The sequence below is a fragment of the Pseudomonas extremaustralis genome, from assembly GCF_900102035.1.
Taxonomy (GTDB): Bacteria; Pseudomonadota; Gammaproteobacteria; order Pseudomonadales; family Pseudomonadaceae; genus Aquipseudomonas; species Aquipseudomonas extremaustralis.
The window spans coordinates 1695560-1809830 of record NZ_LT629689.1; the positions used below are offsets into that span (position 1 = coordinate 1695560).

Annotated in this window: 106 protein-coding genes, 2 tRNA genes and 1 pseudogene (2 of these 109 cut by a window edge); 57 read left to right on the forward strand and 52 right to left on the reverse strand. The window is 60.0% G+C overall.

Features of this window, described 5'->3' with window-relative positions; all coding sequences use genetic code 11:
- A protein-coding gene (locus tag BLR63_RS08030; RefSeq protein WP_156791897.1) for a hypothetical protein crosses the window boundary here: on the forward strand, positions 1-2911 show its 3' portion. 1877 nt of this gene lie to the left of the window's left edge; the window shows 2911 of its 4788 coding nt (coding positions 1878-4788); its start codon lies off the left edge, out of view; its stop codon occupies positions 2909-2911.
- Between the two features lie 44 nt (positions 2912-2955).
- On the opposite strand, the gene BLR63_RS08035 is transcribed toward BLR63_RS08030, so the two are convergent.
- The 5 genes from BLR63_RS08035 to BLR63_RS08055 all read right to left on the reverse strand — a co-directional run bounded on the left by BLR63_RS08035 (position 2956) and on the right by BLR63_RS08055 (position 9535).
- Positions 2956-3333: a response regulator gene (locus tag BLR63_RS08035; protein ID WP_010562832.1), complete on the reverse strand. Its 378-nt coding sequence runs from the start codon at positions 3331-3333 to the stop codon at positions 2956-2958.
- A 78-nt stretch (positions 3334-3411) separates the two neighbouring features.
- On the reverse strand, positions 3412-4605 hold the full coding sequence (locus tag BLR63_RS08040; protein WP_010562831.1) for a hybrid sensor histidine kinase/response regulator: 1194 nt from the start codon (positions 4603-4605) through the stop codon (positions 3412-3414).
- A complete protein-coding gene (locus BLR63_RS08045) occupies positions 4599-5204 on the reverse strand; it encodes a chemotaxis protein CheB (protein ID WP_010562830.1) in 606 nt (201 codons plus the stop codon). The genes BLR63_RS08040 and BLR63_RS08045 overlap by 7 nt, the downstream gene beginning before the upstream one ends.
- Positions 5201-6031 (reverse strand): CheR family methyltransferase, encoded by an 831-nt coding sequence (locus BLR63_RS08050; RefSeq protein ID WP_010562829.1) that lies wholly within the window; start codon positions 6029-6031, stop codon positions 5201-5203. Before BLR63_RS08050 ends, BLR63_RS08045 begins: the two co-directional genes overlap by 4 nt.
- Positions 6032-9535 (reverse strand): response regulator, encoded by a 3504-nt coding sequence (locus BLR63_RS08055; RefSeq protein ID WP_010562828.1) that lies wholly within the window; start codon positions 9533-9535, stop codon positions 6032-6034.
- Between the two features lie 279 nt (positions 9536-9814).
- Between BLR63_RS08055 and BLR63_RS08060 the strand changes: the two genes are divergently transcribed.
- The 3 genes from BLR63_RS08060 (at position 9815) to BLR63_RS08070 (ending at position 15906) form a co-directional block, all read left to right on the forward strand.
- Entirely contained in the window at positions 9815-13687 is a 3873-nt protein-coding gene (locus tag BLR63_RS08060; RefSeq protein ID WP_231998147.1) for a hypothetical protein, read from the forward strand.
- A 245-nt stretch (positions 13688-13932) separates the two neighbouring features.
- Positions 13933-14286 carry a response regulator gene (locus BLR63_RS08065; RefSeq protein ID WP_010562826.1) on the forward strand — a complete coding sequence of 118 codons (354 nt, stop codon included), beginning with the start codon at positions 13933-13935 and terminating at the stop codon, positions 14284-14286.
- 219 nt (positions 14287-14505) lie between these two features.
- Positions 14506-15906 (forward strand): DUF1254 domain-containing protein, encoded by a 1401-nt coding sequence (locus BLR63_RS08070; protein ID WP_010562825.1) that lies wholly within the window; start codon positions 14506-14508, stop codon positions 15904-15906.
- A gap of 69 nt (positions 15907-15975) precedes the next feature.
- Here the strand turns inward: BLR63_RS08070 and BLR63_RS08075 are convergent, their stop codons facing one another.
- The 3 genes from BLR63_RS08075 to BLR63_RS08085 all read right to left on the reverse strand — a co-directional run bounded on the left by BLR63_RS08075 (position 15976) and on the right by BLR63_RS08085 (position 18664).
- Complete coding sequence (locus BLR63_RS08075) at positions 15976-16470, reverse strand: hypothetical protein (protein WP_010562824.1); 495 nt, start codon at positions 16468-16470, stop codon at positions 15976-15978.
- 68 nt (positions 16471-16538) lie between these two features.
- A complete protein-coding gene (locus BLR63_RS08080; RefSeq protein ID WP_010562823.1) occupies positions 16539-17003 on the reverse strand; it encodes a DUF934 domain-containing protein in 465 nt (154 codons plus the stop codon).
- Positions 17000-18664 carry a nitrite/sulfite reductase gene (locus tag BLR63_RS08085; protein WP_010562822.1) on the reverse strand — a complete coding sequence of 555 codons (1665 nt, stop codon included), beginning with the start codon at positions 18662-18664 and terminating at the stop codon, positions 17000-17002. The genes BLR63_RS08080 and BLR63_RS08085 overlap by 4 nt, the downstream gene beginning before the upstream one ends.
- A gap of 238 nt (positions 18665-18902) precedes the next feature.
- Between BLR63_RS08085 and ccoN the strand changes: the two genes are divergently transcribed.
- The 3 genes from ccoN (at position 18903) to BLR63_RS08100 (ending at position 21324) form a co-directional block, all read left to right on the forward strand.
- Entirely contained in the window at positions 18903-20330 is a 1428-nt protein-coding gene (ccoN, locus tag BLR63_RS08090; protein ID WP_010562821.1) for a cytochrome-c oxidase, cbb3-type subunit I, read from the forward strand.
- 1 nt (position 20331) lies between these two features.
- A complete protein-coding gene (locus tag BLR63_RS08095) occupies positions 20332-20541 on the forward strand; it encodes a hypothetical protein (protein ID WP_010562820.1) in 210 nt (69 codons plus the stop codon).
- A gap of 90 nt (positions 20542-20631) precedes the next feature.
- The gene (locus BLR63_RS08100) at positions 20632-21324 is read left to right on the forward strand and encodes an aspartate/glutamate racemase family protein (protein WP_010562819.1); all 693 of its coding nucleotides are present in this window, start codon (positions 20632-20634) and stop codon (positions 21322-21324) included.
- Between the two features lie 116 nt (positions 21325-21440).
- Here BLR63_RS08100 and BLR63_RS08105 read toward each other — a convergent pair whose 3' ends face one another.
- The 4 genes from BLR63_RS08105 to BLR63_RS08120 all read right to left on the reverse strand — a co-directional run bounded on the left by BLR63_RS08105 (position 21441) and on the right by BLR63_RS08120 (position 25880).
- A complete protein-coding gene (locus BLR63_RS08105) occupies positions 21441-22160 on the reverse strand; it encodes a hypothetical protein (RefSeq protein WP_010562818.1) in 720 nt (239 codons plus the stop codon).
- A complete protein-coding gene (locus BLR63_RS08110) occupies positions 22157-23440 on the reverse strand; it encodes an AAA family ATPase (protein ID WP_010562817.1) in 1284 nt (427 codons plus the stop codon). The genes BLR63_RS08105 and BLR63_RS08110 overlap by 4 nt, the downstream gene beginning before the upstream one ends.
- A gap of 99 nt (positions 23441-23539) precedes the next feature.
- Positions 23540-24682 (reverse strand): glycerate kinase, encoded by a 1143-nt coding sequence (locus BLR63_RS08115; protein ID WP_010562816.1) that lies wholly within the window; start codon positions 24680-24682, stop codon positions 23540-23542.
- A gap of 91 nt (positions 24683-24773) precedes the next feature.
- The gene (locus BLR63_RS08120) at positions 24774-25880 is read right to left on the reverse strand and encodes a sugar diacid recognition domain-containing protein (RefSeq protein ID WP_010562815.1); all 1107 of its coding nucleotides are present in this window, start codon (positions 25878-25880) and stop codon (positions 24774-24776) included.
- 162 nt (positions 25881-26042) lie between these two features.
- Between BLR63_RS08120 and BLR63_RS08125 the strand changes: the two genes are divergently transcribed.
- Positions 26043-27353: an MFS transporter gene (locus BLR63_RS08125; RefSeq protein ID WP_010562814.1), complete on the forward strand. Its 1311-nt coding sequence runs from the start codon at positions 26043-26045 to the stop codon at positions 27351-27353.
- 3 nt (positions 27354-27356) lie between these two features.
- Here BLR63_RS08125 and BLR63_RS08130 read toward each other — a convergent pair whose 3' ends face one another.
- The gene (locus BLR63_RS08130) at positions 27357-28061 is read right to left on the reverse strand and encodes an SDR family oxidoreductase (RefSeq protein WP_010562813.1); all 705 of its coding nucleotides are present in this window, start codon (positions 28059-28061) and stop codon (positions 27357-27359) included.
- A gap of 101 nt (positions 28062-28162) precedes the next feature.
- Between BLR63_RS08130 and BLR63_RS08135 the strand changes: the two genes are divergently transcribed.
- The 3 genes from BLR63_RS08135 (at position 28163) to rarD (ending at position 31203) form a co-directional block, all read left to right on the forward strand.
- A complete protein-coding gene (locus BLR63_RS08135) occupies positions 28163-29065 on the forward strand; it encodes a LysR family transcriptional regulator (protein WP_010562812.1) in 903 nt (300 codons plus the stop codon).
- Positions 29066-29147: 82 nt separating this feature from the next.
- Positions 29148-30158, forward strand: a complete 1011-nt coding sequence (locus tag BLR63_RS08140) for an aldo/keto reductase (protein WP_010562811.1) — start codon at positions 29148-29150, stop codon at positions 30156-30158.
- A gap of 163 nt (positions 30159-30321) precedes the next feature.
- Positions 30322-31203, forward strand: a complete 882-nt coding sequence (gene rarD, locus BLR63_RS08145) for an EamA family transporter RarD (protein ID WP_010562810.1) — start codon at positions 30322-30324, stop codon at positions 31201-31203.
- Positions 31204-31239: 36 nt separating this feature from the next.
- Here the strand turns inward: rarD and BLR63_RS08150 are convergent, their stop codons facing one another.
- The gene (locus BLR63_RS08150; RefSeq protein ID WP_010562809.1) at positions 31240-32379 is read right to left on the reverse strand and encodes a dermonecrotic toxin domain-containing protein; all 1140 of its coding nucleotides are present in this window, start codon (positions 32377-32379) and stop codon (positions 31240-31242) included.
- A 237-nt stretch (positions 32380-32616) separates the two neighbouring features.
- Positions 32617-33693: a 4-hydroxyphenylpyruvate dioxygenase gene (gene hppD, locus BLR63_RS08155; protein ID WP_010562808.1), complete on the reverse strand. Its 1077-nt coding sequence runs from the start codon at positions 33691-33693 to the stop codon at positions 32617-32619.
- Positions 33694-34131: 438 nt separating this feature from the next.
- On the opposite strand from hppD, the gene BLR63_RS08160 reads away from it, so the two are divergent.
- Both BLR63_RS08160 and BLR63_RS08165 read left to right on the forward strand, forming a co-directional pair.
- Positions 34132-35673: an EAL domain-containing protein gene (locus BLR63_RS08160; RefSeq protein ID WP_042946399.1), complete on the forward strand. Its 1542-nt coding sequence runs from the start codon at positions 34132-34134 to the stop codon at positions 35671-35673.
- Between the two features lie 198 nt (positions 35674-35871).
- Positions 35872-36237 (forward strand): histone-like nucleoid-structuring protein, MvaT/MvaU family, encoded by a 366-nt coding sequence (locus BLR63_RS08165; protein WP_010562806.1) that lies wholly within the window; start codon positions 35872-35874, stop codon positions 36235-36237.
- A gap of 112 nt (positions 36238-36349) precedes the next feature.
- Here the strand turns inward: BLR63_RS08165 and BLR63_RS08170 are convergent, their stop codons facing one another.
- Positions 36350-36886, reverse strand: coding sequence for a DUF4946 domain-containing protein (locus BLR63_RS08170; RefSeq protein ID WP_042946398.1), 537 nt, complete (start codon positions 36884-36886; stop codon positions 36350-36352).
- A gap of 187 nt (positions 36887-37073) precedes the next feature.
- Here BLR63_RS08170 and gloA point away from each other — a divergent pair, with 187 nt between their 5' ends.
- Positions 37074-37595 carry a lactoylglutathione lyase gene (gene gloA / locus BLR63_RS08175; RefSeq protein WP_010562804.1) on the forward strand — a complete coding sequence of 174 codons (522 nt, stop codon included), beginning with the start codon at positions 37074-37076 and terminating at the stop codon, positions 37593-37595.
- 62 nt (positions 37596-37657) lie between these two features.
- Here gloA and ahpF read toward each other — a convergent pair whose 3' ends face one another.
- The 3 genes from ahpF to BLR63_RS08190 all read right to left on the reverse strand — a co-directional run bounded on the left by ahpF (position 37658) and on the right by BLR63_RS08190 (position 40970).
- Positions 37658-39223 (reverse strand): alkyl hydroperoxide reductase subunit F, encoded by a 1566-nt coding sequence (ahpF, locus tag BLR63_RS08180; RefSeq protein ID WP_010562803.1) that lies wholly within the window; start codon positions 39221-39223, stop codon positions 37658-37660.
- Positions 39224-39340: 117 nt separating this feature from the next.
- Positions 39341-39904 carry an alkyl hydroperoxide reductase subunit C gene (ahpC, locus tag BLR63_RS08185; protein ID WP_003173835.1) on the reverse strand — a complete coding sequence of 188 codons (564 nt, stop codon included), beginning with the start codon at positions 39902-39904 and terminating at the stop codon, positions 39341-39343.
- 133 nt (positions 39905-40037) lie between these two features.
- The gene (locus tag BLR63_RS08190) at positions 40038-40970 is read right to left on the reverse strand and encodes a site-specific integrase (protein WP_010562802.1); all 933 of its coding nucleotides are present in this window, start codon (positions 40968-40970) and stop codon (positions 40038-40040) included.
- A gap of 170 nt (positions 40971-41140) precedes the next feature.
- Between BLR63_RS08190 and BLR63_RS08195 the strand changes: the two genes are divergently transcribed.
- Positions 41141-42148 (forward strand): DNA-binding protein, encoded by a 1008-nt coding sequence (locus BLR63_RS08195; protein ID WP_010562801.1) that lies wholly within the window; start codon positions 41141-41143, stop codon positions 42146-42148.
- Here the strand turns inward: BLR63_RS08195 and gorA are convergent, their stop codons facing one another.
- Complete coding sequence (gene gorA, locus BLR63_RS08200; protein WP_010562800.1) at positions 42149-43507, reverse strand: glutathione-disulfide reductase; 1359 nt, start codon at positions 43505-43507, stop codon at positions 42149-42151. It abuts the gene before it with no gap.
- Between the two features lie 105 nt (positions 43508-43612).
- Entirely contained in the window at positions 43613-44452 is an 840-nt protein-coding gene (galU, locus tag BLR63_RS08205) for a UTP--glucose-1-phosphate uridylyltransferase GalU (protein WP_003212579.1), read from the reverse strand.
- Between the two features lie 310 nt (positions 44453-44762).
- Between galU and BLR63_RS08210 the strand changes: the two genes are divergently transcribed.
- Complete coding sequence (locus BLR63_RS08210; RefSeq protein WP_010562799.1) at positions 44763-44948, forward strand: hypothetical protein; 186 nt, start codon at positions 44763-44765, stop codon at positions 44946-44948.
- Between the two features lie 145 nt (positions 44949-45093).
- Complete coding sequence (locus BLR63_RS08215) at positions 45094-45375, forward strand: hypothetical protein (RefSeq protein WP_010562798.1); 282 nt, start codon at positions 45094-45096, stop codon at positions 45373-45375.
- Between the two features lie 11 nt (positions 45376-45386).
- Here the strand turns inward: BLR63_RS08215 and BLR63_RS08220 are convergent, their stop codons facing one another.
- A complete protein-coding gene (locus tag BLR63_RS08220; RefSeq protein WP_010562797.1) occupies positions 45387-45617 on the reverse strand; it encodes a hypothetical protein in 231 nt (76 codons plus the stop codon).
- A gap of 21 nt (positions 45618-45638) precedes the next feature.
- A complete protein-coding gene (locus BLR63_RS08225; protein WP_010562796.1) occupies positions 45639-45989 on the reverse strand; it encodes a hypothetical protein in 351 nt (116 codons plus the stop codon).
- Positions 45990-46201: 212 nt separating this feature from the next.
- Between BLR63_RS08225 and BLR63_RS08230 the strand changes: the two genes are divergently transcribed.
- The 9 genes from BLR63_RS08230 to BLR63_RS08265 all read left to right on the forward strand — a co-directional run bounded on the left by BLR63_RS08230 (position 46202) and on the right by BLR63_RS08265 (position 53137).
- A complete protein-coding gene (locus tag BLR63_RS08230; protein ID WP_003191319.1) occupies positions 46202-46504 on the forward strand; it encodes a DUF1883 domain-containing protein in 303 nt (100 codons plus the stop codon).
- A gap of 24 nt (positions 46505-46528) precedes the next feature.
- Positions 46529-46693: a hypothetical protein gene (locus BLR63_RS31470; RefSeq protein ID WP_010562795.1), complete on the forward strand. Its 165-nt coding sequence runs from the start codon at positions 46529-46531 to the stop codon at positions 46691-46693.
- A 4-nt stretch (positions 46694-46697) separates the two neighbouring features.
- On the forward strand, positions 46698-47363 hold the full coding sequence (gene alkB / locus BLR63_RS08235) for a DNA oxidative demethylase AlkB (RefSeq protein ID WP_010562794.1): 666 nt from the start codon (positions 46698-46700) through the stop codon (positions 47361-47363).
- Positions 47364-47438: 75 nt separating this feature from the next.
- Positions 47439-48551: a bifunctional DNA-binding transcriptional regulator/O6-methylguanine-DNA methyltransferase Ada gene (gene ada / locus BLR63_RS08240; RefSeq protein WP_010562793.1), complete on the forward strand. Its 1113-nt coding sequence runs from the start codon at positions 47439-47441 to the stop codon at positions 48549-48551.
- 71 nt (positions 48552-48622) lie between these two features.
- Positions 48623-49681 (forward strand): NAD(P)H-dependent flavin oxidoreductase, encoded by a 1059-nt coding sequence (locus BLR63_RS08245; protein ID WP_010562792.1) that lies wholly within the window; start codon positions 48623-48625, stop codon positions 49679-49681.
- Positions 49682-49798: 117 nt separating this feature from the next.
- Positions 49799-50551: a molybdate ABC transporter substrate-binding protein gene (gene modA, locus BLR63_RS08250; RefSeq protein WP_010562791.1), complete on the forward strand. Its 753-nt coding sequence runs from the start codon at positions 49799-49801 to the stop codon at positions 50549-50551.
- Complete coding sequence (modB, locus tag BLR63_RS08255) at positions 50552-51232, forward strand: molybdate ABC transporter permease subunit (protein WP_010562790.1); 681 nt, start codon at positions 50552-50554, stop codon at positions 51230-51232.
- Positions 51232-52317 (forward strand): molybdenum ABC transporter ATP-binding protein, encoded by a 1086-nt coding sequence (gene modC / locus BLR63_RS08260; RefSeq protein WP_370623276.1) that lies wholly within the window; start codon positions 51232-51234, stop codon positions 52315-52317. The genes modB and modC overlap by 1 nt, the downstream gene beginning before the upstream one ends.
- Before the next feature lie 115 nt (positions 52318-52432).
- The gene (locus BLR63_RS08265) at positions 52433-53137 is read left to right on the forward strand and encodes a YoaK family protein (RefSeq protein ID WP_010562788.1); all 705 of its coding nucleotides are present in this window, start codon (positions 52433-52435) and stop codon (positions 53135-53137) included.
- Positions 53138-53279: 142 nt separating this feature from the next.
- Here the strand turns inward: BLR63_RS08265 and BLR63_RS08270 are convergent, their stop codons facing one another.
- Entirely contained in the window at positions 53280-53633 is a 354-nt protein-coding gene (locus BLR63_RS08270; RefSeq protein ID WP_010562787.1) for a lipoprotein, read from the reverse strand.
- 109 nt (positions 53634-53742) lie between these two features.
- On the opposite strand from BLR63_RS08270, the gene BLR63_RS08275 reads away from it, so the two are divergent.
- A complete protein-coding gene (locus tag BLR63_RS08275) occupies positions 53743-54000 on the forward strand; it encodes a hypothetical protein (protein ID WP_010562786.1) in 258 nt (85 codons plus the stop codon).
- Between the two features lie 108 nt (positions 54001-54108).
- Here BLR63_RS08275 and BLR63_RS08280 read toward each other — a convergent pair whose 3' ends face one another.
- The 3 genes from BLR63_RS08280 to BLR63_RS08290 all read right to left on the reverse strand — a co-directional run bounded on the left by BLR63_RS08280 (position 54109) and on the right by BLR63_RS08290 (position 55399).
- Entirely contained in the window at positions 54109-54420 is a 312-nt protein-coding gene (locus BLR63_RS08280; protein ID WP_010562785.1) for an AzlD domain-containing protein, read from the reverse strand.
- Complete coding sequence (locus BLR63_RS08285) at positions 54417-55112, reverse strand: AzlC family ABC transporter permease (RefSeq protein ID WP_010562784.1); 696 nt, start codon at positions 55110-55112, stop codon at positions 54417-54419. The genes BLR63_RS08280 and BLR63_RS08285 overlap by 4 nt, the downstream gene beginning before the upstream one ends.
- A 71-nt stretch (positions 55113-55183) precedes the next feature.
- Complete coding sequence (locus BLR63_RS08290) at positions 55184-55399, reverse strand: hypothetical protein (protein ID WP_010562783.1); 216 nt, start codon at positions 55397-55399, stop codon at positions 55184-55186.
- A 176-nt stretch (positions 55400-55575) separates the two neighbouring features.
- Between BLR63_RS08290 and BLR63_RS08295 the strand changes: the two genes are divergently transcribed.
- The 5 genes from BLR63_RS08295 (at position 55576) to BLR63_RS08315 (ending at position 59257) form a co-directional block, all read left to right on the forward strand.
- Positions 55576-55932 carry a metalloregulator ArsR/SmtB family transcription factor gene (locus tag BLR63_RS08295; protein ID WP_010562782.1) on the forward strand — a complete coding sequence of 119 codons (357 nt, stop codon included), beginning with the start codon at positions 55576-55578 and terminating at the stop codon, positions 55930-55932.
- Between the two features lie 19 nt (positions 55933-55951).
- Entirely contained in the window at positions 55952-57235 is a 1284-nt protein-coding gene (locus BLR63_RS08300; RefSeq protein ID WP_010562781.1) for an arsenic transporter, read from the forward strand.
- 12 nt (positions 57236-57247) lie between these two features.
- Complete coding sequence (locus BLR63_RS08305; RefSeq protein WP_010562780.1) at positions 57248-57739, forward strand: arsenate reductase ArsC; 492 nt, start codon at positions 57248-57250, stop codon at positions 57737-57739.
- A 41-nt stretch (positions 57740-57780) separates the two neighbouring features.
- Positions 57781-58572 (forward strand): AraC family transcriptional regulator, encoded by a 792-nt coding sequence (locus BLR63_RS08310; RefSeq protein ID WP_010562779.1) that lies wholly within the window; start codon positions 57781-57783, stop codon positions 58570-58572.
- Between the two features lie 73 nt (positions 58573-58645).
- Positions 58646-59257 carry a LysE family transporter gene (locus tag BLR63_RS08315; protein ID WP_010562778.1) on the forward strand — a complete coding sequence of 204 codons (612 nt, stop codon included), beginning with the start codon at positions 58646-58648 and terminating at the stop codon, positions 59255-59257.
- A gap of 40 nt (positions 59258-59297) precedes the next feature.
- Here the strand turns inward: BLR63_RS08315 and BLR63_RS08320 are convergent, their stop codons facing one another.
- On the reverse strand, positions 59298-59984 hold the full coding sequence (locus tag BLR63_RS08320) for a tellurite resistance TerB family protein (RefSeq protein ID WP_010562777.1): 687 nt from the start codon (positions 59982-59984) through the stop codon (positions 59298-59300).
- A 127-nt stretch (positions 59985-60111) separates the two neighbouring features.
- Here BLR63_RS08320 and BLR63_RS08325 point away from each other — a divergent pair, with 127 nt between their 5' ends.
- Positions 60112-60639: a DinB family protein gene (locus BLR63_RS08325; RefSeq protein WP_010562776.1), complete on the forward strand. Its 528-nt coding sequence runs from the start codon at positions 60112-60114 to the stop codon at positions 60637-60639.
- Between the two features lie 68 nt (positions 60640-60707).
- Here BLR63_RS08325 and BLR63_RS08330 read toward each other — a convergent pair whose 3' ends face one another.
- The 9 genes from BLR63_RS08330 to deoR form a co-directional block, all read right to left on the reverse strand.
- Entirely contained in the window at positions 60708-60899 is a 192-nt protein-coding gene (locus BLR63_RS08330) for a hypothetical protein (protein ID WP_042946397.1), read from the reverse strand.
- Between the two features lie 63 nt (positions 60900-60962).
- A complete protein-coding gene (locus BLR63_RS08335; RefSeq protein ID WP_010562774.1) occupies positions 60963-61667 on the reverse strand; it encodes an HAD-IA family hydrolase in 705 nt (234 codons plus the stop codon).
- A 12-nt stretch (positions 61668-61679) separates the two neighbouring features.
- The gene (locus BLR63_RS08340; protein ID WP_010562773.1) at positions 61680-62708 is read right to left on the reverse strand and encodes an ABC transporter permease; all 1029 of its coding nucleotides are present in this window, start codon (positions 62706-62708) and stop codon (positions 61680-61682) included.
- Between the two features lie 4 nt (positions 62709-62712).
- A complete protein-coding gene (locus BLR63_RS08345; RefSeq protein WP_010562772.1) occupies positions 62713-64200 on the reverse strand; it encodes a sugar ABC transporter ATP-binding protein in 1488 nt (495 codons plus the stop codon).
- Positions 64193-65167 (reverse strand): sugar-binding transcriptional regulator, encoded by a 975-nt coding sequence (locus BLR63_RS08350; protein WP_010562771.1) that lies wholly within the window; start codon positions 65165-65167, stop codon positions 64193-64195. The genes BLR63_RS08345 and BLR63_RS08350 overlap by 8 nt, the downstream gene beginning before the upstream one ends.
- Positions 65164-66684 (reverse strand): FGGY-family carbohydrate kinase, encoded by a 1521-nt coding sequence (locus tag BLR63_RS08355; protein WP_010562770.1) that lies wholly within the window; start codon positions 66682-66684, stop codon positions 65164-65166. Before BLR63_RS08355 ends, BLR63_RS08350 begins: the two co-directional genes overlap by 4 nt.
- A 99-nt stretch (positions 66685-66783) precedes the next feature.
- Positions 66784-67800, reverse strand: coding sequence for a galactitol-1-phosphate 5-dehydrogenase (locus BLR63_RS08360; RefSeq protein WP_042946394.1), 1017 nt, complete (start codon positions 67798-67800; stop codon positions 66784-66786).
- 42 nt (positions 67801-67842) lie between these two features.
- Positions 67843-68817 carry a substrate-binding domain-containing protein gene (locus tag BLR63_RS08365; protein WP_042946393.1) on the reverse strand — a complete coding sequence of 325 codons (975 nt, stop codon included), beginning with the start codon at positions 68815-68817 and terminating at the stop codon, positions 67843-67845.
- Positions 68818-68970: 153 nt separating this feature from the next.
- The gene (gene deoR, locus BLR63_RS08370; RefSeq protein ID WP_010562767.1) at positions 68971-69696 is read right to left on the reverse strand and encodes a DNA-binding transcriptional repressor DeoR; all 726 of its coding nucleotides are present in this window, start codon (positions 69694-69696) and stop codon (positions 68971-68973) included.
- Positions 69697-69873: 177 nt separating this feature from the next.
- Between deoR and deoC the strand changes: the two genes are divergently transcribed.
- The 5 genes from deoC (at position 69874) to BLR63_RS08395 (ending at position 74012) form a co-directional block, all read left to right on the forward strand.
- Positions 69874-70554 (forward strand): deoxyribose-phosphate aldolase, encoded by a 681-nt coding sequence (gene deoC / locus BLR63_RS08375; RefSeq protein WP_010562766.1) that lies wholly within the window; start codon positions 69874-69876, stop codon positions 70552-70554.
- A 210-nt stretch (positions 70555-70764) separates the two neighbouring features.
- Positions 70765-70851: transfer RNA gene (locus BLR63_RS08380), tRNA-Leu, on the forward strand.
- Positions 70852-71126: 275 nt separating this feature from the next.
- Positions 71127-71462: a hypothetical protein gene (locus BLR63_RS08385; RefSeq protein ID WP_010562765.1), complete on the forward strand. Its 336-nt coding sequence runs from the start codon at positions 71127-71129 to the stop codon at positions 71460-71462.
- Positions 71463-72863: 1401 nt separating this feature from the next.
- A complete protein-coding gene (locus BLR63_RS08390) occupies positions 72864-73313 on the forward strand; it encodes a thiol-disulfide oxidoreductase DCC family protein (protein ID WP_042946390.1) in 450 nt (149 codons plus the stop codon).
- A 93-nt stretch (positions 73314-73406) separates the two neighbouring features.
- Entirely contained in the window at positions 73407-74012 is a 606-nt protein-coding gene (locus BLR63_RS08395) for a cysteine hydrolase family protein (protein ID WP_010562763.1), read from the forward strand.
- Between the two features lie 46 nt (positions 74013-74058).
- Here BLR63_RS08395 and BLR63_RS08400 read toward each other — a convergent pair whose 3' ends face one another.
- From BLR63_RS08400 to pstS, 6 genes are all read right to left on the reverse strand, one after another.
- Positions 74059-74649 (reverse strand): trehalose-phosphatase, encoded by a 591-nt coding sequence (locus BLR63_RS08400; protein WP_078833859.1) that lies wholly within the window; start codon positions 74647-74649, stop codon positions 74059-74061.
- A 32-nt stretch (positions 74650-74681) separates the two neighbouring features.
- Entirely contained in the window at positions 74682-75380 is a 699-nt protein-coding gene (locus tag BLR63_RS08405; protein ID WP_042946387.1) for a hypothetical protein, read from the reverse strand.
- A gap of 52 nt (positions 75381-75432) precedes the next feature.
- Positions 75433-76194, reverse strand: a complete 762-nt coding sequence (gene pstB / locus BLR63_RS08410; protein ID WP_010562760.1) for a phosphate ABC transporter ATP-binding protein PstB — start codon at positions 76192-76194, stop codon at positions 75433-75435.
- 76 nt (positions 76195-76270) lie between these two features.
- Positions 76271-77185, reverse strand: coding sequence for a phosphate ABC transporter permease PstA (pstA, locus tag BLR63_RS08415; RefSeq protein ID WP_010562759.1), 915 nt, complete (start codon positions 77183-77185; stop codon positions 76271-76273).
- The gene (pstC, locus tag BLR63_RS08420; protein WP_010562758.1) at positions 77185-78150 is read right to left on the reverse strand and encodes a phosphate ABC transporter permease subunit PstC; all 966 of its coding nucleotides are present in this window, start codon (positions 78148-78150) and stop codon (positions 77185-77187) included. The genes pstA and pstC overlap by 1 nt, the downstream gene beginning before the upstream one ends.
- 74 nt (positions 78151-78224) lie before the next feature.
- On the reverse strand, positions 78225-79253 hold the full coding sequence (pstS, locus tag BLR63_RS08425) for a phosphate ABC transporter substrate-binding protein PstS (RefSeq protein WP_010562757.1): 1029 nt from the start codon (positions 79251-79253) through the stop codon (positions 78225-78227).
- A gap of 419 nt (positions 79254-79672) precedes the next feature.
- Here pstS and baeS point away from each other — a divergent pair, with 419 nt between their 5' ends.
- Both baeS and BLR63_RS08435 read left to right on the forward strand, forming a co-directional pair.
- A complete protein-coding gene (baeS, locus tag BLR63_RS08430; protein ID WP_010562756.1) occupies positions 79673-81058 on the forward strand; it encodes a sensor histidine kinase efflux regulator BaeS in 1386 nt (461 codons plus the stop codon).
- A 3-nt stretch (positions 81059-81061) separates the two neighbouring features.
- Positions 81062-81754: a response regulator gene (locus BLR63_RS08435; RefSeq protein ID WP_010562755.1), complete on the forward strand. Its 693-nt coding sequence runs from the start codon at positions 81062-81064 to the stop codon at positions 81752-81754.
- On the opposite strand, the gene treS is transcribed toward BLR63_RS08435, so the two are convergent.
- On the reverse strand, positions 81740-83806 hold the full coding sequence (gene treS / locus BLR63_RS08440; RefSeq protein ID WP_010562754.1) for a maltose alpha-D-glucosyltransferase: 2067 nt from the start codon (positions 83804-83806) through the stop codon (positions 81740-81742). The genes BLR63_RS08435 and treS overlap by 15 nt on opposite strands.
- Positions 83807-83890: 84 nt before the next feature.
- Positions 83891-84670: an AraC family transcriptional regulator gene (locus BLR63_RS08445; RefSeq protein ID WP_010562753.1), complete on the reverse strand. Its 780-nt coding sequence runs from the start codon at positions 84668-84670 to the stop codon at positions 83891-83893.
- 175 nt (positions 84671-84845) lie between these two features.
- Between BLR63_RS08445 and BLR63_RS08450 the strand changes: the two genes are divergently transcribed.
- The 3 genes from BLR63_RS08450 to BLR63_RS08460 are packed head-to-tail and all read left to right on the forward strand — an operon-like array spanning position 84846 to position 88039.
- On the forward strand, positions 84846-85772 hold the full coding sequence (locus BLR63_RS08450) for a 4-hydroxyproline epimerase (RefSeq protein WP_010562752.1): 927 nt from the start codon (positions 84846-84848) through the stop codon (positions 85770-85772).
- A gap of 42 nt (positions 85773-85814) precedes the next feature.
- Positions 85815-86756, forward strand: a complete 942-nt coding sequence (locus tag BLR63_RS08455; protein WP_010562751.1) for a dihydrodipicolinate synthase family protein — start codon at positions 85815-85817, stop codon at positions 86754-86756.
- Positions 86757-86779: 23 nt separating this feature from the next.
- Positions 86780-88039 (forward strand): NAD(P)/FAD-dependent oxidoreductase, encoded by a 1260-nt coding sequence (locus BLR63_RS08460; RefSeq protein ID WP_010562750.1) that lies wholly within the window; start codon positions 86780-86782, stop codon positions 88037-88039.
- Here BLR63_RS08460 and BLR63_RS08465 read toward each other — a convergent pair.
- The 4 genes from BLR63_RS08465 to BLR63_RS08485 form a co-directional block, all read right to left on the reverse strand.
- Complete coding sequence (locus tag BLR63_RS08465; protein WP_010562749.1) at positions 88018-88959, reverse strand: ADP-ribosylglycohydrolase family protein; 942 nt, start codon at positions 88957-88959, stop codon at positions 88018-88020. The genes BLR63_RS08460 and BLR63_RS08465 overlap by 22 nt on opposite strands.
- 50 nt (positions 88960-89009) lie before the next feature.
- A complete protein-coding gene (locus tag BLR63_RS08470) occupies positions 89010-89993 on the reverse strand; it encodes a GlxA family transcriptional regulator (protein WP_010562748.1) in 984 nt (327 codons plus the stop codon).
- Between the two features lie 339 nt (positions 89994-90332).
- Complete coding sequence (locus tag BLR63_RS08475) at positions 90333-90935, reverse strand: LysE family translocator (RefSeq protein WP_042946422.1); 603 nt, start codon at positions 90933-90935, stop codon at positions 90333-90335.
- 940 nt (positions 90936-91875) lie between these two features.
- Complete coding sequence (locus BLR63_RS08485) at positions 91876-93453, reverse strand: sensor domain-containing diguanylate cyclase (protein ID WP_042946383.1); 1578 nt, start codon at positions 93451-93453, stop codon at positions 91876-91878.
- Positions 93454-93629: 176 nt separating this feature from the next.
- Here BLR63_RS08485 and BLR63_RS32310 point away from each other — a divergent pair.
- Positions 93630-93716: pseudogene (locus tag BLR63_RS32310) on the forward strand (IS5/IS1182 family transposase); the annotation flags it as partial.
- A gap of 276 nt (positions 93717-93992) precedes the next feature.
- Positions 93993-94925, forward strand: a complete 933-nt coding sequence (locus BLR63_RS08490) for a cation diffusion facilitator family transporter (protein WP_010562744.1) — start codon at positions 93993-93995, stop codon at positions 94923-94925.
- 246 nt (positions 94926-95171) lie between these two features.
- Here the strand turns inward: BLR63_RS08490 and BLR63_RS08495 are convergent.
- Both BLR63_RS08495 and pvdQ read right to left on the reverse strand, forming a co-directional pair.
- Positions 95172-95245, reverse strand: a tRNA-Cys gene (locus tag BLR63_RS08495).
- A 212-nt stretch (positions 95246-95457) separates the two neighbouring features.
- Positions 95458-97746 (reverse strand): bifunctional acylase PvdQ, encoded by a 2289-nt coding sequence (gene pvdQ / locus BLR63_RS08500; RefSeq protein WP_010562743.1) that lies wholly within the window; start codon positions 97744-97746, stop codon positions 95458-95460.
- A gap of 237 nt (positions 97747-97983) precedes the next feature.
- On the opposite strand from pvdQ, the gene BLR63_RS08505 reads away from it, so the two are divergent.
- Entirely contained in the window at positions 97984-98382 is a 399-nt protein-coding gene (locus BLR63_RS08505; protein WP_010562742.1) for a hypothetical protein, read from the forward strand.
- Here the strand turns inward: BLR63_RS08505 and BLR63_RS08510 are convergent.
- Positions 98372-98560, reverse strand: coding sequence for a hypothetical protein (locus tag BLR63_RS08510; protein WP_010562741.1), 189 nt, complete (start codon positions 98558-98560; stop codon positions 98372-98374). The two genes, BLR63_RS08505 and BLR63_RS08510, sit on opposite strands and share 11 nt — an antisense overlap.
- Positions 98561-98951: 391 nt before the next feature.
- Between BLR63_RS08510 and BLR63_RS08515 the strand changes: the two genes are divergently transcribed.
- The 11 genes from BLR63_RS08515 to glgX all read left to right on the forward strand — a co-directional run.
- Positions 98952-100520, forward strand: a complete 1569-nt coding sequence (locus BLR63_RS08515; RefSeq protein ID WP_081480329.1) for a M91 family zinc metallopeptidase — start codon at positions 98952-98954, stop codon at positions 100518-100520.
- 197 nt (positions 100521-100717) lie between these two features.
- Positions 100718-101176: an SRPBCC family protein gene (locus tag BLR63_RS08520; RefSeq protein ID WP_010562739.1), complete on the forward strand. Its 459-nt coding sequence runs from the start codon at positions 100718-100720 to the stop codon at positions 101174-101176.
- Between the two features lie 111 nt (positions 101177-101287).
- Positions 101288-101734: a DUF411 domain-containing protein gene (locus tag BLR63_RS08525; RefSeq protein ID WP_010562738.1), complete on the forward strand. Its 447-nt coding sequence runs from the start codon at positions 101288-101290 to the stop codon at positions 101732-101734.
- Positions 101735-101737: 3 nt separating this feature from the next.
- Positions 101738-102169: a YqaA family protein gene (locus tag BLR63_RS08530; protein WP_010562737.1), complete on the forward strand. Its 432-nt coding sequence runs from the start codon at positions 101738-101740 to the stop codon at positions 102167-102169.
- Between the two features lie 36 nt (positions 102170-102205).
- Positions 102206-103159, forward strand: a complete 954-nt coding sequence (locus tag BLR63_RS08535; RefSeq protein WP_010562736.1) for a D-2-hydroxyacid dehydrogenase family protein — start codon at positions 102206-102208, stop codon at positions 103157-103159.
- 493 nt (positions 103160-103652) lie between these two features.
- Complete coding sequence (gene glgA, locus BLR63_RS08540; RefSeq protein ID WP_081480328.1) at positions 103653-105206, forward strand: glycogen synthase GlgA; 1554 nt, start codon at positions 103653-103655, stop codon at positions 105204-105206.
- A gap of 19 nt (positions 105207-105225) precedes the next feature.
- Entirely contained in the window at positions 105226-106971 is a 1746-nt protein-coding gene (gene treZ, locus BLR63_RS08545; protein ID WP_010562734.1) for a malto-oligosyltrehalose trehalohydrolase, read from the forward strand.
- Entirely contained in the window at positions 106968-109052 is a 2085-nt protein-coding gene (gene malQ, locus BLR63_RS08550; RefSeq protein WP_010562733.1) for a 4-alpha-glucanotransferase, read from the forward strand. Before treZ ends, malQ begins: the two co-directional genes overlap by 4 nt.
- A complete protein-coding gene (locus BLR63_RS08555) occupies positions 109049-111805 on the forward strand; it encodes a malto-oligosyltrehalose synthase (protein ID WP_010562732.1) in 2757 nt (918 codons plus the stop codon). The genes malQ and BLR63_RS08555 overlap by 4 nt, the downstream gene beginning before the upstream one ends.
- A 24-nt stretch (positions 111806-111829) precedes the next feature.
- A complete protein-coding gene (locus tag BLR63_RS08560) occupies positions 111830-112099 on the forward strand; it encodes a DUF2934 domain-containing protein (protein ID WP_010562731.1) in 270 nt (89 codons plus the stop codon).
- A 120-nt stretch (positions 112100-112219) separates the two neighbouring features.
- Positions 112220-114271, forward strand: the 5' portion of a protein-coding gene (gene glgX, locus BLR63_RS08565) for a glycogen debranching protein GlgX (RefSeq protein WP_010562730.1). The gene runs 108 nt beyond the window's last position; 2052 of the gene's 2160 nt are visible here — the first part of the coding sequence; the start codon lies at positions 112220-112222; its stop codon lies off the right edge, out of view.

Sequence of the window (114271 nt, forward strand, 5' to 3'; positions counted from 1 at the left end):
CGACACACCGATGCCGATGGCCAAAGAGATAGCCTTGGCGCAATTGAGAACAGCCTTCCCGGACATGGACCCGGCGCTGTTCGAGCAACACTGCATCACCCTGGAACCCGCCGTGGCGGATTTTCCGGGGCCTTACTCAATGCTTGACCTGTACCTGGATGGCCGCAGCGCCAGTGGCGCCCCGACCCCGCATTACGACGCCTTCTATACGGCACTGTTTCGCGCAACATCGGATCGGCCTTCCGCCAGTCGCTTTATCTCCTCGTCCAGCGATGTCGACATCGACGCGGTGCTCACCAAGCTCAAGCAGCTCCCGGACATATCCGCCGCATTCAAAAAAAGTTTCCTGGCGTACGCAGATTCGATTGAGAACGGCATTCGCGTTCAACTCAGGAACCTGATCACGCAACAACCGATCGAGGTCCGTCGGAATCTTGAATACGGCAAGATCACACTCGTGCGAGAGGACAAGCTTGATTACGCCCCGTTTTCCATGCAGCCCACGGTCAGACCGACCGAGCACAATAATCTGCTGATTAAAACCGAGCGTAACGGACAGGTTCACACTTACGAGGTCGATCTGAAACAAGGGCGAATCGTCGAGCGTACTGACCTGGGGGATTTTCAGCCCGGGAGATTTCCGCTCAATCACTCCCATCCCGGCAGAAATTTTGTCGAGGTGGCGGGCGAAGGCAACTACCCACCGGGTGTGAAAGACGAACGATATGGCGGCAACGCCACCCCCGACAGCTTCAATAGCGAGAGGACTTCGTACTTAGCGGATGCGTTCGTCAAGCACGCGAATATTCGTGAGCTTCGACAGGAGGCCATGGGCCAGACCACCTTCGATACCGAGACGCCGTTTTACAAAAAACTCACCGAGTTCATGCTTAACCTGATTCCATTACGCTCGGCGATCGTCAACTTCCGCGATGGAAATATCGCCGAGGGCATTATGGATCTGTCGCTGGATGCGTTGGGCTTTGTCGTCGGGGTCGGTGCAGCCGCCAAGGGCGCCAAGGCCCTGTCGGCCGGAGCTTCGGCGCTCAGCAAAGTCGTTCGAGGCGCCAAGATTGTCGGGCGTGCCGCAATCGGCAGCCTCAACCCCGTGGATGGCATCGGTGACCTGGCCAAAGGCGCGGTGAAACTCGGAAAAAACGGGATCAAGGCCACCTCCCAGGGCATCAAGAAGCTGACCCATTCCGCCGGTAGCTACGATCTATTGCACGCCAGCAAACGCTTCGATGCCTCCACAGTGGGGACATTCAAGGCTAACAACCGGTTTCTGGAGGGGCCGGCGGTCCTGCAAAACGGGCAGTGGCATCACTACAACCCGACGACCGGACAAGCCTACGGCCCGGCGCTGAAAGACTTTGTGCCTTCGGCGCAGCTCAATCCTGAGGATTTGGGTAAATGGGCCACCGCCAATGGCAGGGCCTCGACAATCCCGGATGGCGTTGTCAGCAACTGGAAAAAAACCGTCAGCACCCATCGAAACGGCCCTGAAAAGGAAGCCTTCGAACGCGGCTATCACTCTGGAAACCCTCAGACGATCAAGGGGTTCTCGAAGAATATGAAAGCCGCAGAGGTGATGAAATTGGCCGACAACAAACACCTCACCGCCGAACAGGTCGGGATACTGGTAAAGAAATACGACGATATCGCCTACGAATTCGGGCGCAATGGCACCGCCCGGTTTATCGACGCGATAGAACCGCGCTTCGGCGACGTCATCCCCATCCCGCAAGTCGTCTACCTCTCTCAAACAGCGCAATTGTCTGACGGTCAATGTGCCGCGCTGTCGCGGGCCATGGCGACTGCGATGGCGCAAGGGAAAGAGCAGGTGCTGATCAAAAACATGTTTACCGCTGCGGCCTTTCCAGCCGACCCGGCCTCCAGAGCGTTCATTGCCCGGTTGAGCAAGATCCAAAACCAAGTGGGCAGTCAAACCGCGTTCCACGCGGGGCAATCCACGCGCCAGGTGTCGTTGAAGGGCATGGTCAAGGAGCTGGCCGATTCGGACGTGTCGAAGTCGATCATGATCGACTCCCCCGCTCATGCCATGGCGGCCGGCGTCAAAGTCGATGGCGCCCACAAGACCTTTTACTTTTATGACCCCAATCATGGCCTCGCCCAGTTCCCAAGCGCGGAAGCGATGGAAAAGGGCCTGGAAAAACTGACCCGCGATAAAAAATTGATGCCCCAATATAAAACCCACAGCACCGATCCCAATAAGTTGGAATTCAAGGTGTTTGATCACGACGATGGGTGGCAGCTAAAAAACAGTGTCTACGGCCCGGACGTCAAGATGCTCTATGACGCACCCATTACTCCGTCTGGCCTTGCGCAGCTGTCCAATGCGGAGTTGCAGAAGAACTGGGAAGTGATGCACCGGGCGCCCGGCAATCAAGGCATGATCTGTTACGAGGCCTCCATGCGCGTCGGTCAGGCGGAAAAAGCCCTCGCGCCGGAGGTATTCGACGCGGTCGTCGCCACCACCAACCGTCGAGGTTCGGGAACGAATTATTCACAGCGCTATTTGGAGATGATGGGCGTAGACCCCGACAACCTGAAAACCCGCTTCGATACGGCCGACATCAGCGAATCCGGGCTGCTCAATTTCAAACATGCCCATGAGGGCGGTGAGTTTGCCCACACCGTCTATATCCAGAAAACCAAACACAACGAGTTATACCTGTTCAACACCAATAACCCGGACCTGGACGTGGCGATGATCAGAAATGGCAACCCACCCGAGGTGAGCGGCGGGCTGACCGTCTATCACTTGGGCAATGGCAAAGACAAAGGCCTGCAGGATTTCATCGATGGATTCGATGGCAAAGGGGGTTGGCAATTCGCCTACACACCTTCCAGCGCCCTCAATACCAACGTGGCGCGACTCAGGTCCTGATCATCTGATGGCGGCGGCGTCCTGGCTGTATCGGCGCCGCCACCTCAGGCGAGCAACCGCTGGATATGCGCCTGCAACGTATCCAGGTCGAACGGTTTGGCCAGGATCGGCGCATTACGCGTGATCGAGCTGTGGCAATCGAGGATTTCCTGCGGGTAACCGCTGATAAAAATCACCTTGAGTTCCGGTCGCAGCTTGATCGCGGGCTCGGCGATCTGTACGCCGGAAATCCCGCCCGGCAGGCGGTAATCAGTGACCATCAGGTCCAGGTGCGGCTTGGTCGCCAGGATTTCAAAGGCCTGCTCCCCGTTGATTGCCTTCAACACCCGGTAACCCAGGCCTGACAGGTACTCACCCAACACAAACATAATGGATTCGTCATCCTCGACGATCAGTACGACATCTTGTGCATCTTCACTCATGGGAAGCCTTTGTCCGGTCAATTGCTGCAAGTACGACCATAGGGTCACACAGAGGTTGCGTCGGGACGACGATTGATTTCACGCCGACGGCTCAAGGGGCAGGCACACCCGAAACAAGGCGCCCTCGCCTATCCGGCTCTCGACCTCGATGGTGCCCCCATGGGCCGCAACGATCTGCTCTGAAATAAACAGCCCAAGGCCCAGGCCCGCCGCGACCTGACTGGCGGATACGCGCTCGAACTGCTGGAAAATACGCTTCTGGTTCTCTTCGCTGATGCCGATCCCACGGTCACGCACTTCCACCCGCGCTTGATCCTGCTCACGGTACACGCGCACGAGCACCGGGCTCTTGGCTCCGTAGCGCAAGGCGTTGGTCAACAGGTTGGTCACCACTTGTTCGATACGGAACTCATCCCAGTTGCCTTCCACCGGACCTTCGGCGACCAGTTGCATGGATGACTGTGCCGCCGCCACTTGCGGCGCGAAGTTCTCCACCAAGTTATGCACCAGTTGTGCCAGATCGAAACGTCCGGGACGAATCGACAGTTTGCCGGTGCGGATACGCGACACGTCGAGCATGTCTTCGATCAGCCGGATCAGGCTCTGGATCTGGCGCTCGTCGCGGTCGACCATGGCGTGCATCTTGTCCAGGGTAAACGCCGCGGCATTGTCCCGGGCCAAGTGCATCTTGCGCAGTTGGGTTTCCAGGATCAGCCCGTTGAGGGGTGTGCGCACTTCGTGGGCAACGATCGACATGAAGTCGTCACGCATGCGCACCGCTTGCTCCAGCTCGGCCTGGGTGGCCTGCAGGCGTGTCAGCAGCAGCTCCTGCTCGCGACGGCTGCGCTCAAGGGCTTCGACCTGCAGCTTCATCGCCTTGCTCTGGCGGTACAGGTCGACGAACACGTTGACTTTGCTCTTCACCGCGTGGATGTCCAACGGTTTGTGCAGGAAGTCCACGGCGCCACTTTCATAGCCCTTGAACGCATAGTTGAGCTCGCGGCCAGCGGCACTGACGAACACGATCGGGATGTTCTTGGTCTTCTCGGTACCGCGCATCAGCTCGGCCAGCTCGAAACCGTTCATGCCGGGCATCTGCACATCGAGGATCGCCAGGGCGAACTCGTGCTCCAGCAGCAGGGACAAGGCCTCGTCGGCGCTCAATGCCTTGAAGACCTGACGGTCCTCACGCTTGATCAGCGCTTCGAGGGCCAGCAGGTTTTCCGGCAGATCATCGACGATCAGCAGTTTGGCCTGGACAGTACTTAACATGGGGAATATTCCAGGGAAGCCAACAGTGAGCCAATGCGGCCCAGCGTAAGAATGTGGTCGGGTGTATGCAACGCCAGGGCGGCCCGTGGCATGACGGCGACGCGGGCCTCCGCAGGATCTTGCACCACGGTGGTGCCGCCCTGCGCCTTGACTTGGGCCAGGCCTTGGGCGCCGTCTTGATTGGCGCCGGTCAACAGGACGGCCAGCAGGCCCTTGCCGTAGGCGTCGGCGGCGGAGGCGAACAGGTAGTCGATAGCCGGCCGCGAGTGATGCACACGCTCTTCCTGGCTCAGGGACAGGCTGCGATCCTGCTCCACCGACAAGTGATAGCGAGGGCCGGCAAAGTACAGAGTGCCGGGCATGATCACTTCCTTGTCGCGCGCTTCCACCACCGGCATGCTCAGGCGCCGGCCAAAGACCTCCGCCAGTTGGCTGCGACGTTCGTCCGGCAGGTGCAGGACCGCGAGGATCGGCAACCCGAAACCGTCAGGCAGCGCGGCGAATATCGTCAGCAACGCCTCAACGCCGCCAGCGGATGCCCCGATGACGATCGCTTCAATGCCCGGAATCGATGCCGGGTTGCCCGCCGCTTGATTCATAGTTTTCGGTAGATCCGTTCCTGTTTGACCAAGGGTTCGAACTGGTTGTTGTAGGCGGAAAACTCCAGGGTTTCCTTGCTGCCCAACACCAGAAAACCCCGGTGGCAGAGCGACTCATGAAACAAGCCGAACGCCCGATCTTGCAACTTTTTATTGAAATAAATCAATACGTTACGACATGAAATTAATTGAGTTTCTGAGAATACGCTATCGGTCGCCAGGCTGTGGTCGGCAAAAGTCACATTCTCACGCAGGGTCTTGTCGAAGATCGCGTAATCGTAAGCGGCGGTGTAGTAGTCGGCGAACGACGCCTGCCCCCCGGCCTGCTGATAATTGGCGGTATAGGCTCGCACGCTGTCCAGGGGAAAGATGCCCTGCTTGGCTTTGTCCAGGGATGCCGGGTTGATGTCGGTGGCGTAAATGATCGTACGCTCCAGCAAGCCTTCTTCGCGCAGCATGATGGCCATGGAGTACACCTCCTCCCCCGTGCTGCAACCGGCGATCCAGATCTTGATCGACGGGTAGGTCTTGAGCAGCGGCACCACTTCCTGGCGGATCGCCAGGAAGTGCGACGGGTCGCGAAACATCTCGCTCACCGGAATCGTCAGGAACTGCAGCAATTGCATGAACGCCGCCGGGTCGTGCAGTACCCGCTCCTGCAGCGCCGAGATCGTCGCGCAATCGAATTGGCGCAAGGCATGGGCCACACGTCGTTTGACCGACGCGCCGGAGTAATCGCGAAAGTCATAGCTGTACTTGAGGTAAATCGCCTCGATCAACAGGCGCAGCTCAATATCGCTGCTTTTCTCCAAAAAACTTCGCTCCACTTAAATGCGTTCCATCTTCGGTAGCCACACGCGAATCAGTGAGAACAGACGATCCAGATCGATCGGCTTGGCCAGGTAATCGTTGGAGCCCGCGGCGAGGCAGCGCTCCTGATCGTCCTTCATGGCCTTGGCCGTGACGGCGATGATGGGCAGCTTTTTCCAGCGCGGGTCCTGACGGATCAAGGCAGTCGCCTCGTAACCGTCCATCTCCGGCATCATCACGTCCATCAGCACCAGATCGATATCCTCGACTTCATTGAGTCTGTCGATGGCTTCGTAGCCGTTACGGCCAATGACCACCACGGCGCCTTTGTGTTCCAGGGCACTGGTCAGGGCGAAGATATTGCGCACATCGTCGTCCACCAGCAGGATCTTGCGCCCCTCGAAGACCTTGTCGCGGCTGCGGGCGGTCTTGAGCATCTTCTGGCGGTCATGGGACAGCTGGGATTCGACTTTGTGCAAAAAGAGTGTGACTTCGTCGAGCAGGCGCTCCGGCGAGCGGGCCCCCTTGATGATGATCGAGCGCGAATACTTGCGCAGTTCGGCTTCTTCATCGCGGGTCAGGTTGCGCCCGGTGTAGACGATCACCGGCGGGAATGAGCAGATGTCTTCGGTGGCCATGCGCTTGAGCAACTCGTTGCCGAGCATGTCCGGCAACTTGAGGTCGATGATCATGCAGTCATAGACGTTGGTGCGCAGCAGCTCAAGGGCAGCCTGGGCGTAGCCGACATCGGTGATCTCGATGTCATCGTCGCCGATCAGGCGGGCAATGCTGTCGCGTTGCAGATCATCGTCTTCCACCAGCAATACGCGCTTGACCTTCTGGGTCAGCTTGGCCTCCAGGCGCGCGAACACGTGTTTGAGCTCTTCGCGGGTGGTGGGCTTGACCGCATAGCCGATGGCGCCCATGTGCATGGCGGCTTCGACACGGTCCTCCACGGAAATCACATGCACCGGGATGTGCCGGGTGTTGGCGTGCTCCTTCAGGCGTTGCAGTACCGTGAGGCCGGAATGGTCCGGCAGGCGCATGTCCAGCAGGATCGCATCGGGGATGTATTCTTCGGCCAGGCTGTAGCCTTCGTCCGCACCGTGGGCCACCAGGCATTGGTAACCCAGCTCGTGGGCGAGGTCGAACAGAATGCGTGCGAAGTTAGGCTCGTCCTCTACCACCAGGATGCAACGGGTGGTGAACGGGGCCTTGTCACGGTCGTCGGCAAAACGCGGGATATGCTCGGCATCGGCCACTGGCAGCGGCGAGATCGCGATGGGTTTGGGCGCCGGCGCGGGCGCCACGACGGCCTGGCGCGGCTGCTCGATCGGTGCGGCATCGTGTTCGCGCTCGACGTAATGCTCAGGAATCACCAGGGTGAAAATGCTGCCCTGGCCGGGTTCGCTGGTCACGCTGATGTAGCCGCCGAGCAAGGTCGCCAGGTCGCGGGAAATCGACAGGCCCAGGCCAGTGCCGCCATAGCGACGGTTGGTGGTGCCATCGGCCTGACGGAAGGCTTCGAAGATGCTTTCCTGCTGCTCCGGCGCAATACCGATCCCCGAATCGCGCACGGTGAAGGCAATCCCCTCTCCCGGTGCGCGGGATACCGACAGGCTTACCTGGCCCTGCTCAGTGAACTTGATGGCGTTGGACAACAGGTTCTTGAGGATCTGCTCCAGGCGCTGGCGGTCGGTGTAGAGCATGGTCGGCGCACCGTCCTGCACTTGCACCTGGAAGCCTAGCTTGCGGTCGGCGGCCAACGGCTCGAACATCCCGCGCAGGCCATCCACCAGGCGCGTCACGCTGGAGTTTTCCGGACGCATCTCCAGCTTGCCGGCTTCCACCTTGGAAATATCCAGAATGTCGTTGATCAGGTTGAGCAGGTCATTGCCCGCGGAATAGATCGACTCGGCAAACTTGACCTGTTCAGCGCTGAGGTTTTCCTGGGGGTTTTCCGCCAGCAGCTTGGCCAGAATCAACGAGCTGTTCAGCGGCGTGCGCAGTTCGTGGGACATATTGGCGAGGAATTCGGATTTGTACTTGCTCGAACGCTGCAACTCTTCTGCGCGGTCCTCCAGCTCCAACTGGGCCTGGTTGAGCTCGCCGTTCTTGCGGTCCATGGCGTCGCGCTGATCGGCGAGGATCTGGGCCTGTTCGGCCAGTTGCTCGTTGGTCTGCTCCAACTCGGCTTGCTGGGTTTCCAGGTGGGTCTGGGATTCCTTGAGGATGCGCGACTGTTCTTCGAGCTCCTCGTTGGCGGTCTTGAGTTCTTCCTGCTGCACTTGCAGTTCTTCATTGAGCTGCTGGGTTTCGGCGAGCACTTCCTGCAAGCGCTGGCGATACCGCGCGGCTTCGATGGAGGTGCCGATATTTCCGGCGATCAGTTCCAGTAACTCGACGTCACGTTCTTCCAGCGGACGCAGGAAACCCAGCTCGATCACGCCATTGACCCGGTCGTCATCGCTGGTCGGCATCACCATCACGCTGCGGGGCGAACCTTCTCCCAGCCCGGAGCTGACCTTGAAGTAATCCACCGGCACGTCGTCCAGACGAATCAAACGATCCATCTGCGCGGCCTGGCCGACGATGCCCTCGTCGCTGAAGATCGCCTGTTCGCGCTGCTCCTGCTCACGGGAGAACCCATAACTGGCCACGCGCTTGAGGCCGCCGTGCTCTTCGCGCACATATAGCGCCGCCACCGCCGAGCCCATGTACTGGGCAAAGAACTGCAGGATATTGCGACCGAGCATATTCAGGGTCAGTTGGCCAAGCACCTGTTCAGCCAGTTCGGTCTGGCCGTTGCGCAGCCAGGCTTGCCGTTCCAGGCGGCGCGCGATCTTCTCTTGTGACGCGAGGTTTGAGCTGTAACTGTCTGACAAGGCAAGTAGATTTTTACGGCCGATATACGCGAGAAAGCCACTGAGGCCCAGCACGAACGCCAGGTACAGGGTCACGCTGATGATGGTGGTACGGGTCACGTCTTCGTTGCGCGCGATACGGAACTGCTGCTCCATCGCCACCGCATCGTCGTATTCCTTGCGAATTTCGTCCGTCAGGCGCTTGCCGCGCCCGGCTTTGACCGCGTTGCGGTAGTCGCCGTTTTCGCGCTGCATATCGATCATCGACTGCGCGTACTTATTCCATTCGACCTGCATGGCCTCCAGGCGCTTGAGGCGATCCACCTGCTCCGGGTTGTCCTTCACCAACTCCTGCAAGTTGCGCAGGTCGGCAATGATCCGCGGCTTGGCCACTTCGTATGGGTCGAGGAAATGCTCATCGCCGGTAATCAGAAAACCGCGCATGCCGGTTTCCAGGTCCACGGTCAGTTTGGATGTTTCGTTGAGGTTATTGATGACCCGATCGGTGTGCTCCACCCATTGGATCACCGACAACAGATATGTAATCAGACACACGAAAAACACCGCACTGATTACGCCCACACCGAGGGGCAATGCGACGTTTCGGCTCAGCAGTGTACGAAAGCTCTTTTCATCGACGGACGACGGGGGAGTCATGGGCATGCCTTGGCCAAATGTGTAAAGCCGGAAGTTTGCCCGAAAGTTGCCGTTGAACGCTATTTTTCTGCCACTTCCGTACACCATTGCCTACACAAGGTCGGGAAAAGCCTGTGCGCTGGCAGCGGATTACATGGCGTCATTGTTTTAGTTACTCATACTCTGCCCCCAGCACTGTAGGAACCAGGAAAGTGAGTATTCCCACAGAAAGTAGCGTCTTGGGCAAAGGGAGGTCCCACAAAAGAGGCGCTCACTTTCCTTCTGAACATAGGGCTTTATATGACTGTTTCATTACACACCCTGCCCCGCGCTCCATTTACATCCCTCTCCGCTGCTACGGCAGACCCGTTGCCCCGATTGTCTCTCGTCGATAAAACCTCCAGCGACAAGCCCCCTGCCCCGGCAATGCAGCGGCAAGCCCCGGCAACCGCCACTGAAGTCCCCAGTTTCTCAGAGGCGTTGGGCAGCAGGCAAAATTTCAAAGCACTCGGGCTCAGGCTCGCCGAAGTTGCCAACCGGCTAGGTCGTGACGCCACTCAACAAACAGTCCTCGCGGCGCTGAAAACAACGCCTATGGACATTCATCCGGACTCGCCTTTTTTTGCGCTGGGCGGTGCGAGCGCCACGCTCGAGTCTTTTATCCGTGCCTACGGATTTCATGTCCCTACCAACCATTTCGCCCTGACAAGTCTGTCGGATGCAGTCATAGACAAGTCGCTGGAACACCCGTTGGGTAACCTGGGAGGCGCACTTGCCTGGCCGCTGCCGTTGAACACTGCCGAACAGAGCCGGTTGCGCGCCATGGCCATGAGTTATGCCAGTCCCTATGGCGAGCAGCCTCTGGTGATGCAAACCAAAGGACTTATGCTGGAGTTCCTGCGTCATCGAACCCCTCTTTCCCCAGACGCACTGAAAGACCCTGTTTCCACCTTGAATGCGCTCATCAACTCTCCGGAAGGGCAAGAGATGGGCAAGGCACTTCAGAAACAGATGGGGGGGATTGCGTCCAACAGCAGCACCACGGACTACCTCCTCGCCGCCATGGCATTGCAGCTGGATCCCGAGTCGATCACCAACCCTCGACGAAATACCGTCGCCGGCTTCGATCTGGACAGCGAAAAACATTGGGGCAGGCCTGCCTCTGAGGTGGTTGACGCTCTGAGCAACCACTTGGTGGCCAAAGGCAAAACCAGCCCTGAACTGGCGCGCGCAGGCGCTTATCTGTTACTGGCATCGCGCGCGCCGGTATTTCTGATCAAAGACATCCCGCGCAACGTGACCTATGGCAGCCCCGCCTGGGTCAACCTCGCGGTTGCCGCTGCGACCATAGAAGCCCAGACGCCCGGTAAAGTCCCCAACATGACCTTTGCGCAGGTCATGCTTGGGGCCAGGCACGCCGCCCTGGCCGACCCAGGCGTTACCACAAACGCTCAAAGCGAGGCCTTGATAGATTGGGGCGTTGCGAACGGGATGCTTGCAAAGAAACTCGACCACCGCTACACCGCCGACGAGTTGAACGGCCTGGCGGCGAGTTTCAATGCACGCACGGCGTCGATGACAACAGCGGCCCAGGCCATCGACGATAACATTCCATCCCGTAAAGAGCTGGCGCTGGCCGAACTCAAGAAACGCTTTCCCGGACAGGAAGCGCTGTTCGAAGAAAAACTGATCCATGTGAACCGCCGGCAAGGTGCCAATTATCGCACCGTTGAAGTGGGGCCCCACTCGATGCTGGATATCGCCATGATGGACCTGCCCGGTCCCAATCTGGTTTATAGCTCTGCAGACAGCCGTATCCCGCTCGCGGAATTGAACGCCAACCCCCGATTCGGAGTTGCCGACGCCTTCGAAACCCAGTTCAAGGACGTTATCGACGCAAAGAAACGCGGTATCAACACGTACATCAAGCACCTGATCTCCCAACTGCCCATAGAAGATCGGAAAAACTTCGAATTCGGCAAAGTCAGTTTCTACCAAATCCACTCCCATACCCTGGGACTGGGCTTTACCGACAAAAAAGTTCATCCCAAAAACCAGGAATTGCTGGCCAGGATTGAACGTAATGGAGTGACTACCGCGTATGAGATCAACTTCAACGAAGGGCTCATCCGCACGGTCCCCCAATCGATGGCCACACGTCGCTCCGACAGAACGGCCAACCTCGTTACAGAAACCAAGGCGTTCAAGCCCAGCTCGGGCACCGGCCATCTCGGCACTGAACAGAAACCGTCGAATAACGCAGGCCATGACAGCTTTGCCTCGGAGCGGACTCAAATCATCGCCGATGCCTTCGTGGAGCATATCAATCTAGATGACGACGCGATCAAGCAGCATGCGCGCGGGCTTACCACGGCCGATAGAAACCGCAACCGAGCCGAGGTGGTCAGTGAGTTCTTGCTCAACTTGATTCCGCTTCGGTCCGCGATCAATAACTTTCGCAAGGGCAACGTGGGTGAAGGCGTCGTCGATCTAGGCCTGGACCTATTCGGGTTCCTGACGGCCGGTGTGGCAACTGCAGGCAAAGTGATCAAGATCGGCAGCACCTCCCTATCCACTGCGAACAAGGTGGCACGGGCTGGCAAAGCGATAGGCATGGCGACCTTCAGCACACTCAACCCTTTGGGTGGATTAGGTGATCTGGCTGTCAGCAGCGTTCGACTCACCGGCAATGGCCTCCAGCGTCTCGCTGCCAAAGGCGTGCAAGGCGTCAATGCGCTACGGGGCGCCAGCGGTAGTTACGACCTGTTGAAAGCCGCAAGCAAAACCTATGATTTCGCCGCAACAGGCACCTATAAGGTCGCCGGGCAAACCGTTGAAGGCGGCGCGGTATTCCGAGGGGGTAAATGGTATAGCTATGACCCCACCCACCAACGCCCCTATGGTTCCGCACTCACGGACTTCAAGCCGAAGATCACCGCACATGAGGGCGAGATCAAGTTTCTCTTCGATACCTGGATAGGGAAGAAAATAAGCTCCATCGTGGCACCTGCTGCGCCCAACCCGAACTTTCGCCAGGACTATCTGTCGGCAATCGCCAGGGCCAATGCAGAGGACCGCTCCGCGTACATCCGGGGCCAGAACACCGGAAACCCGGCAGAAATCTTTGGCTACTCCAGTGCGTTGGATATTGATGACCTAAAACGTCTGGCGGTAGCCGAGCGTCGTACGCCGGCAGAACTCGGCAGCCTGGTGAAACGAATAGATGAACTGACCCTGCTGCCTGATCGGCTGGTCACGGTACGCCAAACGGCACAGATCGCTGACCCTGACGCGTACAAACGAGGGTACGAGGCGGGTAAACCTGAAGGGATCAGTGGGTTCTCGGAGACGTTGACCAGCAGTCAGCTTGCAGAGATTGCTGTCGAACGCGGACGCACGCCCGAAGAGCTCGGCCACCTGGTTAAGTACATGGAAAAACGAAAAATCGCCATCAGCCTGGAGAACTACAGGGCTTTCAATGACGAGATAACCGCTGCCGGTGGCAAGGCATTGCCACTCCCACAAGGTTTTTATCTGAGTCAAGTTTCGCTGCTGTCGGAAGGCGAGTGCGCGGCGCTGTCCAATGTAATGGCAACCGCCGTGAAGTACGGAAAACAAGACACGTTTATCGAGAACCTCTACGCCGCGATGGTGCCTACGCTCAGTCCCAACGATATCGCCGGTTTGCAACGAATTGATCCGTCCCGGGCCGCCATCGAACAACGCAGGGCAACGAACGTAGCCAGGTTTCAGAATCAATTGAGCCAGCTCCAAGGCATTCTCGGCAGCAAATTCCATCATGGTATGCAAGCCAGGCAGGTGCCTTACACCACGATTATTTCGGAGCTGGCCAATGCCAACAGCTCAAAAACCCTTTTAATCAATGGCCCCGGTCATGGCATTACCGCCGGCGTGGTTGTTTCCAACGGCAAAAAAGAGTGGTTTTACTTCGACCCTAACTTTGGCAAAGCGACATTTACGACGGAGGCCGCAATGAGTGCCGCACTGGAAAGCACCTTGAAAACCGGCAATACCAAGAACCTATTGGCCCACTATGGTGATTACCCTGATGCACCCGAGTATAAAATTTCAGTCTTTAACGAAACCGAGCTGAATATCACGACCCGTGATGTTCCAGGCAGCGTGTCCGATTTGTTTCTGACTAAGCTGTAAGGCATTCGACAGCCTCGACGGTGTCTGTGCGACGGTCGGTTTTCCTGGCGGCCGTCGCCAGTCCCTGGAATGTTCGGGGCAAGCACATGTGCGCTGGCGATTTCACGCAGTCACAAGACATTGCAATCTGTTGCCTGCACAATATCCGACTTGCATCGGGAACTTGCCGAGATGGAGACAACTCACTAGAGGATAGTCTTTGGACTGAACAAGCCCTGCCCCTCCATTTTTCAGGACTCCTCACTATGGCTATCACCTCCACCATCCTTGTAGTCGAAGACGATGCCATTGTCCGTATGCTGATCGTCGACGTACTCGAAGAGTTGGAGTTCAGTGTGATTGAGGCAGCCGACGCCGATGAGGCGCTCACGGCAGTTAAAAACACCAATCAGGTCATCGACCTGATGATGACCGACGTGGGCCTGCCGGGCATGGACGGCAAGCAACTGGCAACCCAAGTCCGCGAGTTGCGCCCCACTGTGCCCATCCTGTTCGCCAGCGGTTATGCCGAAGGCGTCGACTTCCCTGCCGGCATGCAAGTGATCGCCAAGCCGTTTTCCATCGACCAGTTACGGGACAAGGTCAAAAGCATGCTCTGACCTGCGCCGCCAATTTCAATCGACATGTCCGAACGCCTGGACGACAGCAATGTCCACACCAACGATCTGTTGCTGCGCGCCACCCGGATCCTTACAACGGCGATGATTGGCCGCCATTCACTTTATTTGCAGGGATTAACGTGACGTTCGGCAAATAAAACAGGAAACTTGTCGCCTTTATTCCCGTCAGTCAAACGAACTTTGGAAGGACGCAACAACATGATTGGAAAACCGACGCGCCTGCTGTTGGCGAGCCTCTCGATTGTCATGAGCACGGGTGCCTGGGCTGATTTCACGGCAACGCCGAGCGAAGCACGGGCGATTGCCAAGGACGCCTACTTGTACGGCTACCCGATGGTGGAGATGTACAAGACGCTCTACACCCAGTCCATCGATAAGGGCGGTGCCAACTACAAGGCTGCGCTCAATCATATCGGCCACACTGCCCAAGCGTTCAACCCGAAAGACACCGCAGTCGCGCCACTGAGCCCTGACACATCGTCCTCGTTCCTGTGGATGGACCTGCGCAGCGACCCCCTGGTCCTCACGCTGCCCAAGATCGACGATAACCGTTACGCCTCAGTGCAGTTGATCGACCTGTATTCGCAGAACTTCGCCTACCTTGGCACCCGCAGCACCGGCAACAACGGCGGCCATTACATGATCGCCGGGCCCGACTGGAAGGGGCAGCAACCGGTGGACGTGGACCGCGTGGTCTACAGCGAAAGCAACATCGCCTACGCCGTCTACCGCACACAGCTGTTTGACGAGAAGGACCTGAACAAGGTCAAGCAGATCCAGAACGGCTACAAAGTGCAGACGTTGAGCAGCTACGTGAAGCAAGCGGCGCCTGCCAAGGCGGCCAAAATCGACTGGCCCAAGCCGACTGCGACCATGAGCGACAGCCCGCAACTGTTTGGCTACCTGAACTTCATGCTGTCCTTCACCGCGCCTCAGGACAGCGAGAAGGAGCTGCTGGCACGGTTTGCCAGCATCGGCATTGCCCCCGGCGCGCCGTTCAAGCTCAACCAACTCACCGCCGAGCAACGCAAAGCGCTGGAAGATGGGATCGCCGACGCCAAGGCTGAATTCGCCGCGTTCAAAAAAGACCAGATCGATACCCATCAAGTCTCCATCGGCGACCTGTACGGCAACCGTGATCGCCTGAAGAACAACTACCTGTATCGCTATGCCGGCGCCAGCCTGGGGATGTTCGGCGATTCAGCCAACGAGACGGCGGTCTTCACCTATGTCAACGACAGCGAAGGCAAGCCGGCCAATGGCGCACGTCACAGCTACATCGTGCACTTTGCCAAGGACCAGTTGCCGCCGGCCGATGCGTTCTGGTCGCTGACCATGTACAACGCCAAGACCAAGCAGTTGGTACCCAATCACAAGAAACGCTACCTGCTCACTTCGCACATGCTGCCCAATTTCAAGCTGGACGCCGACGGCGGCCTGACGCTGGCCTTGCAGCACCATGAACCGCCGAAGAATGAGCAGCCCAATTGGTTACCGGCACCGCCGGGTCCTTTCTACGCAGTCTTGCGCATCTACATGCCGCAGCCGCAGGTCGGCAACGGCCAGTGGAAGCTGCCGGCGTTGACGCCGCTCAAGTAACACCGCCTGGCCGGGCTGTTGCTCCAGCAACAGCCCGGACACACCACGAAAATCTGAAGACCGGAAAACTCAGCCACGCTCGCGCGGAATCAGGCTCTGCAACTGCGAGGCGAGGAAGTTGGCGTCGAAGCCAAAGGTGTCCGGGTCTTTCAGGCCGTTGGTTTTCTTCCACAGCCAGTCGTTCTTTTCCGCCGGCAATACCAGCGACACGCTGCCGTGGCGCGCGGCGGTCAGGCCCATGACAGCCACGGAGATCAAGCCGCCCGCCCCCATCACATCGGGTACGAACTCCACGGCCTTGCCGGTGATGTGTACGGTGAGTTTCTCGGTCTTGAAGGGCGAAGTCTCTACCGGCAGGCTCGGCCCGCTGGCGATATAGCCCTCACGGTGCACCTCCAGCAGACCTGCGCACTTGACCGGCTCCAACCACTGCTCGATCTGCCCGAACAACTCGCCGAGCTTTTGCGCCCACCGAGCCGACTGCACGTCGAATTGCTGTTTTTTATGCGCTTCGCTGTCGGCGTAATGACGAAGCATCTCGCCCAGTTGCTGTACATCGTCCATTGCGGATTTCCTTGGGTGAGCCAGGTTACGAAGCGCGATCATGGCAGATGCAGCGGCTCGCCGTATGATTAACGCCGGCGAAACAGCGGGCGCGGCTCGATGACGCTGCGGCCATACAACACGCTGGTGCCCGCCAGGCCCTTGAGCGCTTCTTCGGCGGATTTGTCCTCGCGCACCGCAAATGCATCAAACCCACACTGACGCATATGGCTGAGCTGGTCGCGCAGCACGTCCCCGATCGCGCGCAATTCGCCTTGCCACCCCATGCGCGTGCGCAGCAAGTAGGCCTGGCTGTAGGCGCGTCCGTCGCGAAAGCTGGGAAAGTCCAGGGCGATCAGCGGCACTGTGGCCAGCCAGGGTTGCAACTGCTCGACCTCATCGGACGGCCCCAGCCATACAGCCTGCCCTGGCACACAGGACGCCAGCGGCAGGATCAACGGCCCCGACGACGGCCCCCCATCGCGCACCAACACCCAGGGATCATCCCTGACAATGCGCACCACACCCTGCTCCAGCTTCAGCAGATTGATCATGCGGTTTGCTCCGTATACACCTGCTCCTTGAACGGCTCCAGGCCGATACGCTGCACGGTGTCGACAAAACGTTCCTCGTTTTCGCGGTAGCGCACGAAGGTGCTGACCAACCGCTCGATCACATCGGGAATCTCTGCTGCACTGAACGAAGGTCCGATCACTTTACCCAGGGCACTGTGCCTGCCCTGGGCGCCCCCCAGGGTGATCTGGTACCACTCGCTGCCATTCTTATCGACGCCGAGGATACCGATGTTGCCGATATGGTGATGGCCACAGGCATTGATGCAACCGGAGATGTTCAAGCTGATGTCGCCCAGATCATGCAGGTAGTCAAGGTCATCGAAGCGCTGCTGGATCGCCTGGGCGATGGGGATCGACTTGGCATTGGCCAGGGCGCAGAAGTCACCGCCGGGGCAAGCGATGATATCGGTCAGCAAGCCGACGTTCGCCGCGCCCAGCTGGTGCTCGCAGGCTTCCTCCCACAGCGCATGCAATCGGTCCTTAGGCACGTCTGGCAGTACGATGTTCTGCTCGTGGGCAATGCGAATCTCACCAAAGCCGAAACGCTCCGACCATTGGGCCACCGCCTCCATCTGCTCAGCCGTCACATCCCCAGGTGGCGAGCTGATTCCCGGCTTGGTGGAGAGCACCGCACTGGCGTAACCCGGCACTTTATGTGGCATCACATTGCGGCTGACCCAGCGCGCGAAATCCGGGTTGTTTGCAAGATGGCTGCCATACGCCAGGCTGGTGTCGTCCAGGCTTGCATAGGCCGGCGCAACGAAGGCGGATGCAACGCGCGCATATTCCACATCCGTCAACTGCGCGGGACCGTCGCGCAGGTAGTGCCATTCTTCCTCCACTTCGCGGGAAAACGCTTCGATCCCCAGGGCCTTGACCAGAATCTTGATGCGCGCCTTGTACTTGTTATCCCGCCGACCGTGGCGGTTGTACACACGCAACACCGCCTCGACGTAGGACAACAGGTGTTGCCACGGCAAACCTTCGCGTATCTGCAGGCCCAGGATCGGCGTCCGGCCCAAGCCACCGCCGACCATCATACGCAGCCGCATTTCGCCCTCGCGGTCGCGGTAAAGGTAGAGCCCGATGTCATGCATCATGATCGCCGCACGGTCTTGCTCGGCCGAACAGATGGCGATCTTGAATTTGCGCGGCAGGAACAGGAATTCAGGGTTGATGGTCGACCACTGGCGCAGGATTTCCGCCAGCGGCCGTGGGTCCAACAACTCATCGGCGGCCACGCCGGCAAACGCCTCGGTGGTGATGTTACGCACGCAGTTGCCGGACGTCTGGATCGCATGCATGTCCACGCGAGCCAGGCGTTCGAGGATATCTGGCACCTGGTGCAGCTCGATCCAGTTGAACTGCATGTTTTGCCGGGTGGTGAAATGCCCATAGCCACGGTCGTAATCCCGCGCGATGCCGGCCAGGGTGCGCAACTGCCCGGCGTTCAGCGTGCCGTAAGGAATCGCCACGCGCAGCATATAGGCGTGTTTTTGCATATACAGGCCGTTTTGCAGGCGCAGGGGCAGGAACTCTTCTTCGCTCAAGTCGCCGGCGATGAACCGCTCCACTTGATCACGAAATTGCGCCACGCGCTCGAACACCAGCGCCCGGTCGTATGCATCGTACTGGTACATATCACTGCCTCATCAGGGTTGGCCGTGCTCTGCGGCTCGGCGTCTACGGGAGGACTATGCACCTGCGGCGCAGCGCGTTGAAGATTCAGGTCCTGGGATAAAAAGCGGATCAGATCGAGCAAAAGCCGTGCATTCAGGCGCAATGATCTGATCCGCAGGAATGAGGTTTTTCTGAGCCTGTTTTGTTTTTCTCGGACTTCCTACAGTGCCGCCACTGGGAACCGTGGGAGGACTGAGCATGAGTACCGCATCAACCGGGCAGGCCTATAACTACACAGTCGTGCGCCAGTTCGTCATCGCCACAATCGTATGGGGCGTGGTGGGCATGGCCATGGGCGTATGGATCGCGTCGCAACTGGTCTGGCCGCAAATGAACCTGGATTTACCTTGGACCACATTCGGCCGACTACGACCGTTGCACACCAGCCTGGTGATCTTCGGGTTTGCCGGCAGCGCACAATTTGCCGCCAGCTATTACGCGGTGCAGCGCACCTGCCAGGTACGGCTGTTTTCCGACAAGCTGGCCGCGTTTACCTTTTGGGGCTGGCAGTCGGTGATCGTGATCATGTTTATCAGCCTGCCCCTGGGCTACACCACTACCAAGGAATACGCCGAGATCGAGTTCTCCGGCGCAGTGTGGATGACGGTGGTGTGGGTGGCCTATGGCATTGTGTTTTTCACCACCGTGGCGCGGCGCAAGACCCGACATATCTATGTCGGCAACTGGTTCTTCGGCGCGTTCATCGTGGTAATCGCCATGTTGCACGTGGTCAATCACCTGGCGATTCCGGTGGATTGGTTCAAGTCTTATCCGGTGTACTCCGGGGCCACCGACGCCATGGTGCAGTGGTGGTATGGGCATAACGCCGTGGGGTTTTTCCTGACCACGGGGTTCCTGGGGATGATGTATTACTTCGTGCCCAAGCAGGTGGGACGCCCGGTGTATTCCTATCGCCTGTCGATCGTGCATTTCTGGGCATTGATCACCCTGTATATCTGGGCGGGGCCTCACCACTTGCACTACACCGCACTGCCGGATTGGGCGCAGTCGCTGGGCATGGCGATGTCGCTGATCCTGCTGGCACCCAGTTGGGGCGGAATGATCAACGGCATGATGACGTTGTCTGGCGCCTGGCATAAGTTGCGTACCGACCCGATCCTGCGCTTTTTGGTGCTGTCCCTGGCGTTCTACGGCATGTCGACGTTCGAGGGCCCGATGATGGCGATCAAGACGGTCAACGCCCTCTCCCACTACACCGACTGGACCATCGGCCACGTCCACGCCGGCGCTCTGGGCTGGGTAGCGATGATCACCTTTGGCTCGCTGTACCACATGATCCCCAAGGTGTTCGGCCGCGAACAGATGCACAGCGTGGCACTGATCAACCTGCATTTTTGGTTGGCGACCATCGGCACGGTGTTGTACATCGCCTCGATGTGGGTCAACGGCATCACCCAGGGCTTGATGTGGCGGGCTACCAATGACGATGGCACCCTCACCTATTCCTTTGTCGAAGCCCTGCAAGCCAGTCATCCAGGGTTTGTGGTGCGCTTCGTCGGCGGTGCGTTTTTCCTGACGGGCATGCTGTTGATGGCCTACAACACTTGGCGCACGGTGCGCGTCGCAGACCTGCAAGCCGCCCGGCTTGATGCGCGGATCGCCTGATATGTGGGAGGTTCTGATCGTCGTGTGCCTGTATGGCGCCGTGGAGTACTGCTTGCGTGGGCAGACCGAGCAAAGCCTGGAAGACGCCAGCCTGATCCCGTTTGCCGACGACCCCGAGGTGGCTCGACGGGTGGAACTGGCAACCGGCAAACCCGTGCATGCCATTGCGCCGGAGCAAGCCAGGCCGGGTTGGATCAACCTGGACATGTGAAACTGCTCCGGTCATTTGGTCGGTAACTGCATATGACTATTGCCCGTGCGCTGGGTAAGGTGAAGCGACTTACCGTGTCAGGAGCATCGCATGCGCACCATCGGCCTTATCGGCGGCATGAGCTGGGAGTCCAGCGCCGAGTACTACCGCATCATCAACCAGCACGTACGCGACCGGCTCGGCCCGCTACGCTCGGCGCAGTTGTTGATGTACAGCGTGGACTTCGGCCCCGTGGAACAGGCTCAACATGCCGGACGCTGGGACGACGCCGCGCTGATCCTGGAAGACGCGGCCCGCCGCCTGCAGGCCGGGGGCGCCGACTGTGTGGTGCTGTGTACCAACACCATGCATCGGGTAGCGCCGCGTATCCAGGCAGCGGTGTCGATCCCGTTTTTGCACATCGCCGATGCTGCCGGTGCGGCAGCGGTGCAAGGCGGCACACTGACCGTCGGTTTGTTGGGCACCGCCTTCACCATGGAGCAGGATTTTCTGAAGTCCCGCCTGGCCGTCCATGGTTTGACCGTACTGGTGCCCGACGCCGATGAGCGCAAGGACGTGCACCGGATCATCTATGAGGAGTTATGTGTCGGCATCATCAGCGACACCTCGCGCCAGATCTACCAGCGCGTGATCGAGTCCCTGGCCGCACGCGGCGCCCAGGCGATCATCCTCGGCTGTACGGAAATCGGCCTGCTGATCAAGCCCGAACACAGCGACCTGCCGCTGCTGGACACCACCGAACTGCATGCGCAGTCGGCAGTGGCGTTTGCCTTGCAGGATTAAGCCGATTTACGCAGGTTCATCCAGTTGTCGGCCACGTCCAGCGCGGCCGTCAACAACCGCGAGCCATCCTTGGAAAGACAATTGGCTGCCAGTCTGGTGGGGCGTGCGAGCTGGGTTCAACCCCTCACTTGACCGCGTACACGAACGGCTCGTTTTTCGAGGCGTTGTGCATGAAGCTCGGCCTGTTGTTTGATTGCCTGACAGTACTCGGGTAGGCACTGATAGGCATCTGGTATATCGACCTCTTCAATCAAGCGCCTGGCCATGGCAGCTGAAATATAACTGCCACGTGGCTGCAATCGCCCCTTGATGACCGCAGATCGATCATTGACCAACGTCGGATGGTTGAGGTTCAAGACCTCGACCGTTGCGATCGCTTCCGGTGTGAGCCCTTCGACATATCCATCACGAGTGAACCGGAAATATCGCTCCACCTTCGCAGTCAACGGAGAAATAAACGGCTTCTTTGCCGGATCATAGTCTTTCTTCTCCACCGCACCGTAACCGCAAACCGTTTTTGTTTGGCTTGATGGATAACACGCCACGATATTTGTGTAGACGATGCTGTCAGCCTTGTAAGGGTGCTGGGGGAGAATATGTTCAATATGGCAACTGAATTGTGTGCCCTGATTCTTAACCTGACACTCTGCCGCTGTTGGCAAACGGCGCAAGGTATAGGCGCATAAATGAAATTGTTCCTTCAATAACGCTTGGCGAACCGCCTCGCTAGGAAAGCTACTTCCTTTGCCATAAAAGAGATTTTGCGGGGTCTCGCGGTTTTCCCTTCGCCAGTCAATCAACGCGCGTGGTTCTGCGCCTTTTTTGATAGATCTCACGCCTCCCCCTCTTCTAATGACCTCAGTGAATCAATGCTCGCCTGGACCTCAAGGACATCAGGAATTTTTCCGACCTTTTCACGCAACTGCGCAAGGTGGATCTGAGCGGACTCAAGATCATCATCGTCAAGATTGCGATAGATTTTTCTGAGTTGCTGACTAACGTTTTGGTTTTGGGACAACCCTCCCATCAACTCCTCGATTACCTCACCACTGCGCAGCCCCAATGAGCGCTCTGGATGCCCCAGATATTGGCCGTCTTTGAGCAGCATTACGGACTCAGCAGGCAACTCTCCCAGTATTTGCGGGGAGTGAGTAGTAATGATGAATTGGCAGTTAGGGAAGGTATTTTCCAGATTGGCGACGACCGTGCGTTGCCAGCCTGGATGGAGGTGCAGATCCAGCTCGTCAATCAGGACAACGCCCTTTCCTTGCAATGGGTCAGGCACTTCGCGATTGAGCAATGTGAGCCTGCGGGCCAAATCTCCGACCATTGCCAGCAGGCATTTCTCACCGTCTGAAAGCTGCAGGACGTTGAATTCGAGTTCACCTTTGAGCACCGTCATTCTCAATGCAGGCTTACGACGGACCCGAACGTCCTTGAACCCAGTAAACGTTTCGATGGCTCTGCGTACAGCAGAAAGCTCTGGGTCGCGATAGCCTGGAATATCCCGGCTATTTTCATTTTCGAGATCTTCCTGATTACGAAACCAAATGAAAAATCGCTTGAAGTCGGCACCACCATGGCCAAGTGCGTCGTCATACCCTTCAGCAATGGCATTCACCAAGTGTTCGCGAACGCGTAACGGTACGTCCAGTACTGCGCGGTGTACATCGTAGTAAACCGCCAATGGCAACTCGATTGACTTTCCGCCGATAACCTCGTATTGACCTATTCCATGTTCAACACTGTCTGCGGCCTCGTTTAATCGAGACAAATCACTACTACGCTCACTGGGATGCTTTCCGCCCTTGCCGGCCTTGCGATTCAAAGCAATGGCCCAATCGACGTTATAGTTTTCAAATAGCTTGGTTTCGACATGTAGCCGCGTGTAATCGGCTCCGACCTTGATGTCATCTTTAGCGATCGACCGCGACTTGGACGGCTGACCAACCATCCGAGCCGTCAGACTGGACAGCGTTATCGCCAACGCATCCAGAATCGAAGACTTACCCACGCCATTGACGCCCACTAAAGCGACAGTCTTCTTGCCCTCGAAATCGAGTTCCATCTTCTCGATGCCACGGAAATTGACGAGGGTAAAACGCTTGATCTGCATGATCGGCTTCCAACGTGTCAGGCCAGGTCGGCCAGCCTTTAAAGAATGCACGGATCATAGTAATTATCGACAGCCATGTCACGGCGCGGTCAATTGCCGTTATTGGCTACGTCTTGCCACCCGCCACACCCGCGCAATATCCGCAGCCCGCTCGCGCAACAACCGCGGTGCCTCGTTGCACGCTTGCTCCAGGCTCATCGGGCCGGACGGCAAGGCAAACGCCGCCGCCACGCCGTGGGCATACATTTGCTCGTAGCCGTCACCCAAGGTGCCGGCGATTACGATCACGGGCACGTCGTGCTGCCGGGCAATACGCGCCACGCCGAACGGGGTTTTGCCGCGCAAGGTCTGGGCGTCGAAACGGCCTTCGCCGGTGATCACCAGGTCGGCGCCACGCACCGCTGCGTCCAGGCCAACCAGTTCGGCCACCACGTCCACCCCGGCCCGAAACTGCGCGCCAAGGAAAGCCTTGGCGGCGAACCCCAGGCCGCCGGCGGCGCCGCTGCCGGGTTCGTCGCGCACGTCTTTGGGCAAGACCTTGGCACAGTGGTCGGCGAAGTGGCCGAGGGCGGCGTCCAGTTGTTGCACTTGTTCGGGGTCGGCACCTTTTTGCGGACCGAAAATCGCCGAGGCACCGTGGGGGCCGCACAGGGGATTGTTCACGTCGGCGGCGATTTCAAAGCGCACCTGGGCCAGACGCGGGTCGAGGTTGTCGAGGCTGACCTGTGCCAGTCGGGCCAGGGCCAAGCCACCGGGCGACAGGGCTTGGTCCGCAGCGTCGAACAATTGCACGCCCAGGGCCTGCATGGCACCTGCGCCACCATCGTTGGTGGCGCTGCCGCCGATGGCCAGGATAATGCGCTCGGCCCCCGCGTCCAGGGCTGCGCGGATCAGTTCACCGGTACCAAAGGTGGTGCTGGAACAAGCATCGCGCTGCCCTGGAGGGACCAATTGCAGGCCGCTGGCTTCGGCCATTTCGATAAGGGCGGTGTGACTGTCGGCCAGCCACCCCCAGCGCGCTTCCACGGCGCCGCCCAATGGCCCGCATACGGTTTGACGACGCAACTCGCCATTGCACGCCGCGAGTACCGCGTCCACCGTGCCCTCCCCCCCATCGGCCATCGGGCACTGGATCACGTGCGCATCCGGCCAGACTTGCGCCAGCCCCTCGGCAATGGCCTGGGCGACGCCCTCGGCACTCAGGCTGTCCTTGAACGAGTCGGGGGCGATGATGATTTTCATGGGCTTTCTCCGGTTTTTATGACGCCCATGCTGCCAGCTGGACTCGGCAATGACGCCGGTCCGATGCACAAGTCCAGGTCAAGTTTGTTGTTCATTCCGACAAAGCCTGGGGCAACAGCTGTACGCCCAGGTACAGCGCGAGCATGCCATCGAGGCTGAGCGGGTCCACGCCACTGAGTTCGGCAATCCGCTCCATGCGGTAACGCAGGCTGTTACGGTGGATGCCCAGCGCGTCGGCACACGCCTGGCTTTGCCCATCGTGCTCGCACCAACTGCGCAAGGTCGCCTGCAGTTGGCCGTTGCTGTCCTTGGCGAGCACCTTGCGCAACGGGTTGAGCAACTCATCCAGGGCGTCGTCGTTGCGATGGCGCCAGAGCATCACCGGCAGGCGATAGCGGTTGAGGGTCAGCAGCCTTGAGTGCGGCAGGACATCGCGGCCGTAGGCCAGCAGGTCGCCCACGCGCCGATAACAACGCCGCAACCCAGTCAAACCGTCGGCTTGCCCGCCGACCGCCACCCGCTGGATATTCCAGCCCAGGCCGTGGAGCTTGTCCAACAAGCGCGGATTGTCCACCTGCAACGCCGCCGGTCGGCACCACAACAGGGAAAACTGCGCCGAACTGACACACCAACTGTCCGGGTAGCGCGACGCCAGCCAGGCACTGAGCGCCTCGGCGGATTGCCCCGCGCCCAGTTCGAACAGATACGGTGTGCGCGCCATCTGCGGCTTGAGCCCCAGCTGCTGTGCTTCATCGATCAGACGCGGCGAGTCGCCCGAATCGGCCAGCAACAAGGCCAGCAGGTCGTCGCAGCGCTGGCGCCGCCATTGTTGCTCGGCTTGCTGATGACGGTGACTGACCAGCATTTCTGCGGTCATGCGCACCAGTTCGGCATAAGTGCGCAGCCCCTCTGGCTCGCCGGTAATGCCGAGAACGCCGATCAGGCGCTGATCGTGCATCAGCGGTAGGTTGATACCGGGCTGCACGCCCTTGAGGTGTTTGGCGGTCGGCCCATCGATCTCCACCACGCGGCCATTGGCCAATACCAGTTGCGCGCCCTCATGCCGGGTATTGATCCGCTCCGGCTCACCGCTGCCAAGAATCAGGCCCTGGCTGTCCATGACATTGACGTTATGGGGCAGGATCGCCATGGTGCGATCGACGATATCCTGCGCCAGTTCATGATCCAGCTCGAACATGGGGCTAATTTCCTTGAAAACGGCGGGTTGTTCATAGGCACAGCGCAATGGACGCTTCGCTGTGCGCAAGCACAAAGACAGCACCCTGCAAGGTGGTCGAGACTCTCGGGGCGATCAACGTTACCTTCGCATCGCGAAAAATCATAATAAAGAGAGACTCCCATGTCACAGAGCGCCGCTGTCACACTGGCCACCGATGACGATAAAAACGCCATCTACAAGCGCATTACCCTGCGCCTGATTCCCTTCATTTTCATCTGCTATCTGTTCAATTACCTCGACCGGGTAAACGTTGGCTTTGCCAAGTTGCAGATGCTCGATGCGTTGAAATTCAGCGAAACCGTGTACGGCCTGGGCGCCGGCATCTTCTTTATCGGCTACGTGCTGTGCGGCGTGCCGAGCAACCTGGCGCTGACCCGGTTCGGTCCACGGCGCTGGATTGCGCTGATGATGATCGTGTGGGGCACGCTGTCCACCTGCCTGCTGTTCGTCACCACGCCCACGCATTTCTATACCCTGCGCCTGTTCACCGGCGCCGCCGAGGCCGGTTTCTTCCCTGGTGTGGTGCTGTACCTCTCGCAGTGGTTCCCGACGTTCCGCCGTGGTCGGATCATGGCCCTGTTCATGTCGGCAATCCCGGTGTCCGGTCTGCTCGGCAGCCCGTTTTCCGGCTGGATACTCAATCACTTTGGCGCCGGCCAAGGCGGCCTTGCCGGCTGGCAGTGGATGTTCCTGTTGCAAGGCATCCCCACCGTGATCCTGGGTGCCCTCGCCTACTTCCTGCTCAGCGACAGCTTCGCCAACGCCAAATGGCTCAAGCCGCATGAGCGTGCGGTGCTGGAAGCCGACCACGCTAGCGATCTGGCGAACAAGCCGAAAACCACCACCGACTCCCTCGCCGAAGTATTCAAGAACCCGGCGATCTGGGCGTTCGGCCTGATCTACTTCTGTATCCAGAGCGGCGTGTACGCGATCAACTTCTGGCTGCCGTCGATTATCAAGAACCTGGGTTTCAGCGATAACTTGGTGATCGGTTGGCTCAGTGCGATTCCGTATCTGCTGGCGGCGGTGTTCATGTTGCTGGTAGGCCGCTCCGCCGACCTGCGTAAAGAACGCCGCTGGCACTTGGTGGTACCGATGTTGATGGGCGCCATCGGCCTGGTGATCGCGGTGAACTTCGCTACGACACCGGCCATCGCTATCCTCGGCCTGACCATCGCCACCATGGGCGCCCTGACCGGCCTGCCGATGTTCTGGCCGGTGCCGACCGCCCTCCTCAGCGCGGGCGCTGCGGCCGGCGGCCTGGCGCTGATCAACTCCATGGGCCAGATGGCCGGCTTCCTCAGCCCGTATATCGTCGGCTTTGTGAAGGATGCCACCGGGTCCACGGATATGGCGCTGTACCTGCTGGCGGCCGTGATCGTCGCAGGCAGCGTCCTGGCGTTGCGGATGACGCGCCCTCTGAAGGTCTAACGCTTACAGCAGACCGCCGCCGTCGATATCGATCACGGCGCCGGTCATGTAGCCATTTTCCATCGCCAGCACATACCCCGCCGCGACTTCCTCTGCGCGCCCCACTCGCCCCACCGGCAACGCAGCACCGGCTTTGGCGAACATTGCCAGGCGTTGTTCCTCGGCCATCCCTGCATACGCAGGTGTGTCGATCACCCCCGGGCTGATCACATTGACCCGACGCGGCGCCAGTTCCTTGGCCAATTGCCTGCCCAGTGCCTCGGTCGCTGCGTTGATGCCGACCTTGATGAACTGCCCTGGTACGTATTTACGCCCGAGTTGCCCGGACGTCAGGCTGATGCTGCCGTGCGCATCCAGGAACGGCAGCGCCAGCTGAATCGCCCGCAACGCGCCCCAGAGTTTTACGTTGAAGTTGTCCTGGGCTTCATCCAGATCAGTCTCGATCAAGGCCTTGGCACGAACCGACGGCCCCGACGTATAGACCAGATGGTCGAAGCGCCCGACGCTGTCGAACAGGCGCTGCAAGGATGCCGCATCGGTAACATCCACCGGCTCACTGCGCAGGCCGTGTTCGCCGCCCGACGACACGCGGCGCCCGGCCAGCACCACCTGTGCGCCACGCGCCGCAGCCGCCTTGGCCACGGCGGCGCCAATCCCGCTGCTGCCGCCGATCACGATGACGGTTTTACCGCTCAGAGAAGAAGTCATGGAGAAACGTCCTGGATGAGAAAGTGAGCGTTCATCTTCCCCACTTGGCAATCGGCGAAAAATCCCGGTAAAACGACAAGATCTTTAAAGGATTTTTACAAATGAGCTCGATCCTCGACCTTGAAGTGTTCATGCGCACCGCCGATACCGGCAGCCTGTCTGCCGCCGCACGTGGGCTGGGCCTGACCCCGGCGGCGGCCAGCATCGCCCTCAAGCGCCTGGAAACCCGCCTGGGCATTCGCCTGCTGGCACGCTCCACACGCAGCATGCGCTTGACCGAGGAAGGCCGGCGTTACCTCGACAGTGTGCGGGTGGCATTGGCGGCCTTGGCTGATGGCGAGCAGGCCCTCAAACAGCAAAGCCAAGGCCTGACCGGGTTGCTGCAACTGGCCGCGCCGTCGGATTTCGGGCGCAATGTGGTGCTCGGTTGGCTGGATGAGTTCAAGGCCCAGCATCCCAATATCCGCCTGCAACTGATGCTCAACGACAGCAATGCCGACCTGTTCCGTGAAACCGTGGACATTGCCCTGCGCTTCGGCGTGCCCCAGGACTCCAGCCTGGTGGCGCTGCCCATCGCCCCCGAGCATTGCCGGATCGCCTGCGCCAGCCCTGACTACCTGGCGCGCCACGGCACCCCTCGCGAGCCCAGGGAATTGCCACAGCACAGCGCGCTGCGTTACATGCGCCAGGGACAAGTCAACTCCACGTGGCGCTTTCGTCAGGGCAACGTGCTGCAAGAGGTGGACGTCAGCGGCGACTATCTTAGCGATGACGGCGAAATCGTACGCCGCTGGGCGCTGGCCGGACACGGCATCGCGTATAAGGCCAGGCTCGATGTGATCGCGGATATTGCCGCGGGCCGGCTGGTCGCGCTGTTCGAGGACTGGCAAGGCGAACCCGCGCCCTTCAACTTGATGTGCCCCCATCGCTTGCAGGTGTCGGAGCGGGTGAAGGTGCTGCATCGATTTTTACAGGAACGTTGCCAGGCCTTGCTGCACAGATGAAGAAACGCGCCACGGGGCTTGTTCCAGAGCGTCTGAGTCTGGTATTGCATAGACCACGTTTTTCAGCCGCGAGGAGCTTCGTATGATTTACCGCACATTGGGCCAGTCCGGATTGAAGGTCAGCGCCTTGACCCTCGGCACCATGATGTTTGGCGAACAGACCAACACCGAGGACTCGCTGCGCATCATCGACAAGGCCTGGGACCAGGGCATCAATTTCATCGACACGGCAGACGTTTATACCGGCGGGCGTTCCGAAGAACTGGTCGGCGAAGCCATTGCACGGCAGCGCCAGGATTGGGTGGTGGCGTCCAAAGTCGGTTTTGGCCCACCGGACGGCCTGCCAAACCGCAGCGGGTTGAGCCGCAAACGGATTTTCAACGCACTCGAAGCCAGCCTGACACGGCTCGACACGGACTACCTGGACATTTATTACCTGCACCGCGAGGACCACAACACGCCGCTGGAAGTGACGGTATCGGCCATCGGCGACCTGATTCGCCAGGGCAAGATCCGCTACTGGGGCCTGTCCAACTATCGCGGCTGGCGCATAGCCGAAGTGATTCGCGTGGCCGAGCGCCTGGGCGTCGACAAACCGGTGATCAGCCAGCCGCTATACAACATCGTCAACCGCCAGGCCGAAGTGGAACAGATCACCGCGGCGGCCGCGTACGGCTTGGGCGTGGTGCCTTACAGCCCGCTGGCGCGGGGCGTGCTGAGCGGCAAGTACGCGCCGGACGTCACCCCCGAAGCCGGCAGCCGCGCCGCGCGCCAGGACAAACGCATCCTGGAAACCGAATGGCGCGTGGAGTCGCTGCGCATCGCCCAGTTGATCCAGCAATACACCCATCAACGTGGCGTGGGGATGGTCGAATTCGCGATTGCCTGGGTGCTGAACAACAGCGCTGTCAGCTCGGCGATCGTCGGGCCGCGTACTGAAGCGCAGTGGGACGCCTACACCGGCGCGCTGGACGTGAAAATCTCGGCCGAAGATGAAGCCTTCATTGATTCGCTGGTGACGCCGGGGCATTCATCCACGCCTGGGTTCAACGATGTGGGCCATTTTGTCTCCGGTCGCATGCCGCGCGCCTGAACCGATCGACTGTAGGAGCGAACTTGCTCGCTCCTACAGGGGGCGTACGGGACATTTTCTTGAAAAACGCCCCAAAACAGCGCAACCCTCTGGCGCCAAAAGCACCATAATCCCCTCCCTGAATCCCCCCTCTTTTGTATGAATCGGTTTTCGCGAGGACAGCGTGTCTAAAGGTGTTGTGTTATCGGTATCGGCCTCGGCGTTGTTTGCCGTGATGTATTACTTCACATCGTTGCTGACGCCGTTGAGCGGTATGGAGATTTTCGGCTGGCGCATGTTACTCACCGTACCGTGCATGACGGTGTTCATGATCGTCAGTGGTGAATGGCGGCGCGTATGGGAGTTGCTGCGGATGTTGGCGGCCAAGCCAAGGCTGATCGGCGGCGTGGTGCTATCTTCGGCTTTGCTCGGCGTGCAACTGTGGCTGTTCATGTGGGCGCCGCTGAACGGGCGCAGCCTGGATGTGTCGGTGGGCTACTTCCTGCTGCCACTGACCATGGTATTGACCGGCCGCCTGGTGTGGGGCGAACAGCTTTCGTACCTGCAACAGATCGCAGTGGTGCTCGCCGGCCTTGGGGTGCTCAACGAGCTCTACCAGGCCGGTGGTTTCTCGTGGGCGACCCTGGTGGTCATCATCGGCTACCCGGTCTACTTCGTCGTGCGCAAATACCTCAAGACCGACCACTTGGGCGGACTCTGGCTGGATATGGCACTGATGCTGCCGGTGGCATGGTGGTTCGTACAAAGCGGCGCGCAAGGTTTCGCGGTGATGGATGTGCACCCCAAGCTGTACGCATTGATTCCCATATTGGGGCTGATCAGTGCGTCGGCGCTGGTGAGCTACATTATTGCCAGTCGTTTGCTGGCGTTCAGCTTGTTCGGGTTGCTCAGTTATGTCGAACCGGTGCTGTTGCTAGGGGTGGCATTGCTGCTGGGTGAAGGGATCAAGGCCGGCGAATGGCTGACCTATATTCCCATCTGGCTGGCGGTCATGGTGCTGGTGTATGAGGGGTTCAAGCATCTGGTGCGTCAGCGCCGGGCCTGAATGGATGGCGGCGGGGCCTCCCTGGCCCTGCTTGATTCAGCGAGTCTTCACTTCAGCCGTGACCACAGCGGGCTTGCCAAACCCGCCTTCGAGCGAGTCGGCCAGGGCGTTCAACTGCTCCCGACGCTTGCCGTACCCTGGAATATTGCGCTGCACCGCATCGCCTGCCTGCTCCAGGGCGCTGTCCATGGCGTCCTTATCAACCCCGAACACATTGCCGAGACGATTGCCCCGGTTCAGTTCGAGCAGCGTCCCTGTGACGGGGTTCTTCATGATGGTCTCGATAGAGTGGGCGGTGTCTTCTGGAACGCCTAGCGCGGCCAGGGCAGTCCCAAGGCCATGGCCCGGGTTTCTGAGTTGCTTGAGGAACTCGTCGTAGAGCCCGTTCAAATCATTGGCACCGACGTTGTCCAGGGCGGTGCCCGTCACTTTACGCGCATACTCCTGCTGGCTCATGCGCACCAACGGCTCCTCACTGTTCAGTGCGTTTTTTACGAAGAAAAACCCGTCCTTGCTGCCGCCATGCAGGTTGCCGTATGCGTCGTACTTAAACAGCACTTTCTCTCCATCGGCCCGAGTCCCGATGTAGGTCGCTCGACCATCAGGTTCAATGCGCAACAGGCTGGTCTTGCTCAGGCCGTTGACGGGCGGCGGCTGGGTGATGTCTTTACCCAGGCGAGCGAAGATATCGCCCTTCTCATAAGCAAAACTGCCAACCACTGCATTGATATCCCCGGCGGCAAACGCTGTCATTGTTTGCTTGACCCGGTCCACTTGGGTGGGCGCCAACGGATGGGAGAAATGCCGCGCAAATGTGTCCAGCCTGCCCGGATCGTTGGCCAGCGCTTTGAGCCAAACCGTCATTTCCTCGCGAGTCGTAAAGGTGTGAAACGACGGCCCGTCGTCCTCAGGAATGTACAGCAGGAAATTGGGGCCTTCGGCCGTGACGGGCACGCGCCTGATCATCACGATGTCATTGGCTTGCGCGCCGTCTACGGCGAAGGTCGATACCTGGACGCCAGGTGCACCAACCTTGCCAGGCGCCACCGCAGCGTGGGCTAACGCTCGGCCCTGGGCAGTCAACGTGGTGTCGCGAAATGCTGACCGCGCACGATCCATATAAGCCTGGAACGCGCTGTCGACGGCGTCCTCGTCGCCGGGTGAACTGATCGACATGCTGCGCTCACTCAGGGTTGGGGCGCATGTCGCGCAGGAGTTGGATTGATTGCACTGAGCATATGAACACCTTTCGAAGTGAGTACAGAACGATCAGGGACCCGGCCTCACGCCAGTGCCATACTCCTCTCTGTGACCCGAATCCGCTGCGGCGTTCCACGCCTGGGCCCTGCCGAGCGCACAAAGAAAAGCCCGGTAGAAGGCGTCCTCTACCGGGCTTTTCATGCCTTGAAACGATTACTCGGTGGCCAATACACCGCGACGCACCTGATCGCGCTCAATGGATTCGAACAGCGCCTTGAAGTTACCCTCGCCAAATCCATCGTCGCCTTTGCGCTGGATGAACTCGAAAAACACCGGGCCCATCAGGGTTTCGGAGAATATTTGCAGCAGCAGACGCTTGTCACCGGCAATGGACGAGCCATCCAGCAGAATGCCACGCACCTGCAGTTGGTCGACCGGCTCACCATGGCCAGGCAGGCGGCCTTCAAGCATTTCATAGTAGGTGGCCGGCGGCGCGGTCATGAAGCGCATGCCGATACTTTTCAGTGCATCCCAGGTCTTCACCAGGTCATCGGTGAGAAACGCCACATGCTGGATGCCTTCGCCGTTGAACTGCATCAGGAACTCTTCGATCTGCCCCGCGCCCTTGGACGACTCTTCGTTGAGCGGGATGCGAATCATACCGTCCGGGGCGCTCATGGCCTTGGACGTCAGGCCGGTGTACTCGCCCTTGATATCGAAGTAGCGCGCTTCACGGAAGTTGAACAGCTTCTCGTAGAAATTGGCCCAGTAGACCATGCGTCCGCGGTACACATTGTGGGTCAGGTGGTCGATGACCTTGAGACCGGCGCCGACCGGATTGCGGTCAACGCCATCGATGTAAACGAAGTCGATGTCATAAATCGAGCTGCCTTCACCAAAACGATCGATCAGGTACAGAGGCGCGCCGCCGATACCTTTGATGGCCGGCAGGTTCAACTCCATCGGGCCGGTGTCGATGTGGATCGGCTGCGCGCCCAGTTCCAGAGCGCGGTTGTAGGCTTTTTGCGAATCCTTGACACGAAACGCCATGCCACACACAGACGGACCGTGCTCGGCAGCAAAATAAGAGGCTATGCTGTGGGGTTCATTATTGAGGATCAGGTTGATCTCGCCCTGGCGATACAAGTGCACGTTCTTGGAACGGTGGCTCGCCACTTTGCTGAAGCCCATGATCTCGAAGATCGGCTCCAGAGTGCCCGGGGTCGGTGATGCGAATTCGATAAATTCGAAGCCCATCAGGCCCATCGGGTTGTCGTATTGGTCGGTCATGGTCGGTGCCTCATCCTGCTCTTGAAATAAAGAGTCTGATTAACGGAAGTCAATTGCCAGCAAGGATGAGGTCGGAGGGTGGCGCACAGGAAAGACCTCGCACGCTGCGGGCGAGGAAGTCACCAAAGATGAGGGGGGAGCCGAATAGCTTCATGATTACATCAGTCTCTGACGGCCGAGGCTTGCGTGAGCGCAAGTCCATATTCTTGTATGCGTAAATCGATTCTACACAGCGTAACCTGGTTTGTCCGTACTCTTATCAAATCCCCTTTGGCCCAGAGGGTGCAAGGGCTTTGTGACGTGGGGAGATGCTCGGTGCCGCGCGCAGGCAACCACCGGGACCGGCGAGCATATTTCACCTGGACCATCTATCATCGAAATATTCCTGACCGGCCTTCCGGCGCCCCCCCCCCTACACCGCCATAGGCCGCAGAACTTATGCCGCTGAACCCCCAAAGTCCTCGACCTCGCCTCCCCCGGTATTCAATCAGTGTGCTGTCGGCATTGCTGCCGATTGCCCTGGGGGTCGCCATCTTGTACTGGCAAGCCGAACGCACCCTTGAACAAACGACTGCGCAAACTGCACAGGAAGCCGTGCGCCAGTTCGACCTGATGCTCGACAACGCTGCCCTCGCCGCCCAGACCTTGCTTCCGCTGGCAGGCAGGCCCTGCGACAACGACGCGCAATTGGCCCTGCGTGAGCAAGTGACGCGGCGGCCATTCGTGCGGGCGACAATTTTGTCCTGGCAAAAAAACATCTATTGCAGCTCATTGTTCGGCGGCACTTACCAGTCGCCGGTAAATCCCGATGACTACGTGGATGGGCGACTCTGGTTAATGAAGGGCAACCCGGTGACGCCGGACACCGCGTTACTGGTTTACCGCCTGGTCGACGGCGATCGTGGTGCCTTGGCCTCGATTGACGGCTACCACCTGACCAACGCCTTACACCTGATTAGTCGCTATGCAAACCTTGTGCTGCAGATCGGCCCCAACTGGCTGGATGCCGATGGCAAGGTCCGCGACACCGCCGTCCCGCGATTTGAGGTGGCCCATCATCACCTGACCTCCCAGCGCTATGACTACAGCGTCGACGCGGGCATGCCGGCAGGTGAAGTCTGGCGCTTTATGCAGTCACGCTACCCAGCGGTATTCAGCCTGCTGGTGTTCTTTGGCGTGCTGGCGGGTGTGCTCGCACACTGGCTGCAAAAACGCGTGTCTTCGCCTAGCCATGAGCTGCAGCGCGCGCTGGCTGCCGATGAATTCATTCCCTATTTCCAACCCGTGGTACGTGGCGACACGCGCGCATGGGCGGGCTGCGAGGTGCTGATGCGTTGGCAGCACCCGAAGGAAGGCCTGGTGCGACCAGACCTGTTCATTCCCCTCGCCGAGGATTGCGGGCTGATCGTCCCGATGACCCGCGCCCTGCTACGCCACACCGCTGCGCAGCTCGCGCCTTACGCTAACCGCTTCACACCTGGCTTCCATATCGGCGTGAATATCACCGCCCACCACTGCCAGGATCTGGCACTGGTAGCGGACTGCCGTGAGTTTCTCGCCGCCTTTCCCGCCGGCCGGGTGATCCTGGTTCTGGAACTGACCGAACGCAAGCTGATCGAGCCCACCGCTATCACTCGCAGCCTCTTCGACGCGCTGCATGAACTGGGCGTGATGATTGCTATCGATGATTTCGGCACTGGTCATTCCAGCCTGGCTTACTTGCGTAACTTCAATGTGGACTATTTGAAGATCGACCAGAGTTTTGTCGCCATGATCGGTGCCGATGCACTATCGGGGCATATTCTCGACAGCATCATAGAATTGTCCGGCAAGCTCGACCTGGGTATCGTTGCAGAAGGGGTGGAAACACCGCAGCAGTGCGAATACCTCGCCGAACGAGGCGTGGACTTCCTGCAGGGCTACCTGTTCGGAAAGCCTTTACCTGGCGACAATTTCATTAAAACCCTGCTCAGCCATTGAATAGCCATGCACTAGCTGCGTTGAAATAGTGCTAATGAAACAGAAGACATGATTTACTCGTAGCAGATTAACTACTACAATTTTTCCTGCCTGTGCAGCATTCACAGGCAGGTGTCTTTCCTGAACAGCCTTAACGCTCTTGGCTTATAGCTTTGTCTGCAGTTGATATCAGCCAACTACACTATTGGAGTACCTATTTTGTCCAGACTCGCCGAATTTCGCGCAGCAGAAAAAGCCCTTCAAGAGCAGCTTGCCCAGCTGGAATCCCTGAAGAACGACGCCGGCCTGAAGAAAGAAATCGAATTCGAAGAAAAGCTTCAAGGGCTGATGAAGACTTATGGCAAAAGCCTGCGCGACATCATCGCCATCCTTGACCCTAACCTGGGCAAAGCCAGCATTGCTGCCGTTGCCGCACCCAAACAGCGCCGTGCGCGCGTGGTCAAGGTCTACCAGAACCCGCACACCGGAGAACTGATCGAAACCAAAGGCGGCAACCACCGCGGCCTCAAGGCGTGGAAAGAAGAATACGGCGCAGCGACTGTAGAGTCGTGGTTGCGCAAGTGATCAAACGCCACTAACAAAGAGCCCCGCCTAAGCGGGGCTTTTTTTATTCAAGGCTTCGGACCCGAACTTAAATAACATTTCACTTTGTTCAAAATCGAGCAATGCAGCGCTGTCAAAGTTGCAGGCTGCCACGCACCGCGCTGACTTCATCCTTGCTGGCTTCGTAGGCATCGGCTTTGCCCGCGTATGAAAAAACATACGCTTTATCGGCATCAACAGCTCCCACCAATGTTTGCGACAATACGTGTCGACCGTTCTCGGTAATCACACAAGTAGTTTCCAGTGCATCGAGACGACTCAATGTCGTTGCGCGCATCTTGGTACATACACTTTGATAGCCACCCCGGGCAAAATCCTTCTGGATGGATCTACGCATTTCCAGCAACACGCCCTGAAGATTAACTTTGTGCCCTGCCTCAATCGGCGTACCAGTCAACTCCATGACCATCAGGGTCGTGCCATTTTCATCATTCTTGATTGCCCGTTGGCGCGACACCGCCGCTGGCGTGACCGGTGTCTGCTGGTCGGGCGCTACCTCTTCGACTTGCCAGCCGCTGGGCCAATGAATTTGCGGGGCACCCGCCAACACAAAAGGACTGGTCAACAACAGGCACACGGCGGTCGACAGCGGTTTACGAAGCTCGATCATTGCAAAAAACACCCCAAGTTCAAGCGGCAAAGTGTGAGCCCCGCTCCCCGTTAGTCGCAAGGCCTGCGTGACCTTTTTCATTTGGCGCCGCAGGCGGGGCTTGCGTATCATGATCTGCCTGCATGGATGCTTGCCGCAAGCCAAGGGAACGCTCCCCGCGTCTGCCCCATTTTTTTCTGGAGGGCCCATGAGCCTGCACGAACTGAATACTTTCCCGGGCGTCACCGCCCAACCGGACACCGCCACCACTGACTTCGTGTTCAATCACACCATGTTGCGGGTCAAAGACATCACTAAGTCGCTGGATTTCTACACGCGCATCCTGGGTTTTTCCCTGGTTGAGAAGCGCGACTTCCCGGAAGCCGAATTCAGCCTGTATTTCCTGGCCCTGGTGGACAAATCCCAGATTCCGGCCGACGCCGCCGAACGCACCCAGTGGATGAAGTCGATCCCCGGCATTCTGGAACTGACCCACAACCACGGCACCGAAAACGACGCCGACTTTGCCTACCACAACGGCAATACCGATCCGCGCGGCTTTGGTCATATCTGCATTTCGGTGCCCGATATCGTGGCTGCGTGCGAACGCTTCGAAGCCCTGGGCTGCGACTTCCAGAAACGCCTGACCGATGGCCGCATGAAAAGCCTGGCGTTCATCAAGGACCCGGACGCCTACTGGGTAGAGATTATCCAGCCAGCACCGCTGTAAACGCCGCACGCAATAAAAAACCCCATGATCGCTCATGGGGTTTTTCGTTTCCGGGTCCGGATTTACGCCGGGGCGGAGGTACGGATCAAATGATCGAAAGCACTCAAGGAAGCCTTGGCGCCCTCGCCCACCGCAATCACGATCTGCTTGTAGGGCACGGTGGTTACGTCACCGGCGGCGAAGATGCCCGGCAGTGAAGTCTCGCCACGGGCATCCACGATGATCTCGCCACGGGGAGACTGCTCTACGGTGCCTTTGAGCCAGTCGGTGTTAGGCAGCAAGCCGATCTGCACAAAGATGCCTTCCAGGTCGATGGTCTTGAACTCGCCGGTATCGCGATTTTTGTAGATCAGACCGCTGACTTTCTGGCCATCACCTTTGACTTCGCTGGTCAGCGCACTGGTGATCACATCGACGTTCGGCAAGCTGTGCAACTTGCGCTGCAACACCGCGTCGGCGCGCAATTTGCTGTCGAACTCCAGCAAAGTCACGTGACTGACAATGCCCGCCAGGTCGATGGCTGCTTCAACGCCGGAGTTACCGCCGCCGATCACTGCCACGCGCTTGCCTTTGAACAATGGGCCATCGCAGTGCGGGCAGAAGCACACGCCCTTGGCCTTGTATTCCTGCTCGCCCGGCACACCCATTTCACGCCAGCGGGCGCCGGTGGCCAGGATTACGGTCTTGGACTTGAGGCTCGCACCGCTCTCGAAGCGGATTTCGTGCAAGTCACCGGCATTTTTCGCCGGGATTAGGCTGCTGGCGCGCTGCAGGTTCATGATGTCCACATCGTATTGACGCACATGAGCTTCAAGGGCGCTGGCCAGTTTCGGCCCCTCGGTTTCCTGTACCGAGATGAAGTTCTCGATCGACATGGTGTCCAGCACCTGGCCACCGAAACGCTCGGCGGCCACGCCGGTGCGAATACCTTTGCGCGCAGCGTAGATGGCAGCCGCAGAACCGGCCGGGCCACCGCCGACGACGAGCACGTCAAATGCTTCTTTGGCGCTGATCTTCTCGGCGGCTTTTTCGAGGCCGCTGGTATCGAGCTTGGCGAGGATTTCTTCCAGCCCCATACGGCCTTGGCCGAAGTTCACGCCATTGAGGTAGACACTGGGCACGGCCATGACCTGGCGCTCATCGACTTCAGCCTGGAACAGCGCGCCGTCGATGGCGACGTGGCGAATGTTCGGGTTCAGCACAGCCATCAGGTTCAGCGCCTGGACCACATCCGGGCAGTTCTGGCACGACAGCGAGAAGTAAGTCTCGAAGTTGAACTCGCCTTTGAGGGCGCGAATTTGTTCAATCACTTCGGCACTGGCCTTCGACGGGTGGCCACCGACTTGCAGCAGGGCCAGCACCAGCGAAGTGAATTCATGCCCCATGGGAATGCCGGCGAAACGCAGGCTGATATCGGCACCCGGGCGATTAATGGAGAACGATGGCTTGCGCGCATCATCGCCATCGGTTTTCAAGGTAATCAGCGTAGTGAGGCTGGTTACGTCCTGCAAAAGGGCTAGCATTTCCTGGGATTTCGCGCCGTCATCGAGGGAGGCGACGATCTCGATCGGCTGGGTGACCCGTTCCAGGTATGACTTCAACTGAGCTTTAAGATTGGCGTCCAACATACGGGCGATTCCTTTGAATTCGGTAAAAAAAACGCCCGAGCGAATCTCGCCCGGGCGTTTTTGAGGGCGGTGCTGCTTACTTAAGGTGCGGCAATCCGCCCTTGATACTTCACAGACTTAGATCTTGCCGACCAGGTCCAGGGACGGTGCCAGGGTGGCCTCGCCTTCTTTCCACTTGGCTGGGCACACTTCGCCTGGGTGGGCAGCGACGTACTGGGCTGCCTTGATTTTGCGCAGCAGCTCGGAAGCGTCACGGCCAACACCGCCGTCGTTCAGCTCGACGATCTTGATCTGGCCTTCCGGGTTGATCACGAAAGTACCGCGGTCCGCCAGGCCAGCTTCTTCGATCAGTACATCGAAGTTGCGGGAGATGGTCAGGGTCGGGTCGCCGATCATGGTGTACTGGATTTTGCCGATGGCTGGCGAAGTGTTGTGCCAGGCAGCGTGGGCGAAATGGGTGTCGGTGGAGACGCTGTAGATTTCGACGCCCAGTTTCTGGAACTCAGCGTAGTTGTCAGCCAGGTCTTCCAGTTCGGTTGGGCAAACGAAGGTGAAGTCAGCTGGGTAGAAGAAAACGACAGACCACTTGCCTTTCAGGTCAGCGTCGGTCACATCTACGAAGTTGCCGTTTTTGTATGCGGTAGCTTTGAACGGTTTTACTTGGCTGTTGATGATAGGCATCGTTGACTCTCCGTCAGGGGTTAAGAAGTTGATGGGGTGAATCCTACCCACTCTTTCGACCGAAGGCTCATTGGCAAACCTGATGCTCACGATTGGCTTTCCCTATCAGGGAGCAGTATTAATAGAAGAAATCTCAAAGCAGCGGTTGAGTCGCCAAGGTCATGCCGAGAAAGGGTGTCGCTTCAACATAGCGCATGGCAGATTTCATGTCGCGCCAGCCGACGTAACTCATCAATGACTTCAAATCCCAACCACTGCGATGGGCCCACGTGGCAAATCCACGGCGCAGTGAGTGGCTGGTGTATTGCTCGGCGGGGATGCCAGCGCGCTCCAGAGCCTGACGCAACAGTGGGATCACGCTGTTGGCGTGGAGCCCCTCCTCCGCCAGGTTTCCCCAGCGATCGATGCCACGGAACACCGGACCGCGCACCAAGGCCGAGACGCTGAGCCAATCGCAGTAGGCTTGAACTGGGCACAGCCGCAATAGCGCCGGAGTCTGGTAAGTCTTGCCGAGGTTGTCGCGATCACTCTTGCTGCGCGGCAGATACAGGCTGATTCCTGCACCCGGTACCGCCTGCACGTGCTGGATATCCAGGCGACACAACTCATCGCTGCGAAACCCTCGCCAAAAGCCCAACAGGATCAGCGCCGTGTCGCGCTTGGCACGCAACAATCGAGGCTGATCATGGGCGTTGCCTGCCTCGGTGGCTTCCACCTCAAGCGCAGCCACCACCTGCTCAAGGTGCTTGAGTTGCAGGGGTTCGGCCTGCTTCTCCCGAGCCGGATGCACCGCTCGAATGCCCTTGAGCACTTTGCGCACCACAGGCGCTTTGGTGGGATCGGCAAAGCCCTGGCTGGTGTGCCACTGCGCCAGCGCCGAGAGACGCAGCTTCAAGGTGTTGACCGCCAACACCCCGGCATGGGCCACAAGGTAGCGCGCCACGCTATCGCTCGTCGCCGGCAGGAACCCGCCCCAATTCACTTCGAAATGTTCGATGGCCGCACGGTAGCTGCGGCGCGTGTTGTCGCGGGTGGCGGCGTTGAGATAACGATCAAGATCGCTCATGAAAGGCCTATTCGTAGGACTACAGAGAGGTTGCGAGGTAAAATTCGATATGACACGGGATATTACGCCAATATCCCGCCTGTTAAATCATCAACTCAAAAGCTTTTTCACTCGTGATATAATACGTATCTACATAATACGTACCACGGTACTAAATCGACGGAGACACTATGGCTCGCGGCGGCATCAATAAAGCAGTAGTTCAAACGGCACGCCTGGCGATTCTTGCCCGTGGTGAAAACCCCAGCATCGACGCCGTACGCATCGAAATGGGCAATACCGGCTCGAAAACCACGATCCATCGTTATCTGAAGGAGCTGGACGAGAGCGAAGCCCGCCTCAGCATCACTGACGCGCCGATCGACGACGAATTGGGCGAACTGGTTGCACGACTGGCCCAGCGCCTGAAAGAAAAAGCCCAGGAACCGATTGACCTGGCGCTCGCGCAATTCGAGCAACACAAAGCTGCCCTGCTCGCCCAAGTGGAAGCGCTCGAGGAAGCACACAGCCAGCTCAAGCAGCAATTTGATATCCAGGCATCAGCCCTGGCGGAAGAAAGCGCAGCCCTGCAAACGGTCAGCACCAGCCTGCAGACCGAGCAAACCCGTAACGCCGGACTCAACCAGGCGTGCAGCGATTACGAGCTACGGATCATTGATAAGGACGAGCAGATTCGCTCTCTGGAAGAGAAGCATCTGCACGCCCGAGAAGCGCTTGAACACTACCGCAACGCAATCAAGGAGCAGCGCGAGCAGGAACAGCGGCGACATGAGGGTCAGATACAGCAGTTGCAGGCGGAACTGCGCCAGGCACAGCAAAGCGCAATGGTGCGTCAGGATGAGATCACCCAACTGCATCGTGACAATGAGCGACTGCTGATTGAGCAGCGAGTAACGGCGAAGGATCTTAGCGCGCTGCAGGGGCAGACCCGCAAGGACCAGGCTCAGTACGCCAAGCTGAGCGAACAGCTCAACCAGATCGACAGCGAACGCACCCTGCTCCAGGAGCGCTTGCGCGTTGCCATACTGGAAAGCCAATCACGCCACGCGGCGCTGATCGACTGCCAGCAAACCAACAAGGCCCTGGAGCTGGATCTGATCAAGACCCAAACCAGCAAAGAGGCACTGCGCCTGGCTGCCGCTATTACAACGGCGCCAGAGGCAAACCCCGAAGCCTGATCAGCCCGCCACTGGCGTGCGCATGGTGACGAACTCTTCCGCCGCCGTGGGATGCACGCCGATGGTTTCATCGAAATGTCGCTTGGTCGCGCCCGCCTTGAGCGCGATCGCAAGACCCTGCACGATCTCACCCGCATCCGGGCCGACCATATGGCAACCCAGCACCTTGTCGGTGTCGGCATCGACCACCAGCTTCATCAAGGTTTTTTCCTGGCAGTCGGTCAATGTCAGCTTCATTGGCCGGAAGCGACTTTCGAAAATCTGCACCGCATGCCCGTTCTTCCTGGCCTCTTCCTCGGTCAACCCGACCGTGCCGATATTGGGCAAGCTGAACACCGCTGTCGGGATCATGGCGTAATCCACCGGGCGATAGTGCTCAGGCTTGAACAGGCGCCGCGCTACCGCCATTCCTTCAGCCAACGCCACTGGCGTCAGTTGGACGCGCCCGATCACATCGCCGATCGCCAGGATCGAAGGTTCAGCCGTCTGATACAACTCATCCACGGCGACAAAGCCGCGCCCATCCAGTTTCACACCGGTGTTTTCCAGGCCCAAATTGTCCAGCATCGGACGGCGACCCGTGGCATAGAACACGCAGTCCGTTTCCAGGACACGGCCGTCTTTCAGCGTTGCCTTGAGGCTGCCGTCGGCCTGCTTGTCGATGCGCTCGATGTCCGCATTGAATTGCAGGTCCAGGCCGCGCTTGGTCAATTCTTCCTGCAAGTGTTTACGCACAGAACCATCGAAACCACGCAGAAACAGGTCGCCGCGATACAGCAAACTGGTTTGCGCGCCCAAACCATGGAAAATCCCGGCGAACTCGACCGCGATATAACCGCCGCCGACGACCAGCACACGCTTGGGCAGTTCTTTGAGGAAGAAGGCTTCGTTGGAGCCAATTGCATGCTCATACCCCGGAATCTCCGGAATCTGAGGCCAGCCACCGGTGGCGATCAAGATATGCTTGGCGGTGAATCGCTGACCGTTGATCTCCACTTGATGCGCATCGACCAACCGTGCGTGCCCCTCATGCAAGGTCACGCCGCTGTTGATCAGCAGATTGCGGTAGATGCCGTTGAGGCGATTGATCTCACGGTCTTTGTTGGCGATCAGCGTCGCCCAATCAAAGTTCGCTTCACCCAGCGTCCAGCCGAAACCGCTGGCCTGTTCAAAATCTTCGGCAAAGTGCGCGCCGTACACCAACAGCTTTTTCGGTACGCAACCTACGTTAACGCAGGTACCACCCAGATAGCGGCTTTCCGCCACGGCCACCTTGGCGCCATAGCCTGCTGCAAAGCGCGCCGCGCGAACACCGCCGGAACCGGCGCCAATTACATACAAGTCAAAATCGTAGGCCATTTCACTCTCCTCGGCAGGCAATCAGCATACCGACTTAGTTGGGGCTGAAAAACGAAAAAGCCACCCGAAGGTGGCTTTCTCTCAAAACGGCCGGGCAACCGTGAATCAGTAAGCCTTGCCGGTTTTGTAGAAGTGCTCGTAGCAGAAGTTGGTCGCTTCGATGTAGCCTTCGGCGCCACCGCAGTCAAAACGACGACCTTTAAACTTGTAGGCGATCACGCAACCGTCTTTGGCCTGTTTCAACAGGGCGTCGGTAATCTGGATCTCGCCGCCCTTGCCCGGCTCGGTTTCTTCAATCAGCTTGAAGATATCCGGGGTCAGGATGTAACGACCGATGATCGCGAGGTTCGACGGGGCATCTTCAGGCGCTGGCTTCTCGACCATGTCGCGCACGCGGATCAGGCCATCACCGATGTCGTCGCCAGCGATAACACCATACTTGTTGGTTTCTTGAGGATCGACCTCTTGAACCGCGACGATGGTGCAACGGTACTTCTGGTAAAGCTTGACCATCTGGGTGAGTACACCGTCGCCTTCCAGGTTCACACACAGGTCATCGGCCAATACCACGGCGAACGGTTCGTCACCGATCAGCGGACGACCGGTGAGGATGGCGTGGCCAAGGCCTTTCATCTGGGTCTGACGGGTATAGGAGAACGAGCACTCGTCAAGCAACTTGCGGATACCAACCAGGTATTTTTCCTTGTCGGTGCCCTTGATCTGGTTTTCCAGCTCATAGCTGATGTCGAAGTGGTCTTCCAGCGCGCGCTTACCACGGCCGGTCACAATGGAAATTTCGTTCAGACCGGCATCCAGTGCTTCTTCGACGCCGTACTGAATCAGTGGCTTGTTCACCACCGGCAGCATCTCTTTGGGCATGGCCTTGGTCGCTGGCAAGAAGCGAGTGCCGTAACCGGCTGCTGGGAACAAGCATTTCTTGATCATATGGGTCCTTATTAAGGGCTGTGCGTGCGAAATTCGGCGCAGTCTAATCAGGCCGCAGTCACCTTACAATGGGGGCTGCTGGCGTTGCGATGTCATCATAGAGAAAAAATGTCAGCGTAAGTTCCGCTTATCTGACAAAGAGCGTTTGCGCCAACATGGGAAACCAAGCGCACACCTCTCTGCCTTCAAGGCCTGCAGCCTTTTTAGCACGCTTTTCAACCCAGAACACTGACCTAGAATAACTTGCGCGGATTCGCCGCATTTGGCGCTATCATGACGCCCTTGAACCAGACCACGAGATTCTCAGTAGATGTCAGAACCAAAAGGCGTGAACGGCTACCTGATCACACAGCGGGCAGACGGATGGCACTTGATCAACTTTCACGGCGATAGCGTCGCCGGGTCGTTCGCAACCGAGCGCGAAGCGATCGCGGTAGCCGAAGTGTTTGTGGACGAGGCCGGCCACGCATCGAGCAAAAGACCCAAGGGCAAATAAGCCACGCCGCCCTGCGCAAGAGCCCCGATGACCGGGGCTTTTTTGTGTTTGCCTGTACCCCGTTGGCATAGCGCTATAATCTTTTGCAAACGCCCCCACGACAGTGTCAGCGCACCCTCTCCAACACCCTTGACGACGAAACCACATGAACAAGATTCTGCCATTGATTGCGGTACTGGCGCTGGCCGGCTGCACCACGACCTCAGACGTTTACCTGAAAAACGGCGAACAGGGCCTGACCATCGATTGCTCGGGCGAGGCCAATTCATGGGCCAGTTGTTACGAGAAAGCGGATGCGTCCTGTGCGGGCACCGGTTACCGAATCGTCGGCACCGAGGGCACGCCAGCGTTGAGCGAAGATGACAAGACCCTCGGCAAGGATGTGGGCAACTTCAAGGGCCGTAGCGTGGTAGTGGTCTGCAAATAGTCGCGACAGCCCTAAAGGTGGATTTCGGCAAACTTGATACCGAGACCACGAATGGTCTCGATCAGGTCGTCCAAGCGCTGGAATGATTCCACCTCATCCTGATCGTCAACCAGGAAAAAACTACGCCCGCCGCTTTTCTTGAAAAAGACGATCCATTCACCAAGGTCGGCGGGGTTCTGGATGACATGAGTGGCCGTAATATGACCTTCGGCATGATGAGTTTTAACGTGTTCACGCTTCATATCTGATATTCCGCAACGGCCTCAGCCGGAAATGCACTCTTCGCCAGCTTTTTTCACATCGCCCGGACGGATTGGCACATTGGACATGCTCTCGTAGAGCTTGATGCTGCTGCCGCTGGAGCGCTCTTCAATCTCGAAAATCGCTGACGGGCCCGCTGAAAACTTCTGCGGCACGATCACCTGTATACCATCCTTGTGAGGCTCGATCTGCGGCGGCCGGCGTGTAGCGGACAATTTACGCACAACGCACGCTGCATATTCCTGCGGCTTTTTCCCCGAAATGACAACCAATGTCGGCGGCGTCTGCTTGATATCTGCAACCGAAGCACACCCACCTATCGCCAAGGCCAGAACCAACACACTCCACTTCATACAAAACCTCCAATAAAGACCCTACGACAGCGGGGATGGTAAATTTCTCCCGCCGACGTAGGATTTATTCCTGATAACCCGGTAAATAACTGTTTTAAATTGTCGACGCCATCGAATACGGGCCGATAATAAACGCCCTGGGGCTGATAAACTCCATCTTAACCTACGTATCGTTCTGATTTTTCAGAAAAAGCCCTTCTGGAGACACCCTCATGAAATTCATCCACCAGCGCGAGCACCTCAACGAGGGAGACATTGTCGTCATCGAATGCTCGCAGACTTGTAATATCCGTCTGATGAGCGATGCGAATTTTCGCAGCTTCAAAAATGGCGGGCGCCACACCTACCATGGCGGCGCATTCGACAAATTCCCCGCCAAAATCACTGCACCGAGCACTGGGTTCTGGAATATCACCCTGGATGTGGTGACACGTCGCGCGATCAGTGTCACTCGCAAGCCGGCGCTGTCCCACAAGATCCGCATCGTGCGTCGTACCAGCTCCAAGCTAAGCTGAACCGCTCCCCCAAAGGAACCAACCGTGACCACCACCAAATACGTGATCAAGTACAAACTCAATGGCGAACGCCGCTTCGAGTTCGCGCAACTGCAGACCAGCAGCGTGGAAGAAGCCAAACAAGCCTTGGCAAAAATCCATGATGCCAGTGATGAAATCACTGACATCAATGTGAGTAAGGCGCTGTAAGTCCATGCCCGGCCCCACCGCCGACCTGTTCGCCGATGACGCCCTGCAACAACCCGCAGGGCGCGAACGTATCGGTGATCAGTCCTGCGTACTCAGGGGGTATGCGCTGCCCTGGATCGATCGCCTCCTGCCGGAACTGCGCCGCGTACTGGCTCAATCGCCCTTTCGACAAATGGTCACGCCCGGCGGCTTTACCATGTCGGCAGCGTTGAGCAGTTGTGGCGACCTGGGTTGGACCACCGACGCCACGGGCTACCGCTACAGCCCCGTGGATCCGCGCAGCCAGCAGCCCTGGCCGAGCATGCCGGAGGCCATGCGCCAATTAGCCGTTAAAGCGGCGGCAGACGCTGGTTTCACTCAATATTCCCCTGACGCCTGCCTGATCAACCGTTACATACCGGGCGCCAAAATGTCTCTGCACCAGGACAAGAACGAGCGCCGCTACAGCGAGCCCGTGGTCTCGGTGTCCCTTGGGCTGCCGGCGATTTTCCTGTTTGGCGGCCATGAGCGCAGCGACAAGCCTCAGAAGGTTTCGCTGTTCCATGGCGACGTGGTGGTCTGGGGCGGGGTCGACCGCCTGCGCTTTCATGGGGTGATGCCTATCAAGGACGGCATGCATCCGATCATGGGCCCGCAGCGCATCAACCTCACTTTTCGCACCGCAGGCTGATTTGACCGCAAGCTTCGGAGTGCCAGCCCACCGCGCCAAGGCTAATCTGTCCAGGCCCCATCAAGAGTGCCAAGCATGAGCGTCGAACAAGATCCCCGCTGGGCCGCCATTCTCGCTCGCGACCCGAAAGCCGATGCATTGTTCGTCTACGGTGTGAAGACCACCGGTGTGTACGGTCGCCCGAGCAGCGCCTCGCGCCTGCCACGCCCGGAAAATATCGAATTCTTCGACACGCCCGCGCAAGCCGAAGCCGCCGGCTATCGCCCGAGCAAGCGTGCCGCCAGCGACCAGACTCAATTGGCCGCGCATTACGCACAGCTGGTGGCCGACGCGTGCCGCCAAATCGAACAAGCCGACGCCCCGCCCAACCTGAGTACCTTGGCGGTCCAGGCCGGCCTGAGCCCGTTCCATTTCCACCGTGTGTTCAAAAGCGTGACTGGCCTGACGCCCAAGGGTTACGCCAGTGCCCATCGCTCACGCAAGGTGCGCGATGGACTGAAAGGCCGGCATTCCGTGACGAGCGCGCTGTATGACGCAGGCTTCAACTCCAACAGCCGTTTTTATGAGTCCGCCGACCGGGTGTTGGGCATGAAACCCAGTGATTACAAGGCCGGCGGCGCCAACAACGAGATCCTGTTCGCCGTCGGGCAATGTTCGCTGGGGGCGATTCTGGTGGCGCAAAGCGCCCGCGGCGTTTGCGCGATTCTGTTGGGGGATGACCCGGACAAACTGGTCCGCGACCTGCAGGATCAATTCCCCAACGCCCGTCTGGTGGGGGCCGACCGCCGCTTTGAACAGTTGATCGCCCAGGTGGTGGGGTTTGTCGAGGCGCCCGCCCTGGGCCTGGACCTGCCGCTGGACCTGCGCGGCACGGCGTTTCAGGAGCGGGTGTGGCAAGCCTTGCGCGAGATTCCGGTGGGCAGCACCGCGAGCTATGCGCAGATCGCCCAACGCATCGGCGCGCCCCACGCCTTTCGTGCCGTGGCCCAGGCGTGCGGGGCCAACAGCCTGGCGGTGGCGATCCCTTGTCACCGGGTGGTGCGCAGCAACGGTGAACTGTCCGGTTACCGCTGGGGCGTAGAGCGCAAGCGTCAATTGCTGGCGCGCGAAAGTACGTCGTACTCAATCGAACCCGCTGACACCGAGTCACTGCCAACGCACGAAACGCCAGCCTCGTCCAGTGAATAAAACAGACTGGCTGGGGGCCAGGAGCCCTGCTAAAAAAGCGCACCGTCTTACTCACGCTGGAGAAGCATCCCATGAGCAGTTGGCCAGACACCCGAATTCTCGACTTGCTGGGCATTGAACTACCCATCATCCAGGCGCCCATGGCCGGCGCCACGACGGCCGCCATGGTTATCGCCGCCAATCAGGCCGGTGCGCTCGGCTCGATGCCCGCTGCGGCGCTGAGCGTGGAGCAACTGCGCGAAGCGTTGACCAGCATCCGCCAGGCTGGCTCACAACCACTCAACGTGAATTTCTTCTGCCACCAGCCACCAGAGGCGGATGCAGCACGCGATCGACGCTGGAAGGAACTGCTGGAACCCTACTACCGCGAACTGGGCGCCGATTTTGATGCGCCGACACCGGTCTCGAACCGCGCGCCGTTCAACGAAGCCGCTTGCCAAGTAGTGGAAGCGTTTCGCCCTGAAGTGGTCAGTTTCCACTTTGGTTTGCCAGAAAAATCGTTGCTGGACCGGGTCAAAGCCAGCGGAGCGAAAGTGCTGTCATCGGCCACGACCGTTGAGGAAGCGATCTGGCTGGAGCAACACGGCTGCGATGCAATCATCGCCATGGGCCTTGAAGCAGGCGGCCACCGTGGCATGTTTCTTAGCGACGACCTCAATACTCAGATCGGCTTGTTCGCCTTGGTGCCGCAAATCGTCGACGCTGTCAGCGTTCCGGTCATTGCCGCCGGCGGTATCGGTGACGCACGCGGGATCGTCGCAGCATTCGCCCTGGGCGCATCGGCGGTGCAGATCGGCACGGCCTACCTGTTTACCCCTGAAGCCACCGTCAGCGCCTCGCACCGCCATGCATTGCGCCATGCCCAGGCCAGCGAAACCGCACTGACCAACCTGTTCACCGGCCGCCCGGCCAGGGGCATCGTCAATCGGGTGATGCGCGAGTTAGGCCCGATCAACCCCAAGGCACCGGCGTTTCCGCTGGCAGGTGGGGCGTTGATGCCACTCAAGGCCAAGGATGAAAGCGGCTTCAGCAACCTGTGGTCAGGCCAGGCGCTGCGCCTGGGTAGAGAAACCAGCGCCTATGAATTGACCCGCTCGTTGGCCGAACAGGCCCTGGCCAAGCTTGGCTAGCACATACACGCGAAGCAACTTTGACTGTACCGGCAACGGCTCACCGCTATATATTCCTGTACATAGCGGTAACGCCTTCTATCTATAACAAGCCATACACCTCAAAGGAGCTGCTCGATGAAGATTCATGCCTCACGCCTGACCATGCTGGTTGCCGCCCTCGCCTTCGGATCGGCCCAGGCCGATGAAGTCCAGGTGGCCGTGGCCGCCAACTTCACTGCGCCGATCCAGGTGATTGCCGCCGATTTCGAAAAAGACACCGGCCACAAACTGGTCGCAGCCTACGGCGCCACCGGACAGTTCTATACCCAGATCAAGAACGGAGCGCCGTTCGAAGTGTTCCTGAGCGCCGACGACACCACTCCGCAAAAGCTTGAAAGCGAAGGCGACACCGTCAAAGGCTCGCGCTTCACCTATGCCGTGGGCACGCTGGCACTGTGGTCGGCCAAAGAAGGCTTCGTGGATGCCAAAGGCGAGGTATTGAAGAAGAATGAATTCAAGCACCTGTCCATCGCCAACCCGAAAGCCGCGCCTTACGGCCTGGCCGCTACCCAGGTGCTGGCCAAAGAAGGCCTGACCGAACAGGTCAAGGACAAGCTCGTCGAAGGCCAGAACATCACCCAGGCCTATCAGTTCGTGTCCACCGGCAACGCCGAGTTGGGATTCGTGGCCTTGTCGCAGATCTATAAAGACGGCAAAGTCACCAGCGGTTCAGCATGGATCGTCCCGGCCGCCCTGCATGATCCGATCAAACAGGACGCGGTGATCCTCAACAAAGGTAAAGACAGCATCGCGGCCAAGGCATTGGTTGACTACCTCAAGGGCCCCAAAGCCGCTGCCGTCATCAAATCCTACGGTTACGAGCTCTAAATGCCGCTATCGAGTGCCGATTTTTCCGCAATCTGGTTGACCATCAAACTGGCGTCACTGACCACGGTGATCCTGCTGGTCATCGGCACTCCGATTGCCCTGTGGCTGTCGCGCACTCGCTCTTGGTGGCGCGGCCCCATCGGTGCAGTGGTGGCCTTGCCGTTGGTGTTGCCACCCACGGTCATCGGCTTTTACTTGCTGCTGACCATGGGACCCAACGGCTACTTCGGCCAGTTCACCCAATGGCTCGGCCTGGGCACCCTCACCTTCAGCTTTACCGGGCTGGTGATCGGCTCAGTGATCTACTCCATGCCGTTTGTAGTGCAGCCGTTGCAAAACGCCTTCTCCGCCATCGGCACGCGTCCCTTGGAAGTGGCTGCAACCTTGCGCGCCAATCCGTGGGACACCTTCTTCAGCGTGATCCTGCCCCTGGCTCGTCCCGGCTTTATCACCGCGTCCATCCTTGGCTTTGCCCACACCGTCGGCGAGTTCGGCGTGGTGTTGATGATCGGCGGCAATATCCCCGACAAGACCCGCGTGGTCTCGGTACAGATCTACGACCATGTCGAAGCCATGGAGTATGCCCAGGCCCATTGGCTGGCGGGTTCCATGCTGGTGTTCGCGTTCCTCGTGTTGCTGGCGCTCTACTCCAGCCGTAAAACAAAGATGGGCTGGAGCTGATGCCGATGATCGATGTACGCCTGCAACTCAGGTATTCCGGCTTTGCGCTGGAAGTGGACCTGCACCTGCCCGGACGCGGGGTGACAGCGTTGTATGGGCATTCCGGTTCCGGCAAGACCACCTGTCTGCGCTGCATCGCCGGGCTGGAGCGGGCCAGGGACGGGTTTGTCCAGATCAACGATGAAGTCTGGCAAGACAGCCGCAGCGGGCTGTTCGTACCGCCGCACAAACGCGCGCTGGGGTATGTGTTCCAGGAAGCGAGCCTGTTCCCGCATTTGTCAGTGCGGGCCAATCTGGAATTCGGCCTCAAGCGCATCCCGCGCCCGCAACGCCGTGTCGATATGACCCAGGCCACCGAACTACTGGGGATCGGCCATCTGCTCGATCGACATCCCCAACACCTCTCCGGCGGTGAACGCCAGCGCATCGGCATCGCCCGCGCACTGCTCACCAGTCCGAAGTTGTTGCTGATGGATGAACCGCTCGCCGCCCTCGACAGCCAACGCAAAGGCGAAATCCTGCCGTACCTGGAGCGCCTGCACGACGAACTGGACATCCCAGTACTGTATGTCAGCCACGCCCAGGATGAAGTCGCGCGCCTGGCCGATCACATCGTGTTACTCAGCGACGGCAAGGCCCTGGCCAGCGGCCCCATCGGCGAAACCCTGGCGCGACTCGACCTGCCCCTGGCGCGGGGTGACGACGCCGGCGTGGTGATCGATGGCACCGTCTGCGCCTACGACGCGCACTATCAACTGCTGACGCTGCAGTTGCCAGGCAGCGCCCTGCAGATGCGCGTCGCCCACGCCCCGCTCGCCCTGGGCAAAGCGTTGCGGGTCAAGGTGCAAGCGCGGGACGTGAGCCTCAGCCTGCAAGCGGAGGAACACAGCAGCATCCTCAACCGCCTGCCAGTGACGGTCACCCAGGAGATTGCGGCGGACAACAGCGCTCACGTGCTGGTGCGCCTGGACGCCGAAGGCACGCCGCTGCTGGCACGCATCACACGCTTTTCTCGCGATCAATTGCAACTTCACCCCGGCCAGACGTTGTGGGCACAGATCAAGGCGGTTGCCGTACTGGCGTAACAAACCTTTTGGCACGAGCGCACCCGGGTACCTGAAGAGTGTCTGAGGTCATTGCGCGCAACCGCAAAGCGCCCTACCGTAGTGGCCGGATAATCTCATTGAGGAACCCGGTCCGATGCTGCCTTCACCCCGCAAGCCTTACGTCAATGCCGCACTCGCCCATCAACAACGCTGGCGTGGCCGTATCGGCATGACCCTGGTGGCCAGCCTTTCGGTGCTGGCGGGCATGACCGACGCCATCGGTTTCATGGCCAGCGGTGACTTTGTTTCGTTCATGAGCGGCAACACTACGCGCCTGGCGGTGGCGATCAGCGAGGGTGATCTGGGCTTGATGGGACGCTTATTGTTGTTGGTTGCCACCTTCGTTGCCGGCAACGCCCTGGGGGTGATGGTCAGTCGCTTCAGCCGCCGCCACGCCCTGCCCTTGCTGTTGTGCATTGCGACACTGCTCTGTGGTGCAACCTTGCTGCCGTTTAACGATATGTTGCCCACGTTGCTGGCGGCGATTATTGCGATGGGCATGCTCAATGCCGCAGTGGAAGAGGTCAACGGTTTGCCAGTGGGCCTGACTTACGTCACCGGGGCGCTGTCACGCTTCGGGCGCGGCCTGGGACGCTGGTTACTGGGCGAACGCCGCGATGGCTGGCGCGTACAGTTGGTTCCGTGGATGGGGATGTTCGTGGGCGCGGTGATTGGCGCGCTGCTGCAGCAACAGATGGGCCTGAAGGCTCTGCTGGTCAGCGGGATAATGGCGGGTTTGCTGGGGCTGGTGTCACTGAAGATTCCCCGCCGCTGGCATTTGGGCTTCATGCCGCGATAAAGAAAAAGGGGCTCGCCCGACGTTCGGGCCTCGACATCCGTGTACTGGTAAAGAGCCATTATGCCGGGCGAGCGGGTGAATCATAAGCGAATGCCCTACGGCTGTCCCGCCGGGCGATTCCTAAAAGCACTAAGGCAAAGGATTACAGACATGTCGCAAGGGCGGCCAAACGACGCTTGGCGGGCATGTCGTCTTCGGCGGCGTAGTACTTGACGCTGGAGCCAGCGCCGACGCCCTGCACATCCACGAAATACTTGCCATCGGTGGTGTAGACCGTGAAACCGCCCGCCCCGATCGGCTCCTTGAAGCCGCCGGCGTCCACGCCAAACACACTTTCATCCTGCCAACCGAACTGGATGCACTCGGCAACCGCCAGGGTGGCCTTGTCCGACGCCATGGTCTTGTAGGGGTTGCCTGCGCGTGCCTCTTTCATCTTCGCGCCTGCGCAACCGGCCAGGGCTGCCAGTATCAATGCGCCTAATACGACCTTTCGCATGCCATCGTTCCTTGGAAAAAAACGCGACTCTACCATTAGCAGGCGACACCCAAGGATTATTACGTCACCCTGTCGCCTACTTGCGAACCCGCTTCTACCTGGATACCCGATGACACCCAACGCCGAACGCTACAACCCTTCCACTGACTATGCCGACAGGCTGATCAGCCGCATCGGCCAGACGCCTGCGTGGATAGCCAAGCGCATTGGCGTCACCGACAAGCGTATCCGCTACATTCTCGATGGCGAACGTACCGTCAAAGGCGAAAGCACCCCGATCCAGATGACCTACCCCGAGCAGTTCGCGCTGGAGTGCCTGGCGGCAGAAGCGAAAGCCCGGAAGAAGCCGGCCCCGGCGGCGGAATGAATTTTGTTTCACGGTGAAGGAGAAACGCGCCGTCTATAGTGCGCAAGCTCATTTTTTTGAAGCCTCCTTTGCTGCCCGCCCTCCCGCGGGCTTTTTTTCGTCTGGACTTCAGAGCCACCAACGCAACAGATAGAACACCGCCATGCTCAGCAGCACTGTCATCAACACATTGCGCGTCCAGAACATCAACGCCACCGCGCAGATGCCCGCCAGCAGGTAGGGGTTGGCCGGGCTCAGGTTGAGCTGGTGGTCAGCGAGGAAAATGATCGGCCCGCAGATCGCCGTCAGCATGCCCGGCACCGCAAACCCAAGAAACTCTCGCGCCCCACGATTGAGGCGCACCGGCAGGCGCGGCTCGATAAACAGGTAGCGATTGAGAAACACCACCAGGCCCATGGCCCCGATCATCACGTAAATCATCGCTGCCCTACCCCCAGGCGCTTGCAGAAAAACCCGGCGCTCATGCCCAGCACACCGGACACCACCACCGCCGACTCCCAGTGCAGAAAGCTCAACCACACCGAAAACCACAACGACACGGCCACGCAGACCAACGTCGGCACGTCACGCACCACGGGCGTGATCAGCGCGATAAAGGTGGCAGCAATGGAAAACTCCAGGCCCAACTGGTCAAGGCCGGGAATACTTTTGCCGAGGACAATGCCGGCCAGGGTGAACAGGTTCCAAGCGATATAGAACGTCAGGCCCACGCCCAGGGCGTACCAGCGATTGAAGGTTTCACGGTCGTAGTGGCTGACCAACGCGAAAAATTCGTCGGTCAACAGAAACCCCAGGCTCATGCGCCAGCGGGCCTTGAGCGGCGAAACCGTCGGGCGCAGGTGCATGCCGTAGAGCAAATGCTGGGAGGTCAGCAATAAGGTGGTCAGCACGATGGAAATCAGGCTCGCGCCGCTCTTGACCATACCAATGGCGACCAACTGTGCAGCACCGGCAAACACGATGGCGGATAGCCCCTGGGCTTGCAGTGGGGTGAATTGCGCATCGATGGCCATCGAACCGGCCAGCAGCCCCCAGGGCGCACAGGCCAGGGACAGGGGAATGACGGCGATTGCGCCGCGAGCGAAGGCGTAATGAGGTACGGCAGTAGACATAAAAACGGCTCATCGACAGACAGTCGATCAGCATGCCAGCACCCAAGGGCGCTTGTCTTGAACGATCTTGCTCAGGCCAGCTTGGCCGACACCTGCCCCACCGAATCCCGCGCTTCGCGTAGTTCATGGGCGTCCTGGTTGAGCCGGTGGATGGTATTGAGCAAGCGCTGGCGCAGCACTTCATCACCAAGTTTTTCCACGGCACGCATCAGGTCAAATGCCGCGGTTTCGTTATTTTCCGCGACGGAATCCAGGGTCTTGCGCAGGTTGCGAGTGGCACGGGTCACGCGGGTCTTCCTTCATCAGCTATGGGCAGGCACTTTAGGACATTCATGTTTCATTTTAATTTCAATCACTTGTGGCAGGTTGAAGCGGATTTGATCCACGTCAATCGAAACAAGGATTGACTGAAACATATGGACATTCATATATTCGCCTCCCCATATATGCACAGGCCCTGACCATGTCGGCCCCCATCTCTCCCCCCACCCTGTTCAAATGCCTGGCCGACCCTACGCGTACACGCATGACGCTATTGATCCGCCGTGAAGGCGAACTTTGCGTGTGCGAACTGATCCATGCCTTGGACGACAGCCAGCCGAAAATCTCCCGCCATCTGGCCCAACTGCGCAGTTGCGGGCTGCTGCTCGATCGTCGCCAGGGCCAATGGATCTACTACCGCATCAATCCGGCACTGCCCGACTGGGTGACCCAGGTGCTGGACATCACCCTGCAAGCCAACCAGCCATGGTTGCACAGTGACGCACAGCGCCTGGATGCAATGGGCGACAGACCACAACGGGCCAGCACCTGCTGCTGAGCCATCGGAGCGTTTATTCATGCTTGTCGCAATTGCCATTTTTATCTTCACCATCGTCCTGGTCATCTGGCAGCCCAAGGGCCTCGGGGTCGGTTGGAGTGCCACGATGGGCGCGATCCTCGCCCTGGCCTTTGGCGTGATCAGCCTCACCGATATCCCCGTGGTGTGGCACATCATCTGGAACGCCACCGGCACCTTTGTCGCGCTGATCATCATCAGCCTGTTGCTCGACGAGGCCGGGTTCTTTGCCTGGGCCGCGCTGCATGTGGCGCGCTGGGGACGCGGACGCGGTCGGCGGTTGTTTGCCTACATGGTGCTGCTCGGTGCGTTGGTCTCGGCGCTGTTTGCCAATGACGGCGCGGCGTTGATCCTCACGCCCATCGTGATGTCGATGCTGTTGGCCTTACGCTTTTCCCCGACGGCAACCCTGGCCTTCGTCATGGGCGCGGGGTTCATCGCCGACACGGCGAGCCTGCCGCTGGTGGTGTCGAACCTGGTGAATATCGTCTCGGCGGATTACTTCAAGATCGGCTTCAACGAGTATGCGGCCGTGATGGTGCCGGTGAATTTTGTCAGCGTCGCAGCCACCTTGGCGGTGCTGCTGTGGTTTTTCCGCCGCGATATTCCCAAGAGCTACGACCCCGCCGACCTGGCAGACCCCGCCAGTGCGATTCACGACCGCGCCACCTTCCGCGCCGGCTGGTGGGTGCTGGGCATCCTGTTGGTCGGCTGCTTTGCCCTGGAACCGCTGGGTATTCCCATCAGCGCCATTTCAGCGGCGTGCGCCTTACTGTTGCTGGTGATCGCCGCCAAGGGCCACAAGATTTCCACACGCAAAGTGCTGAAAGACGCGCCGTGGCAAATCGTGATCTTTTCCCTGGGTATGTACCTGGTGGTCTACGGCTTGCGTAACGCCGGCCTGACCGACTACCTGGCCACCTGGCTCGACACCTTCGCCACCTATGGCGTGTGGGGCGCGGCCATGGGCACCGGGGTGCTGACGGCACTGCTGTCGTCGGCGATGAACAACCTGCCGACCGTGCTGATCGGCGCGCTGTCCATCGAATCCAGCCATGCCGTGGGCGTGGTCAAGGACGCAATGATCTACGCCAACGTGATCGGCAGTGACCTGGGCCCGAAAATCACCCCGATAGGCAGCCTGGCGACCTTGCTGTGGCTGCATATCCTGGCGCGCAAAGGCATCACCATCACCTGGGGCTACTACTTCAAGGTCGGGATTGTGCTGACCTTGCCGGTGCTGTTGATCACCCTCGCCGCCCTCGCGTTGCGTCTGAGTCTCTGAAGGAAACCTGCAATGAAAGTCTTGTTCATGTGTACCGCCAACAGTTGCCGCAGCATTTTGTCCGAAGCGATGTTCAACCACCTGGCACCGCAGGGGTTCCAGGCGGTCAGTTCCGGCAGTTTCCCCAAGGGCCAGGTCCTGCCCCGCAGCCTGAGCACGTTGCAGGCGGCGGGAATCAGCACCGAGGGGCTTTACAGCAAGGGCAACGACGCCTTTGAAGGCAGCCCGCCGGATCTGGTCATCACCGTGTGCGACAAGGCCGCCGGCGAAGCCTGCCCGGTGTATTTCGGGCCGGCGGTGAAGGCGCACTGGGGATTGGAGGACCCTTCGGATGTCAATGGCGACGAAGCCAGTGTCCAGGCCGCCTTCGATGCCACGCTGGAGACCATCGCCACCCGTTGCCGCGCCTTCTTCGCACTGCCTTTTTCCCAGCTCACTCCAGTGCAGCTCAAGGCTGAACTGGAGCGTATCGCTGGGCTGCAGGCTGTTCGACACACGGGCTAGCCACGTATGCTGGGCGCCCTTCCAATCGATGAGCCAATTCGATGAGCGCTGTGCAACACGCCTGGCTGGGCCATTACGAAATCAGCAGCACCACCTGCACCGGCCTGACGTTTGCCCGCCACAGCCATGACGAATGCGTGATCGGCGTGAACCTGGTGGGCGAAGAAAAGGTCTGGCTGGACCGCAGCGAGTTCGCAGCCGGGCCGGGCTCCATCACCCTGTACAACCCTGGGCAGATTCAAGGCGGTGGTGCCGCGGATGGCGCGCCGTGGCAGTTCGTGAGCCTGTACGTGACCGCCGAGCAATTGGCCGCCGACCTGGGACTGGCGCAGATGGAGTTCGATCGCGCGCTGTGTTTTCAACCGGACCTCGCCCGACGCCTGGCGACTGCGGTGAAGGGCGCACTCAGCGGCGATGGCCTGGTGCGCGACTTGAACGAAGACGCGCTGGTCCTGTTACTCGCAGAAGTGGTCAACCTCAGCGGCGTGCGCCTGCCCGGCACTGTGGCCAGCGGCAAAGGCCTGATCGGCCGCGCCCAGGAGTTGCTCGCCGAACACCTGCATCAAGCCCTGCCGCTGGACCGGCTGGGTGATGAGCTGGGGTTGTCCAAGTTTCATCTGCTGCGCACCTTCCAGAAAGAAACCGGGCTCAGTCCTCGGCAATGGGCCATGCAATTGCGTACCCGGCGTGCCAAGGGCTTGTTGCGCAAGGGCGTGGCCGCCAGCGAGGTAGCCCATGACCTGGGGTTTGCCGATCAGAGCCACCTCAACCGACATTTTCGCGCGGCCTACGGCATGACACCGGGGCACTACCAAAGCGTGTTGAAACCCTGAACAGCGCAATCTGGTTCAAGACAACCCACCTGCACGCCCGCACACTGCCGCCCTCTTTTGAAGGAACGCGGGCATGTTGACGATCTTCTTTTATGCACTGGTATTCGGTTTTGTGTTTTGCCTGTCGCCCGGCGCGGTGCTGGCAGAAACCCTGCGCCGTGGTTTGCAGCACGGGTTCAGGCCGGCCTTGCTGGTGCAGGTCGGCTCGCTGGTGGGCGACGCGGTGTGGGCCGTGATCGGTCTGACCGGCCTCGCGCTGTTGATCCAGCACGATGCAGTGCGCATACCGCTGACCGTGGTCTGTGCGCTGTACCTGGCCTGGCTGGGCCTGCGCAGCCTGATCGACGCCTGGCACCTGCCCGAATCGGAAAGCGCACCGGCCAGCTCCCAGCAGAACGCACTGGCGGTGGGCGCCGCGATTTCGTTGGCCAACCCGAAGAACATCGTCTACTGGGGCGCGCTGGGCAGTGCACTATCCGGCATCGTCGGCGCCACGCCCAGCCACGGGCAGACGCTGATGTTTTTTGCCGGTTTCATGCTGGCTTCGGTGCTGTCGTGCTTTCTGACAGCGGCGCTGGTCAACCTGCTGCGCCAGAACGCCTCGCCGCTGTGGCAGCGCATCAGTTATGGCGCGTGCGGTGCGGTATTGATCTATCTGGCGGTGCTTGCCGCGCAAGGGATCTGAACGGACGCAAGCCGTTTCCTGAACGAGCGATGCCGAGGCGCTAAGCCTTGGCCTGTTGCTCCAGTTGCAGTTGCAACTGCGGGTCAATGTGCAGTTGCCCCGCCAGGTCGTCCAGATAATTGCGCTCAGCGTCCTGCTGATCGTCCACCAGCATCACACTGGCCAGGTAAACCTCGGCAGCAACCGCCGGATCCCCGGCAAACTCGGCGAAATCCGCCGCATCCAGGGGCTTGGCGACTTCAGCATCCAACCACTGTTGCAACTGCGGGTCGTCGGTATGCCGGCCCAGTTCGGTGGAGATCATCTGCTGTTCTTTTTCATCGATGCGGCCATCGGCCTTGGCCGCGGCGATCAGCGCACGTAATACCGCATGGCTGTGGGTTTCGGCGTCGGCGCCAGCGAGCTGATCGACGGTCTGAAACGCTTGCTGCGGCTTGGTCGCCTGCTGACTTTGCCAGGCCTGATACGCCTGGAAGGCCATCATTCCCAGAGACGCCAGCGCCGCATAGTTCATTCCACCCGAGCGCCCCGGCACAGAGCGTGTCGCCGCCGCACCGCCGAGCAGGCCCCCCAATAACCCGCCCAAACCGCCGCCGCTCGAGGCATTGCCGGTGCTGGTGCCGTTCAACAAGCCGCCAAGCAGACCGCCGAGGCCGCCGCCGGAGGTGGCACTGCCGGACTGACCGGCGCTGCGCAAAAGTTGTTCGAGTAGATCACTGGTGTTCATGGGGTCACCCTCCCTGGGGCGCAATGGTCACGTTCAACAAACATAGCCCGCCGCCGCTGGAACACCATGACCGCCGGGCGGGCACAGCCTTAGAATGATGCCATTACGCCAACAAGAGACCACACACGTGAACCGTATCGAACAGATCGCACTGATGGCGAACTACAATCAGTGGATGAACCGCAAGGTCTATGACGCGGCCGGCAAGCTGAGCCCTGCAGCGCTGGTGCAGGACCGGCAGGCATTTTTCGGCTCTATCCTCGGCACGCTGAATCACCTGGTCCTGGGCGATACGGTCTGGCTCAAGCGCTTTGCCCAGCATCCCGCCGCCGATTCCGTGCTGGCGCCGCTGAACGCCATCGACACGCCGCGCGACCTCAATCAACTGGCCTTCGCTGAGCTGGACGCCCTGCAAGCCCGACGCGCCTGGCTGGACGAAATGATCCTCGCCTGGGCCCACAGCCTGAGCGACAGCGACCTCGACCACCGCCTGCACTACCACAACATGCGCGGCGTCGCGGCGAACAAGCCGTTTTTCAGCTTGCTCGTGCACTTTTTCAATCACCAGACCCACCACCGCGGCCAAGTCACCACGTTGTTGACCCAGGCGGGCGTGGATGTGGGGATGACCGATTTGCTGGCGCTGATCGACTAGCAGTGGTCAGCCTTTCGTGTAAGCCACTGAGCAACAGTGCGGCAAAACCGGGGCTGGCGGGTGTTCAGTCAATCATCATTGGAGACCGGCCTGTTGCGTGCCCGATAACCCGGCAACGTGGCAGCGTAGGCCAGCGCCTGTTCGCGGGAATTGAACGACGCCAGCCGGTCCTGGGGCGTACACACCCGCCATGGCCCGTAGTTGACCTGCACGATGTGGTAGCCGTTCAGATGCAGCTTGTTCAGCATTGGAGCGCTCATAGTCACCTCGCTTTCCTGAGATTTCCCAGCGTTACGCGCCTTACCTTACACCCCCATCCGAGACTATGGCCGACCGTGTGTCGCAGCGTCCCGGGGGTAGTCGGGCAACCCCCAGGCCTTCAGGTCAAACGCCTCCAGGCTGAGCAAGCGATGGTCGGCATGGCGGAATTTATCCTCGCTCATCGCCGGATCAGGGATCGCCACCGCATACATGCCCGCCGCTTTCGCCGCACTGATACCAAACGGCGAGTCCTCGAACACCAGGCATTCAGCGGGGTTCACCCCCAGGCGCCGGGCGGCTACCAGAAAGATATCCGGTGCCGGCTTGGCCGCACCCACCTGCGGGTCATCGGCAGTGACCACCGTGTCGAACAGCGCAAACCATTCCCGGTGCTGGCTGATTTTCAGCTCGAAATAATGCCGCGACGAACTGGTGCCCACGGCAATCGGAATGCCCTGGGCGGACAAATGCCGCACCAGCGCCTCGGCCCCCGCCATCGCGGCCGCAAAGGGGAACCGCTCGTTCATCAGCGGCGTGCGCAGTTCCAGGAACGCCTCGGGGCTGATCGGCAACTCCAGCGCACGCACGATGTAACTCGCCAGGTCATATGCCCCCAGGCCAATGGTGTTCTGCTTGAAGTGCCAGTCAAACGCGCGGCCACCGTAGCGGTCGGAAATCAGCTGGGTGACCTGGGTGTAGATGCCCTCCGTGTCGAGCAACAGGCCATCCATATCGAAAATCACGGCTTTGATGCGGGGTGCGCTCATGGGTCGAAATCCTCAAGTACGGCCAGCGTAATGATCGATCAGGCGGTTGAGCAGGATCGCCAGCACGATGATCACGCCCGTGATCGCCATCTGATAGAACGAGCCCAAGCCAAGCAAATTGAAGATATTGCGCAGCACCTGCAGAAGCATCACCGCCACCGCCGTACCCACCACGCTGCCCCGCCCGCCGAACAGGCTGGTGCCGCCCAGTACCACCGCAGCAATGGCGTCCAGTTCCAGGCCCTGGGCGGCGGTGGGCTGGCCGACATGCAGGCGCGAGGTCATCAGCAGACCGGCAAATGCCGCCAGCCCACCGCAAATGGCGAACACCGCGATGGTCACCGCGCGCACCGGCACACCGGACAAGCGCGCGGCTTCCAGGTTGCCGCCGGTGGCGACCACGTACTCGCCAAATACCGTGTAGCGCAGCACCAGCCAGGCAATGACAGTGATCAGGATAAAGATCAGGCCCAGCACCGGGAATGCAATGCCGGCGCTCGGCAGGATATCGATCATCGACGAGCCAAAGCCGGTAAAGCTCGCCGGCAACCCACCGATCGGCGCGCCGTCAGAGGCCAGAAAGGTCGCGCCGCGCAACGACACCAGGCCGGCCAGGGTGATGATGAAACTCGGCACCTTGCCGAACACCGTCAGGCTGCCCATCAAGGTGCCGATCGCCACGCCCACCAGCAACGTCGCCGGCACCGCCAGCCAACCGCTGACCTGCTGCTGCAACAGCACCGCCACCAAGATGCCGCCGAAGGCGCACAAGCTGCCAACGGACAAATCGATATTCGCCGTCAGGATCACGAAGGTCATGCCGATGGCCACGATCCCGACGATTGCCCCTTGCTGGAACAGGTTGGCGATATTGCCGAACGTCAGGAAGTCATCGGACAGGAATGTCGCCACGACCACGGCGAACAGAAAGATAAACACGAAGTTGTAGCGCATCACCCATTCCAGCGCAGCGCGGTGGCGGCTGGGCGCAAGGGCCACGGGTTTGTCGAACATGGGAGTCGGATTGCTGGCAATAGTCATGGTTCTACACTCTTCTACCAATAAGGATGGCCTGGTCGATCTGGTCGCGACTGGCACTCAATGGGTCGAAACACACCGCGTTGCGCCCCTCATGCATGACCCAGATGCGGTCACAATTGACGTACAACTCATCCAGCTCACTGCTGGCCACCAGCACGGCCGCACCTTCCTGCGCCAGACTGCGGGCCAGGGCGTAGAGGTCGGCCTTGGCGCCCACGTCCAGGCCACGGCTTGGCTCATCGAGCAGCAACAGACGTGCGCCATCGATCACCCACTTGGCCATGACCACCTTTTGCTGATTGCCGCCGGAGAGCTGGCGCACCGGTTGCTCGAGATTATCGAGCTTGGTTTGCAGGCGTTGCAGCACCGGCCCCGCGCGGTCCTTGGCCTGGCCATGGGAAAACCAGCGCAGGTGCCGCGCATGCACCAGGCAAGCGTTGCGGTAGATCGGTGCATCCAGCAACAGGCCTTCGGTCTTGCGGTTTTCCGGGACCAGGCCGACGCCCTGGCGAATCGCCTGGCGTGACGTCAGTGGGCGGTAAGGTTCGCCGAACAGTTCGACATCGCTGTCGTTGCGGCCCACACCGAACAAGGCCTTGAGCAAGGTGCTGCGCCCGGCGCCGTTGAGCCCCGCCAGGCCGACGATTTCCCCCTGGCGCACCTGCAACTCGCGCACATCCAGGCCTTGGGCGCCCTGTAGGCGGCGTATGTTCAGGGCCAACGCCTCACGTGGCGCCTGGCGCGGGCTACGTTGGAGCAAATCGCGATGCTCGCCGACCACCGCCGCGATCAGCGCCTGGTCGTCGATCTGCGCCAGCTCATGGGTTTGTAAGGTGCGCCCGGCACGCAGCACCGTGACCCGGTCACCGATCTCGCGGATCTCGTTCAACCGATGGCTCACGTACAGCACGGCGACACCGGCGGCAGTGATCTCGCGAATCACTTGGAACACCTGCTTGAGTTCGGTCTCATTCAGCGCGGCGGAGGGTTCGTCCATCACCACCACCTTGGCCTCACAGGTGAGCGCCCGGGCGATCGCCGCCAGTTGCTGGTTGGCAATCGACAGGCTGCCCACGCGGTCGGTACTGGCAAAACCCGCCCCCACCCGTAACAACGCGGCCTTGGCCAAGGCACTGCGCTTACGGCGGTCGATCATGCCGAAGCGGCGTGGCGCGTAACCGAGCATCAGGTTTTCTTCGACGGTCATCTGCGGGATCAGGTCCAGTTCCTGATAGATCATCGCGATCCCGGCCTGGCGCGCCTGTTGCGGGTTTTTCAACTCGACCTGTTCGCCGCCGATGAACATCGCGCCGCCATCCGGGCGGTGGGCGCCGGCGACGATTTTCAACAGGGTGCTCTTGCCTGCGCCATTGGCGCCGAGCAGGCAATGCACTTCACCGGGACGCACCTCGAGGGAAGCGTCGGTGAGGGCGATCACATTCGGCGGAAACCGCTTGCTGACATGCTGAATCTCCAGCGCCCATTCATTCATGATCCTGCTCCAGCAAATAACGGGCGGTGCCGGCATCGGTCGCCAGCACATTGACGTAACCGGCCTTGACGCTGGCATGCACGATACGGTGCTTGTGGGCACCGACGCACACCGCGATCGACCAGGCTTTGTCGCGCAGGGCCGACAAACGCAGGCCCAGGGTGCGCGCATCCAGTTCAGGCAACACCGGTTCGCCGTCCATGCCGATAAAGCGGCCCATGATGTCGCCCACCGCGCCGAGTCGTTCCAGTTCCTGTAGCAACGGACGGTCGATATAGCCGGACTCCATCAGCACCGAATGGTCGGACAGTTCCCCCAAGCTGAAACAGGCGACCGGCGCCTGCTCGCCCAGACGCATCACCTGGGCGATGACGGGGTCCTGCTCCAGCGCCTCGCGGGTATGGGCGTGGCCGAGGATCGCCGGCACCGGCAGCAACGTGGCCTGGCCGCGCGCCGCCTGGGCGAAACGTTCGGCGACGTTATGACTGGGCTCCCCCACCGAACGGGTGTTGATCGCCCCGTTGAGCAGCACCACATTGACCCCTTCGTTCCAGCGCGGCACCAGCCACTGGGCCATCTTGGTCAGAGTGCGCCCCCACGACACGCCGATCAGCGCGGGCATCGGTTGCAAGTTGCACAAGTAATGCGCGGCCGCCTGGGTGACGACGTTCAAGGCGTCATCGTCCTCGACCTCCAGCACCAGGGCCTCACGCAGGCCGAAGCGTTTTTGCAACGCCACTTCCAGCGCCGGTACGCGGGCCGAATGGGCGACGATATCGATGCGCACCACCCCGCAGTCACGGGCTTCGCGCAATAGACGGCTGACTTGCCAGCGGGTCAGGCCGGTCTCCTTGGAGATGTCGCTCTGGGTCTTTTCCAGCTCGTAGTACAGCTTGGCCACCTGCACCATCAAGTCATCACGCTGGGAATCTCCCACCAACCTCGGCGACAGCGATTCGGCGCTCATGCTGCCGGCCTTACGCCGAGCACACGGTTCGCCGGCGGTTTACAAATGATGGGGGCGACGCTGTCGGTGGCGGCGCGGTAACGCCCGAGCAATTCAATGTATTGCCCATGGGCATAGGGGTCAGGCTCGATCAGACGGCCAACGGTGGTGAACGCCGTAGCGGCCTGCTGCAAATCGCTGAACTCACCCAAGGCGCAGGCGGCTGCGGCGGCGGTACCGATCAGGGTGAGGTTGTCGTGGGGCACCATTTCAAACGGCACGCCAGTGGCGTCGACCGTGGCCTGCAACCACAGTGGGTTCTTCTGGAAACCGCCGGCGGCGACCACGCGGGTGATCTCGATGCCTTCGGAGCGCCAGGTGTGGAAGATATTCGCCGAGCCCAGGGCAATGGCCTCTACCGAGGCGCGGTACAGATCGTGGCGATCGTGATTGAGCGACAGGCCCATGATCGCTCCGCGCATGTCCGGCGAACGATACGGGGTGCGATTGCCCATCCAGTAGTCGAGCACCAGCAAACCGGTAGAACCCGGTTGCAGCGCGGCGGCCTGGCGAATCAGCTGTTGGTGGCCGGCATCGTCCAGGCCGAACATCTTTTGCGCCAGCCAGTTGAGGATCGAGCCGGCCGACACTTGCCCGCCTTCCATCAGCCATTGGCCGTCGAGCAAGGCACCGGGGTAAGGCCCCCAGATGCCGGGCACGTCGATGCGCTTGGGGGTGTGCATCAGTTGCACCACCGAGGTGCCGCCAATGAACAACAATTCACCGGCGCCCGTGGTGCCCGCGCTGAGCATGGCCATATGGGCGTCGATGCCGCCTTGGGCGACCAGTGTGTCGCGGCTCAAGCCCAGTTGACTGGCGGCGTCAGCGGTCAATGGACCGATACGCCCGCCGACTTTGATCACTTGCGGCGGCAGTTTTTCCGCCAGTTCCGGGATACCCAGTTCTGCATACAGCTCCACGGGGAAACGCTGCTGCAAGGTGTCGTAGTTCCACTTGCAACTGGCGTTGAGCTGGGAGGCAACCCAGCGTCCGGTCAGTTGAAAGTTGATCCAATCCACCGCTTCGCAGATACGCGTGGCGCGCCGATACACCTCGGGCTCGTGTTCGGCCAGCCACATGGCCTTAGGCACCAGCCACTCCACCGCATCGCCGCCCTGATTCATCATCGGATGGCTGACCAGTGCGGTGCGCGCCGACTCCACGGCGGCGCGGCAGTCCATCCATAACAAGGCCGGGGCCAGGGGTTGGCCGTCGACCTGTGCAGCAACCACGGTGGACGCGGTGGTCGCGACGCACACCGCTGCCACATGCGGGTGCCCGGCCTGGGCCATCAATTGCCGGCAGGCCTTGCCCAGCGCCATCCACCAGTCGGCGGGCGCCTGTTCGGCCCAGCCCAATTGCGGGTATTGCGTGGCGTAGGGCGCCTCGGCCACCTGCACCAGTTTGTGACTGTGCAGGTCATACAAACCGGCGCGCACGCCACCTGTTCCGAAATCCAGTCCCAACAACAAGGTCATCGGTAGTCCTCCTGCGTCTTATGCCGCCGACGCTTTTTGTTTTTGGCCCTGCAACGGTTCACGTTGCAGGGCTGGGCGAATCACAACCTAGGCTGGCGCTCAGGGGCGGAAAATGACCTTGGCGGCCACTTCACTGCGGTCCGCGTATCGCTTGAACATCGAAGGCAGCTCATCGAGCGGCAGGTCATGGGTGATCATGAACTGCCACTGCAACTCGCCCGAGGCCAACTTGTCGATGGAGGCGGTCCATTCATCACCGGGGAACGGCGCGGAGAATGAGTTCCAGGCGCCATGCAGGGAGATTTCCTGGCGCAGAAAGTGCGAGAACGTCGCGGTGCTGATCGGCACTTCGCCGGTGGGAATACCGATAAACACCACATGCCCACCGGCCTTGGTCAACTGCACGGCCTGGTTGATGGAAGCGGGATGGCCGGCGGCTTCGATCACCAGTTGGCAGCGCGGCAACTCGGTGTCCGACGCGCCGCTGAGCAAGGTATGGGTGGCGCCGGCCTGGCGGGCCATGGCGAGTTTTTCTTCGGCGATATCGATAGCGACGATGTCCTTGGCGCCCATGATGCGCAGCCACTGGATCACAAACAGCCCGATTGGCCCGCAGCCCACCACCGCCCCGCTCTGCCCGGCCTTGAAGTCGGCCTTCCAGATCGCGTGCAGGGCGATCGCCGCCGGGTCCACCAGGGACGCCGCGACCGGGTCCATATCCGCCGGGACTTTGATCAAGTTGCTCAGGGGCACGTTGACGAACTCGGCATACGCCCCGTCGCGGCGGCTGCCGAAGTAGTCGTACTGCTCGGAGCGCGAAGGAAAGCCCCGGGTGTATTGGTCGCTGGTCACGTCCGGGATCATCGGCGGCACGGTCACCAGCTCGCCGATAGCGTAGCCCTCGACGCCACTGCCGATCGCTTCGATAAATCCGGCGAATTCATGCCCGCAGATCAGCGGCATGACATGGGCGCCCTTGCTCAGCATGCGCGGGATATCCGAGCCGCACACGCCGCAGGCAGCGACACGCACCAGCGCGTGGCCGGCTTTGACTTCAGGTTTTGGAACGTCTTCGACCCGGATATCACCCGGTTTGTACATGACGGCAGCTTTCACAGTGGATTCCCCTGTTGAGTAGGCAATTGAGCGGGCAGCGTTTCAGAGTGCGCCGGGACGGTATTCGCCGAAGGTGGCGTCGTGCTTGACCTCGGCCGCATTGGCCTGGGTGACGACTTGAGTGCCGGCATCGACAAAGGCCGGGATGGTCTTGCCGGTCGCCAGGCCGCGCGCAGCTTCAATCGCGACTTCGCCCAGGTAGCGCGGGTCGTTGAGGGCGGTGGCCACGTACTGGTCACCGTTCTGGATGGCGTTGATCGCTTCGGACAGGCCATCGACACCGGCCACCAGCACGTTTTTCTTGCCACTTTCGTTGAGCACTTGCAGCGCGCCCATGGCCATGTCGTCGTTATGGGCGATCACTGCCTTGAGGTCGGGGTGCGCCTGCAGCAAGTCCTGCATCGCCGTGACCGCATTGGCACGCATGTACTCGCTATAGGGGCCTTCGATGATCTTGAAGTCGGTACCGGCCAGCGCGGTGTGAAAGCCTTTGCGCCGCTCCTGCATCACGGTACCGCCGGCGTCGCCCTGGATTTCGATGATCTTGCCGTTGACCACGCCCTTGTGCTTCAGCGCCGCCACCAGCGCCTTGCCGGACAGTTCGCCCATCTTGGCGTTGTTGCGGCCAATGGTGGCCGCGACGGGGGCGTTGATGGCGCGGTCGACGGCAATCACCGGCACTTTGGCGCGCTTTGCCGCATCGAGGGAGGCGCCCACGGCGTCGGGGTTGACGGCGTTGATGATGAGGATGTCGACCTTGCGGGTTAGCAGGTCCTGGATATCGTTGTTCTGTTTGCTGATGTCGCCGTTGGCATCGAGGAAGATCAGCTCGTCGCCGTCTCGGGCGGCGGCGGCCTTGGCGCCATCGCGCAACTGCACATAGAACGGCGATTGGAGGGTGACCTGGCTGAAACCGATCTTCAGATCCTTGGCCTGGGCATTCAGCGCCAGTACCGAGGCCGCGACAGCCAGTGCGAGGGACAGCACATGAACAGGTTTACGGGCTATGTGTAGCATGGTGATTCCTATTTTTATTGTTGTCTGGATTGGGCGCGGCCTTCTGGGAAGCCGTGCTCACAAATGTGAATCGCAATCACATTTGAAAAACTATGCCTTGCGCGGGAGGGTGTCAAGGCGATTTTGTTAGAATCCAAACATTCGATAAAAAAGTTACATCACCAGCACCGCGCCGCCCTTCTTGATGACCTGCTGCTGCGTCAGCGGCAGACCACCATCGCTGATCACCCGCTGGAAGTCCGTCAACTCGGCGAAATGCGCGGCACGCACCTGCTCGAATTTGGTGTGGTCGGCCACCAGCACGCAGGTCTGCGCCCGCGCCATGACCCGGCGCTTCACGTCGACTTCGTTGAGGTTGTAACAGGTCACGCCATGGGTCGCGCTGACCCCGGCCGCCGAGATAAAGGCCCAGGCCACGCGGATACCGTCGATGATCCCGGCTTCGGCGCGGCTCTCGAACACCAGGTTGCGGCGGTCCAGCATGCCGCCACACAAGATCACCGTGCAGCGGGGCTTTTGCTGGAGTTTGAGCAGCACATTGAGGGAGTTGCACAGCGCGGTGAACTCCAGATCATCGGGCAAGGCGTCGATGATAAAGGGAGTGGTGGTGCCGCAATCGATGAAGATCGTGTCGCCCGGACGCACCAGGCTGGCGGCCAAAACGCCGATCTGGCGCTTCTCGGCGATGTTGCGCTGGTCCTCTTCGGCCACTTGGTAATCCGGCTCCGGGGCACCGCTGCGCGTCACATGCCCGCCCAACAGGCGCAGGCCCTGGGCGTTGTCCACCAGGTCACGGCGCACGGTCATTTCCGATACGCCCAGCAGCGCCGCCATGTCCCGCAGGTGCACCGCCGCCTCCCCCTGCAACGCTTTGTGCATGGCTTTGAATCGTGCGCTTTTCTTTGAATCCACCGCGTATTCACCCCTGATTGATGTGGCCGAATGATAACGAGGCTCACAAAACCCATTTACAATGTTATTTATTTAACATTTAATGCCTCCAACTTATCACAAACAGGCTTTTCTCAGCACCCTCTTCCCCCCAGGACGCCCGCCATGCCATCAGTTATTTCGCCCCTCGCCGCCTATATCGACCACACACTGTTGGCCGCCGACGCCTCCCAGGCAAGCATTCGCCAATTGTGCGAAGAAGCCCGGACATATGGATTCAAGTCGGTATGCGTCAATAGCGCCAACGTGCCGCTGGCGGTTGAATGCTTGAGTGGCGCAGCATCCCTGGTATGCGCGGTGGTCGGCTTTCCCTTGGGCGCCGGCCTCAGCCAAGCCAAAGCGTGTGAGGCGCAACTCGCCATCCAGGCTGGCGCGCGGGAAATCGACATGGTGCTGAATATCGGCTGGCTGAAGGATGGCCTGCTCGACCCGGTGCGCGACGATATCGCCCAAGTCCTCAAAGCCTGTGGCGATGTGCCCTTGAAGGTCATTCTGGAAACCGGTTTGCTTGATGACGAACAGAAGACCCAGGCCTGCGTGATCTGCCGGGAATTGAACGTCGCGTTCGTCAAGACCTCCACCGGCTTCGGCCATGGCGGCGCCACGCTGGCCGATGTGCGGCTGATGCGCGAAGTGGTCGGGCCAGTCATCGGCGTGAAAGCCTCGGGCGGCGTGAGGGACGTGGCGACCGCCCGGGCGATGATCGAGGCGGGGGCGACACGTTTGGGCAGCAGCTCAGGCATTGCGATTGTCAGCGGGGCCAGCGCGGTCGAAGGTGCTTACTAGGCCGGGCTTGTGCCGGTGTCGCGCCAGGGTTGTCTTTTGTGAATCCTGACAACGTGCTGCCGGCATCCTCCGAGCCGCCTCTAAAACTCTGTGTAGATCACTGATCTACCGAGCTTTTTCGTTCGGTAACAGGCGCAAGAAAGCTGCCCTCCGACCTTGCGTCGAAGCGCTCGGGTCTATATATTCCCAACCCTGTTACACCGCGCTACCGCCCGAATGGCGAAACTGGTAGACGCATGGGACTTAAAATCCCCCGCCTGTAAGGGCGTCCCGGTTCGATTCCGGGTTCGGGCACCATAGATATAAAGGGCTTGCATGATGAACTTCGTGCAGGCCCTTAATGTTTGCGCTGCGCAATTACCCTCCCCGGCGTTCTGCCGACCACGAACCAAACCAAAATCCGCGACAGCTCGTCGTCTCAAATCAGCTCCTTGGCGGACCACAGCCTGGCGACGATGATCGAGATTTGCTCCCGGCCATCATGGGACGAATACGCTTTGCCGCCCCCAACAGCCGCTCGTCATGCTGGTAAACTCCGCGGGATTATTAATTACGCGTTTCTGAGAAATGATATGAATTCGAAATTGACAGAAGAAGAAATGCGCCGCGCGTTGTTTGGCGAACCTGAGCTTGCCGCGCCAACCGTTGCCGCCCCCGTGCACGACAGCGTTCCAGAGGTTGTGGAGGTAACGCAGCCGGTAAAAGCAGCGAAAAAAGAAAAAGTCTCGAAAGGCTTCACACCCAGGCTGAGAGTCACGCTACGGGTCGGCAATGAATTTGAAGGCACGATGCACGAGATCGTGCATGAGGCCGACACCCTGAGTTCCCTGGTTGCGGAGCAGGAAGCCACCAAGGCAGCCAGAAAGAAATTCAGGTTTGTGGAAGTGGTATCGGTCAAAACGATGTAAGTGAAGCCCATTGAACAGGACGACGAGTCAGAAAGGGGTGCCCGCGATGTTTGTAGTGAACGTCGCCAATAGTCGATTCCGGGATCGGGCACTTAGGAGATCAACGGTTTGCCGGGGAAACCCGATACAAGCCGTTATTGTTTCTGCGCCAGAGTGCTGCCGACAATAGCTATATACATATACCTGCACATCCTGATCGACTGTTCTGCTGATACGCCGGGCATAGAAACCATCCCGCCGATAAAATGCATAAACCCAATTCGTAAATTCTCACAAAACCATCACAACTTTTTCACATCTTTCATTAGCGCTAAAGTGCCAAGCCAAACTTAAGACTGCGAAGCCCTCTCAATTATTTTTATTAGCGCGACTTTTAACTAAAAGTCCTAAACATTGAAAAGGCATGCCGATAGTATTAACTCAACCTATCGTTTCTTAAGGGGATAAACATGACATCTGCAATCTCTGGCTCTACACACATCACACAACCTCAACCTACAACGATCAGGCCTCAGGTCCGTCCAACCGTGCAAGCCGACAGCGACGGCGATCATGACGGCAGCACTCCGGGCGAAGTCGAACAGCCGAAAGCGACTTCGGGTTCGGTAGGGACGCGAATCAACACAACGGCTTAACGATCATTAGGCCAAAGGCGCGGACCAGGTTTTCTCCGCGCCGCTGTAGATTTCCATTTAGGCCCGTACGCGGGCCATTTTTTGACCTCTATTACGCGCTCCACACCTTCAAATGGAGGCGGTCGGACAAGCGGACTGCCAATGACGCTGCCCGCACGGATACCGAACCGAGCCGGTAAGAATCTCTAAACGTAGTGCCCGTAAAAAGAAACTGAATTCACTGGCCTCAGCCTGAAATCAAGCCATACTCAAAGAGCTATCGACCAGGTGACCATCATGTTATGGCTTAAGTTGATTTTCTGCACTCCCGCTAAATTCCGCAACTTCATCAGAGTTGATCAAAACGGCGTCTGCGTAGAATACCTCCGATGCAAGCAATCGCCTGGCAACTCATGGGTGGAAGTGGATGAGTTCTGCTTGAATTGGCTTGGGAAGCCCTTACCGGGTCACGCCTGCAAAACAAGTCTCGGGCGCACGGCGCTGCTACCAAAACGGCTGCCTGAGGGGCCGGACTATTAGAAGCCCCACAAACAACACCCAGCAAACAATCAACAGTACTGTCACCGCGGTCCATCTCAGTCCCATGTTCAAAATCCTTTTTTGAATCCCGCCACTATCACGCAAACCATAGACGAAATGTAGAACAATCCCTGCTGCTCGTCTGAAATGTAGCCTTCCTGGCGCACGAAAACGCAAAACCCTCCCCCATTGTCAGCCGGTTTTTTTCAGCCTATCGTGTGGCACACCCTATACAAACGGCACACGAATGCACAAGAAAACACACTGGCCACTCACGCTGTACTTCGACGGTGACTGTCCTCTCTGTGCGCGCGAAATCCACATGCTGAGCCGGCATGCCCCACCCGCCCGCCTGGTGTTGGTTGACATCAGCCGCGCTGAATTCGATGCACGTGCCCTGGGTTTCAGTCTCGAGCAAATGCAAGATTCATTGCATGCCCGCTTCGACGACGGCCGTTGGGTGACAGGCCTGGACGCCACGCTGTGGAGCTGGCGCGCAGCCGGGCTGGGCAAGTGGGCCGCGCCATTGGCCTGGCGACCGATCAGGCCGTTGTTCACCTTGGGTTATCGCTTGTTCTGCCGCCTGCGCCCCCATCTGGGTTGGTTGCCTCACCCGGATGGCAGCCGTCGTTGTCGCAACGAGCGCTGTGCGCTACCGGACACCGCGAAAACCAAGCCGCCGATTGCCAGGCGCTGATATTTTTAGGGCGGGCTCAGTGCCCCTATGGCGGTGATGAGGGTTATGCTGGGACGATGCAATCGTGATCACCCCACCGACCGGAGATGCAGCATGAACCCCCACACTACCGCCCTTGTCCTGATCGAGTACCAGAACGATTTCACCACCCCCGGCGGCGTGTTCCACGACGCCGTCAAAGACGTCATGCACGCGTCCGATATGCTGGCCAACACCGCGACCACCGTGCAGCAGGCACGCCGACTCGGCGTAAAGATCATTCATCTACCCATCCAGTTCGCCGAGGGTTACCCGGAGCTGACGACACGCGACTACGGGATTCTCAAAGGCGTGTCGGATGGCAGCGCCTTCCGTGCAGGCAGTTGGGGGGCCCAGATCAGCGATGCAATCACCCAGGAGGCCGGCGATATTCTCGTTGAGGGCAAGCGCGGGCTGGATGGCTTCGCCACTACGGGCCTGGACCTTGTGCTGCGCAATAACGGCATCCAGAACCTGGTGGTGACGGGGTTTCTCACCAACTGCTGTGTCGAAGGCACGGTTCGATCGGGTTATGAGAAGGGTTATAACGTGGTGACCTTGACCGATTGCACGGCAACCTTCACTGATGAACAACAACATGCCGCCGAAAACTTCACGCTGCCGATGTTCTCGACAACGCTGCAGCACAGCGAATTTCTGCGCGGGTTAGACGCCCAGTGACATAAGCCCCCAGGGTGCGACCGAGCCATCAGCCGCCCCCTGGGTTTTATCCATTGAGCGTGATGCCCCGATAGCTCGGCACCGGCATCTTGTGTCGTTGGGGTTGCTGCCGAGCCAACTGAGCCTGGACATGCGCGACGGCATCCAAGACACGCTGCGCCCACTGCTCGTCATCCGGACGCACCACCACCACACGAAAACCGTGATGGTGGCCTTCGATCTGCACGCCCTCGGAGTCGTCGACATGCAAGTCGATATCGAACGCCGGTGGGAATTTCGAGGGTGTGTTGGTCAACCCGCGCGCCGCGAGGGCATGGTTGTGGCGAACGCTGTTGACCACGCCGTCGACGCGAATGCCATACAGCATCAGCCAACGCCGGATGTAGGACGGCGTGCGGCCAGACGAGGTGTAGACCCACACGCTGCATCCCTGGCGGCGCAGCTCGCGGGCCAGGGACCGGGTGCCGCTGCGCAGCGGCTCGCCCAGCCAGCGATGAACGAACGCGGGCAACCTGCTGTGCTCGGTGGCGCAATGGTGCAGTTGGCACGCCAGGGTGTCGTCGATATCGAACGAGATGCGGATACGCTGAGGCCTCATCACGGACCTGATGGATCGCCAGGCGCGAGCGCTGGACATCCGGCATTTGTCGAGCATGGAGTACCTTCCCATCAGTGGCCCCCCTGAAAGACGGGCAACGGCGTGTCGCTCAGGAAAAATTCCATGGGGTCTGGAGCCTTATCTTCCAGGAAAGCCGCATATTTTTTCTTGATCTTGGGCAATTCGTAGAGTGCCTTGACGCCATGTTTGGCGGAATTGCGGATAACCGAGGATGGGTTGAAATAGCCTTCGGCGTTGTCCAGCGTCAGCACGAACGGCGGCAGCCCTGCGCGCATCAGCAAATAGCTGACGATTAACGATCCGCTGCGGTTATTGCCTTCGATGAACAATTGCGGCTTGCTGAGGATACGCACATAGACGCCAGCCGCACGCTTCCAGATCGACTCACTGCGATACGCGCAGTACCAGTTGTACAAATCCTTGATGCCGCCTTCCACATTGTTGAAGAAGTGCTCCTCGGTGGCGGCAAGGTGCTGCGCGAACTCTTGCCGACGGGCCGGGTCGCGGCCACACAGTACGGTGGCATTAATCTCGAGCATCAGGTTCAGTTGTTGAAGGTCGAACAGGTCGACGCCACGCGCAACGTAGTCGTCGATCAACGCGTAGCCTTCGACCACGTTCTGCAACACTTCGTCGGTCAGCGGATCGCGCGGCTCGGTGAAGTGCTGGCTGAGTTCGCCAAAGCGGACCTGCACCTTGCGCAGTGCGCGTTCAATCGCGGGCAAATCAAGACGACGCGTTGCAGACATTGGCATTCCCGAAAACATTAAAAGAGAAGATGAAACCACTTGCGGCGCTCGGTCAGCTGAACTTGCCGCTGATGTAATCCCCTGTCATTTGTTCGCGTGGGTTATCGAAGATCTGCGTGGTAGGGCCCATCTCGACCAGATACCCAGTGCGCGTACCCTGGGAAATATCCACCGAGAAAAACGCGGTGGTATCCGCCACACGGATGGCCTGCTGCATGTTGTGGGTCACCAGCGCGATGGTGTAGTCCTTCTTCAGCTCGACCATCAACTCCTCGACTCGGCGAGTAGCGATCGGGTCGAGCGCCGAACAAGGCTCATCCAGCAACAGCACCTCCGGCTCAGTGGCAATGGCGCGGGCGATACACAGACGTTGCTGCTGGCCACCGGACAGGGACAGGCCACTGACCTTGAGTTTGTCCTTGACCTCATCCCACAGCGCCGCGCCTTGCAGGGCGTGCTTGACGCGGTCGCCCAGGTCGCCCTTGTAGCGGTTGAGCCGCAGGCCAAAGGCGACATTGTCGAAGATGCTCATCGAGAATGGGTTGGGCTGTTGAAACACCATGCCGATATAGCGACGCACCACAACCGGGTCTACGCCCTTGCCATACACGTCCTGCCCGAGAAAATGCACGTGGCCCTCGAAGCGGAAACCTTTGACCAGGTCGTTCATACGGTTGAGGCTGCGCAGCACCGTACTTTTGCCGCAGCCGGAGGGGCCGATAAAACCCGTGATCTTGTTTTTTTCGATCGGCACATGGCTGTCACGCACGGCCATGAAGTTGCCGTAGAAAATCTTGTCCAGTTTGCAGTCCATGACCACAGGCGCCTGGGTGACAAACGGAGCGGCGATTCGCGCAGTTGATACGTTCAAAATTCAGATGCTCCCGTTCTCAATACTTGGGCTTGCCGAAAATACGGCTGACAATGTTCACGACCAACACAATCATCACCAGCACCAACGAGGCCGCCCAGGCGAGCTCCAGTTGGTTGTCGAACGGCATGCCGGAAAAGTTGTAAATCAGGACGGCCAGCGACGCGGTCGGATTCATCACCGCCAGGCTGCCGTCGTGGTAGATCCAGTAGTTGCTGAACAACGCAGTAAACAACAGCGGCGCGGTTTCGCCCGCCGCACGCGCCACGGCCAGCATGACGCCGGTGAGGATCGCGGGCATGCCGGTGGGCAGGATGATTTTCCAGATGACCTGGGAGCGGGTGCAGCCCATGCCGTAGGCAGCATCCTTCATGATCTTGGGCACCATGCGCATCGACTCTTCGGCCGTCAGCACGACGATCGGCAGCATCAGTACGGCCAGCGCCACGCCACCCGCCGGTGCCGAGTAGGTGCCCGTGGTCATTACCACGAGGGCGTAGGCAAATACGCCGGCCAAAATGGAGGGCAGCCCCGTGAGCATCTTGGCGGCAAAGCGTGCGGAGTTCGCCAGCTTACTGTCCGGGCCCAATTCGGCGAGGAAGATCGCCGCCATGATGCCAACCGGCACCGCGATGGCCGCGGCAATACCGACCATGACGAAGGTACCGGCCATGGCGTTACCGAAGCCGCCGCCGGTCTCGAAACCGGTGGGTGGCAGTTCGGTGAAGATCTCCAGGCTCAGGCGCGCACCGCCACGGGTGATCAGCATGTACAGCACGGAAATCAGCGGCACGCTGGCCAGCAGTGCACCGCCCCAGACCAGCGTGGTCAACACCAGGCTGCGCAAGGCGCGGCCTTCGAACCTGCGCTGCAGGCTGGGCATGGCGCCAGCCGGCGCGGTCAAGCGACCTGCAGGAGAAGTGAGGTCAGTCATTATTTGGTCCCCCGTTGGGCGTAGAGCATGATCATCGAGCCGAGGATATTCACCAGCAGCGTGATGAACATCAGCACCAGCGCGGCGTACATCAACACCTCGATCTCATTGGGGCCGGCTTCGGGGAAGTTCAGCGCCAACAAGGCTGCCAGGGTGTTGGCCGGCGCAAACAACGACAGGGAGATGTTGTTGGCGTTACCCACCAGCATCGCCAGGGCCATGGTTTCACCCAGCGCCCGGCCCAAGCCCAGCACCAGTGAGCCGAAGATGCCAGTGGCGGCGGACGGCACCATTACCTTGAGAATCGCTTCCCAGTGAGTGGTCCCCATGCCATAGGCGGCCTGCTTGGTTTTCATCGGTACGGCGGTCAGCGCGTCCTGGGACACCGCGGCAATGGTCGGCAGGATCATGATCGCCAGTACCAACGCCGCCGGCAGCAGCCCCGGCCCACTCAAGGACGTGCTGAAAAACGGTATCCAGCCCAATTCGCTGTTCAACCACTCCGTCAGTGGTCGAATCGCCGGAATCACCACGTAGATGCCCCACAGGCCATACACCACGCTGGGGATGGCGGCGAGCAACTCGACGATGGTGCGAAACACGGCAGCCAATTTTGCCGGCAAGAAATCCTGTGTGAGAAAAATCGCCATGCTGACGCCGAAGAAACCCGCAATCAGCAACGCGATCAACGCACTGTAAAGCGTGCCCCAAATCGCCGGCAGAATGCCGTACTTGCCTTGGTTAACATCCCAGACGCTGCCCAACAGCACGTCAAACCCGTGCTTTTCCATACCGGGAAGCGCCTTGCGGCCCACCTCGAATACCAGCGCAAAGACCAATGCCAGAATCAGGACCACCCCTATTCGCGCAAGCGCACGGAAGATGCGATCAACCAGGAAGTCTTTGGTGGACGGTGGTTGGCAGGCAGAGTCCGGATTAACCGGTACGACAAAAGGTGTGTTCATTGGCTAATTCCGGAACAAGGGAGAAACACTCTCGGCGTGGCTGACAGCACACGCCGAAAGAGGCTTCGCGAGCCTTACTTGATGTTGGCGGAAGCTTTGCGAACCAGATCGACAACCGATGGCGGCAGGGGGATATAGCCCATCGAATCGGCGATTTTCTGCCCTTCGGTCAGGCTGTATTCGACCATTTCACGCATGGCCTTGGCCTTGGCCGGATTGCCGTTGTCCTTGCGGAAGATCATCCAGGTGTAGGACGTGATCGGGTAGGACTTGGCACCGTCCGGATCCGGCAGCCAGGCCACCAGGCTTTCCGGCATCTTCACCGCAGCCAGTGCTTCGGCGCCGCTTTCTGCGTTCGGGACGACGTAATGGCCGGCCTTGTTCTGCAACTGGGCGAAGTCAACCTTGGCCAGTTTGGCGAAACCGTATTCGATGTAGCCGATCGCGCCCGGAGTCTGGCGAACGGTCGCGGTCACACCATCGTTTTTAGGCGATTTGATGAATTTGTCGCTGGCAGGCCAGTTAACAGTGTTGCCCTCGCCCAACGCCTGCTTGAACTCAGGGTTGATCGCGGCCAGGTGCTTGGTGAATACCGCCGTGGTACCGCTGGAGTCGGCACGTACGACAACGGTGATCGGCGTATCGGACAGCTTCAGGCCAGGGTTGGCGGCGACGATCTGAGGATCGTTCCACTTGGTGATCTTGCCCAGGAAGATATTGGAGTACACATCCCGTGGCAGCTTCAGGCCCTTTGGATTGCCTGGCAGGTTATACGCCAACACGATTTCACCCGCAGTCATTGGCAGCAACTGCACGCCCTCGGCGACCTTGGCGATGTCTTCGTCTTTCATGGCCGAGTCACTGGCGGCGAAGTCCACGGTTTTATTCAGGAAGTCCTGCACACCCGCGCCGCTGCCCTTGGATTGGTAGTCGACGGTGACGCCTTCGGTTTTCTTGCTGAAATCCTTGAACCAGGTCAGGTAGATCGGTGCCGGGAAACTGGCGCCGGAACCGGTCAGGCGGACGTTGTCGGCCGCGAATACCGAGCTGGCACAAAGAGAAACCGCAACGGCGAGTGCAGCAGACTTCATCAAGCTTTTCATTAAGGGAACTCCTTGTGTTTAAGGGCTCCCGAACTGTGCAGCAGCTTTGTTACGCTTTTATGAAAGCTGGGTGGCACGAGGAATTTTCCTACGTCTTTTGCCTCCATCCTCCTGTAACAAATTATGTGTGACGCAAAATCACCCTCGCGCCCCCCCTTCACTGCTCGACGACTTTTAAACCCCCGCCGAACAGCCACCGAGCAGCACCAGCAAGATAATGCACAGGAGCACCGCAGCGATTACCAGGTACTTGGCGAAGAATTTGGTCGACATAGTTGCCTCTGCAAGACGGAATGGCTTGAGCCATACGCCATGTTGGGAAGCAAATGTGCAGGAAAATTGAAGATTGCCCCCATCGCTTGAATCTTTGCCACGCCAGGGCCTAAATGGGCGCATCCCCTCCCGAGCAGCCCGAATCGATGAAGTTGAGTATCTCCACCAAGCTGTTTGTCGCGGTGCTGGCCGGTGTGCTGCTGGTCATCCTGAGCATGGGCGTGGCCACCAGTTGGAGTTTCGGGCGCGGGTTTCTGGGCTACATCAATGAGCAGGCATTGGAGCGCATGGCACCGGTGCTGCCGCGCCTGGCGAGCGCCTATGCCCGTGAAGGCAGCTGGGAATTCCTGCGCAATCAGCCGGACCGCTGGTTCGAGATCATGCGACCCGAGCCCGGTGAAGATCCGCTGAGGAACGATTTGAACACCCCGGTGGCCTCGGACTTGACTGGCGCTCTGTTTCGCATTGCCCTGCTCGACAAGTACAAGCAGCGCGTCACCGGCTATCCCGCCATCGGCAACGATGCGTTGTTGCGTCCCGTCGAGGTGGCCGGTGAAATCGTCGGCTGGCTGGCCGTCACCCCGTTCCAGAGCGTGACCGAAGCCGGTGGCGAACGCTTCGAGCAGTATCAGTTGCGCACCAGCCTGGTAATGGGCGTGTTCTCCCTGCTGCTGGCGATGCTGATCGCCTGGTGGATCGCCCGCACCTTACTGGAGCCGGTCAAGCGCGTCGCCGCCGCCACTCACCGCCTGGCCAGCGGCGACTACACCAGCCGCGTGGCCGTGGCCTCCAACGACGAAGTGGGCCAACTGGCGCGGGACTTCAATCAATTGGCCTACACCCTCGAACGCAATGAGAAGATGCGCCGCGAATTCATGGCCGATGTCTCCCACGAATTGCGCACGCCGCTGTCGGTGCTGCGTGGCGAGCTGGAAGCGATCGAGGACGGTGTGCGCACGCTGGACCAGGGCTCGATGAAATCGCTGCAAGGCGAAGTCGGCATGCTCAGCAAACTGGTGGATGACCTCTATGAACTGTCCATGGCGGACGTCGGCGCCCTGACTTACCGCAAAGCCCCCTGCGTGCTCAATGACTTGCTGGTACACACCGTGGGCATGTTCCAGGAGCGCCTGAACGCGCGTCAATTGCGCGTCGAACTGGAACTGCCCAGTACCCCGCTGGAACTGCTGGCGGATGCCAGTCGGTTGCAGCAGCTGTTTTCCAACCTGCTGGAAAACGCCGTGCGCTATACCGACGCCAACGGTGTGATCCGCATCGGTGCCGTACTGACCCGTGATGAGGTGCGCATCGACTTCATGGATTCGGGCCCCGGCGTATCCGCCCAACAGCTGCCACGCCTGTTCGAGCGCTTCTACCGTGGCGAATCATCGCGCAACCGCGCCAGCGGCGGCGCCGGCCTGGGCCTGGCGATCTGTCACAGCATCGCCCTCGCCCACGGCGGCAGCCTCAGCGCCGACCATTCGCCCCTGGGCGGCCTGTGGCTGACCTTGCGTCTGCCCCGGAGCCTGTGAACCATGACCGATGAACGCCCGATCCTGATCGTCGAAGACGAACCCAAACTCGCCACCTTGATGCAGGACTACCTCACCGCCGCCGGCCATACCAGCCTGTGCCTGGACAACGGCCTGCATGTAGTGCCCGCCGTGCGCGCCCACGACCCCAAGCTGATCCTGCTCGACCTGATGCTGCCCGGCCGTGACGGCATGCAGCTGTGCCAGGACCTACGCGGATTCAGCAGCGTGCCGATCATCATGATCACCGCGCGCGTGGAGGAAGTGGACCGCCTGCTCGGCCTGGACCTGGGGGCCGACGACTATATCTGCAAGCCCTTCAGCCCGCGTGAAGTGGTGGCACGGGTCAAGGCCATCCTGCGCCGCAGCCCGCAACTGCTCAGCACCACGGCGCCGCGCCTGCTGATCGACGACACGCAGTACCAGGCCTCGCTCGACGGCATCCCACTGGACCTCACCCCCGTGGAACTGCGGCTGCTCAACACCTTCGCCCGTTCCGCCGGCCGCGTGTTCTCCCGCGACCAACTGCTGGACCAGATCTACGACGACCACCGCGTGGTCACCGACCGCACGGTGGACAGCCATATCCGCAACCTGCGCCGCAAGCTCGAACAGGCCTGTCCGGGAGAAACCCCGATCGAATCGCTGTATGGCGTGGGGTATCGATTCCAGCTGGTCGACTCACACCATCGGTGAACTGCTGACCACCCGCAAAGCCAATCCCTCATAGGCATCCAGGGTGATGGTGAACGCGCCCTCTGCGGTGAGATCGCCTTCGACCCGCTCATTGATGATGTCCACCACCATCCCCGCTGCAATGTCCGGCAGGTACAAGGTTTCGGTGATCGGCGTGGCGCCGAAGTTAAGTGCGGTGATTTGCGTGCCTTTACCGGCCGGCAATTCGTGAACCATGACCAGCAAGCCGGGGTTTTCTACCTCCGGAACCTGGATCTGGCGGCTGGCGGCGATGTCGTAGGCGCGGCGTACCGCGAGGATCTTTTGCAGTTGCGAGGCGAATGACTCGGGGTCCTGCAACTGACTGTTCAAGCTGCCGTACAAGGCCCTCGAACGTGGCATCTGTCCGGCGGACCGTTCGGCTTGCGGGTTCAACTCCACCAAGTCATAGGCGCCGCGATGAATCCAGCGGGTATCGCCATCCTGCATCAAGTGCGCGACCTCCTCCGCAGCCAACGGCAGCGCGCCGACCAAGTCCCAGCCCGACAAGGCAAACACCCCCGGCTGCATGGCGTTATACATCACCAGCAGCAGATGGATCTGGCGGATCTGCTGGATATCGGCCGAGGTGATCGCGTCCAGGTCACGAATCCCCAGCGCCGCCGTGATGATGCTGGCGGTGGTGCAAGACACGCCATTGGTGACGAACTTGAGGTTATACGGCGCATGTTCGCCGGCCAGGCGCTCGTACATCTGTTCGCGGATGTGCTCGCGCAGGATATTGCCGGGGAAGGTCTGACCTTGATAGAGGAAGGTGTCGTGGGCATGCAGGGTCCAGAAATGCACCAGCTCCAGGGTCAGCTCGTCGTGGTTCTGCAGGGCGTGGATCAACGAGCCGGGGTCGATGCCCTGGCGGTGCATTTCCCGCAGCATCAGGCGCAAAAATTCGGCATCGCCCATCAGCAGCGCGTGCTGGTAGGCCGGGCGGGTGATGAAGTCGTAGGACAGGTCGGCGCCGCCCTGGGACATGGACGCGATGTCATCCACGGTGAGGTTCAACTCCTGGAAACTGAAACCGCCGGCCTTGCGAATCGCGCCGCCGAGCAACTGGTTGCCGGTGATCGATAACGGGTGGCTTTCTGACCAGGCGGTGCCATCGAGCTTGCGTTCCACACCGAGAAAACCATTGGCGTCCAGGCGCAGGATTTTCGCGCCCATCACGTCGATGGCGTGCAGGGCGTCGCCGATGATCATCTGTTGCGCGGCGAAGGTCGGGTCCAGCCAGTTCAGCGACGGCTGACCTTCCTTGAAGTAATGCAGGTACACCCAGCGACGCGGCTTGCCATCCACGCCCATAACGACATCGGTGGCGCTCCAGTCGGTTTCCTTCACACCGGGCTCGAAGAAGATCACCCGCTGCAACTGGCCGACGATGTAATGCTTGTCGCGCAGTGCATCGACCTGCAGCGGGCTGAGGTTCTGCGCATCGCGCCCCTCGGCCACATCGGGCAGCAGCGGCCAGTCTTCTTCGCGGATTTCCACCATGTGGTAGAGGCCGGGATAGTCCTCGTAGGCCATCTCGGCCAGGCGGAAGTCCGCGCCCTTGCCGGTGTGGGACGGGATCACATCGTCGATGATCACCGCGTTGTGCGCCGCCGCCATGCGCGTCAACGCCTGCAACTGCGCCTCGGTGCCCAGCTGCGGGTCGATCTCGAAGCTGATGCGGTCAAAGTTGCCGTCGATGGTCGGCGTGTGCGTGGAGCCTATGAGGCCACCGGATTTTTTTAGCGGGCCGTTATGGATGCCCTGGATGCCGATCTTCGACAAGGCCTGCCACAGCGCTTCATCCCCCAGCGCCTCCAGCACGGTACCGCCCTCGCGGGTCACGATCGAGGCCGGGTAAGCGGTGAACCACACCGATGACAATGCCGACGCATCCCGGGGCCGGGTCTGCGCGTAAGGCTGCTGCCACAACCGGCCCTGGCCCGAGTAGAGCTTGGCGCGCTGACGGGCCGCGTGCAGCATCGATTGTTCCACCAGCCAGTTCACATGGTTGTTTTCAGCCGCCGTCATAAGCTCAGTCCCTGTCGTCGCGAAAAGTTGCTAGTAAGCATATGAGCGGCGTGACAGCCAATCGTTGCATCGCAATGCTTGCGGCTACTGCGCTGCGCCTGTCGCGTGCCGATACTGGCGCGGCGTGAACCCGGTCGAGGCCTTGAACTGGCGGGTGAACGCGCTGTGGTCAGTGTAGCCGCACAGCAAGCCCACCTCGGTGATCGGCTGGTCGCCGTGCAGCAACCGGTGGGCGTGTTCCAGGCGGACTTTCTGGATCATCTGCCGAGGGGTCAGATGGAACACGCGCTTGCAGTAGCGCTCCAGCTGGGCCACGGAAATCCCGGCGATGCGCGTCAACTCGCCAAGGGTGATGCGGCGGTGGAAGTGGGTGCGGATGTGCGCGTCCACGGCGGCCAGGCGTTGGTAAGCCGGGTGGGTTTCGCTGGCCGATTGCAGGTCGACGGAAATGCCGGCCAGGCCGATGATGCGGCCTTCGTGGTCGTACAGCGGCCATTTGTGGGTCAGGCACCAGCCGGGTTCGCGGCTGCCGTAGAGGTGCAGTTCGAGCCTGTCTTCGAGCACGAAGCCGTCCTCCAGCACGCGTCGGTCCTGCTCGGTGTAACCCGGCCCCAACTGCGCGGGGAACACCTCGGCGCTGGTCTTGCCCAGCAATGGCTGCAAGTGCTTGAGGCCGCAGCGCTGCACCAGGGTGCGGTTGGCCAGGACGTAACGGGCGTGCACATCCTTGATGAAAATCGCTGCATTGGGGATCACATCCAGCATCGGCAACAGTTGCATCACACCGGCCAACAACTGCTCCAGGCTGTGGGGGCGATTGGCCTCGGTGCCTTGGCAAAGGCTCGCAAACGCGCGGTGCGGCATAAGTGTGGCTCCCTGCGGTTTACCTGGACGTCGAGCAGATTGCCCCATGACCGGGTCGCTGTCGAGCGACGCCGACTGTGCCGATTTCGTCATCGTGGCGCGCAAAAAACATCAATCGCGGCAACGCCCCAGCGTTCACTGTAGGGCCACGGCCAACCACGCGATGGAGCGTGTTATGAAGCGACTGCATGTGATCGACTCCCACACCGGCGGCGAACCGACGCGTCTGGTGATGAGTGGGTTCCCCGAACTGGCCGGTGCGACCATCGCCGAGCAGCTGCAGCATTTGCGCAGCGAGCACGACCCATGGCGCCGCGCCTGCCTGCTGGAACCGCGCGGCAATGATGTGCTGGTCGGCGCGTTGTACTGCGAGCCGGTCACGCCCGGCGCCACCTGCGGGGTGATCTTCTTCAACAACGCCGGCTACCTGGGCATGTGCGGCCACGGCACCATCGGTCTGGTTGCGTCCTTGCATTACCTGGGGCGCATCGCGCCGGGCGTGCACACCCTTGACACTCCGGTGGGCCCGGTGACGGCGACGCTGCACGAGGACGGCGCCGTGACCCTGCGCAATGTGCCTGCCTATCGCCATCGCCAGCAGGTGCCGGTGCGCGTGCCAGGGTATGGCGTGGTCCACGGCGATATCGCCTGGGGCGGCAACTGGTTTTTCCTGGTCTCCGAGCACGGCCAGACCTTGGAGCTAGACAACGTCGACGTCCTCACCGACTACACCTGGGCCATGCTCAAGGCCCTCGAAACCCAGGGCATCCATGGCGCCGACGGGGCCTTGATCGACCATATCGAACTGTTCGCCACTGACGCCCACGCCGACAGCCGCAACTTCGTGATGTGCCCCGGCAAAGCCTACGACCGCTCCCCCTGCGGTACCGGCACCAGCGCCAAGCTGGCGTGCCTGGCCGCCGACGGCAAGCTCGCCGCCGGTGAGCCGTGGATACAGGCGAGCATCACCGGCAGCCGCTTCGAAGCCCGCTATGAATGGGATAGCGAGGGCGTGCGCCCGTTTATCACTGGCCGCGCCTACATGACCGCCGACAGCACCTTGCTGATCGACGAGCAGGACCCTTTTGCCTGGGGCATTTGAGCCCGGACCTTATCTGACTGAACGTTGCTGGGAGACAGGACAATGAGCGACACCATTTTCACCGGTTGCATTCCCGCGTTGATGACCCCGTGCACCGCTGCGCGCACGCCGGACTTCGACGCCCTCGTCGCCAAAGGCCGCGAGTTGGTCGAGATCGGCATGCGCGCCGTGGTGTATTGCGGTTCCATGGGCGACTGGCCGCTGCTGACCGAAGCCGAGCGCCAGGAAGGCGTGGCGCGCCTGGTGGCGGCGGGCGTGCCGACCATCGTCGGTACCGGGGCAGTGAACAGCCGCGAAGCGGTAGCCCACGCCGCCCATGCGGCCAAGGTCGGTGCCCAGGGCTTGATGGTGATCCCGCGCGTGCTGTCCCGTGGCGCCTCGGCCACCGCACAAAAGGCGCACTTCTCGGCAATCCTCGAGGCCGCGCCAACGCTGCCGGCGGTGATCTACAACAGCCCGTACTACGGCTTCGCCACCCGCGCCGAGCTGTTCTTCGACCTGCGCCGCGAACACCCGAACCTGATCGGTTTCAAGGAATTCGGCGGCGGTGCGGACCTGCGTTACGCAGCGGAACACATCACCTCCCATGACGACAGCGTGAGTCTGATGGTCGGCGTCGACACCCAAGTGGTGCACGGCTTCGTCAACTGCAACGCCACCGGCGCCATCACCGGCGTCGGCAACGCCCTGCCGCGGGAAGTGCTGCAACTGGTCGCGCTCAGCAAGCAAGCGGCCAAGGGCGATGCCAAGGCCCGGCGCCTGGCCGCTGAACTGGAAGCGGCGCTGGCGGTGCTGTCGTCCTTCGACGAAGGCTGTGACCTGGTGCTGTATTACAAGTACCTGATGGTGCTCAACGGTGACACGGCCTACGCGCTGCACTTCAACGAAACGGACGTGCTCAGCGACGCCCAGCGCCACTATGCTGAGCGGCAGTACGCGCTGTTCCGCCAGTGGTATACCAACTGGTCGGCCGAGCAATGCTGATCGGCCAAGGGGAGGCTTAGGCGATGTTCGACGCGCATCGTGCAGATGTCGCCGTGGTCGGCGCCGGCATCATCGGCGTCGCCTGCGCCCTGCAGTTGGCACGCCAGGGGCGCCAGGTGGTGCTGATCGACCAACAGGCCCCCGGCATGGGCGCCTCCTATGGCAATGCTGGCCACCTGGCGACCGAACAGGTGTTTCCCATCGCCGACCTGTCGATCCTCAAACGCCTGCCCGCCATGCTGTTGGACCCCATGGGCCCGCTGCGCCTGGATTGGAAATACCTGCCCAGCGCCCTGCCCTGGTTTGCCCGCCTGCTGTTCAACCTGGGCCCGACGCACTACCAGCGCACGGTCGCAGGCATTCGCGCGCTGAACGAAGACAGCCAGGCAGCCTGGCAGCGTTTACTGCACAACATCGGGCGCCCCGGGCTGTTGCGCGAAGAAGGCTCGCTGCTGGTGTATGAGCGGGCGAATTCACGGGCGGCCCTTGAGACGCTGCAGCGGCGCATGCAGCAGCAGAATGTGCCCCTGGAGTTCTGGCCGGGTGACGCCATACGCCAGGTCGCACCGCACTTGAGCGACCGGGTCCAGGGCGGACTGTTTTTCCCCGGTACCGGGCACTTTCTCGATCCTTACCAAGTGGTGTGCGAATTGGTCGACGCCGCCAAAGCCTGTGGCGTGCAGTTCCTCACGCGCCAGGTGCGCAATGGGCGGGTCGAAGCCGACGGCGTCACGCTGGACACCGATCAAGGCGCCTTCAGCGCGCGTCAGGTGCTGATTGCCTGCGGCGCCCACTCGGCCAAACTCACCGCCGCCCTGACCGGCAAAAAAGTCCCGCTGGACACCGAACGCGGCTATCACCTGATGCTGCCGCACGAGCGCGAGCGTCTGCCCTTCGCCGTGACCTCCCTGGAACGCAAATTCATCATGACCCCCATGGCCGGCGGCTTGCGCCTCGCCGGCACGGTGGAATTCGCCGGCCTCGAACGTCCGGCCAATATGCAACGCGCCTGGCAGCTGCATCGCTTGAGCCAGGGGTTGTTTCGTCAGGACCTGAGTGCGCAGGACGCAACGCCGTGGATGGGTTTCAGGCCATCGTTACCGGATTCGCTGCCGATCATAGACCGGGTGTGCGAGGGCAAAGTGCTGCTGGCGTTCGGTCACCAGCATCTTGGGCTGACCCAGGCGGCGGTGACGGCCGAATGGGTGGCGCAGTTGGCGAGTACGGATCGGCGGGGGGCGGAGTTGCCGGCGCTCGGGCCTTATCGCCTGGATAGATTCTGATCGCTGCCTGCCTTTTCAGTCGCGACCTTGAACAAGGCATCCGCCATGTCCTGGATGTCTTCACGCATGCAGAGCTTTTCCAGCCAAGCCACCGGAATACCTTGCACGCCATAGTGCGCACCGGCCAATTGGCCGGCGATGGCCGCAGTGGTGTCCGCATCATCCCCCAGGTTGGCGGCCGCCAACACCGCAGCCGCGAAGCTGTCGGTGGTCAGTACGCACCAGAGCGCCGCCTCCAGCGACGCCACGCAGTAACCGGAACCGGTTATCTGCGCGCGGGTCTTTTCGCGATAGTCGCCCTGGGCAATCGCGACGACGCCGGGCATGCAAAGACCGGCGCTGGAGACGCTCAACAGCTGCGTCTTCGGCGCTCCGCTCAAAGCCTGACTGATTGCGCGCGCGAGCACCACGCAGCATTCGATCGCCTCTTGAGCCCCGTGTGTGGTGCGCGAGCTTTGGCGGGCAAAATCATCGACACGTTGAAGGTCTGGAAAGTAAAACAGCACCAACGGCGCGAGGCGCATCAGCGAACCATTGCCGGCGGAAAAAGCCGAGGTGGAACCCGCAAACGGATCACCGTGGTCCTGAAACGCCGCTAGCGCCTCGCGAACGGTCAGGCCGATGTCGAAACACTCGCCGGTGGCGCTCAGGTAGCCCGACGTCCACCAGTTCAGGTAGCGCGTCATCTGGTCCGCCGGGTCGAAGCCTTGCTTACACAGCAGGCTCTCGGCCAGGCACAGCGCCATGGAAGTGTCATCGGTCCATTGCCCGGCTTTGAGCTGGAAAGGCCCGCCGCCCAGCATATCCGTGACCGGTTCAAAGGTCCCACGCGGCATGAATTCAACGCTCGTCCCGACAGCGTCGCCACACGCCAGCCCGAGCAGGCTGCCGCGATAACGATCCGAAAGCGTGAGGGTCATAGCACTCCTTGATAAAGATTCGTTCAGATAAAGGTCCAACGTCGCTCAGGTTACTTGACCAAGCGCTTCTCTTTGGAGGGGCGATATCCGAAATACGCGCTGTAGCATTTGCTGAAGTGGCTCGGCGACACAAATCCGCACGCCACCAGCACTTCCACCTGCGACAGCTCGGTGTGCTGCAGCAACCGGCGCGCTTCGGTCACGCGCAACTCCATGTAATAGCGTTGCGGCGTGGTGCCCAGTTGTTCCTTGAACAGGCGTTCCAACTGACGGCGTGAACGGCCGGCGTAGACAGCAAGCTGATCCAATTCCAGCGGCTCTTCGAGGTTGGCGTCCATCAGCTTCACCACTTCCCGCAGCGGCGCACTGACACTGACGTTCTCGGTGGGTTTGATGCGTCGGTAGCGGGACTCTTCAAAGGCCAGGATGTCCTCGATGCCTTCGACCAGAGCCTTGCCGTGCAGCCCCTTGATCCAGTCCAAGGCCATGTGGAAGGCGCCCGAGGGGCTTGAGGCAGTGAGGCGATCGCGGTCGATCACGTAGGGTTCGCTGGTGACATGGGTGGCTTTGGACACTTCTGCCAAGGCCGGGCGATGTTCAGGGTGGATCGCGCAGCGGTAGTCTTGCAACAACCCGGCACGCCCGAGAAACCAGGCGCCGTTCCATAAACCGGCAAGGCGCACGCCTTGCTCGGCGGCACTTTGCAGCAAGTGAATCAAGTCTGCGCTGGCCTTGAGCTCCGTGCGAAAACCGCCACAGATCACCAACAGCTCCAGCTCTGGCAGCGCAGCGGCATCCAGACGCGCATCGGGACGAATCACCAGGCCCAGATCACTGGTGACTTCGCCGGTATCGCAACCGAAGGTACGCGCAGCAAACAGGTCGGGGCGCAGCAGGTTGGCGGTGACGAAGGTGTCCAGGGTCTGGGTGAATGCGGGCAGCGAGAAATGCTCGAGCAACAGAAAGCCCACGCGGGTGACCGATGTGGGCTGCTGGGCGGTGTCGTTGAGGTAGCGCAGGTTCTTGCCTTTCATACCACCGCTGAATTGGCGTCTTTCCATCAAGGGTTGGCCCACTCTTATTGTTGATGCACTGGGCGCCATCTTAGGGGGAAATGCGCTGGGTGTCTCAGACGCTGATCCTGAATGAAGCGTAATCGCTCAACGCCCGCGGTAAAGCGGTGGCGAGACTATCTGATACGGTTTTTTGTTTTGGATCTGCGCCTGTATTGAAACGCCAGGGAGGCGGACAATAGCCCCCGTCCCCACCTACCCTTCGGAGGCCCTATGGCCAAGATGGCACTTTTCCTGTTCGGCTTTTTGGTGTTGACCATCGGTATCGGCCTGTTGGCGACCATCTCGCCGGTCTGACACTCAACCGGCTGCCAACATCGGGTACAACGACAGCACCAGCAAACCGGCCATAGCCCCGTTGAACACGCGCAGCCAGCGCGGCTCGCGCAACACATTGCGCAAGCCGCTGCCACACCCGACCCACACGCACACGCTCGGTAGGTTAACGACGGCAAAGACCAGCGCAATCACCAGCACGTTGGTGAAATACCCATCAGCCGGCGTATAGGTCGTAATCGCCCCCAACGCCATGATCCATGCCTTGGGGTTGACCCATTGGAAGGCTGCCGCGCCAAGGAACGTGATGGGCTTGGCGTGTTCCTCGGGGGCGTCGGACATCCCGCCCGCCGTTGCAATCTTCCATGCCAGGTACAGCAAATACGCCGCCCCTATATAGCGCAATAGTGTGTAGGCCCAGGGGAAGACCTTGAACACTTCACCCAACCCCAGGCCAACCGAAATCACCAGCAGCATGAAACCGATGCTGATCCCCAGCGCATGAGGCATCGAGCGGCGAAACCCGAAGTTCACCCCCGAGGCAAGCAGCATCGTGTTATTGGGACCTGGCGTGATCGAGGACACGAAGGCGAACAGTACAAAGGCTGATAACAGGCTGGTGGACATGACCGGTATCCAGGCGAGGTTGGTTTGCCCGTGAAAATAATCGCTTTTGGCAAGCACCGCCCCGTACAGCCAGGTAAGGATCAAGGCGTACACTTTGCTGTTTTTTTTGGTTATGAGGCAAAAAAGCAGGCCATTGTGCATGGCCTACCTCACAGGGCTACTCGTTAACGCGGGCCGCCGCCACCTTGACCATGACCGCCACCGCCACCATGGCCACCGCCCCCACCCGGAGGCATGAACATCCAGCAACCTGACAACGTTGACAACAGCGCGACAACAACAGCCGCCTTAGTTAAACAATTCAACTTCATGACAACACTCTCTTACTTGACGAGATTAACTTCTCGCAGGTTATGACAGCGTAAAAGGCGGTACGTCACGGCTATCGTGTAACGTGATGGTAGGCTTTGTATGGGCGGCGATACAGTGTGTCCTTGGGCAAATAAAGTGAGTGACGGCGCCATCGGTGCGAGGTCGGTTATGCATTTTTAACTGCGACCATTAACCCTTACCCATTGGCCGGTGACATCAGGAGCGGATCAAAATTGCCAAACGTTATTATTTGACAGCTTTGGCGTGAGGCACATCGCTATTATCGGCGCCAAATCAAGCGTGAAGGAACCTGTTAATGGCATTGAGACCCACCAGAACAACCAATCGCCATGGATGGGTTTGGGTCTATAAAAAAATCAGACGGTTTGGCTTTTCTCCATTGACTGCTTCTTACCGGGCAAGCCTTTACATCGTGCGAGGCGACACCGGAACGTTCAGATTCAAAAATGGCTGGGAAAAATTCCGCTTCCGTCGTTAATCCATAACGCTCAGTGAATCGTCTCGGATTTCACTTGAGCGTTCATCAAAGAGCGGCGCGGGCTTGATGCAGTCAGTACACATGCGCCTGCCAGCAATGCAGCGCTGCGCTAGATGATTACTGAAAAAATTAAACAGCAGAGACTAATTGTCTAACCGAAACCCTATTGCGACCTTGCTGCTTCGCGCGATACATCTCCTCATCGGCTATTTTCAGAACATCCGATATTTCATTCGCACTGCCCGGCCAATGAGCGACACCCAAAGAGACTGTTATGGAACCCACCACATCAATCGTACTATTTGCAACGGTATTCCGAAGTCTCTCGGCAAACTCAACCGCGGCAATTAGCGGCACATCTGGCAGTACGACCAAAAACTCCTCCCCCCCTAGTCGGCACGAATAATCCCCCTCCCTCGAACAAGACTTTATAATTTCAGAAAGTTTAACCAACACCAAATCCCCTATATCATGCCCATAGGTATCATTGACTTTCTTGAAGTGATCAATATCCAAAGTAACCACAGAAAACGGCCTGACTCCACTGCAAAGATAATCAAGCACACCAGATAAAGCACGGCGATTCAGGAGCCCGGTCATTGGATCTGTTTGAACCTCGCGATTCAATCGTCCAATTCTATCCTGCATTAACATCAGGCCTTGCAACAAAGCTCTTTTTATCTGCGCGGATTCAAAATACCAAGACCTGACATTAGTTATTTTACGTACACTTTCCGATGCTTCCATCGTTCGCGCGCAGTCGGCCAACTGCCGCAACGGCCTACTTATAAAGCCAGACAACCAGAAAACCCCAAGCACGCCAAGCACCGCAACAGGCAGCACCCCAAATAGCGTTTGGTAAATAAGAGTTTCCACGGGCACTAAAGCTTTCCTGGAGGACTGCTGAGAAACGATCCCCCACCCAACCGATTTAATAGGTGCGTAACCCGCAAGCATTTCAACTCCAAGAGAGTTAACAACAGTTGCCCCGCCATCCGCACCACTAACAACTTTATCGACAACAGCGTTATTCTCAACCACTCCGATACGTTCTTGATCAGGATGATAAACAATAACCCGATCAGAATCGACAACATAAACATACGATTCATCACGATAAAAATGAACACCAATCAAATCATGAAGAATGTTTTTTTGCTTTAAATGAATTGCACCGCCCACATATCCAAGATAACGACCCGACTCACTGAATACCGGACTAGACACGATGACAACCAGATTTCCCACGGCCGACACATATGGTTTACTTATTAGTGGCCGCCGTTCTCGCAGTGCTTCAACAGCACCTGGACTTACTAATTTCGCCCCTTTAATTCTTACTGTTGCCGGAGACACCGCAATTACATACCCCTCTGCATCGACCATAGTCACAGAGTTAAAGCTATCCGTTTGCAGCTTTAAGCGCTCGGCCTCCAGAGTAGCCAATTCATGATCATAGTTTTTGGCGCCCAATAGACGAGCGCTATAAGACACCTGCTGTTGCGCCGTATTAAAAAATTGCTCAACACTCACCGATAATTTAGCCGCATATACCCGATTAGCCTCGACAGTACTATCGATCAGTTGTTGCTTTTGAACCTTGTAGGCCGAATACAGCGCATTGGCTAATGTTGCAACAGCTACAACTATCGACAACAGCAAAATCAGTCTGCGCAAATCAACACGTACAGGAAGCTTAGACAACATCAAATCAGCACCATCAATTAATCGATCAAATTATACATTTACACACATAAATAATAACCCAAAATACTTATGCCATCTACCTTGCACCGATCCATTACCTTGGCATTTTAACAACCCAACACACTGATTAATCGTTTAAGCTACGACATGTACAGTGAAATTTTCTATCCATACGCTGCGACGCCAATGGTTTACCACTGAGGTTTCTATTAGCAGACGGACAAGCCAGCGACACCGCACATCCCCAGCCGTTACTTGATAAAGCTCTCAAACCCATTTAACTGACATCAAGACGGCTCAATTCATATCGTTGCCGATCATAAACGCCGCGAAAAACCAAACACACGAAACATTAGCATTTACATCACCATACTCAACGCTGGAAAATATTCACTACTCCCTCGCCTTAAACCTCACACCCTCTTGCTTTCATCGAGTTACAAACCTTACCCTTCGCGCCGAAAAAAACTCCACGATTGCTTAATATCGTTCTTTCTCGCTTCGCGAGACGCGTGTCAATTTCAATTAGAGAAACAAACATGAACAAAGAACAGTTCTCAAGTGAGCCTGAAGACGAGGGCTATAGCCAAGCCGCCCGTGCAGCGGCAGCCTCTCGTTGCACATGGGTAAGCGTCATCGTCAACATTGCTCTCTCTTTCACGCAGATCGCAGTGGGCGTGCTGTCAAAATCCCAAGGGCTTGTAGCTGATGGTATTCATTCGCTATCAGACTTAATCGCTGATTTCGTAGTGTTATTCGCCAGCCACAAAAGCAAAGAAGATGCCGACGAAGGTCACCCCTATGGGCATCTGCGTTTTGAAACCGCCGCCTCCATGGTTTTGGGAATATTGTTGTTGATCGTGGGTATCGGCATGATTGGATCAGCGATACTCAAACTTGAAACCCCTGAATCGATTCCAACAGTACACGTTGCTGCTTTATGGGTTGCCCTCTCAGCACTGGTGGCCAAGGAGCTGTTATTTCGCTTTATGCTGAGGGTCGCAAAAAAAGTGAAATCTAGTCTGTTAGTTGCCAACGCCTGGCACGCAAGGTCTGACGCCGCGTCATCCTTAGTTGTGGGCATAGGTATCGTTGGTAATCTGGCGGGCTATCCGATTCTTGACCCAATTGCTGCACTCGTAGTCGGAGGCATGATCGCCAAGATGGGCTGGAGCTTCACGTGGGATTCGTTACACGACCTGATGGATCGTTCTGCTGATGAGCAGGAAGTAGCAATTATCCGCGCCACCCTCCAAAACACCCCTGGTATTAAAGGCATCCATGATCTTAAAACCCGAAAAATGGGGGATATGATTATTGTGGATGTTCATATTGAAGTGGACGCCTCAATTACTGTCGAGGAAGGCCATGCTATTGCAGTTTCCGCAAGGGAAAACGTCATGCAAATTCATCGCGTTTTGAATCTTATGACGCATGTGGATCCTTGGTACCATCCGCAACTTGATCATTAAACCAGCACAAAACGTTCATGACTTTCACCCATTCAGACTTCAGGCAGCGAAACCAACTTAAGGCTGCGAGATACTCTCAATTATTTTTATTCATATGGTTCTAACTAAAATGCCTGACCGTTGAAAACGGTAGACCATGGCGGCGTTTAGGACGGACACAAAAACGCCAGCCTGGTTGCGGAAGCGATCTCAAATCACACGCAATAAAAAACCCCGTAGATCGTTGATCTACGGGGCTTTTAAGAGTGGAGGCCGAGGTCGGAATCGAACCGGCGTAGGCGGATTTGCAATCCGCTGCATAACCATTTTGCTACTCGGCCTCAAACGATCAACGCCCTGATTGCTGACATTCACCGCATAAAAACTTGAGTGGGCTGTATCACCCTGCCTCTACTCTAACTCATTGAATACATTGAAGTTTTTAATGCTTCGTTGCGTTCGATGGGCGCCATTATGTACTCATTTGCTTATGCCTGCAACCCCTTGATTTCAAAAATGTTTCGCATTGCGATCAAGGGGTTGCGTGCCTGCCCTACTCCCTGATGCGCTGTTCCTGATACTGCGGATCGGCCTTGATCTGGGCGTCGGTGAAAGGCAACGGGCGGAGCTTTTTCTGGGAGAACGCCTGGGTCTGGTCGTTGAAATACTTGGACGCAGGGTTACTGGACTCGGAGAACGCCAGCACCCCTTCGGCGCGGGGTCCGTGGTCATCAAAGGTGACGATTTGCAGGTAGCTGCTGCCGCTGACCACTTCGCGCTTGCCGTCGGCTCGTGGCACGGTTTGCATGGCGTTGTAGATCCCCAGTTCCTGCGGCCCGCCGTGGATCGGGGTTTGGCCGCGAACCTGGATGTCTCCCCATCGGCTGTCCGCACTGAGACCACGCTGGGCAAAGTCGGCGCTGGACGCCAGCATGGCTTCGCGCAGCGCTTTGGCGACGGGTGCACGCTCGATGGCCAGGCCGCGCGGTGTGGTCAGGGGTTGGGTCGGGTCGAAGGCGACACGCCAGGCATCGGGGACTGGCCGCAGGTGTTCGATCAGGTCAATGAAGTGCACCAGACCCAGGCCGCTGTCGAGGTTGGCATGCCGGTCCCAGTCTTTCAGACGTTTGCACAGGGGTTCCAAGGTGGCAGCATCGGCGCCGAGGTGTCTGGCGCAGAATTCAAGCAGGTCTGGCATCACTTGACCGGCCAGGTACACCTCGTTGTCCATCACCATGTTTTGCAGATCAGCGACGCCGATCGGCCGCTTGTCCAGTGAGCGCAGGCGTTGCAGGGCGAAACGGGCGCGAGGGCCGAGGCCGATGCGGTCCTGGCTGATCACCGGCGAGAAGCCGATCAGCGGTGCCTTGGGGTTCACCAACCAGGCGGAATCGTTGGCGTGCTGCACATAGTCGGTGCGTTGCAGTTGCGGCAATTGGTCGGCCGGGAATATGCCAGCCTGGGCGGCGCGTGGGTCGACGTCCCAGGCGCAGGTGCTGCGGGAGCCGTCGAGCACGATCATCTGCAAGCCCGCACGTGGGTCACTGCATTGCGCCAGTTTGGCCGCGCTGACGTTGGGCACCACCGAGAGGTTCATGTACAGGCTCTGACCCTGGTCATCCGCAGCCAGGGTGTTGACCCACGGGATGCCTTGCAGGGCGTGGACCGAGGCTTGCAGCGCCTTGAGGCTGGAAGCGCGGTTCATCCCATACCACTGCTGCAGAACGCGATCATTGCCCAGGTTGGCATCGCGCAGGCTGTAGGCGTAGCGGCTGTCCCAGTCCAGCTTGCCGGGCCATTGCACCACCGGGCCGAATTGCGAATTGTAGATCGTATGGTTCACCGCTTCAGTGCTGCCATTCGGCCGTTTGACCTGCACGGTCACCGACGTTCTCTCCAGGGCAATCGACTTGCCATCGAGCATATAGCGCGTGGAATCCTTGGGGTCCAGCGTCAGGCGATACAGGGTGAAGTGCTTGGACGTGTCGACCGTATGGGTCCACGCCACATGCTGGTTGAAGCCGATATTGATCACCGGCAAGCCCGGCAATGCCGCGCCCATCACGTCGAGTTGGCCGGGGATGGTCAGGTGCATCTGATAAAAACGCATGCCGCCTACCCATGGAAAATGCGGATTGGCCAGCAGCATGCCGCGACCATTGAAGGAACGGTCGCGCCCCACCGCCACAGCGTTACTGCCGCGGTCGAGGCTGAAGCGCTGTTGATGCGCGTCAGCGAGTGCAAAGGCCTCCGCGCCCGGTACCACCGTCGCGGTAGCCTGGGGTGGCGTGGCGCCGACCAGGGCTTCGGCGAATTGGCCGACACCGCCTTCCACCAGCAGCCTACGGGTCAGTTTCACCAGATCTTCCGCCATCAACGGCCTTACCCACGCGCCCTGGCACTGTGCCGGAGCGCCCTTTTCCTTCAGGTAGCGGTTATAGCCGGCCACATAGCCTTCGATACGCTGCTGGATCTGCGGACTCTGGGCCTTCCAGAAGGCTGCAACGGCCTCGGGGGTGTTCAACCAGGTGAAGAACACGTCACTGGCCAGGTTGTTGCGCTCCTCCAGGGTCGACTGCTCGGGGCCGAAAAACCGCGCGCGCTCGCCATTCACCGTGACCACTTCGTTGGCCAGCAGGCAGAGGTTGTCCTGGGCATAGGCGTAACCGATGCCCAAGCCCAGGCCGCGTTCATCGCTGGCACGAATATGTGGAACGCCGAAGCTGGTGCGCCGGATATCCGCTGACGTCTGCGACACCTGCTCACGAGCCGACGCGGCCAGGCTCGCCCCCAGCAACAGCCCTGTCATGCAGGCCCTGAACAACCCGTTGGAAATAATCACGCAGACTCCACAGTCAAATTGAACACCCTCACCGGGGTAACCACCCCACCGTAAGGACGCAAAAAACCGGGATTAATTTAGGGTCGAGGGGGGGTTATGCGCTGCGTCGCGAAAGTGACAAAACCGATACCGACAAATTTTCTACATCCTTCACTTCATGATTTCGCTCGCTCGTTCGTCTTATTGGCTAAGAGCGCCATCATTTTCCTGATCAGGCTCTGATAAGGAGTTTTTTACATGTACAACCCGCCAGTGCCCAAGGATGGACATTCACCGGCCGCCGACGCCCCATTCGGCAACGACGCACTCGCGTTCGGCAACACGCCCGAACAGCAAGGCAACCAGCGTATCCGTCACTTGCTCAAATGTTTCGGTTTGCGTACCAGCCTGATCCGGCTGAAGGTCATCGACGCCCTGCTCACTGCTGCCGACAAACAGCGCAGCCTGGGGGTACGCGGCGTGCACAGTCATCTGCTCGAGCTGGGCATCCCGTTGTCGTTCCTGAGTGTGCGCGAAGTGCTCAAGCGCCTGTGCAGCGAAGGCGTGATCATCCTCAATGCCGATAAAAGCTACAGCCTCCATGAAGAGGCTGCCAAGGTGCTCGACGGTCGCGCCCGAGTCGACCTTATAACTTGACCTTGCGACGCATGATGCCGTTGATCACCACCACGATCACGGCGATGGCGATGGCGATGATCTGGAACGTCTTCTCACTGATAAACCCGATGTTCTGCAGGTAAGACAGGCCAAACATGCTCGCCAATACCGCCAAGGCGATCAGAATCGAGTATTTCAAACGTTGCTTTTGGGTCATGACGGGTTCCTGAACCTGAAATAAGTACTCACGGTGGATCACCACACCGCCCGGACACAAGCCCAAGGATAGGGATGGACGGGGGTTGGCGGGGCTACATGTTACAGGCGATGAAAAGCTTTGGCTCGTTCAACCCTTGATTGACGCTGCGTCGCTGCTCCAACGACATTGCAGGCGGCTTGCAGATTTTCGTGCAGCCGTAGGCCTGTCGACCCACAGCCCGAGACAGTCCTCGGGCTGTTCTTGATAAATCGAACCCGACGCGCCAGGGAAATGTTCAGCACCAAAACACTCGGCAGCGCTTGGAACGTTTTCCCGCGGTCGCTCACCCAGTGACAACCCTGAGCAGCCCTCAGGTTTCGATCACGAGCCGACCAAAAAGGACACGCCCATGCAGATACCCCTCGCCTCCGTTTCAGCCCCTTACAACCCGCCCCAAGCGCCTGAAAAACCGGCGCCCTCGCCCTACGATCCGCCGTCCGACCTTACGCCCGGTATCGTCAACCGCAGAACTCATCCGCTGCATGCCGACGGTGATGTCACCATCAATCGAGTAGTGGATTGGGACCCCACAGACCCGCAAAAACCGACGATTCTGAGAAGTTGGCTGGAGTTGGAAACCGGCGACCGCGACGACCATGTCCATGTGCGCAATTGGCCGGGCGACAAGTTGCAAATCCTGATTAACGGCAAGTCGCACCTATTCGACATCAAAGACCCCCACGGCCAAAACCAGAAGCTATGGATCGAAACCAAAGGCGGCAATGACACAGTCGTCATCGATGACGACGTCAACCTGCGTGTGAGCGTTGAAGGCGGTGACGGTAACGACCGGATTCAGGCCGGCGGCGGCCATAACAGGCTGTACGGCGGACGTGGCAACGATACCCTGCGGCTGGGCAGCGGCCTCGGGTATGCCGAAGGCAACGACGGCGACGACACCCTTATCGGTGGTAGCGGTCATGCCGTGATGTACGGCAATAAAGGGAAAGACCTGCTCATTGCCGGCCTGGGCCGCCCCACCAAACAGAGCTACCTGGACGGTGGCGACAACGACGATGTACTGATCTCTGGCAGCGGGCATACGGTTGCCCATGGCGGCAATGACAACGACTTGCTGATTGGCACCCGCTCAGGCCGCACCACGTTCTACACAGGCAAAGGCCGCGACGAGATCTGGAACAATCAACGCAACGACCACATTTACGCCGGCGCCACGGATCGCTTCGACCGCACAAAAGGTTCGACCTCGACCGAGGTCAAGCCGAGCAATGCCGGCAAGCAGGGCTTCGAGGCTCAAGCGGACGCGGACGCCACGGTGGAACGGCAACAGGCATTCGAACAACGGGTTGCTGACGACTTCGAGTTTCTGCGCAGCTCGCCGATCGGCCAACAGGCCCTCACCCAAATGGATGAACTGGCCGTGACCAACAACGGCAAGGTCACTCTCCAGCAAGACTTTAGCGGTAATAATTCCTACCTATTCCACAGCTCCGCTCTGGAAAATGAACAGGTGGCGTTGCAGGACGACAGCGATGTGATTCCGACAGACGAATTCATCAAGAATGGCGTTGCCGGTACCCGCGCCGATCGTGCCACGATCACTTATGACCCGAGCGCCATCATCGAAAACGCAGACCGCACCAACACAGCAGTACCCGTCACCCAGCTTTTCCACGAAATCGCCCATGCCTACAACGGTGCTACCGGTACCTTCCTGGAGGGTGAAACCACCGAGCACCTGGCCTCGGGCACGACCGAATCGGTCAACAATCTCGAACTCCAGGCTGTTGGCCTGCCCAACGGTGCAACCCCCTTTGACTTAGACAATGACCCCTTGACACCACCCACCACGATCAATCCACTGCCGTTCACGGAAAATGCGTTGAATACAGAGATGGGCAAGCCGTTAAGGCGCGCATACACGATTGAAACCAGCGAACAGGGCGACGGCACCTGATACGGGCGCCAGGACTTAGCTGCGATGTAAGGTCACCGAGCGGGCCTGCCACTCAACCCCATAGCCGGAGCCTGCTTGGGCCATTGCCTTGACGAGCCACGTCAAGGTGCACTGATAAATGAGTGAGACACTCCCGTGCAATGCCCGGGAGTGGGACTATTCTGACAGTTGTCGTCTTGCCACACAGGAGGTGTGCGATGCGTGCTGTCGAGCAGTCGGTCCGCTTGGAGCGGATCAGTCAGGAACGTTTTATCCAAGCTCCTATCCATAGCGTTTACGACTATGCGACCCAACCGGATCGCTGGCACGAATGGCACCCCACCTCCCTGAGTGCCGACACCGGCACCACCGGGTCACTTCCCGCCGGCGCGCGGTTTACCGAGATAATCGACCTGATGGGCGTGTGCGTGCCGATGAGCTACCGTGTGCAAATCGCCCAACGTCCCGGCGAGTTCAAGGCCGTGTTCACCTCGGTGGCCGCCGACGGCTCCATTCACTATGTCCTGCAGCCTTTTCGCGACGGCACGCTATTCAAGCGGGTGCTGGCCTACAAAACCGAATTGCAACTGGCCACCTTGCATGAACGCATGGTCCAACTGTCAGCCACCGCCCTCGACCAACTCAAGCATCGGCTGGAAAACCCGCCACTCGTATAATTTTGAAACATTACCGCCACCTTCACCCACGGGTCGGCGCTGGCTTGCCAGGGATGAGGTCGTCATGATCGCCGCCATCCCACTGGCCACCATCTGCTTACGAGACGCCTCATGAAAACCACCTTGCGCCTGGCGCTGCTATCGGCCCTGTTCACCGCCCCCTTGATCCAGGCCGCCGACCTGATCCCTATCGACGTCCACCGCGACGCCAACTGCGGCTGCTGCAAACACTGGATCAGCCATCTGGAAAGCAACGGTTTCAAGGTCAATGACCATGTCGAAGCCAACATGAGCGAAGTCAAGCAACGCCTGGGCGTGGCGCCGCGCCTGGGCTCTTGTCATACCGCAGTGATCGACGGCAAGTTCGTCGAAGGCCATGTGCCCGCTGAGCAGGTCTTGGCGCTGCGCAAGCGCGATGACTTGCTGGGCATCGCCGCGCCGGGCATGCCCCTAGGCTCGCCTGGCATGGAAGTGAATGGCCGCAGCGAGGCGTATCAAGTCATCGGCCTGACCCGTGACGGCAATGATGTCGTGGTGGCGGAGTACCCGGCGCACTGATCGGTGCTGGTCGGATACCTGGGGCTGTTCCTCGCCGCGTTTGGCGCCGCCACCCTGCTGCCCTTGCAATCGGAGGCCGTCCTCGTTGGCCTGCTGGTCAGCGGGCATTACAGCCTGTGGCTGCTGCTCGGGGTCGCCACGTTCGGCAATGTGCTGGGCTCAGGGGTGAACTGGCTGCTTGGCCGCGGGGTTGAACACTTCAGGCAACGGCGCTGGTTCCCCCTCAGCGACCAGCAACTGGACAAGGCCCGCCGGCATTACCAGCGCTGGGGCCATTGGACGCTGTTGCTCAGTTGGCTGCCGATCATTGGCGATCCGCTGACGTTGGTGGCCGGGGTGATGCGCGAACCGTTGTGGCGTTTTCTGCTACTGGTGACCGTGGCCAAGGGCGTGCGCTATGGCGTGCTTGCCGCGCTGACCATGCAATGGGTTTAATCGCCACTTCATCCCAGCTTTTTGAGGTTCGCGCGAATGTCGATACAGATCGCAGTCATTGATGATTGGCAGAATGTGGCCAGCAGCGTGGTGGATTGGTCGGTGCTGGCATCGGTGGGCCAAGTGCATTTCCTGCACGATTACCCGGCGGATACCGCCACTCTGGTCCAGCGCCTGCAAGGGTTCGAGGTGATTTGCGTGATGCGCGAGCGAACCTCCTTCGACAAAGCCCTGCTGCAAGGCTTACCCAAGCTCAAGCTGCTGGTGACCGGCGGCATGCGCAACGCCGCCATCGACATTCCGGCCGCAAAGTCCCTCGGCATCCAGGTCTGCGGCACCGACAGCTATAAACACGCCGCGCCGGAACTGACCTGGGCGTTGATCATGGCCTCCACCCGTAACTTGCTGGCCGAAGCCAATTCGCTTCGGGCGGGCAACTGGCAGGTGGGCCTGGGCGGCGATCTGTACGGCAAGACCCTGGGGATTCTGGGGCTGGGCAGCATTGGCCAGAAAGTCGCGCAATTTGCCCAGGTATTCGGCATGCGCGTCATCGCCTGGAGCGAAAACCTCACGCCGCAGCGCGCGGCCGAAGCAGGGGCGACGTGGGTCAGCAAGCACGAATTGTTCGAACAAGCCGACATCCTCACCGTTCATCTGGTGCTCAGCGAGCGCAGCCGTGGCCTCGTGGATGCCGAAGCGTTGAGCTGGATGAAGCCCAGTGCGCGCCTGGTAAACACCGCGCGGGGCCCCATCGTCGACGAACAGGCGCTGGTGCAGGCCCTGGAGTGTGGGCGCCTGGCCGGGGCGGCGCTGGATGTGTATGCCCAAGAGCCGCTGCCGCTCGACCACCCGTTTCGCCGCTTGCCCAATGTGCTGGCCACGCCCCATGTGGGGTATGTGAGTGAGCAGAATTACCGGCAGTTTTATCAGCAGATGATCGAGGCTATTCAGGCGTGGACCAAAGGCGCGCCCATTCGCGTGCTTGGCTAGCGCACCAAACAAGGGCGACCGCACCATTCCCCCCACCTGACACCGCCCCTTGTAGGAGCGAGCTTGCTCGCGAAAATCCCGAAAACGCCGCGTTCTCCCTGACAGCCAGCGTTATCGTTGACGACTTTCGCGAGCAAGCTCGCTCCTACATGTTCGATGGTGCATAAGGTTACAAGTTTTTTGTCCTACAAAATCCCCATATAAACCCTACAAATTCTGGGGATCTGTCCTAGACTCATCACCGATGGGTCCCTTCCAAAACAAAAACCCCGCGAAAAAATCGAAACTTTACAACTCTGTCACAGGTCAGGTTTAGGGTAAGGCGCACACGACTAATTCTTAGAAGATGCCGTCTATCCAATCTTTTTGGGCTAACCGTGCAACTGGCATACGCCTTGCCAGTTTCGTTATGCGCTTGTGCGCCTGACCGCAGGATGCGGTCATCGGAGCTAATGGCAGCGGGCCATTAGCCGACCAACACGTGGAGAGAACTATGATCAGTGCCGCTGCAAGTATTCAGGGAGAACGTGTTAGTCAGCCAGTTGGCGGGTCGACCTCTTTGGTTGACCTCAACACGGTGCGGCCGGTCTCGGATCACAATCCCAATCGTAAAAAAGTGCTGTTTGTCACCTCCGAATTTGCTGACCTGGTGAAAACCGGCGGCTTGGGCGATGTGTCTGCCGCCCTGCCCCGCGCCATGGCGCATCTGCATGATGTGCGCGTGCTGATCCCTGGCTACCCGCAGGTAATGGACAGCGACAACCCGATTCACATCATCGGTGAGCTGGGTGGCCACGCCGCGTTGCCGCCCTGCAAGATCGGGCGCATGGACCTCAAGGACGGCCTGGTCATTTATGTGCTGATCTGCCCTGAGCTGTACGAGCGCGAAGGCACGCCTTACGGCGCCAACAACGGCCGTGACTGGCCGGACAACCATATCCGCTTCGCGCGCCTGGGCCTGGCCGCCGCCGACATGGCCGCCAACCTGGCCCAGATCCACTGGTGCCCGGACCTGGTGCATGCCCATGACTGGCCCGCCGGCCTGGCCCCGGCCTATATGCACTGGCGTGGGTCACGCACCCCGACCCTGTTCACCATTCATAACCTGGCCTATCAAGGCGTGGTCAGCCTGGCCTCGACACCCGAACTGGGCATTCCGCCCCATGCCCTGCAACAGGAAGGCATGGAGTTCTACGGCAAGATGTCGTTCCTCAAGGCCGGCATGGCGTATTCCAGCCACATCACCACGGTGAGCGCCACGTATGCCGAGGAAATCACTACGCCGGAATTCGGCTGCGGCCTCGACGGTTTCCTCGCCGCCAAGACCCAGCAAGGCCTGCTCAGTGGCATCCCCAACGGTATCGATGAAAGCTGGGAAACCTCCACCGACACCCACCTGACCCACAACTTCAATATCGGCGATTGGGAAGGCAAGGCGATCAACGCCGCCCATGTGCGCGAATTGTTTGGCCTGCACGACTCCAGCGGCCCCTTGTTCGCCGTGGTCTCGCGCCTGGTGTATCAAAAAGGCCTGGACCTCACCGAAGCGGTCGCCGGCTTTATCGTCGAGAACGGCGGCCAGATCGCCATCATCGGTCGCGGCGAGCCGGAAGAAGAGCAAGCCATGCGTGAACTGGCGCTGCGCTTCCCGGGCCAGGTCGGCGTGCGGATCGGCTTCAACGAAACCGATGCCCGGCGCATGTTCGCCGGCAGCGACTTCCTGCTGATGCCTTCGCGTTATGAACCCTGCGGCCTGAGCCAAATGTATGCGCAACGCTTCGGCTCGCTGCCGGTGGCACGTAACACCGGCGGCCTGGCGGACACCATCGAAAATGGCGTCACCGGGTTCCTATTCAATGAGTCCACGGTGCAGAGCTACGAAGAAGCGCTGACTCGCGCCTTCCGGGTATTTGCCAACAAAGGCCTGCTCAACGCCATGCGCAGCCGGGCCATGACCCAACCGTTCAACTGGTGCCAGGCGGTGGAACCCTACGCCGAACTCTACGAACAACTGGTGGCCAAGGCCTTGGGGAAATCGACTAAATAATCAAGGGAGGTCTTCATAGATGCCGTCACGGACTTTGGAAACCTGGCCCCACGGCGCAATCATGCTGGACGCACAACACACGCGTTTTGCCTTGTGGGCGCCAGACGCGTTTTATGTCAGCGTTGAATTGGAAGACGGTCGCTCCATTGCCATGCTGCCCCAGGCAGAAGGCTGGTTCGAAGCCCAAGTGAACTGCCCGGCGGGCACACGTTACCGCTACAACATCGATGGAGAAAGGGATGTACCCGACCCGGCGTCCAGGGCCCAGGCATTGGACGTGCACGGTTGGAGCCAGGTCGTCGACCCACTCGCCTACCCCTGGCGCCACAGCTACTGGCAGGGCCGCCCGTGGCACGAAGCCGTGATCTATGAGCTGCATGTCGGCGCAATGGGCGGCTATGCCGACGTCGAGAAACACTTCCCCCGCCTCGCCGAGCTGGGCGTCACCGCAATCGAGTTGATGCCGCTGGCGCAGTTTCCCGGCGAGCGCAATTGGGGCTACGACGGCGTGCTGCCCTACGCACCGCAATCTACCTATGGCTCGCCCGAACAGCTCAAGCACCTGATCGACAGCGCCCATGAACACGGCCTCGCGGTCATCCTTGATGTGGTCTACAACCACTTCGGACCTGACGGCAATTACCTGAGCCAGTACGCCAAGGGTTTCTTCCACGAAGACGCGCACACGCCATGGGGCGCCGGCATCGACTTCGATCGCCGTGAAGTGCGGGATTTCTTTCTCGATAACGCACTGATGTGGCTGCTGGAGTACCGCTTCGACGGCCTGCGCCTGGACGCTGTGCACGCCATCGACAACCCCGGCTTCCTGCAAGAACTGGCTCACCGGGTACGTGAGCAAGTCGACACCGGCCGGCATGTGTGGCTGGTGCTGGAAAACGAACTCAACCAGGCCAGCCTGCTCAGGCACGACTTCGACGCGCAGTGGAACGATGACTTCCACAACGTCCTGCACGTTCTGCTCACCGGCGAAACCGACGCCTATTACCGTGACTTTGCCGAGGAGCCAACGGCCAAACTCGCGCGCTGCCTGGGCGAAGGGTTCATCTACCAGGGCCACACCACCCGCCACGGCCATGGGCGCGGCGAGCCGAGCGGGGATTTGCCCCCCACTGCGTTCGTGGCCTTCCTGCAGAATCACGACCAGATCGGCAACCGCGCCCTGGGCGAACGCCTGCACCAGCTCTGTTCGCCCCAGGCGCTCAAGGCCGCAACCACCCTGCTGCTGTTGTCACCGATGATCCCGCTGATGTTCATGGGCGATGAAGTCAATGCCAGCGAGCCATTCCTGTTCTTCACCGACCACCACGGCGAACTCGCCCAAGCGGTGCGTGAAGGACGGCGCAATGAATTCGCCGATTTCGCCGCGTTCCACGACCCCGAACGACGCGAACGCATCCCGGACCCCAACGCCCTGAGTACCTTCACGCAGTCGGCGCCGACCTGGGCCGACAATGAACACACCCGGTTTTACCGGCAACTGCTGAGCCTGCGTCACCGGCATATCGTGCCGCACTTGCCCGGCAGCGTAGCGTTGGGCGCGCGGGTACTGGCCGACGCAGCCGTAAGTGCGCATTGGCGCCTGGGAGACGGCAGCGTGTTGCAGATCGACCTGAACCTTGGCACCACCGCCCTGGAACACCCGGCGGGCACGCACATCCTGTTCCAAACGCCTGCCCAGGACGGCACACAGCTGCCGCCCCATAGCGCACGCGTCACCCTATTCCCTGTTGGAGAACACCCTTGAGCGAAGCGAATCTGGAACTCCTCGCCAGCCGAGCGGGTCTGTCCGTCGATTGGATCGATGCAAACGGACGCCCGCAACGTGTCAAACCCGACGCCCTGCGCGCCGTCCTCAAAGGCCTGGGTCACCCGGCCGACACCGATGCCGACATCGACGCCAGCCTGCTCCAACTGGAGCTCGCGCAACAAGACCCACACCTGCCGCCGTTGATGACCGTCGACAGCGGCGAAGGCCTTGACCTGTCGCGCCACTTCGAGCCCGATACCCCGTGCCGGGTCAGCCTGGAAGACGGTGAAACCCTGGAACTGCGCCTCGATGGCAACGCGGTGCTGCCCGGTGTGATTGCCCTGGGTTATCACCAGGTGCATATCAGCGACCAGACCTTCACCCTGGCCGTCGCTCCGACCCATTGCTACAGCGTCGCCGAAGCGGTGGATAGCCAGCCGGCCCGCGCCTGGGGCCTGAGCGCCCAACTGTACTCGCTGCGCCGCCCGGGCGATGGCGGTTTCGGCGACACCCTGGCCCTGGAACACCTGGCCCGCTGCGCCGCCGAACGCGGGGCCGACGCGTTGGCGATCAGCCCGATGCACGCGATGTTCAGCGCCGACACCGAGCGCTACAGCCCGTACTCGCCGTCCAGCCGGCTGTTCCTCAACAGCCTGTATGCCTCGCCTACCTGCATCCTGGGTGAGCGCGAAGTGCGTAACGCCATTGAAACCCTCGGCCTGACGGACGAGTTGCACACCCTGGAACAGCTCAACCTGATCGACTGGCCCGCCGCAGCCAAAGCCAAGCAACGCCTGTTGCGTGCACTGTATGAAAACTTCTGTCACGGCCAGCACCCGCAACATGCCGATTTCCTGAGCTTCCGCCAGGCCGGCGGCGAAGCCCTGGAAAACCACTGCCGCTTCGAGGCCGTGCAAGCCTTGCGGGCTGCCGAAGGCCTGGACCTCGACTGGCGCCACTGGCCAGAAGCCTGGCGCTCGCCGCAGAGTCCGGCGCTGGTGGAGTTCGCTGAAGCCAACCGCGCCGAGATCGGCTTTTATGCCTTCGGCCAATGGCTGATCGCCCGCTGCCTGGAGCGCGCACAACAAGCCGCCCGTGGCAGCGGCATGGGCATCGGCCTGATCGCCGACCTGGCGGTAGGCGCCGACGGCGGCGGCAGCCAGGCCTGGAGCCGCCAGGATGAGTTGCTGGCTAACCTCACCGTCGGTGCACCGCCGGACGTCCTCAACCGCGCGGGCCAGGGCTGGGGTATTTCCGCGTTTTCTCCCGAAGGCCTCAAGCGCAACGGCTTCCGCGCATTCATCGAGATGCTGCGCGCCAATTTCGCCCATGCCGGCGGCCTGCGCATCGACCACGTGATGGGCCTGCAACGCCTGTGGGTGATCCCCATGGACGCGTCGCCACAGGAAGGCGCCTACTTGTATTACCCGGTGGACGACCTGCTGCGCCTGCTCGCCCTCGAGTCCCACCGTCACCAGGCCATCGTGCTCGGCGAAGACCTGGGCACCGTGCCCGACGGGCTGCGCGAAAAGCTGATCGCCCGTTCGATCCTGGGCATGCGTGTGTTGCTGTTCGAACAACGCCACGACGGCCAGTTCAAGCCAATCCTCGACTGGCCCGACAACGCCCTGGCCACCACCAGCACCCACGACTTGCCGACCCTCAATGGCTGGTGGCACAGCCGCGATATCGAATGGAATGTCCAACTCGGCCTGATCGATGCGCCCACCCTGGAGCAATGGAGCGAGCATCGCCTGCGCGAACGCCAGGCGCTGCGCCAGGCCTTGAGCCAGGACCCGCAGAACTTCGTCGATGAGATCCGCAACGAAACCGACCACATGATCGACGCCAGCGTGCGCTACCTGGGGCACACCCGCGCGCCGTTGGTGCTGCTACCGCTGGAAGATGCCCTGGGCCTGGAAGAGCAGGCCAACCTGCCCGGCACCACCGACACCCATCCCAACTGGCGCCGCCGCCTGCCGGGCGAGGCCGCCAGCCTGCTCGACAATGCCGGTGCCGCCCGCCGTCTCGAACTCCTCGCCGTCGCGCGCAACCAAGCCCATGAGCGTGACCGATGAATGCATTGCCCCTGCGTGCGACCCAGCGTCTGCAATTCCATAAGGGTTTTACCCTCGACGATGCGGTGCCGTTGGTGCCTTACTTTGCCCAACTGGGCATCAGCCATTTGTATGCCTCGCCGCTGCTCAGCGCGCGCGCCGGTTCCATGCACGGCTACGACGTGGTCGACCCGACCCGCGTCAACCCGGAACTGGGCGGCGAACCCGCCCTGCGCCGCCTGGTCGCCGCGTTGCGCGCACACCGGATGGGGCTGATCCTCGATATCGTCTCCAACCACATGGCCGTGGGCGGTGCTGACAACCCCTGGTGGCTGGACCTGCTGGAATGGGGCCGCCTGAGTGCCTACAGCGAATTCTTCGATATCCAGTGGCACTCACCCGACCCGCTGCTCAAGGGCCAATTGCTCATGCCCTTCCTCGGCAGCGACTACGGCGAAGCGTTGCAGAGCGGCACCCTGACCCTGTATTTCGATGCGGCGCAGGGGGCATTCCATGTCGAGCACTATGAACACCGCTTCCCGATCTGCCCTCGGGATTACGCGACGATCCTCGGCAACGCCGCCCCCCTCAAACCCCTGGCCGACAGCTTCAGCGCCCTCGCCTACCATGACGGTGCCTACGCGGAGGCCGCCTGGCTCAAGCATGCCCTGGCCGAGCGCGCCACCGAAGGCGACGTGCTGCGGGCCATCGAGCAACGACTCGCCGGGTTCGACGGGCGCCAACCGGCAGGCTTCAACCAGCTGCATGGGTTGCTGGAGCAACAGGCCTATCGCCTGGCCAGCTGGCGCACGGCGGCGGACGATATCAACTGGCGGCGCTTTTTCGATGTCAACGAACTCGGCGGCCTGCGCGTCGAGCGCACGGCGGTGTTCGAAGCCACCCACGGCAAGATCTTCGAGTTGATCCGCGAAGGCCTGGTGGATGGCCTGCGCGTCGATCACATCGACGGTCTGGCCGATCCACGCGGTTACTGTCGCAAGCTGCGCCGCCGCGTGGACTCGCTGGCGCCCGGGCGGCACCTGCCGATCTTCGTGGAAAAGATCCTCGGCGACGGCGAAACCCTGCGCGAAGACTGGCAAGTGGACGGCACCACCGGCTACGAATTCATGAATCAGGTGTCGCTGCTGCAACACGACCCTGCGGGCTTCGAACCGCTGGCCGAGTTGTGGACGCGCCACAGCGAGCGGCCCTCGGCATTCATCGAAGAAGCCCGGCTGGCGCGCCAGCAGATCCTCAACGGCTCCCTCGGCGGGGATTTCGAAAGCGTGGCCCAGGCCCTGCTGCAAGTGGCCCGCGACGATGTGATGACCCGCGACCTGACACTCGGCGCCATCCGCCGCGCCTTGCAGGAACTGATCGTGCATTTTCCGGTGTACCGCACCTACATCAGTGCCCGAGGCCGCAGCGCCGCCGACGACAAGGTATTCCAACAGGCCATGGACGGCGCCCGCGGGACCCTGAGCGAAGGCGACTGGCCGGTGCTTGAACACCTGGAAAAATGGCTCGGCGGCCAGCCCTGGCGCAATCGCCCGGTGGGCCGCGAGCGCAAGATCCTCAAGCATGCCTGCGTCCGCTTCCAGCAATTGACCTCGCCCGCCGCCGCCAAGGCCGTGGAAGACACCGCGTTCTATCGCTCGTCGGTGCTGCTGTCGCGCAACGATGTGGGCTTCAATACCGAGCAGTTCAGCGCGCCGTTGGCCGAGTTTCACCAGGTCAACCAGCACCGCTTGCAGACCTTCCCGGATAACCTGCTGGCCACCGCCACCCACGACCATAAACGCGGCGAAGACACCCGCGCGCGCCTGGCGGTGCTCAGCGAATGCGCGCCGTGGTACGTCGAACAGGTCGAACACTGGCGCAGCCTGGCCGCACCGTTGCGCAGCGATGCCAACGCGCCGTCGGCGGGCGATGAACTGATCCTCTATCAAGTGTTGCTGGGCAGTTGGCCGCTGGACCAGGACGCCGACTTCGACGGCTATCAGCAACGCTTGTGGCAGTGGCAACAAAAGGCCCTGCGCGAAGCCAAGTTGCACAGCCGCTGGAGCGCGCCCAACGAGGCTTATGAGCAAGGGGTCGAAGCGTTCCTGTCACGCCTGCTGCTCAGCGAGGCCGGTCGCCCGTTGCGAGACGCGATCGCCGCTGCCGCCCACAGGATCGCCCCGGCCGGCGCGCTCAATGGCCTGGCTCAGTCCTTGCTTCGCATGACCGTGCCGGGTGTGCCGGACCTGTACCAGGGCGATGAGTTCTGGGACTTCAGCCTGGTGGACCCGGATAACCGTCGCCCGGTGGATTTCAACGCACGGCAACAGGCGCTCAATAGCCCGCCGGATATCGGTGAGCTGTTGTTCAACTGGCGAAACGGGCGTATCAAACAAGCATTGATTGCCCAGGTACTGGCCTTGCGCAAGGCCCATCCTGAGCTGTTTCGCAGCGGTCGCTATACACCGCTGGAAGTGGTCGGCCAACACGCCGAACGGGTGGTCGCGTTCTGCCGCGAATACCAGGGCAAACAGCTACTGGTGGTGGTGCCGCGCTGGCCTTACCCGTTGCTTGAAAACGGTGTGCATCCGCAAATCAATGCGCAGGTTTGGGGCGATACACGGGTCAAATTACCGTTTGCCGCGCCAATTCAACACTGGAAGGGACTTTTTCATACACGCGCAGTCACACCAGACAAGGAGCTGTTGATCCGCACTGCGCTGGGGGATTTCCCCGTCAATGTCTTTATCAATCCTGATGATCAAACAAGCTGAAAACTCTCTGTGAGGAGCATTGTGATGAGTACAGAAGACAAACGCATTCGCGAGTTGGCGCATCAGATCTGGGAATCTGAAGGCAAGCCCCATGGTGAAGATGCCCGGCACTGGGAGATGGCGCGCAAGCTGGCAGAGGCCGAAGCGCTGACGCCGAGCAAGCCCAAGCCCGCTGCCAAACCCAAGACCCCACCCAAGCCTGCGGCCAAGGCCAAGCCCGCCGCAGCGGCCGCCAGCAAGCCCGCGCCTGCAGCGGCGAAAAAACCGGCCGCGCCGAAAAAGCCCAAGCCTTGACCACCAAGCCCCTTGTCGGTACTGCCGGCAAGGGGTGATTTCACCTGTCCACACCGTCAGCTGAATGTTCGTCAGCAGGGCCGTGTTCGGCCCAAAAAACACCCTTGCAGGAGCAACTCAATGAGCAAACCCGATAAAACCCCTTCGACGCCGGCCAACGAGCCGTCGCGGATTCGTGAAGGTTTGCCCTTCCCCCTCGGCGCCACCTGGGATGGCCTGGGTGTCAACTTCGCGCTGTTCTCGGCCAACGCCACCAAAGTGGAACTGTGCCTGTTCGACGCCGCCGGCGAAGTGGAACTGGAACGCATCGAACTGCCCGAATACACCGACGAAATCTTCCACGGTTACTTGCCCGACGCCCACCCAGGGCTGATTTACGGCTACCGCGTCTACGGTGCATACGACCCCGCCAATGGCCACCGCTTCAACCACAACAAGCTGCTGATCGACCCCTATGCCAAGCAGCTGGTGGGTGAACTCAAATGGTCCGAGGCGCTGTTCGGCTACACCATCGGCCACCCCGACGACGACCTCAGTTTCGACGAACGCGACAGCGCGCCGTTCGTGCCCAAGTGCAAGGTCATCGACCCGGCGCACACCTGGGGCAACGACCAGCCGGTCAGGGTGCCGTGGGACCGCACGATCATCTATGAAACCCACTTGCGCGGCTTCAGCATGCGCCACCCTTCGGTCAGCGAAGCGGTGCGCGGCACTTGCGCGGGCTTGATGGAAGACGACGTACTCAAGCACATCCGCCAGTTGGGTATTTCTTCGGTCGAGTTGCTGCCGGTGCACGCCTTTGTCAACGACCAGCACCTGCTGGAAAAAGGCATGACCAACTACTGGGGCTATAACAGCATCGCGTTTTTCGCCCCCGACCCGCGCTACCTGGCCAGCGGCCAGATCGCCGAGTTCAAGGAGATGGTCGCGCACCTGCACGAACAGAAACTGGAAGTGATCCTCGACGTGGTCTACAACCACACCGCCGAAGGCAACGAGCGCGGCCCGACCCTGTCCATGCGCGGGATCGACAACGCCTCGTACTACCGGCTGATGCCCGACGACAAACGCTTCTATATCAATGATTCCGGCACCGGCAACACCCTGGACCTGAGCCACCCGTGCGTGCTGCAAATGGTCACCGATTCCCTGCGTTACTGGGCGACCGAGATGCACGTCGACGGTTTCCGCTTCGACCTGGCAACCATCCTCGGGCGCTACCGCGACGGGTTCGATGAGCGCCACAGCTTCCTCGTTGCCTGTCGCCAGGACCCGGTACTGCGCCAGCTCAAACTGATCGCTGAACCCTGGGACTGCGGCCCCGGCGGCTATCAGGTGGGCAATTTCCCGCCGGGCTGGGTGGAATGGAACGACCGCTTCCGCGACACCGTGCGCGCCTTCTGGAAAGGTGACGACGGCCAACTGGCGGACTTCGCCGCACGCATGACCGCCTCTGGCGAGATGTTCAACCACCGTGGCCGTCGTCCCTACAGCTCAATGAACTTCATCACCGCCCACGACGGGTTCACCCTGCACGACCTGGTGTCGTACAACGACAAGCACAACGAAGACAACGACGAGAACAACCAGGACGGCAGCAACAACAACCTGTCGTGGAACCATGGTGTCGAAGGCCCCACCGACGACCCGGAAATCAACGCGCTGCGCCTGCGCCAGATGCGTAACTTTTTCGCCACGCTGCTGCTGGCCCAGGGCACGCCGATGATCGTGGCCGGTGATGAGTTCGCCCGCACCCAGCACGGCAACAACAACGCCTATTGCCAGGACAGCGAGATCGGCTGGATCAACTGGGAACTGGATAACGACGGCAAAGCGTTACTCAAGTTTGTGAAGCGTCTGATCAAACTGCGCATGGCCTACCCGATCCTGCGTCGTGGCCGCTTCCTGGTGGGCGACTACAACGAAGATATCGGCGTTAAGGACGTCACCTGGCTGTCGCCGGATGGCAACGAGATGACCACCGAGCAGTGGCAGGACAGCCATGGCCGTTGCCTGGGCATGCTCATGGATGGTCGCGCCCAGGAGACCGGGATTCGCCGTGCGGGCGCCGATGCCACCTTGTTGCTGGTGGTGAACGCCCACCACGACATGGTCAACTTCCGCCTGCCGCCGGTCCCTCAGGGCGAGTTCTGGACCTGCATGCTCGACACC

Coding starts and splice junctions, on each gene's coding strand:
- BLR63_RS08035 (WP_010562832.1), bottom strand. CDS start 3,333: ATGAGTGAAGATGCACAAGATGTCGTACTGATCGTCGAGGATGACGAA.
- BLR63_RS08040 (WP_010562831.1), bottom strand. CDS start 4,605: ATGTTAAGTACTGTCCAGGCCAAACTGCTGATCGTCGATGATCTGCCG.
- BLR63_RS08045 (WP_010562830.1), bottom strand. CDS start 5,204: ATGAATCAAGCGGCGGGCAACCCGGCATCGATTCCGGGCATTGAAGCG.
- BLR63_RS08055 (WP_010562828.1), bottom strand. CDS start 9,535: ATGACTCCCCCGTCGTCCGTCGATGAAAAGAGCTTTCGTACACTGCTG.
- BLR63_RS08060 (WP_231998147.1), top strand. CDS start 9,815: ATGACTGTTTCATTACACACCCTGCCCCGCGCTCCATTTACATCCCTC.
- BLR63_RS08065 (WP_010562826.1), top strand. CDS start 13,933: ATGGCTATCACCTCCACCATCCTTGTAGTCGAAGACGATGCCATTGTC.
- BLR63_RS08070 (WP_010562825.1), top strand. CDS start 14,506: ATGATTGGAAAACCGACGCGCCTGCTGTTGGCGAGCCTCTCGATTGTC.
- BLR63_RS08075 (WP_010562824.1), bottom strand. CDS start 16,470: ATGGACGATGTACAGCAACTGGGCGAGATGCTTCGTCATTACGCCGAC.
- BLR63_RS08080 (WP_010562823.1), bottom strand. CDS start 17,003: ATGATCAATCTGCTGAAGCTGGAGCAGGGTGTGGTGCGCATTGTCAGG.
- BLR63_RS08085 (WP_010562822.1), bottom strand. CDS start 18,664: ATGTACCAGTACGATGCATACGACCGGGCGCTGGTGTTCGAGCGCGTG.
- ccoN (WP_010562821.1), top strand. CDS start 18,903: ATGAGTACCGCATCAACCGGGCAGGCCTATAACTACACAGTCGTGCGC.
- BLR63_RS08095 (WP_010562820.1), top strand. CDS start 20,332: ATGTGGGAGGTTCTGATCGTCGTGTGCCTGTATGGCGCCGTGGAGTAC.
- BLR63_RS08100 (WP_010562819.1), top strand. CDS start 20,632: ATGCGCACCATCGGCCTTATCGGCGGCATGAGCTGGGAGTCCAGCGCC.
- BLR63_RS08110 (WP_010562817.1), bottom strand. CDS start 23,440: ATGCAGATCAAGCGTTTTACCCTCGTCAATTTCCGTGGCATCGAGAAG.
- BLR63_RS08115 (WP_010562816.1), bottom strand. CDS start 24,682: ATGAAAATCATCATCGCCCCCGACTCGTTCAAGGACAGCCTGAGTGCC.
- BLR63_RS08120 (WP_010562815.1), bottom strand. CDS start 25,880: ATGTTCGAGCTGGATCATGAACTGGCGCAGGATATCGTCGATCGCACC.
- BLR63_RS08125 (WP_010562814.1), top strand. CDS start 26,043: ATGTCACAGAGCGCCGCTGTCACACTGGCCACCGATGACGATAAAAAC.
- BLR63_RS08130 (WP_010562813.1), bottom strand. CDS start 28,061: ATGACTTCTTCTCTGAGCGGTAAAACCGTCATCGTGATCGGCGGCAGC.
- BLR63_RS08135 (WP_010562812.1), top strand. CDS start 28,163: ATGAGCTCGATCCTCGACCTTGAAGTGTTCATGCGCACCGCCGATACC.
- BLR63_RS08140 (WP_010562811.1), top strand. CDS start 29,148: ATGATTTACCGCACATTGGGCCAGTCCGGATTGAAGGTCAGCGCCTTG.
- BLR63_RS08150 (WP_010562809.1), bottom strand. CDS start 32,379: ATGTCGATCAGTTCACCCGGCGACGAGGACGCCGTCGACAGCGCGTTC.
- hppD (WP_010562808.1), bottom strand. CDS start 33,693: ATGACCGACCAATACGACAACCCGATGGGCCTGATGGGCTTCGAATTT.
- BLR63_RS08160 (WP_042946399.1), top strand. CDS start 34,132: ATGCCGCTGAACCCCCAAAGTCCTCGACCTCGCCTCCCCCGGTATTCA.
- BLR63_RS08170 (WP_042946398.1), bottom strand. CDS start 36,886: ATGATCGAGCTTCGTAAACCGCTGTCGACCGCCGTGTGCCTGTTGTTG.
- gloA (WP_010562804.1), top strand. CDS start 37,074: ATGAGCCTGCACGAACTGAATACTTTCCCGGGCGTCACCGCCCAACCG.
- ahpF (WP_010562803.1), bottom strand. CDS start 39,223: ATGTTGGACGCCAATCTTAAAGCTCAGTTGAAGTCATACCTGGAACGG.
- ahpC (WP_003173835.1), bottom strand. CDS start 39,904: ATGCCTATCATCAACAGCCAAGTAAAACCGTTCAAAGCTACCGCATAC.
- BLR63_RS08190 (WP_010562802.1), bottom strand. CDS start 40,970: ATGAGCGATCTTGATCGTTATCTCAACGCCGCCACCCGCGACAACACG.
- BLR63_RS08195 (WP_010562801.1), top strand. CDS start 41,141: ATGGCTCGCGGCGGCATCAATAAAGCAGTAGTTCAAACGGCACGCCTG.
- gorA (WP_010562800.1), bottom strand. CDS start 43,507: ATGGCCTACGATTTTGACTTGTATGTAATTGGCGCCGGTTCCGGCGGT.
- galU (WP_003212579.1), bottom strand. CDS start 44,452: ATGATCAAGAAATGCTTGTTCCCAGCAGCCGGTTACGGCACTCGCTTC.
- BLR63_RS08210 (WP_010562799.1), top strand. CDS start 44,763: ATGTCAGAACCAAAAGGCGTGAACGGCTACCTGATCACACAGCGGGCA.
- BLR63_RS08215 (WP_010562798.1), top strand. CDS start 45,094: ATGAACAAGATTCTGCCATTGATTGCGGTACTGGCGCTGGCCGGCTGC.
- BLR63_RS08220 (WP_010562797.1), bottom strand. CDS start 45,617: ATGAAGCGTGAACACGTTAAAACTCATCATGCCGAAGGTCATATTACG.
- BLR63_RS08225 (WP_010562796.1), bottom strand. CDS start 45,989: ATGAAGTGGAGTGTGTTGGTTCTGGCCTTGGCGATAGGTGGGTGTGCT.
- BLR63_RS08230 (WP_003191319.1), top strand. CDS start 46,202: ATGAAATTCATCCACCAGCGCGAGCACCTCAACGAGGGAGACATTGTC.
- alkB (WP_010562794.1), top strand. CDS start 46,698: ATGCCCGGCCCCACCGCCGACCTGTTCGCCGATGACGCCCTGCAACAA.
- ada (WP_010562793.1), top strand. CDS start 47,439: ATGAGCGTCGAACAAGATCCCCGCTGGGCCGCCATTCTCGCTCGCGAC.
- BLR63_RS08245 (WP_010562792.1), top strand. CDS start 48,623: ATGAGCAGTTGGCCAGACACCCGAATTCTCGACTTGCTGGGCATTGAA.
- modA (WP_010562791.1), top strand. CDS start 49,799: ATGAAGATTCATGCCTCACGCCTGACCATGCTGGTTGCCGCCCTCGCC.
- modB (WP_010562790.1), top strand. CDS start 50,552: ATGCCGCTATCGAGTGCCGATTTTTCCGCAATCTGGTTGACCATCAAA.
- modC (WP_370623276.1), top strand. CDS start 51,232: ATGCCGATGATCGATGTACGCCTGCAACTCAGGTATTCCGGCTTTGCG.
- BLR63_RS08265 (WP_010562788.1), top strand. CDS start 52,433: ATGCTGCCTTCACCCCGCAAGCCTTACGTCAATGCCGCACTCGCCCAT.
- BLR63_RS08270 (WP_010562787.1), bottom strand. CDS start 53,633: ATGCGAAAGGTCGTATTAGGCGCATTGATACTGGCAGCCCTGGCCGGT.
- BLR63_RS08275 (WP_010562786.1), top strand. CDS start 53,743: ATGACACCCAACGCCGAACGCTACAACCCTTCCACTGACTATGCCGAC.
- BLR63_RS08280 (WP_010562785.1), bottom strand. CDS start 54,420: ATGATTTACGTGATGATCGGGGCCATGGGCCTGGTGGTGTTTCTCAAT.
- BLR63_RS08285 (WP_010562784.1), bottom strand. CDS start 55,112: ATGTCTACTGCCGTACCTCATTACGCCTTCGCTCGCGGCGCAATCGCC.
- BLR63_RS08295 (WP_010562782.1), top strand. CDS start 55,576: ATGTCGGCCCCCATCTCTCCCCCCACCCTGTTCAAATGCCTGGCCGAC.
- BLR63_RS08300 (WP_010562781.1), top strand. CDS start 55,952: ATGCTTGTCGCAATTGCCATTTTTATCTTCACCATCGTCCTGGTCATC.
- BLR63_RS08305 (WP_010562780.1), top strand. CDS start 57,248: ATGAAAGTCTTGTTCATGTGTACCGCCAACAGTTGCCGCAGCATTTTG.
- BLR63_RS08310 (WP_010562779.1), top strand. CDS start 57,781: ATGAGCGCTGTGCAACACGCCTGGCTGGGCCATTACGAAATCAGCAGC.
- BLR63_RS08315 (WP_010562778.1), top strand. CDS start 58,646: ATGTTGACGATCTTCTTTTATGCACTGGTATTCGGTTTTGTGTTTTGC.
- BLR63_RS08320 (WP_010562777.1), bottom strand. CDS start 59,984: ATGAACACCAGTGATCTACTCGAACAACTTTTGCGCAGCGCCGGTCAG.
- BLR63_RS08330 (WP_042946397.1), bottom strand. CDS start 60,899: ATGAGCGCTCCAATGCTGAACAAGCTGCATCTGAACGGCTACCACATC.
- BLR63_RS08335 (WP_010562774.1), bottom strand. CDS start 61,667: ATGAGCGCACCCCGCATCAAAGCCGTGATTTTCGATATGGATGGCCTG.
- BLR63_RS08340 (WP_010562773.1), bottom strand. CDS start 62,708: ATGACTATTGCCAGCAATCCGACTCCCATGTTCGACAAACCCGTGGCC.
- BLR63_RS08345 (WP_010562772.1), bottom strand. CDS start 64,200: ATGAATGAATGGGCGCTGGAGATTCAGCATGTCAGCAAGCGGTTTCCG.
- BLR63_RS08350 (WP_010562771.1), bottom strand. CDS start 65,167: ATGAGCGCCGAATCGCTGTCGCCGAGGTTGGTGGGAGATTCCCAGCGT.
- BLR63_RS08355 (WP_010562770.1), bottom strand. CDS start 66,684: ATGACCTTGTTGTTGGGACTGGATTTCGGAACAGGTGGCGTGCGCGCC.
- BLR63_RS08365 (WP_042946393.1), bottom strand. CDS start 68,817: ATGCTACACATAGCCCGTAAACCTGTTCATGTGCTGTCCCTCGCACTG.
- deoR (WP_010562767.1), bottom strand. CDS start 69,696: ATGCACAAAGCGTTGCAGGGGGAGGCGGCGGTGCACCTGCGGGACATG.
- deoC (WP_010562766.1), top strand. CDS start 69,874: ATGCCATCAGTTATTTCGCCCCTCGCCGCCTATATCGACCACACACTG.
- BLR63_RS08385 (WP_010562765.1), top strand. CDS start 71,127: ATGAATTCGAAATTGACAGAAGAAGAAATGCGCCGCGCGTTGTTTGGC.
- BLR63_RS08390 (WP_042946390.1), top strand. CDS start 72,864: ATGCACAAGAAAACACACTGGCCACTCACGCTGTACTTCGACGGTGAC.
- BLR63_RS08395 (WP_010562763.1), top strand. CDS start 73,407: ATGAACCCCCACACTACCGCCCTTGTCCTGATCGAGTACCAGAACGAT.
- BLR63_RS08400 (WP_078833859.1), bottom strand. CDS start 74,649: ATGTCCAGCGCTCGCGCCTGGCGATCCATCAGGTCCGTGATGAGGCCT.
- BLR63_RS08405 (WP_042946387.1), bottom strand. CDS start 75,380: ATGTCTGCAACGCGTCGTCTTGATTTGCCCGCGATTGAACGCGCACTG.
- pstB (WP_010562760.1), bottom strand. CDS start 76,194: ATGGACTGCAAACTGGACAAGATTTTCTACGGCAACTTCATGGCCGTG.
- pstA (WP_010562759.1), bottom strand. CDS start 77,185: ATGACTGACCTCACTTCTCCTGCAGGTCGCTTGACCGCGCCGGCTGGC.
- pstC (WP_010562758.1), bottom strand. CDS start 78,150: ATGAACACACCTTTTGTCGTACCGGTTAATCCGGACTCTGCCTGCCAA.
- pstS (WP_010562757.1), bottom strand. CDS start 79,253: ATGAAAAGCTTGATGAAGTCTGCTGCACTCGCCGTTGCGGTTTCTCTT.
- baeS (WP_010562756.1), top strand. CDS start 79,673: ATGAAGTTGAGTATCTCCACCAAGCTGTTTGTCGCGGTGCTGGCCGGT.
- BLR63_RS08435 (WP_010562755.1), top strand. CDS start 81,062: ATGACCGATGAACGCCCGATCCTGATCGTCGAAGACGAACCCAAACTC.
- treS (WP_010562754.1), bottom strand. CDS start 83,806: ATGACGGCGGCTGAAAACAACCATGTGAACTGGCTGGTGGAACAATCG.
- BLR63_RS08445 (WP_010562753.1), bottom strand. CDS start 84,670: ATGCCGCACCGCGCGTTTGCGAGCCTTTGCCAAGGCACCGAGGCCAAT.
- BLR63_RS08450 (WP_010562752.1), top strand. CDS start 84,846: ATGAAGCGACTGCATGTGATCGACTCCCACACCGGCGGCGAACCGACG.
- BLR63_RS08455 (WP_010562751.1), top strand. CDS start 85,815: ATGAGCGACACCATTTTCACCGGTTGCATTCCCGCGTTGATGACCCCG.
- BLR63_RS08460 (WP_010562750.1), top strand. CDS start 86,780: ATGTTCGACGCGCATCGTGCAGATGTCGCCGTGGTCGGCGCCGGCATC.
- BLR63_RS08465 (WP_010562749.1), bottom strand. CDS start 88,959: ATGACCCTCACGCTTTCGGATCGTTATCGCGGCAGCCTGCTCGGGCTG.
- BLR63_RS08470 (WP_010562748.1), bottom strand. CDS start 89,993: ATGAAAGGCAAGAACCTGCGCTACCTCAACGACACCGCCCAGCAGCCC.
- BLR63_RS08475 (WP_042946422.1), bottom strand. CDS start 90,935: ATGTCCACCAGCCTGTTATCAGCCTTTGTACTGTTCGCCTTCGTGTCC.
- BLR63_RS08485 (WP_042946383.1), bottom strand. CDS start 93,453: ATGTTGTCTAAGCTTCCTGTACGTGTTGATTTGCGCAGACTGATTTTG.
- BLR63_RS08490 (WP_010562744.1), top strand. CDS start 93,993: ATGAACAAAGAACAGTTCTCAAGTGAGCCTGAAGACGAGGGCTATAGC.
- BLR63_RS08505 (WP_010562742.1), top strand. CDS start 97,984: ATGTACAACCCGCCAGTGCCCAAGGATGGACATTCACCGGCCGCCGAC.
- BLR63_RS08510 (WP_010562741.1), bottom strand. CDS start 98,560: ATGACCCAAAAGCAACGTTTGAAATACTCGATTCTGATCGCCTTGGCG.
- BLR63_RS08515 (WP_081480329.1), top strand. CDS start 98,952: ATGCAGATACCCCTCGCCTCCGTTTCAGCCCCTTACAACCCGCCCCAA.
- BLR63_RS08520 (WP_010562739.1), top strand. CDS start 100,718: ATGCGTGCTGTCGAGCAGTCGGTCCGCTTGGAGCGGATCAGTCAGGAA.
- BLR63_RS08525 (WP_010562738.1), top strand. CDS start 101,288: ATGAAAACCACCTTGCGCCTGGCGCTGCTATCGGCCCTGTTCACCGCC.
- BLR63_RS08535 (WP_010562736.1), top strand. CDS start 102,206: ATGTCGATACAGATCGCAGTCATTGATGATTGGCAGAATGTGGCCAGC.
- glgA (WP_081480328.1), top strand. CDS start 103,653: ATGATCAGTGCCGCTGCAAGTATTCAGGGAGAACGTGTTAGTCAGCCA.
- treZ (WP_010562734.1), top strand. CDS start 105,226: ATGCCGTCACGGACTTTGGAAACCTGGCCCCACGGCGCAATCATGCTG.
- BLR63_RS08555 (WP_010562732.1), top strand. CDS start 109,049: ATGAATGCATTGCCCCTGCGTGCGACCCAGCGTCTGCAATTCCATAAG.
- BLR63_RS08560 (WP_010562731.1), top strand. CDS start 111,830: ATGAGTACAGAAGACAAACGCATTCGCGAGTTGGCGCATCAGATCTGG.